Annotated in this window: 110 protein-coding genes, 3 tRNA genes, 1 other RNA gene and 3 pseudogenes (1 of these 117 running past the window's edge); 71 read left to right on the top strand and 46 right to left on the bottom strand. The window is 31.0% G+C overall.

All coding sequences use genetic code 11. From position 1 onward, the window contains the following. The 4 genes in view from ELQ16_RS05045 to dcd are tightly spaced (at most 23 nt apart) and all read right to left on the bottom strand, a layout consistent with a single transcriptional unit that may run on beyond the window. A protein-coding gene (locus tag ELQ16_RS05045; RefSeq protein WP_166739654.1) for a DUF4910 domain-containing protein crosses the window boundary here: on the bottom strand, positions 1-1213 show its 5' portion. The gene continues 107 nt to the left of window position 1, outside the view; 1213 of the gene's 1320 nt are visible here — the first part of the coding sequence; it begins with the start codon at positions 1211-1213; its stop codon lies off the left edge, out of view. Further along, positions 1206-2336: a UDP-4-amino-4,6-dideoxy-N-acetyl-beta-L-altrosamine transaminase gene (pseC, locus tag ELQ16_RS05040; protein WP_134238479.1), complete on the bottom strand. Its 1131-nt coding sequence runs from the start codon at positions 2334-2336 to the stop codon at positions 1206-1208. Before pseC ends, ELQ16_RS05045 begins: the two co-directional genes overlap by 8 nt. Then, entirely contained in the window at positions 2337-3341 is a 1005-nt protein-coding gene (gene pseB / locus ELQ16_RS05035; RefSeq protein ID WP_134238478.1) for a UDP-N-acetylglucosamine 4,6-dehydratase (inverting), read from the bottom strand. 23 nt (positions 3342-3364) lie between these two features. Continuing rightward, a complete protein-coding gene (gene dcd, locus ELQ16_RS05030; protein WP_134238477.1) occupies positions 3365-3925 on the bottom strand; it encodes a dCTP deaminase in 561 nt (186 codons plus the stop codon). 144 nt (positions 3926-4069) lie between these two features. Between dcd and accB the strand changes: the two genes are divergently transcribed. Next, the gene (gene accB, locus ELQ16_RS05025; RefSeq protein ID WP_134238476.1) at positions 4070-4522 is read left to right on the top strand and encodes an acetyl-CoA carboxylase biotin carboxyl carrier protein; all 453 of its coding nucleotides are present in this window, start codon (positions 4070-4072) and stop codon (positions 4520-4522) included. A 1-nt stretch (position 4523) separates the two neighbouring features. Continuing rightward, positions 4524-5855: an acetyl-CoA carboxylase biotin carboxylase subunit gene (locus tag ELQ16_RS05020; protein ID WP_134238475.1), complete on the top strand. Its 1332-nt coding sequence runs from the start codon at positions 4524-4526 to the stop codon at positions 5853-5855. A 43-nt stretch (positions 5856-5898) separates the two neighbouring features. Here the strand turns inward: ELQ16_RS05020 and ELQ16_RS05015 are convergent, their stop codons facing one another. Beyond that, on the bottom strand, positions 5899-6720 hold the full coding sequence (locus ELQ16_RS05015) for a hypothetical protein (protein WP_134238474.1): 822 nt from the start codon (positions 6718-6720) through the stop codon (positions 5899-5901). Positions 6721-6784: 64 nt separating this feature from the next. On the opposite strand from ELQ16_RS05015, the gene gltX reads away from it, so the two are divergent. From gltX to ELQ16_RS04875, 29 genes and pseudogenes are all read left to right on the top strand, one after another. Beyond that, complete coding sequence (gene gltX / locus ELQ16_RS05010; protein ID WP_134238473.1) at positions 6785-8179, top strand: glutamate--tRNA ligase; 1395 nt, start codon at positions 6785-6787, stop codon at positions 8177-8179. Beyond that, positions 8176-9411 carry a malic enzyme-like NAD(P)-binding protein gene (locus ELQ16_RS05005; RefSeq protein WP_134238472.1) on the top strand — a complete coding sequence of 412 codons (1236 nt, stop codon included), beginning with the start codon at positions 8176-8178 and terminating at the stop codon, positions 9409-9411. The genes gltX and ELQ16_RS05005 overlap by 4 nt, the downstream gene beginning before the upstream one ends. Further along, positions 9408-10034 carry a uracil phosphoribosyltransferase gene (gene upp / locus ELQ16_RS05000; protein ID WP_134238471.1) on the top strand — a complete coding sequence of 209 codons (627 nt, stop codon included), beginning with the start codon at positions 9408-9410 and terminating at the stop codon, positions 10032-10034. The genes ELQ16_RS05005 and upp overlap by 4 nt, the downstream gene beginning before the upstream one ends. A 9-nt stretch (positions 10035-10043) precedes the next feature. Continuing rightward, positions 10044-10718 carry an MqnA/MqnD/SBP family protein gene (locus tag ELQ16_RS04995; RefSeq protein WP_134238470.1) on the top strand — a complete coding sequence of 225 codons (675 nt, stop codon included), beginning with the start codon at positions 10044-10046 and terminating at the stop codon, positions 10716-10718. A 452-nt stretch (positions 10719-11170) separates the two neighbouring features. Further along, positions 11171-12538, top strand: coding sequence for an NADP-specific glutamate dehydrogenase (gene gdhA / locus ELQ16_RS04990; protein ID WP_134238469.1), 1368 nt, complete (start codon positions 11171-11173; stop codon positions 12536-12538). A 118-nt stretch (positions 12539-12656) separates the two neighbouring features. Then, positions 12657-14033 carry a replicative DNA helicase gene (locus ELQ16_RS04985; RefSeq protein ID WP_134238468.1) on the top strand — a complete coding sequence of 459 codons (1377 nt, stop codon included), beginning with the start codon at positions 12657-12659 and terminating at the stop codon, positions 14031-14033. Positions 14034-14124: 91 nt separating this feature from the next. After that, positions 14125-15828 carry an acetolactate synthase large subunit gene (locus ELQ16_RS04980; RefSeq protein WP_134238467.1) on the top strand — a complete coding sequence of 568 codons (1704 nt, stop codon included), beginning with the start codon at positions 14125-14127 and terminating at the stop codon, positions 15826-15828. Beyond that, positions 15825-16289 (top strand): acetolactate synthase small subunit, encoded by a 465-nt coding sequence (ilvN, locus tag ELQ16_RS04975; protein WP_134238466.1) that lies wholly within the window; start codon positions 15825-15827, stop codon positions 16287-16289. Before ELQ16_RS04980 ends, ilvN begins: the two co-directional genes overlap by 4 nt. Continuing rightward, the gene (gene lpxD / locus ELQ16_RS04970; protein ID WP_134238465.1) at positions 16286-17245 is read left to right on the top strand and encodes a UDP-3-O-(3-hydroxymyristoyl)glucosamine N-acyltransferase; all 960 of its coding nucleotides are present in this window, start codon (positions 16286-16288) and stop codon (positions 17243-17245) included. The genes ilvN and lpxD overlap by 4 nt, the downstream gene beginning before the upstream one ends. 57 nt (positions 17246-17302) lie before the next feature. Continuing rightward, positions 17303-17941, top strand: a complete 639-nt coding sequence (gene mapA / locus ELQ16_RS04965) for an outer membrane lipoprotein MapA (protein ID WP_134238464.1) — start codon at positions 17303-17305, stop codon at positions 17939-17941. After that, the gene (locus ELQ16_RS04960) at positions 17938-18513 is read left to right on the top strand and encodes a ComF family protein (protein ID WP_134238463.1); all 576 of its coding nucleotides are present in this window, start codon (positions 17938-17940) and stop codon (positions 18511-18513) included. Before mapA ends, ELQ16_RS04960 begins: the two co-directional genes overlap by 4 nt. A gap of 42 nt (positions 18514-18555) precedes the next feature. Beyond that, positions 18556-21153, top strand: a complete 2598-nt coding sequence (gene gyrA, locus ELQ16_RS04955) for a DNA gyrase subunit A (protein WP_134238462.1) — start codon at positions 18556-18558, stop codon at positions 21151-21153. A gap of 62 nt (positions 21154-21215) precedes the next feature. Then, on the top strand, positions 21216-21728 hold the full coding sequence (gene flgP, locus ELQ16_RS04950; RefSeq protein ID WP_134238461.1) for a flagellar assembly lipoprotein FlgP: 513 nt from the start codon (positions 21216-21218) through the stop codon (positions 21726-21728). Next, positions 21704-22156: a hypothetical protein gene (locus ELQ16_RS04945; protein WP_134238460.1), complete on the top strand. Its 453-nt coding sequence runs from the start codon at positions 21704-21706 to the stop codon at positions 22154-22156. Before flgP ends, ELQ16_RS04945 begins: the two co-directional genes overlap by 25 nt. 92 nt (positions 22157-22248) lie before the next feature. Beyond that, on the top strand, positions 22249-23538 hold the full coding sequence (locus ELQ16_RS04940; protein ID WP_134238459.1) for a sigma-54 dependent transcriptional regulator: 1290 nt from the start codon (positions 22249-22251) through the stop codon (positions 23536-23538). A gap of 10 nt (positions 23539-23548) precedes the next feature. Continuing rightward, on the top strand, positions 23549-24565 hold the full coding sequence (locus tag ELQ16_RS04935; RefSeq protein ID WP_407919962.1) for an aspartate-semialdehyde dehydrogenase: 1017 nt from the start codon (positions 23549-23551) through the stop codon (positions 24563-24565). 10 nt (positions 24566-24575) lie between these two features. Further along, a complete protein-coding gene (locus ELQ16_RS04930; protein ID WP_134238457.1) occupies positions 24576-25082 on the top strand; it encodes a YqhA family protein in 507 nt (168 codons plus the stop codon). 9 nt (positions 25083-25091) lie between these two features. Further along, a complete protein-coding gene (gene hemE / locus ELQ16_RS04925; protein WP_134238456.1) occupies positions 25092-26114 on the top strand; it encodes a uroporphyrinogen decarboxylase in 1023 nt (340 codons plus the stop codon). Continuing rightward, complete coding sequence (locus tag ELQ16_RS04920; RefSeq protein WP_134238455.1) at positions 26111-27025, top strand: radical SAM protein; 915 nt, start codon at positions 26111-26113, stop codon at positions 27023-27025. The genes hemE and ELQ16_RS04920 overlap by 4 nt, the downstream gene beginning before the upstream one ends. Positions 27026-27091: 66 nt before the next feature. Continuing rightward, positions 27092-27166 (top strand) — tRNA-Asn (locus ELQ16_RS04915). A 53-nt stretch (positions 27167-27219) separates the two neighbouring features. Beyond that, a pseudogene (locus ELQ16_RS10530) lies at positions 27220-28069 on the top strand (hypothetical protein); the annotation flags it as partial. A gap of 98 nt (positions 28070-28167) precedes the next feature. Further along, on the top strand, positions 28168-28683 hold the full coding sequence (locus ELQ16_RS10525) for a hypothetical protein (RefSeq protein WP_166739660.1): 516 nt from the start codon (positions 28168-28170) through the stop codon (positions 28681-28683). 326 nt (positions 28684-29009) lie between these two features. After that, complete coding sequence (locus ELQ16_RS04905; protein ID WP_134238454.1) at positions 29010-29402, top strand: hypothetical protein; 393 nt, start codon at positions 29010-29012, stop codon at positions 29400-29402. Positions 29403-30122: 720 nt separating this feature from the next. After that, positions 30123-31013: a protein-methionine-sulfoxide reductase catalytic subunit MsrP gene (msrP, locus tag ELQ16_RS04900; RefSeq protein WP_134238453.1), complete on the top strand. Its 891-nt coding sequence runs from the start codon at positions 30123-30125 to the stop codon at positions 31011-31013. Next, on the top strand, positions 31013-31579 hold the full coding sequence (locus tag ELQ16_RS04895; protein WP_134238452.1) for a ferric reductase-like transmembrane domain-containing protein: 567 nt from the start codon (positions 31013-31015) through the stop codon (positions 31577-31579). Before msrP ends, ELQ16_RS04895 begins: the two co-directional genes overlap by 1 nt. A 257-nt stretch (positions 31580-31836) precedes the next feature. Then, on the top strand, positions 31837-33153 hold the full coding sequence (locus tag ELQ16_RS04890; protein ID WP_134238451.1) for a major outer membrane protein: 1317 nt from the start codon (positions 31837-31839) through the stop codon (positions 33151-33153). Between the two features lie 151 nt (positions 33154-33304). Next, positions 33305-33595 carry a hypothetical protein gene (locus ELQ16_RS04885; protein WP_134238450.1) on the top strand — a complete coding sequence of 97 codons (291 nt, stop codon included), beginning with the start codon at positions 33305-33307 and terminating at the stop codon, positions 33593-33595. Between the two features lie 105 nt (positions 33596-33700). Then, positions 33701-33985, top strand: coding sequence for a hypothetical protein (locus tag ELQ16_RS04880; protein ID WP_134238449.1), 285 nt, complete (start codon positions 33701-33703; stop codon positions 33983-33985). Then, the gene (locus ELQ16_RS04875) at positions 33975-34244 is read left to right on the top strand and encodes a type II toxin-antitoxin system YafQ family toxin (protein WP_134238448.1); all 270 of its coding nucleotides are present in this window, start codon (positions 33975-33977) and stop codon (positions 34242-34244) included. The genes ELQ16_RS04880 and ELQ16_RS04875 overlap by 11 nt, the downstream gene beginning before the upstream one ends. Before the next feature lie 174 nt (positions 34245-34418). Here the strand turns inward: ELQ16_RS04875 and nusA are convergent, their stop codons facing one another. Then, positions 34419-35510, bottom strand: coding sequence for a transcription termination factor NusA (gene nusA / locus ELQ16_RS04870; RefSeq protein ID WP_134238447.1), 1092 nt, complete (start codon positions 35508-35510; stop codon positions 34419-34421). 133 nt (positions 35511-35643) lie between these two features. On the opposite strand from nusA, the gene ELQ16_RS04865 reads away from it, so the two are divergent. The 6 genes from ELQ16_RS04865 to ELQ16_RS04840 are packed head-to-tail and all read left to right on the top strand — an operon-like array spanning position 35644 to position 39779. Next, a complete protein-coding gene (locus tag ELQ16_RS04865; RefSeq protein WP_134238446.1) occupies positions 35644-35886 on the top strand; it encodes an HP0268 family nuclease in 243 nt (80 codons plus the stop codon). After that, complete coding sequence (miaB, locus tag ELQ16_RS04860; RefSeq protein ID WP_134238445.1) at positions 35883-37181, top strand: tRNA (N6-isopentenyl adenosine(37)-C2)-methylthiotransferase MiaB; 1299 nt, start codon at positions 35883-35885, stop codon at positions 37179-37181. The genes ELQ16_RS04865 and miaB overlap by 4 nt, the downstream gene beginning before the upstream one ends. Next, a complete protein-coding gene (locus ELQ16_RS04855; protein WP_134238444.1) occupies positions 37165-37800 on the top strand; it encodes a lysophospholipid acyltransferase family protein in 636 nt (211 codons plus the stop codon). The genes miaB and ELQ16_RS04855 overlap by 17 nt, the downstream gene beginning before the upstream one ends. 2 nt (positions 37801-37802) lie before the next feature. After that, a complete protein-coding gene (locus ELQ16_RS04850) occupies positions 37803-38732 on the top strand; it encodes a hypothetical protein (protein ID WP_134238443.1) in 930 nt (309 codons plus the stop codon). Next, positions 38729-39265, top strand: a complete 537-nt coding sequence (locus ELQ16_RS04845; protein WP_134238442.1) for a hypothetical protein — start codon at positions 38729-38731, stop codon at positions 39263-39265. The genes ELQ16_RS04850 and ELQ16_RS04845 overlap by 4 nt, the downstream gene beginning before the upstream one ends. Continuing rightward, on the top strand, positions 39255-39779 hold the full coding sequence (locus tag ELQ16_RS04840; RefSeq protein WP_134238441.1) for a hypothetical protein: 525 nt from the start codon (positions 39255-39257) through the stop codon (positions 39777-39779). The genes ELQ16_RS04845 and ELQ16_RS04840 overlap by 11 nt, the downstream gene beginning before the upstream one ends. Here the strand turns inward: ELQ16_RS04840 and ELQ16_RS04835 are convergent, their stop codons facing one another. Next, a complete protein-coding gene (locus tag ELQ16_RS04835; RefSeq protein ID WP_134238440.1) occupies positions 39780-40682 on the bottom strand; it encodes a hypothetical protein in 903 nt (300 codons plus the stop codon). Between the two features lie 103 nt (positions 40683-40785). Between ELQ16_RS04835 and lgt the strand changes: the two genes are divergently transcribed. From lgt to ELQ16_RS04800, 7 genes are read left to right on the top strand one after another with little or no spacing between them, the layout of a single operon-like run. Beyond that, positions 40786-41610, top strand: coding sequence for a prolipoprotein diacylglyceryl transferase (gene lgt, locus ELQ16_RS04830; protein WP_134238543.1), 825 nt, complete (start codon positions 40786-40788; stop codon positions 41608-41610). 53 nt (positions 41611-41663) lie between these two features. Then, the gene (locus tag ELQ16_RS04825) at positions 41664-42452 is read left to right on the top strand and encodes a fumarate reductase cytochrome b subunit (protein WP_134238439.1); all 789 of its coding nucleotides are present in this window, start codon (positions 41664-41666) and stop codon (positions 42450-42452) included. After that, complete coding sequence (locus ELQ16_RS04820; protein ID WP_134238438.1) at positions 42433-44424, top strand: fumarate reductase flavoprotein subunit; 1992 nt, start codon at positions 42433-42435, stop codon at positions 44422-44424. The genes ELQ16_RS04825 and ELQ16_RS04820 overlap by 20 nt, the downstream gene beginning before the upstream one ends. After that, positions 44417-45142 (top strand): fumarate reductase iron-sulfur subunit, encoded by a 726-nt coding sequence (locus ELQ16_RS04815; protein ID WP_134238437.1) that lies wholly within the window; start codon positions 44417-44419, stop codon positions 45140-45142. Before ELQ16_RS04820 ends, ELQ16_RS04815 begins: the two co-directional genes overlap by 8 nt. Before the next feature lie 33 nt (positions 45143-45175). Next, positions 45176-47371 carry a dynamin family protein gene (locus ELQ16_RS04810; RefSeq protein WP_134238436.1) on the top strand — a complete coding sequence of 732 codons (2196 nt, stop codon included), beginning with the start codon at positions 45176-45178 and terminating at the stop codon, positions 47369-47371. Beyond that, complete coding sequence (locus tag ELQ16_RS04805; RefSeq protein ID WP_134238435.1) at positions 47361-49190, top strand: dynamin family protein; 1830 nt, start codon at positions 47361-47363, stop codon at positions 49188-49190. Before ELQ16_RS04810 ends, ELQ16_RS04805 begins: the two co-directional genes overlap by 11 nt. Continuing rightward, positions 49187-49861, top strand: a complete 675-nt coding sequence (locus tag ELQ16_RS04800) for a tetratricopeptide repeat protein (protein ID WP_243832588.1) — start codon at positions 49187-49189, stop codon at positions 49859-49861. Before ELQ16_RS04805 ends, ELQ16_RS04800 begins: the two co-directional genes overlap by 4 nt. Here ELQ16_RS04800 and ELQ16_RS04795 read toward each other — a convergent pair. Then, on the bottom strand, positions 49853-50896 hold the full coding sequence (locus tag ELQ16_RS04795) for an AI-2E family transporter (protein WP_134238434.1): 1044 nt from the start codon (positions 50894-50896) through the stop codon (positions 49853-49855). The two genes, ELQ16_RS04800 and ELQ16_RS04795, sit on opposite strands and share 9 nt — an antisense overlap. Positions 50897-50905: 9 nt before the next feature. Then, positions 50906-51916: a Holliday junction branch migration DNA helicase RuvB gene (gene ruvB / locus ELQ16_RS04790; RefSeq protein WP_134238433.1), complete on the bottom strand. Its 1011-nt coding sequence runs from the start codon at positions 51914-51916 to the stop codon at positions 50906-50908. 89 nt (positions 51917-52005) lie between these two features. On the opposite strand from ruvB, the gene ELQ16_RS04785 reads away from it, so the two are divergent. From ELQ16_RS04785 to ELQ16_RS04775, 3 genes are all read left to right on the top strand, one after another. Next, entirely contained in the window at positions 52006-52416 is a 411-nt protein-coding gene (locus ELQ16_RS04785) for a histidine phosphotransferase (protein WP_134238432.1), read from the top strand. Position 52417: 1 nt separating this feature from the next. Then, positions 52418-52775, top strand: a transfer-messenger RNA (tmRNA) gene (gene ssrA / locus ELQ16_RS04780). Between the two features lie 136 nt (positions 52776-52911). Then, positions 52912-53541: a hypothetical protein gene (locus ELQ16_RS04775; RefSeq protein WP_134238431.1), complete on the top strand. Its 630-nt coding sequence runs from the start codon at positions 52912-52914 to the stop codon at positions 53539-53541. Positions 53542-53582: 41 nt separating this feature from the next. Here ELQ16_RS04775 and ELQ16_RS04770 read toward each other — a convergent pair whose 3' ends face one another. The 5 genes from ELQ16_RS04770 to der are packed head-to-tail and all read right to left on the bottom strand — an operon-like array spanning position 53583 to position 60055. After that, entirely contained in the window at positions 53583-55979 is a 2397-nt protein-coding gene (locus ELQ16_RS04770) for a lipopolysaccharide assembly protein LapB (protein WP_134238430.1), read from the bottom strand. A gap of 9 nt (positions 55980-55988) precedes the next feature. Beyond that, positions 55989-57224, bottom strand: coding sequence for a serine--tRNA ligase (gene serS / locus ELQ16_RS04765; protein WP_134238429.1), 1236 nt, complete (start codon positions 57222-57224; stop codon positions 55989-55991). Positions 57225-57235: 11 nt separating this feature from the next. Next, complete coding sequence (trpS, locus tag ELQ16_RS04760; RefSeq protein ID WP_134238428.1) at positions 57236-58195, bottom strand: tryptophan--tRNA ligase; 960 nt, start codon at positions 58193-58195, stop codon at positions 57236-57238. Next, positions 58192-58686 (bottom strand): shikimate kinase, encoded by a 495-nt coding sequence (locus ELQ16_RS04755; protein WP_134238427.1) that lies wholly within the window; start codon positions 58684-58686, stop codon positions 58192-58194. Before ELQ16_RS04755 ends, trpS begins: the two co-directional genes overlap by 4 nt. Continuing rightward, positions 58676-60055: a ribosome biogenesis GTPase Der gene (gene der, locus ELQ16_RS04750; protein ID WP_134238426.1), complete on the bottom strand. Its 1380-nt coding sequence runs from the start codon at positions 60053-60055 to the stop codon at positions 58676-58678. The genes ELQ16_RS04755 and der overlap by 11 nt, the downstream gene beginning before the upstream one ends. Before the next feature lie 102 nt (positions 60056-60157). Here der and ELQ16_RS04745 point away from each other — a divergent pair, with 102 nt between their 5' ends. From ELQ16_RS04745 to pyrF, 5 genes and pseudogenes are all read left to right on the top strand, one after another. Continuing rightward, the gene (locus tag ELQ16_RS04745; protein ID WP_134238425.1) at positions 60158-61075 is read left to right on the top strand and encodes a DMT family transporter; all 918 of its coding nucleotides are present in this window, start codon (positions 60158-60160) and stop codon (positions 61073-61075) included. Then, positions 61072-61878: a 3-deoxy-8-phosphooctulonate synthase gene (gene kdsA, locus ELQ16_RS04740; protein ID WP_134238424.1), complete on the top strand. Its 807-nt coding sequence runs from the start codon at positions 61072-61074 to the stop codon at positions 61876-61878. The genes ELQ16_RS04745 and kdsA overlap by 4 nt, the downstream gene beginning before the upstream one ends. 12 nt (positions 61879-61890) lie before the next feature. After that, positions 61891-62355 (top strand): 6,7-dimethyl-8-ribityllumazine synthase, encoded by a 465-nt coding sequence (ribH, locus tag ELQ16_RS04735; RefSeq protein WP_134238423.1) that lies wholly within the window; start codon positions 61891-61893, stop codon positions 62353-62355. A gap of 8 nt (positions 62356-62363) precedes the next feature. After that, on the top strand, positions 62364-62762 hold the full coding sequence (gene nusB, locus ELQ16_RS04730; protein ID WP_134238422.1) for a transcription antitermination factor NusB: 399 nt from the start codon (positions 62364-62366) through the stop codon (positions 62760-62762). Beyond that, positions 62763-63440 (top strand): annotated as a pseudogene (gene pyrF, locus ELQ16_RS04725) (orotidine-5'-phosphate decarboxylase); the annotation flags it as partial. 328 nt (positions 63441-63768) lie between these two features. Here the strand turns inward: pyrF and ELQ16_RS04720 are convergent. The 3 genes from ELQ16_RS04720 to ELQ16_RS04710 all read right to left on the bottom strand — a co-directional run bounded on the left by ELQ16_RS04720 (position 63769) and on the right by ELQ16_RS04710 (position 64343). Then, entirely contained in the window at positions 63769-63999 is a 231-nt protein-coding gene (locus ELQ16_RS04720) for an Arm DNA-binding domain-containing protein (protein WP_134238420.1), read from the bottom strand. Between the two features lie 179 nt (positions 64000-64178). Next, positions 64179-64254 (bottom strand) — tRNA-Met (locus tag ELQ16_RS04715). A 14-nt stretch (positions 64255-64268) separates the two neighbouring features. Next, positions 64269-64343, bottom strand: a tRNA-Gln gene (locus tag ELQ16_RS04710). Between the two features lie 119 nt (positions 64344-64462). Between ELQ16_RS04710 and ELQ16_RS04705 the strand changes: the two genes are divergently transcribed. Then, positions 64463-65479, top strand: a complete 1017-nt coding sequence (locus ELQ16_RS04705) for a bifunctional 3,4-dihydroxy-2-butanone 4-phosphate synthase/GTP cyclohydrolase II (protein ID WP_134238419.1) — start codon at positions 64463-64465, stop codon at positions 65477-65479. On the opposite strand, the gene ELQ16_RS04700 is transcribed toward ELQ16_RS04705, so the two are convergent. From ELQ16_RS04700 to ELQ16_RS04660, 9 genes are read right to left on the bottom strand one after another with little or no spacing between them, the layout of a single operon-like run. After that, entirely contained in the window at positions 65460-66422 is a 963-nt protein-coding gene (locus tag ELQ16_RS04700) for an SAM-dependent methyltransferase (protein WP_134238418.1), read from the bottom strand. The genes ELQ16_RS04705 and ELQ16_RS04700 overlap by 20 nt on opposite strands. Next, the gene (locus tag ELQ16_RS04695) at positions 66422-67237 is read right to left on the bottom strand and encodes a M23 family metallopeptidase (RefSeq protein WP_134238417.1); all 816 of its coding nucleotides are present in this window, start codon (positions 67235-67237) and stop codon (positions 66422-66424) included. Before ELQ16_RS04695 ends, ELQ16_RS04700 begins: the two co-directional genes overlap by 1 nt. Then, complete coding sequence (gene glyS / locus ELQ16_RS04690; protein ID WP_134238416.1) at positions 67234-69234, bottom strand: glycine--tRNA ligase subunit beta; 2001 nt, start codon at positions 69232-69234, stop codon at positions 67234-67236. Before glyS ends, ELQ16_RS04695 begins: the two co-directional genes overlap by 4 nt. Before the next feature lie 57 nt (positions 69235-69291). After that, positions 69292-69912, bottom strand: coding sequence for an HAD family hydrolase (locus ELQ16_RS04685; protein WP_134238415.1), 621 nt, complete (start codon positions 69910-69912; stop codon positions 69292-69294). Further along, positions 69905-70243 (bottom strand): hypothetical protein, encoded by a 339-nt coding sequence (locus ELQ16_RS04680; protein ID WP_134238414.1) that lies wholly within the window; start codon positions 70241-70243, stop codon positions 69905-69907. Before ELQ16_RS04680 ends, ELQ16_RS04685 begins: the two co-directional genes overlap by 8 nt. Beyond that, on the bottom strand, positions 70230-71681 hold the full coding sequence (locus ELQ16_RS04675; protein ID WP_134238413.1) for a potassium/proton antiporter: 1452 nt from the start codon (positions 71679-71681) through the stop codon (positions 70230-70232). The genes ELQ16_RS04680 and ELQ16_RS04675 overlap by 14 nt, the downstream gene beginning before the upstream one ends. 8 nt (positions 71682-71689) lie before the next feature. Next, complete coding sequence (locus ELQ16_RS04670; RefSeq protein WP_134238412.1) at positions 71690-73312, bottom strand: cation:proton antiporter; 1623 nt, start codon at positions 73310-73312, stop codon at positions 71690-71692. A gap of 3 nt (positions 73313-73315) precedes the next feature. Then, positions 73316-73684: a heat shock protein transcriptional repressor HspR gene (locus ELQ16_RS04665; protein WP_134238411.1), complete on the bottom strand. Its 369-nt coding sequence runs from the start codon at positions 73682-73684 to the stop codon at positions 73316-73318. Positions 73685-73695: 11 nt separating this feature from the next. Further along, positions 73696-74592, bottom strand: a complete 897-nt coding sequence (locus ELQ16_RS04660; protein WP_134238410.1) for a DnaJ C-terminal domain-containing protein — start codon at positions 74590-74592, stop codon at positions 73696-73698. 185 nt (positions 74593-74777) lie between these two features. Between ELQ16_RS04660 and ELQ16_RS04655 the strand changes: the two genes are divergently transcribed. From ELQ16_RS04655 to ELQ16_RS04645, 3 genes are read left to right on the top strand one after another with little or no spacing between them, the layout of a single operon-like run. Next, positions 74778-76196 (top strand): DegQ family serine endoprotease, encoded by a 1419-nt coding sequence (locus ELQ16_RS04655; RefSeq protein ID WP_134238409.1) that lies wholly within the window; start codon positions 74778-74780, stop codon positions 76194-76196. 10 nt (positions 76197-76206) lie between these two features. After that, on the top strand, positions 76207-76881 hold the full coding sequence (locus tag ELQ16_RS04650) for a response regulator transcription factor (RefSeq protein WP_134238408.1): 675 nt from the start codon (positions 76207-76209) through the stop codon (positions 76879-76881). Next, positions 76878-78122 (top strand): ArsS family sensor histidine kinase, encoded by a 1245-nt coding sequence (locus tag ELQ16_RS04645; protein ID WP_134238407.1) that lies wholly within the window; start codon positions 76878-76880, stop codon positions 78120-78122. Before ELQ16_RS04650 ends, ELQ16_RS04645 begins: the two co-directional genes overlap by 4 nt. A 13-nt stretch (positions 78123-78135) precedes the next feature. On the opposite strand, the gene ELQ16_RS04640 is transcribed toward ELQ16_RS04645, so the two are convergent. The 10 genes and pseudogenes from ELQ16_RS04640 to ELQ16_RS04595 all read right to left on the bottom strand — a co-directional run bounded on the left by ELQ16_RS04640 (position 78136) and on the right by ELQ16_RS04595 (position 86082). Further along, a complete protein-coding gene (locus tag ELQ16_RS04640) occupies positions 78136-78570 on the bottom strand; it encodes a hypothetical protein (RefSeq protein WP_134238406.1) in 435 nt (144 codons plus the stop codon). Between the two features lie 9 nt (positions 78571-78579). Next, on the bottom strand, positions 78580-78897 hold the full coding sequence (locus ELQ16_RS04635) for a rhodanese-like domain-containing protein (protein WP_134238405.1): 318 nt from the start codon (positions 78895-78897) through the stop codon (positions 78580-78582). Beyond that, positions 78894-80723 carry a molecular chaperone HtpG gene (htpG, locus tag ELQ16_RS04630; protein WP_134238404.1) on the bottom strand — a complete coding sequence of 610 codons (1830 nt, stop codon included), beginning with the start codon at positions 80721-80723 and terminating at the stop codon, positions 78894-78896. The genes ELQ16_RS04635 and htpG overlap by 4 nt, the downstream gene beginning before the upstream one ends. Positions 80724-80951: 228 nt before the next feature. Beyond that, on the bottom strand, positions 80952-81320 hold the full coding sequence (gene crcB / locus ELQ16_RS04625; RefSeq protein WP_134238403.1) for a fluoride efflux transporter CrcB: 369 nt from the start codon (positions 81318-81320) through the stop codon (positions 80952-80954). Further along, a complete protein-coding gene (locus ELQ16_RS04620) occupies positions 81314-82009 on the bottom strand; it encodes a lysophospholipid acyltransferase family protein (protein ID WP_134238402.1) in 696 nt (231 codons plus the stop codon). Before ELQ16_RS04620 ends, crcB begins: the two co-directional genes overlap by 7 nt. Then, a complete protein-coding gene (locus ELQ16_RS04615; protein ID WP_134238401.1) occupies positions 81987-83165 on the bottom strand; it encodes an SH3 domain-containing protein in 1179 nt (392 codons plus the stop codon). The genes ELQ16_RS04620 and ELQ16_RS04615 overlap by 23 nt, the downstream gene beginning before the upstream one ends. After that, positions 83137-83809, bottom strand: a pseudogene (gene purQ, locus ELQ16_RS04610) (phosphoribosylformylglycinamidine synthase subunit PurQ). Before purQ ends, ELQ16_RS04615 begins: the two are co-directional and overlap by 29 nt. After that, the gene (purS, locus tag ELQ16_RS04605) at positions 83806-84042 is read right to left on the bottom strand and encodes a phosphoribosylformylglycinamidine synthase subunit PurS (protein ID WP_134238399.1); all 237 of its coding nucleotides are present in this window, start codon (positions 84040-84042) and stop codon (positions 83806-83808) included. Before purS ends, purQ begins: the two are co-directional and overlap by 4 nt. Positions 84043-84052: 10 nt before the next feature. Continuing rightward, entirely contained in the window at positions 84053-84763 is a 711-nt protein-coding gene (purC, locus tag ELQ16_RS04600; protein ID WP_134238398.1) for a phosphoribosylaminoimidazolesuccinocarboxamide synthase, read from the bottom strand. A gap of 14 nt (positions 84764-84777) precedes the next feature. After that, a complete protein-coding gene (locus ELQ16_RS04595; protein WP_134238397.1) occupies positions 84778-86082 on the bottom strand; it encodes a S41 family peptidase in 1305 nt (434 codons plus the stop codon). Between the two features lie 230 nt (positions 86083-86312). Here ELQ16_RS04595 and ELQ16_RS04590 point away from each other — a divergent pair, with 230 nt between their 5' ends. The 4 genes from ELQ16_RS04590 to ELQ16_RS04575 all read left to right on the top strand — a co-directional run bounded on the left by ELQ16_RS04590 (position 86313) and on the right by ELQ16_RS04575 (position 91700). Next, a complete protein-coding gene (locus ELQ16_RS04590; protein ID WP_134238396.1) occupies positions 86313-86615 on the top strand; it encodes a metal-sensing transcriptional repressor in 303 nt (100 codons plus the stop codon). An 82-nt stretch (positions 86616-86697) separates the two neighbouring features. Next, positions 86698-89271, top strand: a complete 2574-nt coding sequence (locus ELQ16_RS04585) for an ATP-dependent Clp protease ATP-binding subunit (RefSeq protein ID WP_134238395.1) — start codon at positions 86698-86700, stop codon at positions 89269-89271. Between the two features lie 150 nt (positions 89272-89421). Then, positions 89422-90690, top strand: coding sequence for an MFS transporter (locus tag ELQ16_RS04580; RefSeq protein ID WP_134238394.1), 1269 nt, complete (start codon positions 89422-89424; stop codon positions 90688-90690). Beyond that, positions 90690-91700 carry a sugar phosphate isomerase/epimerase gene (locus ELQ16_RS04575; RefSeq protein WP_134238393.1) on the top strand — a complete coding sequence of 337 codons (1011 nt, stop codon included), beginning with the start codon at positions 90690-90692 and terminating at the stop codon, positions 91698-91700. Before ELQ16_RS04580 ends, ELQ16_RS04575 begins: the two co-directional genes overlap by 1 nt. 22 nt (positions 91701-91722) lie before the next feature. On the opposite strand, the gene ELQ16_RS04570 is transcribed toward ELQ16_RS04575, so the two are convergent. The 3 genes from ELQ16_RS04570 to alaS are packed head-to-tail and all read right to left on the bottom strand — an operon-like array spanning position 91723 to position 96737. Next, a complete protein-coding gene (locus tag ELQ16_RS04570; protein ID WP_134238541.1) occupies positions 91723-93654 on the bottom strand; it encodes a penicillin-binding protein 1A in 1932 nt (643 codons plus the stop codon). Beyond that, positions 93654-94205, bottom strand: a complete 552-nt coding sequence (gene maf / locus ELQ16_RS04565; RefSeq protein WP_134238392.1) for a septum formation inhibitor Maf — start codon at positions 94203-94205, stop codon at positions 93654-93656. The genes ELQ16_RS04570 and maf overlap by 1 nt, the downstream gene beginning before the upstream one ends. Before the next feature lie 3 nt (positions 94206-94208). Then, complete coding sequence (gene alaS, locus ELQ16_RS04560; protein ID WP_134238391.1) at positions 94209-96737, bottom strand: alanine--tRNA ligase; 2529 nt, start codon at positions 96735-96737, stop codon at positions 94209-94211. 127 nt (positions 96738-96864) lie between these two features. Between alaS and ELQ16_RS04555 the strand changes: the two genes are divergently transcribed. From ELQ16_RS04555 to ELQ16_RS04500, 11 genes are all read left to right on the top strand, one after another. Continuing rightward, a complete protein-coding gene (locus tag ELQ16_RS04555) occupies positions 96865-97944 on the top strand; it encodes a DegT/DnrJ/EryC1/StrS aminotransferase family protein (RefSeq protein ID WP_134238390.1) in 1080 nt (359 codons plus the stop codon). Next, positions 97944-98798, top strand: coding sequence for a Gfo/Idh/MocA family protein (locus ELQ16_RS04550; protein ID WP_134238540.1), 855 nt, complete (start codon positions 97944-97946; stop codon positions 98796-98798). Before ELQ16_RS04555 ends, ELQ16_RS04550 begins: the two co-directional genes overlap by 1 nt. A 94-nt stretch (positions 98799-98892) precedes the next feature. Continuing rightward, positions 98893-99156 carry a hypothetical protein gene (locus ELQ16_RS04545; protein WP_134238389.1) on the top strand — a complete coding sequence of 88 codons (264 nt, stop codon included), beginning with the start codon at positions 98893-98895 and terminating at the stop codon, positions 99154-99156. A gap of 374 nt (positions 99157-99530) precedes the next feature. Next, on the top strand, positions 99531-100256 hold the full coding sequence (locus tag ELQ16_RS04535) for a hypothetical protein (protein ID WP_134238388.1): 726 nt from the start codon (positions 99531-99533) through the stop codon (positions 100254-100256). A 64-nt stretch (positions 100257-100320) separates the two neighbouring features. Beyond that, positions 100321-101229, top strand: a complete 909-nt coding sequence (gene hemH / locus ELQ16_RS04530; RefSeq protein WP_134238387.1) for a ferrochelatase — start codon at positions 100321-100323, stop codon at positions 101227-101229. 11 nt (positions 101230-101240) lie between these two features. Continuing rightward, positions 101241-101660: a DUF805 domain-containing protein gene (locus ELQ16_RS04525; RefSeq protein WP_134238386.1), complete on the top strand. Its 420-nt coding sequence runs from the start codon at positions 101241-101243 to the stop codon at positions 101658-101660. 61 nt (positions 101661-101721) lie between these two features. Continuing rightward, positions 101722-103461 carry a WG repeat-containing protein gene (locus tag ELQ16_RS04520; RefSeq protein ID WP_134238385.1) on the top strand — a complete coding sequence of 580 codons (1740 nt, stop codon included), beginning with the start codon at positions 101722-101724 and terminating at the stop codon, positions 103459-103461. Then, a complete protein-coding gene (locus ELQ16_RS04515) occupies positions 103413-104333 on the top strand; it encodes a WG repeat-containing protein (RefSeq protein WP_134238384.1) in 921 nt (306 codons plus the stop codon). Before ELQ16_RS04520 ends, ELQ16_RS04515 begins: the two co-directional genes overlap by 49 nt. Positions 104334-104346: 13 nt before the next feature. After that, positions 104347-106170, top strand: a complete 1824-nt coding sequence (locus ELQ16_RS04510; RefSeq protein WP_134238383.1) for a WG repeat-containing protein — start codon at positions 104347-104349, stop codon at positions 106168-106170. 596 nt (positions 106171-106766) lie between these two features. Beyond that, a complete protein-coding gene (locus ELQ16_RS04505) occupies positions 106767-107396 on the top strand; it encodes a S24 family peptidase (protein ID WP_134238382.1) in 630 nt (209 codons plus the stop codon). Between the two features lie 58 nt (positions 107397-107454). Next, on the top strand, positions 107455-107742 hold the full coding sequence (locus tag ELQ16_RS04500) for a hypothetical protein (RefSeq protein ID WP_134238381.1): 288 nt from the start codon (positions 107455-107457) through the stop codon (positions 107740-107742). A gap of 29 nt (positions 107743-107771) precedes the next feature. Here ELQ16_RS04500 and ELQ16_RS04495 read toward each other — a convergent pair whose 3' ends face one another. The 7 genes from ELQ16_RS04495 to ELQ16_RS09975 all read right to left on the bottom strand — a co-directional run. Further along, complete coding sequence (locus tag ELQ16_RS04495; protein ID WP_134238380.1) at positions 107772-108587, bottom strand: DNA adenine methylase; 816 nt, start codon at positions 108585-108587, stop codon at positions 107772-107774. Between the two features lie 105 nt (positions 108588-108692). Continuing rightward, positions 108693-109181, bottom strand: coding sequence for a phage virion morphogenesis protein (locus ELQ16_RS04490; protein WP_134238379.1), 489 nt, complete (start codon positions 109179-109181; stop codon positions 108693-108695). 4 nt (positions 109182-109185) lie between these two features. Continuing rightward, entirely contained in the window at positions 109186-111432 is a 2247-nt protein-coding gene (locus tag ELQ16_RS04485; protein ID WP_134238378.1) for a phage tail tape measure protein, read from the bottom strand. A 473-nt stretch (positions 111433-111905) separates the two neighbouring features. Further along, positions 111906-112145, bottom strand: a complete 240-nt coding sequence (locus ELQ16_RS04475) for a phage tail assembly protein (RefSeq protein ID WP_134238376.1) — start codon at positions 112143-112145, stop codon at positions 111906-111908. 166 nt (positions 112146-112311) lie between these two features. Continuing rightward, positions 112312-112821, bottom strand: coding sequence for a phage major tail tube protein (locus ELQ16_RS04470; protein ID WP_134238375.1), 510 nt, complete (start codon positions 112819-112821; stop codon positions 112312-112314). Between the two features lie 23 nt (positions 112822-112844). Further along, positions 112845-114038, bottom strand: coding sequence for a phage tail sheath family protein (locus tag ELQ16_RS04465; RefSeq protein WP_134238374.1), 1194 nt, complete (start codon positions 114036-114038; stop codon positions 112845-112847). A 30-nt stretch (positions 114039-114068) separates the two neighbouring features. Next, positions 114069-115343 (bottom strand): hypothetical protein (locus ELQ16_RS09975; RefSeq protein ID WP_166739652.1); only part of this gene is annotated, 1275 nt, incomplete at its 5' end.

Below are 115343 nucleotides of genomic sequence, written 5' to 3'. Positions count from 1 at the left end.
TGCCATCACAATAGGCTAAAAAATCAACACTAATAGGCTTTTGTTTTACTCCATTGTTGAGAGTGTGATAAAGCCCTCTTTTACCAAGATTGGGTTCGCAAAATGTTGTACTTTGATAGATGTCATTAATTTCTAAATTTAAAACGATTTCCTGTATAGCTTGAAGTCCACCCATTAAGCCTTTTTTGGAAATAAAATTTAAATCATCTTCTGAAGTATGGTATTGTTTATACTCTCCATATTTAGTGCGACATACTCCTGCTATGTTAAGATTTACAAGCGGAGAGTTGTATTGTCTCTCATCGCTCCCACGATTTAAAAAGCTAAATTCTTTAAAATTCTCTTTATTTTTAAGTGTGTGTAAAGCAACTTTATCACTTAGTGAATTTTCTTTTGGGGTATGTATAAGCGAGTAAGCATTATCATCGCCCATACAAGAAAGCACAAAGCCTGCTTTTGTATGATTTTTTAAATGGCTTAAATTTTGATGTATATAGGCTATGCTTCCTATGGTTTCAGGCACGATTACAAAGCGATAATTGTATTTTCTATTCTTTAAACTCATCAGCCATTTAGCTAAAAATATCGCTACCACAGGACCGCTTACTTCATTATTTGCCATGGAAGGATGACAAAGATAGGTTGAGATTAAAATTTCATCTTTTTTATTTTGTGTGCTTGGAATGACAAAATCAGCATAGTTTAAAACACCTTCTTTATTGTGTTTTGCATCAATGAAAACCTTATAAATTCCATCCTTTAGCCTTTTTCTTTCATTATGTGTGATACAAAAACCCCAATGCCTTTTATAATAGCTTGTCACATAAGGAATGGCATTTGGAAGTTCTTCTATGGAATATAGATGATCTTGTAATTCTTCTAAGCTTACTTCTTTATCTACTGCTTCGCTGTAATTTAAAATGTGCAAATTATGCTTTTTAAAATCACAAATTTTTTCTCCACTAGGAGTTATAATAAAAGCATTATTAATGTGCCATTCAGGTGGAATTACCCAATCAAAAACTTTTGTTCCGCTTTTTACAGAATGAAATTTGAGTATACCCCCCCCCAGAGTTTTATTTAAAATTTGTAAACTATCTCTAAATCCTTGCCCTGTGATGCTTCTAGGAATAGGAAAAAGTTCTTTGGCGAGTTCATACATAGCTTTGCCAGTTTGATTAAATTCTTTGCTTCTAAAATCTAGCTTATCCACAATAGTCCTTTTTAACTTTTTCAAGTGTGCTAAATAAAGTATCTCTTACAAATTTTGCATCTTTTAAGCTCATTTCTTGATGAGCTGGAATGCTAAGTTCTGCTTTATAAAAATTATCCGCATTGTCTAGTTTCATTTCGCCTAAGAGTTTTTTATAAAAACTAAATTCATAAGTAGGCTTATAATGCACTTGCACGCCGATTCCAGCTTTAAGTAAATTTTCAAAAATTTCTTCTTTTTGACAATAAAATTCAGGAAAAAGTAAAATAGGATACAAATGCCTTGAGCTTTTTTTATAATCTTTGATTTTTATGGTTGAAAAATAAGGATTTTTTTCAAATTCTTTATCATAAAATTTAGCTATTTCTTCTCTTTTTTCTAAATTTAAATCAAGTTTTTTAAGCTGATTGATTCCTAAAGCACAAGCGACATCGCTTAAGCGATAATTGTAACCAAGCTCGACCATATCGCTATCCCAAAGTCTTTTTTTAACTATGCCATGGCTTCTTAAAAGTTTTATTTTATCTATTAATTCTCTATCATTGCTAAGAACTGCACCGCCTTCAAAAGTGGTAATTGGTTTAACAGGATGAAAAGAAAAGATATTTAAATCAGCCATTGCGCCTACTTTTTTGCCTTTATATTCTGCTCCTAAAGCATGGCTTGCATCATCAATTAAAGGGATTTTATATATCTTAGCCAAAGTTAAAATTTCATCCATTTCAACGCTATTACCACCAAAATCAACCGCAGTGATGGCTCCTATGTTGGAACTATCCTTTGCAAGTCTAGCTTCAAGCTTTTTTTCATCGATATTGCCATCACTTTTTATATCTATAAATTCCACCTTTGCACCTGCCATTAAAGCTGCATTTGCAGTGGCTGCAAAGGTAAGTGGGGTAGTTAGAACGATTTTTTCTTTTACATTTAAAGCCGTATAAGCAAGATGAAGTGCTGAAGTGGCTGAATTTAATACACAAGCATATTTTACGCCTACATAATCACAAAGTGCATTTTCAAATTCTTCTATTTTTGCTCCACCGGTTAAAATTTCATCTTTTAAAGCATTTATTACTGCTTCTATGTCACTTTGATCGATATTTTGATGAGAATAAGTTAGCATTTAAAAACCTTCGGTATGATTAATAATATTTAAAAGTTCAGCTTCGCTTGCCCATTGTGGGTTGTTGTCTGAACTGTAAGAAAAACCATCTTTTACTTTTGTACCTTTTTCGCCTAAAGCATTAATGCTAAAATCATTATCTTTATCAACAAGCTTAATGCTAGGACTAATGGCATAATAATTTTTAAATTCATAAGTTAAATGACTATCATCACTTGAAATCATAATCTCATGAAGTTTTTCTCCTGCTCTTATGCCTATGATTTTATGATCTAAATTTGGTGCCATTGCCTTAGCTAAATCTGTGATTTTCATTGATGGAATTTTTGGGATAAAAATTTCTCCACCATGCATTCTTTCAAAATTGCTAAGCACAAATTTAACTCCATCTTCAAGGCTGATCCAAAAACGAGTCATTCTTGTATCAGTGATTGGCAATTCTTTTGCACCCTCGCTAATAAGCTTTTTAAAAAATGGTACAACAGATCCTCTTGAACCCACCACATTTCCGTATCTTGTAACGCTAAATCTAGTATGATTTTTACCAGCTATATTATTTGCTGCAACAAAAAGTTTATCACTTGCAAGTTTGGTTGCACCATATAAATTTACGGGGTTGCAAGCTTTATCAGTGCTTAAGGCTATGCATTTTTTAACTTTATTTTCAAAACAAGCATCGATAACGTTTTGAGCGCCATTAATATTGGTTTTTATGCACTCCATAGGGTTGTATTCTGCGATTGGTACATGTTTCATAGCAGCTGCATGGATAACAAAATCTACATCACGCATAGCAGTGCTTAGGCGCTCTTTATCTCTTACATCGCCTATAAAATAACGCATACAAGAAGCATTGAAAATACCTGCCATTTCAAATTGTTTTTGTTCATCACGTGAATAGATAATGATTTTATTTGGCTTATAATTTTCTAATAAAATTTTGGTATAAGTTTTTCCAAAAGAGCCTGTTCCACCGGTGATTAAGATATTTTTATTATTAAACATTTTAGATCCTTTTTTGTGAATGATTATTTTAGTATTCTAGGTAAGGTTATGCCTGTTTGTGCTTGGTATTTACCTTTTTTATCTGCATAGGTTACATCGCATTTTTCATCGCCTTGTAAAAATAAGACTTGTGCAATTCCTTCATTAGCATAAATTTTTGCAGGCAAAGGAGTGGTATTTGAAATTTCGATAGTAATATGTCCTTCAAAACCTGGTTCAAAAGGAGTTACATTGACTATAATCCCACATCTTGCATAGGTGCTTTTTCCAAGACAGATTGCTAAAACATCTTCAGGCATTTTAAAATATTCTATTGTCCTAGCAAGTGCAAAAGAATTTGCAGGGACTATACACACATCACCCACAAAATCCACTACATTTTCTTCCACGAAATTTTTTGGATCCACTACGGTGGAATTTACATTAGTAAAGATTTTAAACTCACGCCCTACGCGTATATCATAACCGTAACTTGAAAGACCATAGCTTACAACACCCTTTCCTATATTTGCTTCACAAAATGGCTCTATCATTTTATGTTCTAACGCCATTTTTCTTATCCAATTATCTGCTTTTAATCCCATAAATTCTTACCTTAAAATGATATAAATTTTTGACTATAACTTAAAATCTTTTGGATTTAATTTTAAAAAATTTGAGTTTTAAACTTAAATTATAACTTTTTTTATATAATAGCAACTTAAGTTTTTTAAATTTTAGGAGATTTTATGACTAGAGAAGAAATTAAAGAATTAGTACAATTATTTGCCGAGGCTAATATCAGTAAAATAAAAATTAAAGAACAAGATGGTTTTGAAATAGCTCTTGAAAGAGATATGTGTTGTGATGTCCCAGCGCCTGTTGCTTGTCCTCCTGCGCCACAACCAATTAATGTAAATGTGGTGAATGAGGCTCAACCTAGTTCTAATGCAAAATCCAATAAGCCTACTTTAAACAGTCCTATGGTTGGAACTTTCTATCAAGCGCCAAGTCCAGGTGCAGCACCTTTTGTAAAAGTTGGAAGTACTGTGAAAAAAGGTGATACGATAGCTATTATTGAAGCGATGAAAATTATGAATGAAATCGAAGCTGAATTTGATTGTAGGATAACAGAAGTTTTGGTTGCAGATGGACAGCCTGTAGAATTTAATACGGCTTTATTTGTAGTGGAGAAATTATAAAATGGAAATCAAAAGCGTTTTAATTGCAAATCGTGGTGAAATAGCACTTCGAGCTTTAAGAACGATTAAGGAAATGGGAAAGAAAGCAATTTGCGTATATTCTGAAGCGGATAAAGATGCTTTGTATTTAAAATATGCTGATGTAAGCATTTGCATAGGAAAAGCTAGAAGTTCTGAAAGTTATCTTAATATCCCAGCAATTATTTCTGCGGCTGAAATCAGCGAAGCAGATGCGATTTTTCCTGGTTATGGCTTTTTGAGTGAAAATCAAAATTTTGTTGAAATTTGTGCCAAGCATAATATTAAATTCATAGGTCCTTCTGTTGAGGCTATGGCTTTAATGAGTGATAAATCAAAAGCCAAGCAAGTGATGCAAAGAGCGGGTGTGCCTGTGATACCAGGAAGCGATGGAGCTTTATCGGGCGTAGAATCAGCAAAAAAATTGGCAAAAGAGATAGGTTATCCAGTAATCTTAAAAGCAGCTGCAGGTGGTGGCGGTCGCGGTATGCGCGTGGTTGAAAGCGAAAAAGATCTTGAAAAAGCATATTGGTCTGCTGAAAGTGAAGCAATGACGGCTTTTGGGGATGGGACTATGTATATGGAAAAATACATACAAAATCCACGTCATATTGAAGTACAAGTGATTGGCGATAGTTTTGGTAATGTGATTCACATAGGTGAGAGAGATTGTTCTATGCAAAGACGCCATCAAAAATTAATAGAAGAATCTCCAGCTATTTTGCTTGATGAAAAAACGCGTGCAAGACTTCATGAGACAGCCATTAAAGCGGCTAAAGCTATAGGTTATGAAGGAGCGGGAACTTTTGAATTTTTAGTGGATAAAAATTTAGACTTTTATTTTATAGAAATGAATACGCGTCTGCAAGTAGAGCATTGTGTAAGTGAAATGGTAAGTGGAATTGACATTATAGAATTAATGATAAAAGTGGCTGAAGGCGGTGCTTTACCTTCTCAAGAAGAGATTAAACTTAAAGGTCATTCTATAGAATGCAGAATTACAGCCGAAGATCCTAAGACTTTCTTGCCAAGTCCAGGTAAAATTGCAAAATATGTCCCACCAGCAGGACGCAATGTGAGAATGGAAAGTCATTGTTATCAAGATTATAGCGTTCCACCTTATTATGATTCTATGATAGGAAAGCTTGTAGTTTGGGCACCTGATCGCAATAAGGCCATTGCAAAAATGAAAGTAGCTTTAGATGAACTGATTGTGAGTGGGATTAAAACGACTAAAGATTTTCATCTTGCTATGATGGAAAATCCTGATTTTATTAATAATAATTACGATACAAATTATCTTAGCAGACATTGATTTTACCTTTTGGTAAAATCAAAATTATTTTAAAAACTTTAAATTAACGCAAATATTCTATTTTAGCTTTAGCGTGTAATTTATCAAAAAAATCTTGTATAAAGGCTTGCTTTTGTTGCGCTACATAAGCATTGGTCACTTCATTTTTAATAAGCTCAAATTCTATAGCTTGTGGGTTATTTTTTGTTTTGATATAATACATTTCATAGCCATTTGGGGAATTTAAAACTGTTGAATAATTATTGTTATTAACTCTTGAAAGCAAAGCTAGGAGTCTTGGATCTGCATTTTTTGTGTTTAAAAGAGCGTTTTCTTCTCTAATATTTGGGTGCTTTAAGCGACTTATACGGAGTTGTTCTAAAAGTTTAGGATCATTGCTTTTATAAATTTTCACTTCTAATTCAGAATATAAAGTAAAATCTTGCAAATGTGAGTTGTAGTAGTTTTTTAAACCTTCGGTGCTAAGATCTAATTTTGCTCCTGCAGCAATGCCTTCATAAAGTCTTTTTTTCTCCAAATCTTTTTTTAATTCATTTTTAAATTCGTCAAAACTTTTGTTTTTAGATTTTAAAGAAAGCTTAAGAGTATCTAAATCAATGCGATTCATTTGAAGAATTTTTTCTATTTCTTTATTAAGTTCAAATTCATTTACAAAAATTCCAAATTTTTTAATTTGTGCTCTTTCAAGCCTATCATTGATCAATATACCTTTAGCTTGATCTTTGTTAATATTTAAATCTTTCATTGTTTTTTCAATGTCATGTAGTGTAATAGCTTCATTTTCAACTACTATCGCAACTGCATTGATTACTTCTGCACTTGCAATGCTTGCAAAAAATGCAAAACTTAGTAAAATTTTTTTCATTTTATACCTTTATTTAAGTGTAAATATCGCATTATATCAATTAAATTTTAAGAAAAGGCAAAAAATGATACAAAATTTAACAACGCGTTTTGCTCCAAGCCCTACAGGATATTTACACATAGGGGGTTTAAGGACGGCTTTATATAATTATTTATACGCGAGAAAAAATAATGGCAAATTTTTGCTTCGTATCGAAGATACAGATTTAAAAAGAAATTCAAAAGAAGCTACAGAGGCTATTATAGAAGCATTTAAATGGTGTGGTTTAGATTACGATGATGAAGTGACTTATCAATCTGAGCGCTTTGATATTTATAAAAAATACATTCAAAAACTTTTAGATGAAGGCAAGGCTTATTATTGTTATATGAGTAAAGAAGAGCTAGATATTCTTCGCGCCAAACAAGAAGCAGTAAAAGAACGCCCAAGATATGATGGTAGATATAGGGATTTTAAAGGCACGCCACCAGAAGGTATAGAACCTGTGGTGCGTATTAAAGCACCACAAAGTGGAGAGATTTCTTTTATTGATGGAGTAAAAGGTGAGGTAAAATTTAATGCACAAGATATTTTAGATGATTTTATTATTGCAAGAAGTGATGGTACACCAATTTATAATTTAACCGTTGTGATTGATGATGCTCTAATGGGTGTTAGTGATGTGATTAGAGGTGATGACCATCTTTCAAATACACCTAAGCAAATTGTGCTTTATGAGGCACTTGGTTTTAAAATTCCTAAATTTTATCATGTGGCTATGATACATGGCGAAGATGGCAAAAAACTTTCAAAACGCCATGGGGCAACCGATGTAATGGAATATAAAGCTATGGGTATATTACCTCAAGCTTTGCTTAATTTTTTAGTGCGTTTGGGCTGGAGTCATGGTGATGAAGAGGTTTTTTCCTTAGAAGATCTTAAAAAACTTTTTGATCCAAACCATATCAATAAAAGTGCTTCTTGTTATAATTTTAAAAAACTTGAATGGCTTAACGCTCATTATATTAAAACCTTACCTTTTGAAGAGCTTAATAGGCAATTAAAAGATTTAGGTTTTGATTTGAGTGCTTATAAAAAAGCGGGATTTTTGTTGGATTTGTTAAGAGAGCGTGCAAAAACTTTACTCGAAATCATTAACGGAGCTAAAAGTATTGTTGAAGCACCGCAAAGTTATGATGAGAAAGCCATTGAAAAATTCGTCAATGATAATAATCTTTCCTTACTTGAAAAATACGCTAGCGAGCTAAATAGTCAAGTAATTGCAAAAGATTTTGAAGACTTTACTAATGAATTTTTGCAAAAAAATGAAGCAAAATTAAAAGACTTGGCTCAACCTATACGCATTGCCTTAACAGGAAGTGCGGTAAGTCCTAGTATTTTTGAAGTACTTGAATTTTTAGGGGTTGATGAGTGCAAGAAAAGAATAGAAAATTTTTTAAAATTTAAAGGAAAAATATGAATTTAAAAGAAGAAGCTTTAAAGTATCATTTGGGTGGTAAAGTGGATATAATTTCATCAAAACCTATGAATACCGCTCGCGATTTATCGTTAGCTTACAGTCCAGGGGTAGCAGAACCTTGCATAGAGATAGCAAAAGATAACGAACTTGCTTATACTTATACAAATAAAGCGAATTTGGTAGCTATTGTAAGTGATGGATCGGCAGTTTTGGGACTTGGAAATATAGGAGCACAAGCTGCTAAGCCTGTTATGGAAGGTAAGGCTTGTTTGTTTAAAAAATTTGCAAATGTAAATGCTTATGATTTAGAAATTGATGTGCATAGTGTGGAAGAAATTGTTACTTTTTGTAAAGCTGTGGCACCAACTTTTGGTGGCATAAATTTAGAAGATATTTCAGCACCAAAATGTTTTGAGATAGAAGCTGCTTTGCAAGATTTAGGAATTCCTGTAATGCATGATGACCAGCACGGGACTGCTATTATTTCAACTGCAGGACTTATGAATGCTATGGAGATAAGTGGTAAAAAATTTGAAGATATTAAAGTAGTGGTAAGCGGAGCAGGGGCTGCAGGGATTGCAAGTGCTAGAATGTATAGAAACTTAGGTGTTAAAAATATCATTTTAGTGGATAGCAAAGGTGTAGTAAATAAGCAAAGGATAGATTTAAACAAATATAAACTTGAATTTGTGAGCGATACTAAGGCTTGCACTTTAAAAGAGGCTATGAGGGATGCGGATGTGTTTTTAGGACTTAGTGCGCCAAAAATTTTAGATGATGAGATGATTTTATCTATGGCAAAAGATCCTGTGATTTTTGCTTTGGCAAATCCGGTTCCTGAAGTAATGCCTGAAGATGTGGCAAGGCTTAGAAATGATGCTATTGTAGGAACTGGAAGAAGTGATTATCCTAATCAAATTAATAATGTTTTAGGCTTTCCTTTTATTTTTAGAGGGGCTTTAGATGTTAAAGCTACAAAAATCACCGAAAATATGAAAGTAGCAGCTGCTAAGGCTTTGGCTGATTTGGCGAAACTTCCTGTAAGCGATGAGGTTAAAAAAGCTTATGGTGTTAAGGATTTGAGTTTTGGTAGGGACTATGTGATACCAAAACCTTTTGATGAAAGGGTAAAATCTGTGGTAAGTACTGCGGTGGCTAAAGCAGCCATAGAAGATGGAGTGGCTTTGCTTAAAGATTTTGATGAGAAAGCCTATTTTGAAAGTTTAAAATGAAAAACATCTATTGTATTAGCCATCCTTTAATTGAACATAAGCTTGGAATTTTGCGCGATAAGTATACTAAACCCTTTCATTTTAGAATGCTTATTGATGAAATTTCGGCTTTTTTGCTTTTTGAAGCAACTAAAGATTTAAATTTAAAGGAAGTGCAAATTCAAACTCCTATTTCTAATGCTAGGGTAAAAAAGCTTGATGAAAAAATTATGATTTGTCCTATTTTAAGGGCAGCTTTAGGAATGCTTGAAAGTGTTTTTAAGCTTATTCCTGATGCAAGTGTAGGGTTTTTAGGTTTTACTAGAAATGAAGAAAGCTTAAAAGCTGATTTTTACTTTCAAAAACTTCCTAAAGATGCCACTAAAAGATTGGCTATTGTAATTGATCCTATGTTTGCAACAGGGGGAACAGCCATAGATGCTTGTAATTTTTTAAAGTCTCAAGGGATAAAAAAGATTAAATTTATTTCTATACTTGCAACTCCACAAGGGCTTGAAAATTTCATAAAAATTCATAAAGATGTAGAAGTTTATATAGCTTCAATTGATGAAAGCTTGAATGAAAAAGGTTATATAGTGCCAGGACTTGGAGATGCAGGAGATAGGGTTTTTAATACCTTATAGGTGAATGATATGATTTTTGGAAAAATTGACTATATTAATCTTTTGCCTTTGCATGTTTATCTTAAAAAATATCCTTTGCCAAATGGTCTTAAAGCTACGATGGAATATAAAAAAGGCGTTCCAAGTAAATTAAATAAAGAGCTTTTTTACAGAAGAATTGATGCGGCTATTATTTCGAGTATAGAAAGTAGTAGAAAAAAATACAAAAATTTAAATATTGGAATTTGTGCAAATAAAAGAGTCTTAAGTGTTTTGGTGGAAAAAAATTCACAAAAAGCCAAAGATCCAAGTTCGGCTACTTCAAATGCTTTGGCTAGAGTTTTAAGACAAGATAATAATAAAGTTATTATTGGAGATAAGGCTTTAAAGCTTTATTTACAAGATAGAGATGCCTATGTTGATTTGTGTGCTTTATGGTATGAAAAAACGCATTTGCCTTTTGTTTTTGCAAGATTTTCTTGTATTGCAAAAAAAACATTTTATACAAAGCTTTTAACAAATTTCTCATATAAAAAAATCAAAATTCCTCATTATATCTTAGAAAAATACGCAAAAACAAGAGATATAAGCGTTAAAGATATAAGATATTATTTAGATGAAGTGATTTATTATCAAATTCAAACCAAAGAAAAAATGGCCCTAAAGCGTTTCATAAAAGCAGTGAAATTTGATACTAAAATTTAAATATCGCACTTGATAAATGTTATATTTTGATAAATTTGCTCGCATTAAATATATTAATTAATTCTTAAATTATCAGTTATTATCAGATAAATAGTGTATTTTGTTATAATTTTTGCTAATTTTTTAATTTAAAGTTTTAAATATATATTGTGAAAATTTTTAAAAATATAATCAATTTAAATTATACTAAAATTAAATTTTTATATTTAATCTTTTACTTTTAAATTCCTACTAAAAATGTATTGTTGAAATTATAAAAATTGATAATGTGTAGAATTTATGCGTATCGGTTTTCTTTTAAGAACTCTATTTTTTGGTATTTTAAAATAAATGGCAAAAATTTTTATATTTGCTTATAAAAATAAATTTAAAAATATTTAAATTTATTTATTATAATAACCAAATCTGAAAAATGTAAAAAATTTTCAGAAATTCAAAATTAAGGATGAAAAATGGCTAATGCAAAAGCTTATATTAATTCGATCTTAGAAGATATTCAACAAAGATCAGCACATCAGCCCGTGTTTCTTCAAGCAGCAACTGAAGTTTTGAAGTCTTTAGAACCGATTTTAGCAGCGAATTCAACTTATGAAGAGCATGCAATTTTAGAAAGACTCATCATGCCTGAAAAGACAACTATTTTTAGAGTGGTGTATTGTGGAGATGATGGTAGGGCAAGAACACATTTTGGATATCGTGTGCAGTTTAATTCAGCGATCGGACCTTATAAGGGTGGGCTTAGATTTCATCCAACGGTAAATTTGGATGTTTTGAAATTTTTGGGATTTGAACAAATTTTTAAGAATTCTTTAACAGGACTGATGATCGGCGGAGCTAAAGGTGGAGCGAATTTTGATCCAAAAGGCAAAAGCGAAGCTGAAATTATGAGATTTTGCCAAGCTTTTATAGCTGAACTTAGTAAAATCATTGGTGCAAATACAGATGTGCCTGCTGGAGATATCGGGGTAGGCGGTAGAGAGATTGGCTATATGTTTGGTGCGTATAAAAAAATTAGCGGTTTGTTTGATGGAACTTTAACTGGTAAAAGCACTCTTTGGGGCGGAAGTTTAGCAAGAACTGAAGCCACTGGTTATGGCTGTGTATATTTTGCAAAAGAAATGTTAGAGCATGCAGGACTTTCTTTGGAAGGAAAATCTTGTGCGGTTTCAGGAAGTGGAAATGTGGCAATTTATACCATAGAAAAATTAAAACAATTTGGTGCAAAAGCTGTTACAATAAGTGATAGCAACGGTTTTGTTTATGATAAAGATGGTATTGATTTAATGCTTTTAAAACAAATTAAAGAAGTTCAAAGAGGTAGAGTTGAAGATTATGCTAAGGCAAAAGCAGGTGCAATTTATACTCCAAAAAGTGCATATAAAGAAGGAACAAATGGTGTTTGGTCTGTGCCTTGCGATGGAGCATTTCCAAGTGCTACTCAAAATGAGTTGAATTTAGAAGATATCAAAACGCTTTATAATAATGGTTGTCGTTTTGTAGCTGAGGGTGCAAATATGCCAAGTACTTTAGATGCAATTGATTTTATGTTAGAGAAAAAAGATTTTTATTTTGCTCCTGCAAAAGCAGCTAATGCAGGTGGTGTGGCAACTTCGCAGCTTGAAATGCAACAAAACGCTAGTATGACAAATTGGACTTTTGATGAAGTGGATCAAAAATTACATAAAATCATGAGCAATATTTTCCATAACGCCTATCAAACTTCAAAAGAATATGGTCATGAAGGAAATCTTGTGATAGGAGCTAATATTGCAGGATTTAAAAAAGTTGCTGATGCAATGATAGATCAAGGCTATATTTAATTTATACTCATAAAAGAGTCACTGACACTCTTTTATGATGCAATGATTTTTATTCTTTATTCTTAAGTCTTTCTTTGTTAAAATTGCTACTTTGAATAACCAACGAGAGTTTTGATTAATGCAAGAAAATTTTGATTTAGATTTAGAAAGAGCAATTTTAAGCTCGTGTATTTTTAATGAAGATGCTTATGCAAGCATTTGTGGTGATATTGAACCTGATGATTTCACTCTTAAAGCACATCAGGATATTTTTTATGCTATTGTTTCTTGTGCTAATGCGGGAGAACCCATAGCTCTTAGTTTTTTAAAAAAATATAAAAAAGTTGATGAAAATGTTTTAAATGAAGTTATTGCTACGAGTTCTATTATTGATTTGGGAAAATATGTTAGCGAATTAAGGGAGAAATCCATCAAAAGAAAATTGTTAAATTTCGCACATACCATTCCTTCGCGTATTAATGAAAATAAACCTGTATCGCAAATTTCGGATGAAATAAATAAAGAAATTTTTAATCTCACTAATCGTATTAATAGCGCAGATATTAAGAATATAGAAATTATTTTATCCGAATTAATTGATGAATTTGAAAAGCAAAAAATAGCTATTAATAAAGATATTTTAGGGCTTGATACAGGTTTTAGCGATTTAAATAAAATGATAAAGGGTTTTAAGCCAGGTGATTTGGTGATTGTGGCCGCAAGACCAGGTATGGGAAAAACTACGATATGCTTAAATTTTATAGAAAAGGTTTTAAGGCAAGACAAGGGTGTAGTATTTTTTTCACTTGAAATGCCTGCAACTCAAATTATGCAAAGACTTTTGGCTGCCAAAACTTCCATTGCTTTGCAAAAACTTTTAATTGCAGATTTAAATGATGAAGAATGGGGCAGAGTGAGTGATGCTTGTAATGAATATTCTAAAAAGAATTTATATATCTATGATAGTGGATATGCGAGCATTACGGATATTCGTGCGATTTTAAGAAGAGTAAAATCTCAAGATGAAAGTGTATCGCTTTGTGTGGTTGATTATATAGGTTTAATGATGAGTAATTCTAATTTTAGCGATAGACACTTGCAAGTCAGTGAAATTTCAAGAGGCTTGAAGCTTTTGGCAAGAGAACTTAATATGCCTATTATCGCACTTTCTCAGCTTAATCGCTCTTTAGAAAGCAGGGCAAATAAAAGACCAATGCTAAGTGATTTGCGTGAAAGTGGCGCTATAGAGCAAGATGCAGATACTATTTTATTTGTGTATCGTGATGAAGTTTATAGGGAGCAAGAAGAAAAAGAAAGGGAAAATAAAGCCAAATCTGAAGGCAAAAACTATCAAAGGATTTTTATCCCAAATCCTATACAAGAAAAAGCAGAGCTTATTGTGGGTAAAAACAGAAATGGTCCTACAGGCACGGTAGATCTTTTATTTTTAAAAGAAAGATCGAGTTTTGTTGAACCTATAAAAGAAGAATTTAGTGCAACGAGTTTTGAAGAGTAACATAATATTTTTTTAAGATATAAATAATTTATTTTTAATTTTAAAACTCAAGCAAATTTTGTATAATAAATGATTTAAAAAAGGCTAAATGATGAAAGAAATATCCGGTTCTACAATGGTATGCGAAGCCTTAAGGGCTGAAAAAGTAAAAGTTGTTTTTGGCTATCCTGGAGGAGCAGCTTTGAATATCTATGATGAAATTTATACTCAAACTTATTTTAAACACATTCTTGTGCGTCATGAGCAAGCTGCTTTGCATGCAGCAGATGCTTATGCAAGAATGAGTGGTGAAGTGGGTGTGGCTATAGTTACAAGCGGACCTGGTTTTACTAACACCATAACAGGACTTGCTACGGCTTATAGTGATTCTATACCTTTGGTTTTGATTTCTGCACAAGTTGCAAATTCTTTAATAGGCACTGATGCCTTTCAAGAAATTGATGCAGTGGGTATTTCTCGCCCTTGCGTGAAACATAATTATTTAGTAAAAAATATTCAAGAATTGCCTAGAATTTTAAAAGAAGCTTTTTATATTGCAACAAGTGGTCGAAAAGGGCCTGTTCATATTGATATCCCAAAAGATGTAACTGCAGCTTTGGGAATTTGGGATTATCCTCAAGAAATTACTATGAAGACTTATAAGCCAAACTATAAAGGCAATGCAAAGCAGATTAAAAAATTTGTTGAGCTTTTAAAAGAAGCTAAAAGACCTTTATTTTATCTGGGTGGAGGTTGCGTTGCATCTAATGCTAGTGAAGAATTAAGAGAGCTTGTTAAAATCACTCAAATTCCCGCCGTTGAAACCTTAATGGCTTTAGGAACTTTAAGAAGCGATGATGCTTTAAATCTTAAAATGGCAGGTATGCATGGAAGCTATGCTGCCAATATGGCTTTGAGTGAGTGTGATTTGCTAATCAGTGTTGGAGCGCGTTTTGATGATAGGATTACGGGAAAAACAAGCGAATTTGCCAAGCGAGCTAAAATTGTGCATATTGATATTGACCCAAGTTCGATTTCTAAAATTATCAACGCTCATTTTCCAATAGTTGGAGATATTAAAAGTGTAATTTCTCAAACTTTAGATGAGCTAAAACGCGATCAATTTGAAATTCAAACTCAAGAATGGCTTGAAACCTTAAAGCGTTATCAAAATTTATATCCTTTAAGCTATGAAGATAGTGATGAAGTTTTAAAACCTCAATGGGTAATACAAGAATGCGCCAAGCTTGCTCCTGATGCAAGGATAATTACTGATGTGGGACAGCATCAAATGTGGGTAGCACAATTTTATCCTTTTAATTTTCCAAGACAGCTTGCTACAAGTGGTGGACAAGGAGCGATGGGATACTCTTTACCTGCGGCTTTGGGTGCAAAACTTGCAGTTGGCGAAAAAGAAGTTGTGGTGAATTTTGTTGGCGATGGATCAGTTTTGATGAATATCCAAGAGTTAATGACGGCTTATGAGTATGGTATTGTTGTGATTAATATTATTTTAAACAATGCCTTTTTAGGTATGGTGCGTCAATGGCAAAGTATGTTTTATGATGAGCATTTTTCACAAACAGATTTAAGCGTGCAAGCTGATTTTGTGAAGATTGCTGAAGGTTTTGGATGTGAGGGATATGATATAAAAACAAAAGATGAATTTCGTAGTGCTTTTAAAAGAGCTTTAAATTCGCAAAAAACCACTCTTTTAAATGTAGCCATTGATCGTTTTGAAGATGTTTTACCTATGGTGCCAGCAGGCGGTGCTATTTATAATATGATTTTGCCAAAATTGAAGGATAAAAAATGAGAAGAGTTTTATCGGTAATTGTTTTAAATGAACATGGAGTTTTATCGCGTATCGTAGGGCTTTTTTCAGGTAGAGGATATAATATTGATAGCTTGACAGTTGCACCTTTAGCGGGAGGGGAATTTTCGCGCATTAATATAGTCACTTCAGGTGATGAACGCGTTTTTGAGCAAATTGTTAAGCAGCTTCATAAACTTATTCCTACTTATAAGGTTATAGAAAGTGAGGAATTTATTGAAAAAGAAATGGCTCTTGTAAAAATTCCTTTAAATGAGAATTTGGGTGGATTGGATGCAGTTTTGAAAGCTTATAATGGAGTCATTGCAAATAGTAATGAAAATTTTTTATTTTTGATGGTTGCTGATGATGCAACTAGAATTGATAATTTTTTAAAAACAATTAAAAAATATAATCCTAGTGATATAGTTCGCAGTGGATCAGTTTTGATGGAGATTAAATGAAATTAAGCGAAATAGCAGATTTTTTAGGTTTAGAATATAATGGAGAAGATATCGAAATAACGGCTTTAAATTCTTTATTAAGAGCAAATTTTACTGAGCTTACATATTGTGATGGCGAAAAAAATGCTAAAGATATACCTAATACCGGCGCAGCAGCGATTTTAGTCGCAAAAGAATATGAAAATTTAGTGCCAAAGGATACTAAGGCTTTAATCACTCAAAATCCGCACTTAAGTTTTGCTTTTTTAAGTAAGCTTTTTGCTAAACCTTTATTTGATAATGCAAAAGAAAAAATTCAAAATATAGCAAAAAGTGCAAAAATTATGCCAAATGTTTATATAGGAAATAATGTTTGCATAGGTGAAAATGTTGTGATTATGGCAGGTGCTTATATAGGCGATAATGTAAGCATTGGCGATGAAAGCATTATCCATCCTAATGTGGTCATTTATAATGATAGTAAAATAGGGAAAAAATGTCATTTGCTTGCAAATTGCGTTATAGGAAGTGATGGTTTTGGCTATGCACATAATAAAAACGGCGAGCATTATAAAATTTATCATAATGGGAATGTGATTTTAGAAGACTTTGTTGAGATTGGAGCTTGTACAACTATAGATAGAGCGGTATTTGATAGCACTATCATTAAAGCAGGCACAAAGGTGGATAATCTCGTGCAAATAGGACATAATTGCGACATAGGGCAAAATTGTATTATTGTAGCACAAACTGGAATTTCAGGATCAAGCGAACTTGGACGCAATGTAGTTATGGGCGGACAAAGTGCAACAAGTGGGCATTTAAAAATAGGAGATTTTAGTACCATAGCTGCAAGAGGTGGAGTGAGTAAAAATCTTGAAGGTGGTAGGGTTTATGGCGGTTTTCCTATAATGCTTCAAAAGGATTGGTTAAAACTTCAGGCAAAAATTGCTATGAATTTTAGGGAAAGAGAGTGATGATGGCTTGAAATTTGCTTTATAAATTCAAGCGAATTTTTTAAGTAAGGAGAAAAAATGTTAAAGCAAATAAGTATTTTTATAGTGATGTTATTTGTTTTTAGTGCTTGTGCAACCAATTCTGGCACTATAGCGCAAGTAGAGCAAATTTCAAATAGTACGCAATGTCAGCCTTGTGAAAGCAATAAGGCTTTTGAGGCAAAAATCAAAGGTTTAATTTATTTGAGTGATGTGGGATTAAAATGTTGCGCCAATAAAAGAACTTTAGATACTTCTGTGGCTTTAAAAAAGGTTTATTTGCACCGTATTTATGATTTGGAAGAAGAAAAAAAGATTTTTAAAAATAAAAATGCAAGCTATTATCTTGATGAGCACTTTAATGTGATTCTTTATTCTATGCTAAAAACAGAACTTAAGAATCGTGGTATTATTGTATTGGAAAAAAGCGATTCTCCTTATGATTTAAAATTAGATCTTGCTTTTACTGACTTTAATTCTAAGGTCGATAATAATGGACTTCATTCACGCGTAAAGGCAAATTTAAAACTTCGCAATATCAATACACAAAAAACTTTAGCAGTTAACACAAGACAAGATGTTGTCGGCTTTAAAGATGAAAAAGAAATGTCTTTTTATACTCATTTGCTTTTAAAACAAATGGCAAATAAAATCGCAAGTATTATAAGCTCACTTTGAGGTGTTATAACTGTCACTGCTTTACTCTGCTTGATTTTTGTCCTAGTTGCTTAGAGGAATTAGCAGAGTTAAGTTTTAATCATAGAATTCTTGATAATAGCTTCAAGGTTTATTCTTTTTATAAATACAGCGAGATCAAGCATCTTTTATATTCAAAACATAAATTTTATGGATATTTTGTTTTGAATGCTTTGGCGAAATTAAGTTTTGCGCGTTTTGATGAATTTTTTAGTCCTCAAGTCATGATTAATGCTGTGCCTCTAGATGATAGAGTCGAAAATGGGCTTTATTCTCATTCGGCTTTATTGGCTCGACATTTGAAAAGTCCTTTTATTAAGCCTTTATATAGAACTTTATATGCTAAATCTCATTTGAAATATTCTGGGAAAAGTATGAATTTCCGCTTGAAAAACAAAAGAAACTATGAGCTTTTAAAAATTCCAAAATACCCTGTTATTTTAGTGGATGATATTATTACAAGTGGTTCTAGTTTAATGCAAGCTAAACAAATTTTGGAAAAAAATCAAATTTCTGTGCTTTTTGCTTTAGTTTTAGCTGATGCAAAAGATTAATTTGTTAAAATATAAAATTGCTTCATACATTTAAGGATTTTTATGGAAAATATTTTTATAAAAGATTCAGATATTGAGTTGATTGATATTGAGAATTCTATCAAATCAAGCTATTTAGATTATTCTATGAGTGTTATTATAGGTCGTGCGTTACCTGATGCAAGAGATGGACTTAAGCCTGTTCATAGGAGAATTTTATATGCTATGGATGATTTGGGTGTTAGAAGTCGTAGTGCTTATAAAAAATCTGCTCGTATAGTGGGGGATGTGATTGGTAAGTATCATCCACACGGAGATACTGCGGTTTATGATGCTTTGGTAAGAATGGCTCAAGATTTTTCTATGCGTTATCCAAGCGTTGATGGGCAAGGAAACTTTGGCTCTATTGATGGTGATGGTGCAGCTGCGATGCGTTATACCGAAGCTAGAATGACAATTTTAGCAGAAGAACTTTTGCAAGATATTGATAAAGATACAGTTGATTTTGTCCCAAATTATGATGATTCTTTAAAAGAGCCTGATGTTTTGCCTGCTAGAGTACCAAATTTATTGCTTAATGGATCGAGCGGTATTGCCGTAGGTATGGCGACAAATATCCCTCCGCATAGTTTAAATGAGCTTGTAGATGGACTTTTGTATTTACTTGATAATAAAGATGCTAGTTTAGAAGAGATAATGCAATTTATCAAAGGCCCTGATTTTCCAACTGCGGGGATAATTTATGGTAAAAAAGGCATTATAGAAGCATATCGCACGGGACGAGGTAGGGTAAAAATAAGAGCAAAAACTCATATAGAAAAAAAGTCTAATAAAGATATTATTGTTATTGATGAGCTTCCTTATCAAACCAATAAAGCAAGACTTATAGAACAAATTGCAGAGCTTGTAAAAGAAAAGCAGATTGAGGGAATTTCAGAAGTTAGAGATGAGAGTGATAGAGAAGGAATTCGTGTCGTAATAGAGCTTAAACGCGAAGCAATGAGTGAAATAGTGCTAAATAATCTTTTTAAATCCACCACGATGGAAAGCACTTTTGGTGTGATTATGCTTGCTATTCATAACAAAGAGCCAAAAATCTTTTCTTTGATTGAGCTTTTAAATGTTTTCTTGAATCATAGAAAAACGGTGATTATTAGAAGAACGATTTTTGAACTTCAAAAAGCAAGAGCAAGAGCACATATATTGGAAGGTCTTAAAATTGCACTTGATAATATCGATGAAGTTATAGCGCTAATTAAAAATAGCCCAGATAATGCAACAGCCAGAGATTCTTTAGTAGCTAAATTTGGGCTTAGTGAGCTTCAAGCTAATGCGATTTTAGATATGAAACTTGGTCGTTTAACTGGACTTGAAAGAGAAAAGATAGAAAATGAACTTGCTAAGCTTATGGAAGAAATTATAAGACTTGAAGAGATTTTAAAAAGTGAAACTTTGCTAGAAAATCTTATCCGTAATGAATTAAAAGAGATAAAAAATAAATTTAATGTGCCACGCATTACTCAAATTGAAGATGATTATGATGATATAGACATTGAAGATTTAATTCCTAATGAAAATATGGTTGTAACCATTACTCATCGTGGCTATATCAAAAGAGTGCCAAGTAAGCAATACGAAAAACAAAAACGCGGCGGCAAAGGAAAAGTTGCGGTAACAACTTATGATGATGATTTTATCGAAAGTTTCTTTACTGCAAATACGCATGATACTTTGATGTTTGTAACCGATCGCGGTCAACTTTATTGGCTAAAAGTTTATAAAATCCCTGAGGGTTCAAGGACAGCCAAAGGAAAAGCTGTGGTGAATTTAATCAATTTGCAAGCTGATGAAAAAATTATGGCTATCATTCCTACAACCGATTTTGATGAAAATAAATCTTTATGCTTCTTTACTAAAAATGGTATAGTTAAACGCACTAATTTAAGCGAATATCAAAATATTAGAAGCGTGGGTGTTAAGGCTATTAATTTGGATGAAAATGATGGATTGGTAACCGCTATCATCGTTCAAAGAGATGAAGATGAAATTTTTGTGAAAAATTCGGATGAAAATGTGCAAGATGAAGTAGGGGATGTTGAAATTTTAGACGATGAAAACTCAGAAAATGAAGAAATTGCAAATGAAAATATAAAAGGCAAAATGCTTTTTGCGGTTACTAAAAAAGGAATGTGTATCAAATTCCCACTTGCAAAGGTGCGTGAGATTGGCCGTGTAAGCCGTGGTGTAACTGCGATTAAATTTAAAGAAAAAAATGATGAGGTGGTGGGTGCAGTTGTTATAGAAAATGATGAACAAGAAATTCTAAGTATAAGTGCCAAAGGTATAGGAAAGCGCACCAATGCGGGAGAATATAGACTTCAAAGTAGGGGTGGCAAAGGCGTTATTTGTATGAAACTTACTCCAAAAACAAAAGATTTAATTAGCATAGTTATAGTAGATGAAAGTATGGATTTAATGGCGCTTACAAGTAGCGGAAAAATGATCCGTGTGGATATGCAAAGCATTAGAAAAGCAGGACGTAATACAAGCGGCGTGATTGTAGTTAATGTAGAAAATGATGAGGTGGTAAGCATTGCCAAGTGTCCTAAAGAAGAAAGTGACGATGAAGAAGAGCTTGGCGCTGAGCTAAATTTAGAATAATGTAAATTTGGAACAGAAATTGCTGGTTTAATTTAATTTTACAATATATTGAAGGTTGAAATATGAAAAAATTAGTTTTAGCACTTGTTGCGGTTTTAGGTTTTAGTGGTTGTGTTGCTGCAAATGCAAATAAAACAAATGCAAATGCCAATCAAGCTACCCCAAGCAATGATGTGGTAGTGCAAAAAGTAGATAAAGATGATATTCGTGATATTATCCAGCAAGAAAAGATGTTGAGCTTGGATAATTCTGAAAACGAAATAGTTTTTGGCGCCACAGGTGAGGGCATTGCCCCTATGAATACTGTTTCTTCAGCTCAAGCTCTTGCATTAGCCAAAAGAGCGGCGATTGCGGATGCTTATAGACAGCTTGCAAGTAAGTTATATGGTGTGAAAGTAAATGGTAAGGATACTGTTAAAGATGCTATGCTTAAAAGTTCTACTGTTACAGCACAAGTAAATGGTTTAATCAAAAATGCAAATATTGTTGATGAAAGTTTTAATCAAGGACTTTATCGTGTTAATTTAGAACTTAAAATAGATGCAGACAAGTGGAAAGAATTATTTGCTTATTAATATTCTTTTTTTTTAGATTATTTGCCCAAGATGAGTTTATATTTTGGGCAGAATTTTCCAATAAAAATCTTATCTTATTTCATCAAAATCAAAATATATCCCTCGCAATGACGCGAAGTGCAAATGTAAAGAGCGAATTAGCTTGTGAAATTGCCTATAATGATAATGATTTAAAAATTCTTCCCAAAACAGAACTCGGCTTAATAGATGACGATATGAGTAAAACAATAAAGCTTGATTTTTTAAATTCTCACAAAGATGAGTTATTAAATTGCTTCATAGGAGCTAAAATAAAGATTAATGATTATATTCAAAGTGAAAATGCTTTAGCAAATCACGAAACTTATATTAAAATTTTACCTTTGCGTTTTATGGTTGAATTTGGAAATCATTTTGCATTGATTTATTATCTACATAAAGAAAAATAATAAATTTCTTCATAATTTTAAAACATTCTTTAAAATTTTTAGCTGATTTTTGCTATTATTTTAACTTTAAACAAAGTCATAAAGGTATATTTGTGAATTTAGTAATAGTTGAAGATGATATTAATATGAGAAAATCACTTGAAATTGCTTTGAGTGAATATGAAGAATTTAGTATAAAATCTTATAAGTCTGCTACAGAGGCCTTAAAAAAACTAGATGATGAAGTGGATTTGATTATTACTGATATTAATATGCCTGGTATTGATGGTATTGAATTTGTCAAATCATGTGAAAATAAATATGATTTTATTATCATCACAGGCAATGCTACTTTAAATAGAGCTATTGAAGCCGTTAGGCTTGGAGTGAAGGATTTTTTGGTAAAACCTTTTGATATTAATACCTTGGTGACTGCTATAAAAAGAGCTAAGATTATCCAAGAAAAAACTTCTAAAAAAAATTCTAAAAAAGTGCAAAAAAAAGAAGAAAGCAAGGACTTTTATGGTAGTTCCAAAGCTTTAGAAGATTGTTTAAATTTGGCAAAAAGAGCTGCAAAAACAGATGCAAGTGTTGTGTTGTTTGGCGAAAGTGGTGTAGGTAAAGAAGTGTTTGCAAATTTTATCCATAAAAATTCAAAAAGATCCTCTAAGCCTTTTGTAGCTATCAATATGGCAGCTATTCCATCAAATTTAATAGAAAGTGAGCTTTTTGGTTTTGAAAAAGGAGCATTTACAGATGCAAATGCTACAAAAATAGGGCTTTTTGAACTTGCAAATGAAGGGACGCTTTTTTTAGATGAAATTGGTGAAATGCCTTATGAAATTCAAGCAAAGCTTTTAAGAGCCTTGCAAGAAAAAGAGATTACTAGACTTGGAAGCACTAAAAGTATAAAAATAGATGTGCGTATAGTGAGTGCTACAAATGCAAATATTGAAGATAAAATTTCCAAAAATGAATTTAGAGAAGATTTGTATTATAGATTAAATACTATTCCTATAAATATTCCTCCTTTAAGAGCTAGAAAAGATGAGATTTTAGAAATTGCACAAAAAGTCTTATTGGATACTTGCAAGGAGTATGAGTTAGAAAATAAAGAATTAAATGAAGAAGCTAAGGCTGCGCTTTTAGATTACGATTTTCCAGGTAATATCAGAGAGCTTATATCAATCATACAAAGAGCTTGTATTTTAAGTGAAGCAAATGAAATAAATGCTAAAGATTTATTTTTAGAAAGTAGAAAAAGTAAAGAAGTTAAAAATTTAGAAAAGGAACTTATTTTAGAGAGTTTAAAGGAGGCAAAAGATGTAAAATCTGCCGCTGAGCTTATTGGAATGAGTGAAAAAGTCTTTTGCGAAAAAATGAAAAAATACAATATTACTTAAAGGAGAAATGATGAAAAAGATAGCTATAGTCGGCGCAACTGGCGCTGTGGGCGAAGAAATTTTAAATGTTTTAAATGAGCTTGATTTTCCAGTAGAAAGCATTTTACCACTTGCTAGTGCGAAAAGTGCAGGTTTGGATGTAGAATTTAGAGGAAAAACTTATAAAGTAAAAGAACTTACAGAAAATGTTTTCAAAGAAAATCCTGTTGATATTGCGTTTTTTAGTGCTGGTGGAAGCATTAGTGAAAAATACGCTAAATTTGCAGTGGAAGCAGGAGCGGTAGTGATTGATAATACCAGTCATTTTAGAATGGATAGCAATGTACCTTTAGTTGTGCCTGAGTGTAATCCTGAGGATATTAAAGAGTGGAAAAAAACAGGAATCATTGCCAATCCAAACTGCTCTACTATACAAATGGTACAAGTATTAAAACCTTTAGATGATGAATTTGGTTTAAAAAGAGTAGATGTTAGCACTTATCAAGCAGCTAGCGGTGCAGGTAAAGAAGGCATGGAAGAATTAGTTGCTGCAATGCAGAGTTTTTTTGCATTTAAACTTGATGAGTTTAAGCCCCAAACTTTTCCTTATACCTTGGCTTTAAATTTAATCCCACAAATTGATGTTTTTACAGAGAATGGTTATACAAAAGAAGAGCTTAAGATGGTTAATGAAACTCAAAAAATTTTACATAAAAAACTAGAAGTTTCAGCAACTTGTGTGAGAGTTCCGGTTTTAAGAAGTCATAGCGAGGCCATTACTATGCATTTTGAAAAAGATGTCGATGTAAAAAAAGCAAGAGAGATTTTAAGTAAAGCACCAAGTGTAAAAGTTATTGATGATCCGCAAAATAAACAATACCCAATGCCGCTTTTTACAAGTGATACCAATGAAACTTATGTGGGTAGAATTAGAAGCGATATTAATCATAAAAATATCTTACATTTATGGTGTGTTGCTGATCAAATTCGTGTAGGAGCTGCTACAAATGCAGTAAGAATTGCACAAAAATGGCTAGAATTAAATTAGAAAGGAAAAAATGCTAGAAAAATTTTTTGAAAATTTATTGGTTAAAAGTCGTATAGTAACTATTTTACCGGTGATTTTTGGACTTATTGGGGCTTTTGTTTTATTTTTTATAGCAAGTTATGATGTAGTAAAAGTATTATTATATGTTTTTGATTATTTCTTTTTGCCTAATTCTACTATTGATTTGCATGAAGATGTGGTAGGACTTATCATAGGTGCTGTTGATTTGTATCTTATGGCTTTGGTTTTATTTATTTTTTCTTTTGGAATTTATGAATTATTTATTAGTGAAATAGAAGAATTTAAACAAACAAAACAATCAAAAGTTTTAGAGGTGCATAGCTTAGATCAACTAAAAGATAAATTAGCAAAAGTTATCATCATGGTTTTAGTGGTGAATTTTTTTCAAAGAGTTTTGCAAATGCAATTTAACGGCATTTTGGATATGACTTATTTGGCACTTTCTATTTTAGCACTTTGTATAGGACTTTATTTTTTACATAAAGGCGGTCATTAAGGATGAAAAATGATTTTTATTGATGCTTGTTTGAAGAAAAAAACTCCATATACTCCAGTTTGGATGATGAGGCAGGCGGGTAGATATTTGAGCGAATATATGCAAGTAAGAGCTAGTGCGGGTGATTTTTTATCCCTTTGTAGAGACTATAAAAAAGCCAGCGAGGTAAGCTTGCAACCTGTGGATATATTGGGCGTTGATGCGGCTATTATTTTTTCAGATATTTTAGTCGTGCCTTTAGAAATGGGATTGGAGCTTAAATTTGAAAAAGGCGAAGGGCCGATTTTTCCAAAGCCTATCCAAACAGAAGAGGATTTAGAGAATTTAGATATACAAAAGGGCGTTAGAAATCTTTCTTATGTATATGATGCTTTAAAATTAACAAGAGAAAAATTAGATCCTAGTAAGGCTTTGATAGGATTTTGTGGTAGTCCTTGGACTATAGCTACTTATATGATTGAAGGTGGTGGAAGCAAGAATTATGCCAAGTGTAAAAAAATCCTTTATCAAAATCCTGAATTTTTGCACAAGATTTTAACTAAACTTACTCTTGCTTTAAAATTATATGTAGAAGAGCAAATCAAAGCAGGAGCTAATGCTATACAAATTTTTGATAGCTGGGCAAGTGCTTTAGAAAAAGAAGCTTTTTTTGAATTTTCGTTTAATTATATGCTTGAAATTTCAAATTATATTAAAGAAAAATATCCGCACATTCCTGTGATTTTATTTCCTAAAGGCATTAGTGGATTTTTAGATGGGATTAATGGAAATTTTGATGTTTTTGGCGTGGATTGGAGCACTCCTTTAAATTTAGTCAAAGAAAAATTAGCTTCAAAATACACACTGCAAGGGAATATGGAGCCTTGTAGATTGTATGATAAAAATTCTATTAAAGAAGGTGTTGAAAAAATTTTAGATATCATGAAGGATACTTCGCATATTTTTAATCTAGGTCATGGAATTTTGCCTGATATTCCTGTGGGAAATGTAAAATATTTTATAAAACTTGTTCAAGAAAAATCTTCAAAATGAAAAAAATCGTTTTTGGCCCCATTAGTTCAAGAAGATTTGGGCTATCTTTGGGGCTTGATTTAAGTCCTGATAAAAAACAATGCAATTTTGACTGCGTGTATTGTGAATTAAATGCTGCAAAGCCTCAAGAAAAATCATTAATATATCCAAGTGTTGATGAGATTATAGTAGAACTTTTACAAAGCATTCAAAGTGGAGTTGAGTTTGATTTTATTACGCTAACCGCAAATGGAGAGCCTAGTTTATATCCGTTTTTAGATGAGCTGATTTGGCGTTTAAACAAACTCAAACAAGATAAAAGACTTTTAATTTTAAGCAATGGTAGTGCGGTTTTAAATTCTAAAAGTTTTAATGCACTATTGAAGCTTGATGTTGTTAAATTTAGTCTAGATAGTGCTATTGAAAAGACATTTTATAGAATTGATAGAGCATTAAGGACAATTAAAGTAGATGAATTAATAAAAAAATTTATTGAATTTAAAACACAATTTAGCGGTGATTTAATTATGGAAGTTTTGGTGGTTAAAGATTTAAATGATACCCCTGAAGAAATGCTTGCATTAAATGAAGCATTTGCAAATATAAAGCCTTTAAGGGTTGATTTTAGCACTATAGATAGACCGCCTGCATATCCTGTTAAACCTGTTAGCTTAGAAGATCTTGTAAAGTTAAGTGAATATATTACTAGCGTTCCTGTTGTGATTGCTAAGCATTTTTATAGTGGCTCTAAAATCAATTTTAGCGAAGAAGAAATTTTAAAAATGCTAAAGCTTAGATCTCAAAGTGAGTTTGATGTGGAGGCAAAATTTACACAAGTTTCGAAACGAAATTTACAAAAATTATTGCAAGAATCTAAAGTAACAATGATTGATCTGGCTGGGGTTAAATTTTATAAAGTGAAAAATTTTTAATTTTTTTCAAAAAATCCTTGACAAAGTTTATAAAATTAAATATAATCTCATTTTGTTTTTCACTATTCCGGATTAGCTCAGCGGTAGAGTAGTCGGCTGTTAACCGATTGGTCGTAGGTTCGAATCCTACATCCGGAGCCATTCTTCAATTTATTATTCACACAAAATTTTAAGTCAATTAAATAAGATTTTATTTTTTCAAATTTCACGCCTTAATCCCTGTGGTAAAAAGCGCAAAAGAACAAGCTTTGAGAAATCAAATTTTAGATGCTGTAAGGGTAGCTAAAACACATAAAGAAGTAGTTAAAAATCTTAAAAATATAAAAATAAGCGATAAAGGGCAAAGTAAGATTTTCAAAAATGCCCTAAATGAATATATCAAAGTAAATAACGAACAAAATTCTAAATTAAAAAATGCTTTGATAAAAGAAGGAGTAATCAAAGGTAATGGCTTTTTTATGGATAAGCCAGATCCGAGTAAAGCAAAGAGTGATTTAAATGTTAAGATGAAATTAGAGCCAAATGTAAGAGATTTATCAAAACTTAGCAATGATGAGATTGTGGCTGATTTAGAATACTTAGCCAATAAACATAAAGAAATGTTTAATAAGCCTAGTGATGTTTTTAAGCTCATAAGAGAAATTAAAAATAACCCTACATTCTTTTATAAGAATAATCAATTAGATATCGCATTAATCGGCAAAAGACTAAATGATAATAAATTGGGAAAACTTGGCATAAATAGAAATAATAATGAAATAAGACATATTACAAAATCAAGAAATGCTGATAAAGAAAATGAAAGAATTTTAAAAAGAGATGGTAAAGACCCTTTGGTAGAGTCGCCATACTCTACACAGCTCGTATTGTATAAAAACGCAGAGCCAACGGCGAATGGTGCTGATGCACTTTCAAAGGGCAATAATTCTAATTCTACCCAAGAAAAGCCTAAAAAAAACTTAATCCAAAGACTAGATGATGATATCAAAGCTAAAGAAGAAGCTAAGAAAAATAAAAAAAGCGTAAAAGAAAGATTAGACAAAGACATTAAGGCTAGAGAAAAAGAAAGTGATGAATTTTTTAAAAGATTTGATGAGTTTTTGGGTAAAAATAAGAATTATAAGCTTGATTATTTAGATGATATGGAACTAGACTCACTTGTATACAATATAAATAGAAAATTTATCATTGATGCTAAAGAAAGCATAGATAAAGGTATTAAAAAAGATATACCTAGTCCAATGAGAGATATGATAGAACAAAAATTAAATATCAAAGCTTTAAAGGAATTTGGGACAAATTATGCTGAATACTACCACGATGGAACAAGGGCTATAAAAAAACTTATGTTAGAAAAACAAGGACAAGTCGCAGGGGCTTTTCATAGAAAAGATTTAGGCGATATTGATTTGGTTTGGGGAGATGGAAACTTTGGATTAAGTCATATTATTAATAAAAGAAGCAAACAATGGAATAATGAAAAAGCTATTAAATTTATTTCGCACCTTGATGAGAATATCAACAACGGCAAACTTGTAGAAGTTGAAAAAGGTAGAATGGCAATAAAAACTCAATTAACTACCATAATAATAGATAAGAAGGGAAATAATAAATTTGTAATAACTGCTTTTAGAGATAGAAATAATAAAGACTTATAAAGTTTAGCTGGGATAAGTCTTAAGTTGATTTAGTCTAAGGCTTTTATGAGGAAAGACAATAAAATTACGCTAGTTAATTCCTTTTCTTTTTCTCAACCCAGCTTTTGAAAAGATTTAAGAGAAAAAGCAAGAAGATAGCAACTCTCTTGCTTTTACAAAGGGCGAGTTTCTGCCCTTAAACTCTTGATGATTAGAGTGTATCAAAATTAATTTTTTTCAAAAAGAATTTAAGCAAGCAAAAGCTTAAATTCTTCCTTTAATTTTTCATCCATTGCGGATAGATAAATTATAACAAACAAAACTAAATTTAAAATAAAGGAGAAAAAATGAATTCGATGTTATTAAGTTCTGGGGGGGGGTATAGCATTGATACTGGAAATGGAATTAAGGAATTTAAGTATCAAAAAATCACAACACAGAGCTTAGGGTTTAACATCAATATAACAAATCTTGGAGTGCCGAAAAATAAAAAGATATTTTATATTATCAAAGCGACAGCAATTTATGATGGACGCAATGCTATAGTATTTTGTAAAGATATAACGAGTAATGATTTAATAGTAATGGATAAGAGTTGTAAGGCAAATGAAATAATAAAACTTAAGGGATATCATACAACAAATGGAGTTATAACTTATTTAGAAAGTATGTTAGCAAATAATATATCAACTCATAAAAAGTCTTTTAAAAATATTAAAGTGGAGTTTTATTGGGATTAAAGCTAAAGCATATTCTAGCCCCCTTTTTTCAAGGGGAAATCAAGTATTAATAACACTTGACTATAATTATACAAAGTAGTATAATTATGACTATAATTTGTTTTAGCAATATAATCACCTCCTTTTTGGACGTGATTAAATGCCAAAGGTAGCCACCTTTGGCACTCTACCCACTGAAATTATATCTAGCTTAATTTAAAATCCAATTTTTAAAATTACAGTCTATTAAATAGAGATTCTTCGCTTTGCTCAGAATGACGAGTAAGGCTCAACATGACAAATATTGTTATCCTAAACGAGTGAAGTAACCTTTATTATCTTAAGTAAAATGCTTTTTGTCATTCTGAATGAATGTGAAGGATTTCTATGTAAGGGAATTGCAGTCTTTTAATAGAGATTCTCCAAGTTGCACTCTCAGAACAACAAAACAAAGCGTCATGTTGAGCGTAGCGAAATATCGCTATTTTATAGAAGTTTTGCATAGATTCTTCGCTAATACTTAGAATGACAGGAGTAAGTTGCACAGTTAGCTTATTTATCAAAACATCCCTCCCCATCCCCAAAAAATTCTACAAATTTGATACCATCCCACTATTAAAATCCCACCAAAATCAGCCAAAAATTCACTTAAATTGGCATCTCAAATTCCAACTGATTTTTTTGTAAAATTATCAATGATTGTCTTTTTTTGGTTTTAATTCTAAAACAAAAGGAGAAATTATGTATACAACTGATGAAAAATTATATAAAAAAAGAAGAGAATTTTTAAAGCTCGGCACAGCAGTAATGCTAAGCCCAGCCCTAATCGCTACTAAACTCAATGCTCTAAATTTTATTCCAACAACTCAAACACAACATAAAATCACCGATGAAAAACTTGCAACAAGCTATGTCAATTTCTATGAATTTTCGACAAACAAAAAAGAAGCACTCAAATATGCCCAAAATTTCAGCACTCAAAACTGGAAGATAGAGTTAAGCGGAGAGCTTGAAAAGCCTTTAACCTTAAGCATGCAAGATATTTTAAAATTTCAGCTTGAAGAGAGAATTTATCGCTTCCGTTGCGTTGAAACTTGGTCTATGATTGTACCTTGGGTTGGCTTTGAATTGCGAAAACTCATTGAATTTGCAAAGCCTACAAATGAAGCAAAATTCGTGAAATTCACCACACTTTTAGACAAAAGTCAGTTTCCAGATCAAAACGCTTTATTTCCAACTCTTGATTATCCTTATATCGAAGCTTTAAGGCTTGATGAAGCTATGCATCCTTTAACACTCATTGCGCTTGGCATGTATAAAAAGCCTCTTAAGGCTCAAAACGGTGCCCCATTGCGTCTAGTTGTGCCATGGAAATACGGCTTTAAAAGCATTAAGTCCATCGTTAAGATTGAATTTACCAAGACTAGACCACAAACCACTTGGGAGCTTGCAAACCCAAGCGAATACGGATTTTACGCTAATGTCAATCCTACAGTCTCTCATCCTCGCTGGTCTCAAGCAAACGAAAGGGCACTAGGGGAGCTTTTTACTAAGCCCACTTTGATGTTTAACGGCTATGAAAAAGAAGTTGCATCTCTTTATGATGGCTTAGATTTAAGGGTAAATTTTTGATGAAAATTAAATTTTTTGATCTCCTAGCCTATTTAGCCTTTGTTTTAAGTGTGTTTTATAGTGCTTATTGCGTGGTGGATAATATCTTATTTGGCTTTGATCTCATTAAAGAATTGTATTTTTATACAGGGATTTTTGCTCTTATATTTTTACATTTAAGTGCATTTTTTTCACTTTTTAAACTTAAACCCACAAGATCTTACCCTAAAATTTTAGGGCTTTGTGGAGGGATATGGGTTTTTGTGCATTTTTTAGTTTATTTTGTTTTTTCTAAAAATTTAAATTTAACAAAATTATATGAAGATATCACTACAAGAGTTTTTGAGGCGAGCGGTTTTGTGGCTTTTATAATGATTTTTTTGATGTTTTTAAGTTCCTTTAAAGCTTTTAAGAAATTACAAAATATTAGAAAATTAGCTTTTATTTGTCTTTGTATAGCAAGTTTTCATTTCTTTTTATCAGCAAAAATTCCAGCACTTTGGGAGTATTTGGCTTTAATTTTAAGTTTTGTGTATTTGTCATTGCGTTATCAGAAGATATTTAAAAATAAATTTCAAGGTAGATAATGATAATAATGTTTTTCAAAATTATTACCTATCATTAACCTTTCAAATTTATAATTTCTACTTGAAAATATTTAATTATTTTATTCATAGAACGACTCCTTAAAGTATGGTTATCCTAGCTTTGCTAGGGAACCGCTTTTAAAATTCTTAAAAATTTTATCCCTTGAATTCATTATTTTAAGTTACATTTAAGCTTTAAATCTTTTTTTTATGTTATAATTTCACTCGTTAATTTTATTTTAGTAAGGAGAATTCTCATGAAATTAGTGAAACTAAGTTTAGTTGCAGCTCTTGCTGCGGGTGCTTTTTCAGCAGCTAACGCTGTTTCTTTAGAAGAAGCGATTAAAGATGTAGATCTTTCTGGGGTATTAAGATACAGATATGATACTGGTGCAGTTGATAAAACTGATACATATGGTTTTACAGATAACAGATCATCTATCAATAAAAAACAAGACCATAACTTCAGAGCTCAAGTAAATTTCAAAGCAAGCATTGCGGATAATTTCAAAGCTTTTGTTCAATTAGAATACAACAATACTGATGGTGGTTATACTCCAACTGCTAGCAATAACAACAATACAAGTAGCACTGAAGGAACTATTGCTGTAAGACAATTGTATTTAGAATACAACAATGCTGACTATGCTACAAGTATCATCGCAGGTAAGCAACAACTAAACACTATCTGGACTGATAATGATATTGATGGTTTAGTAGGAACTGGACTTAAAATCGTTAATAATAGCATCGATGGTTTAACTTTAGCTGCTTTTGTAGTAGATAGCTTTAATGCAGGTGCTGGAGAAAGTGATACTATTTTAAATTCTAAAGATGGTAATGGTAATCCAAATGCTTTTGGTTTTAACCCATATGAGCATAATCTTTATGGTGCTGCTTTAATTGGTTCTTATGAAGCACTTGGTGGAACTATCAATCCTCAATTATGGTTATCATACCTAAATAACTCTGCTTTCTTCTATGCTGTAGATGTAGCTTATAACACTACTATTTTTGGTGATGTAAATTGGGGCTTAGAAGCTGCTTATTTAGGAAACTCTGTTGATAATGAACTTCAAGATGAATTTATAGGTAAAGATGGTGTAGGTAATGGCAACTTCTTTGCTCTTAAAGGAACTTTAGCTGCTTATGGTTGGGATGGAAGCCTTGGTGGGGTTTACTATGGTGATAAAGATCAATTAACTTTCACAACTTTAGAAGATAATGGTAATATCGGACATCTTTTTGCAGGTCAAGAATTAAAATATACTGATGGTTCTCACTTAAGTGGCGATTTTGGTAGAAATATCTTTGGTTATGTAACTTTAGGTTATACTTTCAATGAAACTGTAAGACTTGGTGGAGACTTCGTATATGGTGGAACAAAAACAGGTTTCACAGAGATTGATAATGGTGGCGGAGATAAAATGGAATTGGTTGCAAGGGTAGATTATAAATACTCTCCAAAATTATCTTTCCAAGCTTGGTATTCTTATGTTGATGTAGATGGTAATAGTGATGCAACACAAGGACAAAAAGATACTGTAAGACTTCAAGCTCTTTACAAATTCTAAGAATTTAAACTCTTAGATATTTTTCAAGGCGTGTTTTTTAACACGCCTTTTTTTATTTCTGATTTTTAAATTTGCTTCTTATCTTTTAATTTTTGTTTTAAATTTATGGAATGATTTTTGCTTTTATTTTTTAACATCAAAAGGAGAACTTATGTTAGAGATTAGAAAATTAGATTCAAATTCAGTATTTTCAAATACCAAAATCAAAGAAAAAAACATTTCAAAAGATGAATTTCAAGCTTCTTTAAATGAAATCAAAAAAGAACAAGAAAAAGATAACAAATCATTTTTAACCAACGAAGACTTAGATCTTTCTAAAATAAAGTCCGATTTTAGTGCTTATGCTTTCCAAAAACTTCAAGCCGATCAGCAAAAAGAGAATGAAAAAACCATTATTGATAAGCTTTTTTCAATCATAGATAAAAACAATGGCATAAAATGATAAGTGCTGTAAATTTTTCATATCAAAATCAAACTAGAGAATGATTCCAACAAAAATTAAAATAATATTGGATATAATCATATTATTAAAAAATAAGGAGCAAATATGTTTGATTATGCAAAATATGAAAACGCAACGCAAAAAGAAATCATACACGCTTTAAATTTAACGCAAAGAAAATCAGAAAAATTAAATCAACAAATAAAAGAAAATAAGGAGATTTTTAAATTTTTACAAAAAAAGTTAAAAGAATCTTTTAGCACCAAAAAAACAAAAAAAGCAGAGCAAAGAAGACCTGAGCTTGATGAAGCGATTGAAGATTATAAAAATGGGAATGTGGAAACTTATGCTAATTTTGAAGAATATAAAAAGGCTATGAATGCCTTATAAAATTACATTGTCTAAAAAATACAAGCAAAAATACAAAAAAGCAAATGCAGATGATAGAATACTAATTGATGAAGTTGTTAAAAAATTATCTAATGATGAAACGCTAGAAACAAAATACAAAGACCACGCACTAAAAGGAAATTATATTGGTTTTAGAGAATGCCACATTAAGCCTGATTTGCTTTTAGTCTATCGCAAAAGAGATGATATTTTAGAATTATATTTGGCAAATTTAGGTAATCATAATAGTATTTTTTAGTCTTCATCAAAAAAAAGAACCAGCTTTGATATATCTTGTGTCTCTTCTTCAACTCTTTTTAATCGCTGAAATTTTTGAAATCTTTTGTATCTGTGATTAGTTGTATTACAAAATCGTTTTTATAAAAAAACTAATCATATAGATGAACTCATAAATATAGCTTGTCATATTTATTTAATTTTTAAACAAATCCTGTAAATTCTTAAAGACTTCATTTTGTGAGTTATCGCTGCTTTGAATTTTGTTTTCGTTTAATTCTATTTCATAGCCTGTAAGCATCGAAGCTAGGCGAATATTAATACCATTTTTGCCGATAGCTTTGCTTTTTTGTTCGCTGTTTAAGGTTGCAATGGCTTTTTTATCTTCAATTTGCACTGAGCTAATGATTGCAGGTGCTAGAGCTCTTGAAATAAGCAAAGCATCTTCGTTGCAGTACTCAATACAATCTATATTTTCCCCATGAAGCTCCCCACTTACGGCATTTATTCTCACCCCTTTAACACCAACTGTCGAACCTATGGCATCTATGTTGGGATTATTACTCATTAGGACGATTTTTGCTCTCTCTCCCGGAATTCTTGCACTAGCACAAATTTTGACAAAACCATCTTTAATTTCTGGGACTTCAGATTCAAGTAGGGCTTCTAAAAATTTTGGACTAGTCCTGCTTAATTCTATTTTTATACCCGAGTTTTTATCCCTATATACGCGTCTGATGACTGATTTTACTACATCTCCTACTTTGAATTTTTCACCTTTGATACGATTTTTTCTTGGTAAAAAGGCACGCAATTCATCGATTTCTATAAAGGTATTTTCTTCGCTATCCACGCGCACCACGCTTCCAAATACCATTTTTCCACACATTTTTTGATATTTTTCAAAAATTGTTTCTTCAAGTAATTTTTGAATGTTATATTCAAGTTCTTTATGTAAAGTATTTGCAGCAGTTCTGCCTAAATTTTCTAAAGAGCATTCATAGGTTAATTCATCACCGATTTCAACCTCGATTGCTTCTTGTTTTGCTTTGCTTAAAGAAATAAAACTTTCATTGTTTTCATTTTGCAATCTTTCATCATTGTCATCAATAACGGTAATTTTTTGATAAAGTTGTAAATTCTTAGGATCGACAAAAAAATCATAATTTTCTCCATATATTTTTTTTGCCGTATTTGTCAAAGCTTTGATAACCTTCTCTTTGACATTTTCTAAGGGTAAATTTTTTTCATTGGCAATAGATTCTATAATATCTGCAATTTTTTCCATAACATTAAAACCTTTTGTTTTTGGGATTTTCAAAGATTGAAGACTAAAATTATAATAAAATAAGCCTTTTAATAAGTTTAATTAAATGTAAAATTTGATAAAATTGCAGATTTTAATATATTAAGGAAAAATCATGGAGTTGAAATTAGCAAGAACTTTAGTAAATGAAAAGCCAAAAAGTATTGGTTTGGATAAAATTGAGGCAGCGGTGGAGCAAGAAGGACAAAAGTTTTTTTATTTTGACAAAGATAATTCGCATAAACAGTTAATTGCTTTAATAGAACATTTTGAAAAAAAAGGTTTGTGTGTTTATCATAGAACAATTAGATATGGACTTGATGATGGAGATTTTATGTATGAGGTGCATATTCTTTGAGCAAGAAACTTTTTATTCAAACTTTGGGTTGTGCGATGAATGTAAGGGATTCAGAGCACATGATTGCAGAGCTTACTCAAAAAGAAAATTACTCTTTAACGCAAGATATTAAAGATGCAGACTTGATTTTAATCAATACTTGTTCGGTGCGTGAAAAACCTGTTCATAAGCTTTTTTCTGAAGTGGGTGCTTTTGATAAGGTAAAAAAAGCAGGAGCAAAAATTGGAGTTTGCGGTTGTACGGCTTCGCATTTAGGTAAGGAAATTTTTAAGCGTGCACCAAGTGTGGATTTTGTTTTGGGTGCGCGTAATATTTCAAAAATAACAAAGGCCATTCATACTCCAAAATTCTTGGGTGTAGATATTGATTATGATGAAAGTGATTTTGCTTTTGCGGATTTTAGAAATAGTCTTTATAAAACTTATATTAATATTTCCATAGGTTGTGATAAGCACTGCACTTATTGTATAGTTCCGCACACTAGAGGTGATGAAATTTCTATACCTTTTAGTATTATTTTTAATGAGGCTAAAAAAGCCGTAGAAAAAGGTGCAAAGGAGATTTTTTTACTTGGGCAAAATGTAAATAATTATGGAAAAAGATTTTCAAATTCGCATGAAAAGATGGATTTTTCAGATTTATTGGAGCGTTTAAGTGAGATAGAAGGCTTAGAACGCATTCGTTTTACTAGTCCACATCCTTTGCATATGGATGATAAATTTTTAGATGTTTTTTCAAAAAATCCTAAAATTTGTAAATCAATGCATATGCCTTTACAAAGCGGATCAAGTGAAATTTTAAAGGCTATGAAAAGAGGCTATACGAAAGAATGGTATTTAGATCGTGCATTAAAACTTCGTTCTTTATGTCCTAAAGTAAGCATTTCTACGGATATCATTGTTGCTTTTCCGGGTGAAAATGAAAAAGATTTTGAAGATACAATGGATGTGATTGAGAAAGTGCATTTTGAGCAAATTTTTTCTTTTAAATACTCCAAACGCCCTTTAACAAAGGCTGCCACTATGCCAAATCAAATTCCTGATGATATTGCTTCCTTAAGACTAACATATTTGCAAGAAAGACACACGCAAATTTTAGATGAAATTATGCCAAAACAAGAAGGTAAAGAATTTGAAGTGTTGTTTGAAGAATTGCGTGCTGATGGGGCTGTGGCAGGTAGAACGGATAATAATTTTTTAGTGCAAGTTAAAGGCAGTGAGGAATTATTGGGTAAAATTTGCAAAGTAAAAATTGCAAATGCAAAGCGTATGGTGCTGTATGGGGAAATCATTTAAATATTCATTTTTAGCCTTTGGAATTTATATTTTACAATGGCTAATTTTTCTAACTTGCAAGAAAGAGTATTTGGGACAAAAACTCGATGATACCCCTTTTGTGATTTTATTTTGGCATGGTAGATTGGCTTTGATGCCTTTTGCATTTAGGTATTTTGAAAAAAAAGGTAAAAAAGCTTATGTGATGATTTCTCATCATAAAGATGGGGATTTGATTGCAAAAAATATAGAATTTTTTAAAATAAATACTATCAGAGGAAGCTCTTCAAAAGGAGCTATTTCAGCCTTAAGGGAGGCTTTTAAAGTTTTGGATAAAAAAGACGATGTAGTTATTACTCCCGATGGTCCTCGTGGGCCTTATCATGGTATTGCAGATGGTTGTATTGCTTTAGCGCAAAAATGTAAAGTGAAGATTTTATTGCTTAATTATGAAGCAAGTGCGTATTGGGAATTTAAAAGCTGGGATAGGATGATTTTGCCTAAGCCTTTTAGTAAGATTGTTTATAGAATTTCAGAGCCTATAGAAGTGGAAAATTTGGATATTGACGAGGCTAAAAAAAGAATTCAGATAAATTTTGATATGATGTATCAAATGGATGGTTTCAAAAATAAGGAATAAAAATGTTTTTTTCTCTAAGAAGATTTATGCACCAATTATTAATATGTGTTATTTTGGAAGAAAGAAATAACATTGTCCGCACCCATAGTGTCAAAAATGGTCAAATTATAGAAATGGATGAAAAAACTTTTGATTCTCAAGATAGATTAATAGCTTATATTCAAAGTCTTATAAAAAATACGCAGCTTTATTATATTTCTGTGTTTTTTTCAGATGTATCGCAAGGGATATTTTTGGAAAGCATTCATAATACAAATAAGCAAAATGAAATGAAAAATATTCAGTATTTAAATATAGAAAATATGCAAATTTACGCTTCTTTAAAAAGCATAGAACAGTATAAAAAAATATTTACTGGCGGAGGGGTGGATTTTATATTTTCACCTTTTGCTTTATTGCATTATTGTGTTAAAAAAGAAAAAATTTTAAATAAAGATTTGATAACTCTTTGTATTTATAAGCATAGTGATTGTATTGCTGTGGTTATTTTTAAAGCAAATAAAGTGGTATTTGGAAGTTTTTTTGAAACTCGTATGAAAGAATTTCCAGAAATTATTTCTGATGATAAAAATGAAGCCATAGAAGAAGGCTTAGAATTTAGTATTGATGAAGAGTATGATGTAAAAGAGCTCGATAGTATGCTTAAGGATAAGTTGGAGCATTTAGAGGAGCAACAACAAAACGAAAAGCTTGAAGATTTTGGAAATGATATGGTGGTTTGTCGTTATATTATTTCTAGCATAGAAGAATTTTATAATAATCCTAACTATAAGAGTAATTTTATTGATGAATTTGTGATTTTTGATAATGAAAATATTTCAAAAGCCACTTTAGAATATATAGAAAATGAAATTTTTCTCACTCCTCAGGTGATTAAAGTTGATACTTTAGAGTTGATGAATGAGCTTATGCGTAAGGAGCTTAAGATATGACTTATAGTTTTGTAAAACCGAAAATTAAACCAGTTTTTAGCTTATTTTTAAGAATTTGGATGGTATTTTTTTTCTTTGGAGCGGGATTTATTGTATTTATTTATTTATTTATTTATATTAAAACCAGTTTTATCTTATCACATATAGAGCAAAAAAAACAAGAATTAATCACCATACAAAATTCCATCGATGAGAATGAAAAATTATTTGTTTTATTGAGTGATCAAAAGGGTTTGGCATTAAGTATTAATGGTAAAGAAGGTGATAATGAAAAATTGCGTTATGATATTGCTAACCTTTTTGATTTGATTGTCAAAACTAACGGAATTAAACTTGATGAGCTTAATATCAATCGTCATTATTTAAGACTTAGTGGAATTACTCCCACTAAAGAAATGTTTTCTTTGTTGATAGAAACTCCATTAAAAAGTGTATTTGATGAGAGTAAAACAAGTTTTTATCGTTTGAAAAATGGTTGGTATAGATTTGTTAGCGTTAATGAAGAAACTATAAGGTTAGATAATGAAAGATAAGAGTTTAGAAGAATTAAATTTTGTTAAGCTTGTTGCTTATGTTTTGAGCTTTATAGCATTGTGTTCTTTACTGATTGTTTTGTTGTTGTTACCTGCATTAAAAGATTATAAAATGGCTAATTATAAGTTAAATAATCAGCAAAAATTGAATGATAATTTTTTGGCGAAATTGCAAGTGAGTAAACAAAGAGTGGAAATATTAAAAGAGGAGAACAATTTTACCTTAAATCAGTTTAATACAGCTTTTAATCAGCAAGATTTTATTGAATTTTTAAAGAATTATTTTCAAGATGTGCGTTTAAAAAAGGCACATGGAGTTGAAAGAGAGGCTTATTTGGTGGAAGAGCTTAATGTTAGTTCCACGATTGATAATCCTCAAATGCTTAATAAATTTTTTAAAGATTTAAATCAATACAAAAATGTTGCCAAAATCAGTTATCCTATAATTTTAAATGCTTCTGGAAATAAGATTGATGTGGAGTTTTTGGTAAAAATTTACTCCACACAAAAATAATTATTCAAAGATGAAAATATCGCTTGTATTTTTATCCATTTGTGGAATGGTGCTGTTGTTATTCTCTGGAATTTGTTTTTGTAAATCTAAAGGATTTTGCAAGGTTTTATCCTCTTGAATTTCGTTAAATTCCAAAGGTGTAAATTCATTAAATTCCAAATTTTTACTTGTGTTATTATCAAGCGTTTGTGTAGGTGTTGGCATTGAGGTGGCTTGAGGCATTTTATTATATAAGGTATCGAGTGTATTTTTGTAAAAGGTTAAAAAGGTTTTATCAATTTCAAAAGCAGGTTTTTCTAAGCCTCTATTTAGTTGTGTTGGAACGGTGCTAATGGTTGTTTTAAATATATTAACTCCCTCGCCACTTTTGATAGGATATACAAGATGTATGGAGGAATCCAAATTAGTATTAGAGCTAAATTCTGTGTAATTTTGTGCGTTAGTGTTATCGACAAAGTCTATTTTTGCCTTAAAACTAAGACTAAGTGTTGAATTTACAGATTCTCCATTGAGCCAGGTGCTTGATTTTTCGATATTATCTTCTTGTATAAAAACGATAATTTTACCTTTTAGAGAATAGGGTGCATTTGAAGTGTTGTCTATTTTATAACCTTTAAGTGCTAATATAGTTTTAATTTGTTCTTCTGTATTTTGTTTTAGAAGCTCAATTTCTTTGTCTAATCTGATTTTTAATATAGAATTTTGGAAATAATCTGAATAATTATTATTTTGCTCTATTTCTATTGTGCTAAAATTAATAGCGATATTGCTTTGCGGTGTTGTTATTTGCGTTGGTGCTAAGGGTTTGAAATTAGGCAAAGAAACATTAATAAATTGTGAACTTGTATTGCTACAAGATATAAGTAAAAATGCAGCAGCGCTTGAAAGTAAAATTTTTTTCATCATTGACCTTTTATACTGAAAATTAAAATTTTAATTATAGCAAGATTAAAGTTTTTTTTGATATATTTTTACTCTTTATACCCAAAATTAGGACTTTTTTATGATACAAAATTGGCAAAATATTTATTCTGAATTTAATGTAGTGGCTTTTACTTTGTTTGATTTTAAGGTCTATTGGTATGGAATTATGTATGTATTGGCCTTACTTGTAGCTTTATTTATAGCAAAATATTTTGTAAAAAAAGATCAATTTGATATTTCAAATACAATGTTGGATAATTACTTTATTTGGGTTGAAATAGGTGTTATTTTAGGAGCAAGACTTGGTTATATTCTAATTTATGATGCAAATACTTTATGGTATTTAACTCATCCTTGGCAAATTTTTAATCCTTATATTAACGGAGAATTTGTTGGAATTCGTGGAATGAGTTATCATGGAGCCATTGTGGGTTTTTTAGTGGCAACTCTTTTGTTTTGCAAAAAATATAAACAAAATGTATGGAAATATCTTGATTTGGTAGCTTTAAGTGTTCCTATTGGTTATATTTTTGGAAGAATTGGAAATTTTTTAAATCAAGAACTTTTTGGACGCGTAACTGATGTGCCTTGGGGAATTTATGTAGATGGAATTTTAAGACACCCTTCGCAACTTTACGAGGCATTTTTAGAGGGTTTTGTGGTATTTTTGATAGTATATTTTTTCAGAAAAATACAAAAAAGACAAGGAGAATTGATCGCGGTTTATGCTATGGCTTATTCTTTAGCACGCTTTTTATGTGAATTTTATCGTGAGCCTGATTTTGGTATAGGATTTGTTGTTTTGGGTTTGAGTATGGGACAGATTTTGAGTTTGCTAATGTTTGTAGCAAGTTTGTTGTTGTTTGTAAGCCTAAAAAGGACAAATAATGTTTTTAAAAAAAAATAAAGACTTTCATATTATAATGCTATATCGAAATTTTTAATTTAAAAGGAGAGGTAATGAGTGAGCTTATCGAAGGTTATCTAGGTAAGAGCATTGAAGGCAAAAAAAGCAAGATGCCTGCGAAACTGGATTTTATCCAGAGTGCTTCTGGTCTTTTTTTAGGGCTTTTTATGTGGGTGCATATGATATTTGTATCTACGATTTTGGTGAGTGAAGAGTTTTTTAATTCTGTGGTGCATTTTTTGGAATTAAAATTTGTTTATGATAATCCAGTGATGAGCTATATCACCTCATTTTTGGCCGCCTGTGTTTTGATTATTTTTATTGTTCATGCAGGGCTTGCGATGAGAAAATTTCCTATTAATTTTCGTCAATTTCAACTTTTAAGAACTCATAGTAAAACTATGAAACATGGCGATACTTCACTTTGGTGGGTTCAAGCTTTTACAGGTTTTGTTATGTTTTTCTTGGGATCTGCACACTTGATTTTTATCATCACAAATGCAGATAAAATCAGTGGTGATATGTCAGGCGAGAGAGTGGTAAGCCATTTTATGTGGTTGTTTTATGTGGTTTTATTGATTTGTGTTGAATTACATGGAAGTATTGGGCTTTATAGACTTTGTGTAAAATGGGGCTGGTTTGAGGGTAAAAATGCCAAAGAAAGTCGTAAAAAACTTAAAACTGCTAAATGGGTTATCAGTGTATTTTTCTTAGTGCTAGGTGTATTAAGTCTTGCGGCTTTTGCAAAAATTGGTTATGAAAATTATCAAAATCAGCAAAATCAAACAACTGCAATGATAAAAAACTACAATGGAGCAAGTTATGAATATACAATACAGTGATGCTTTAGTAATAGGTGGCGGTTTAGCAGGTCTTAGAGCTGCTATTGAGGTTGCAAAAAGCGGTCAAAGTGTAACGCTTTTAAGTATTTGTCCGGTAAAAAGATCTCACTCAGCTGCGGTGCAAGGTGGTATGCAAGCAAGTTTGGGAAATGGTGCTAAAGGAGAAGGTGATAATGAAGATCTCCACTTCGCAGATACAGTTAAAGGAAGTGACTGGGGCTGTGATCAAGAAGTAGCAAGGATGTTTGCACAAACCGCTCCTAAAGCTGTGCGTGAGCTTGCGGCTTGGGGTGTGCCTTGGACTAGGGTAAAAAAAGGTGAAAGAACGGTTGTAATCAATGCGCAAAAAACAACCATTAAAGAAAGAGATGAGGCACACGGACTTATTAACGCTCGTGATTTTGGCGGAACAAAAAAATGGAGAACTTGTTTTATAGCTGATGCAACAGGACACTGTATGCTTTATGGCGTGGCAAATGAAGCAATTAAACACCAAGTAAAAATCATCGATAGAATGGAAGCAGTAAGAATCATTCATGATGGTAAAAAATGTTTAGGTGTTATTGCAAGGGATTTAACTAACGGACAATTAATTGCTTATGTGGCAAGGGGAACTATGATAGCGACAGGTGGCTATGGTAGAATTTATAAACAAACCACTAATGCGGTTATTTGTGAGGGAACAGGTGCGGCCATTGCTCTTGAGACAGGACTTTGCAGACTTTCAAATATGGAAGCAGTGCAGTTTCATCCAACTCCTATTGTGCCAAGTGGAATTTTACTTACTGAAGGTTGTCGTGGTGATGGTGGTATTTTGCGTGATGTGGATGGATATCGTTTTATGCCAGATTATGAACCAGAGAAAAAAGAACTTGCAAGCCGTGATGTCGTAAGTCGTAGAATGATGGAGCATATTCGCAAAGGTAAAGGTGTAAAAAGTCCTTATGGAGATCACTTATGGCTTGATATTTCAATTCTTGGTCGTGCGCATGTAGAAAAAAATCTTCGTGATGTTCAAGATATTTGTAAAACTTTTAATGGTATCGATCCAGCTGATGAAGGTCCAAAAGGTTGGGCACCGGTTTTACCTATGCAGCATTATTCTATGGGTGGAATCAGAACAAAACCAACGGGCGAAAGTCAATGGCTAGATGGTCTTTTTGCTTGTGGTGAAGCAGCTTGCTGGGATATGCACGGCTTTAATCGTTTGGGCGGAAATTCATGTGCTGAAACTGTTGTTGCAGGTATGATAGTGGGAGATTATTTTGCAGATTATTGTAAAAATAATGGCGAAATCATTGATACTAATATCGTAAAAGACTTTTTGTCAAAAGAATACCAATATTTAAAATCATTAACCGACAAAGAAGGCAAACATAATGTTTTTGAAATCAAAAACAGAATGAAAGAAATCATGTGGGATAAAGTGGCTATCTTTAGAACAGGCGAAGGCTTAAAAGAAGCTGTAGATGAGCTTGAAAAACTTTATAAAGATGCACAAGATGTAAAAGTACACTGCAAAGAACTTGACTGCGCTAATCCAGAATTGGAAGAAGCTTATAGAGTTCCAAGAATGCTTAAAATAGCTCTTTGTGTGGCTTATGGAGCACTACTTAGAACTGAAAGCCGTGGGGCACATTATAGAGAAGATTATCCAAAAAGAGATGATTTAAATTGGATGAAAAGAACGCTTACTTATTGGGTTGAAGGTGAAACTTTACCAAGAGTTGAGTATGCGGATTTAGATATTATGAAAATGGAAATGCCGCCAGCATTCCGCGGATACGGTGCCAAAGGAAATATCATAGAAAATCCTTTAAGTGAAAAGCGCCAAGCAGAAGTGGATGCGATTCGTGAAAAAATGGAGGCAGAAGGCAAGAGTCGTCATGAAATTCAACACGCTTTAATGCCTTATGAGTTGCAACCAAAATACAAAGCATTAAACCAAAGAATAGGAGTTGATTATGAGTAGAAAATTAACGATAAAGGCTTTTAAATATAATCCTTTAAGTAAAATTTCAAAACCACACTTTGTGACTTATGAGCTTGAAGAAACTCCTTTTATGACTATTTTTGTGTGTTTAACACAAATTAGAGAAAAAATGGATGCCGATCTTAGTTTTGACTTTGTGTGCCGTGCAGGGATTTGTGGATCGTGTGCTATGATGATTAATGGTGTGCCAAAACTGGCTTGTAAAACTTTGACTAAAGATTATCCTGATGGTGTGATTGAGCTTATGCCTATGCCAGCATTTAGACACATTAAAGATTTAAGCGTAAATACAGGTGAATGGTTTGAAGATATGTGTAAGCGCGTAGAAAGCTGGGTGCATAATGAAAAAGAAACTGATATTTCAAAAATCGAAGAACGCATCGAACCAGAAGTTGCCGATGAGACTTTTGAGCTTGATCGTTGTATAGAATGTGGAATTTGCGTTGCATCTTGTGCGACAAAACTTATGCGTCCAAATTTCATCGCAGCAACAGGACTTTTAAGAACAGCTAGATATTTGCAAGATCCACACGATCATAGAAGTGTTGAAGATTTTTATGAATTAGTGGGTGATGATGATGGTGTGTTTGGATGTATGTCTTTGCTTGCTTGTGAAGATAATTGTCCTAAAAATCTACCTTTACAAAGCAAAATTGCTTATATGAGAAGACAACTTGTCGCTCAAAAAAATAAATAAAAAAAGCCCTTTTTGGGCTTTTTGGATCTTCATATGTTAAAACTTCTACAAGAATTATGGCAAGAGAATCTGGTTTTTTTAGATTTAAGTGCTGAGTTTGATGATAAAAATACTTTAGATTTGGCTGAAATTGCTATCATTTTAACTGTGAATTCTGAAAATTATGAAAAATATATAGCCTTAAAAGAATTTCAAAATATATTTAAAAAAATTCATTTAAGAGTAGATATTTATGGTATAGAATTAGCCCAAGTGTGTTCTTTAAATTTGTTAATGAAATCTTATATTTCAAAATCTGATTTAATAAAAGCTTTAAGTATTTTAAACGCTATTAATGATAATTCCATTTTATTGACTTTTTTGGAGAATTTAGAGCTTGGGCAAATTGATAGAAAAGAACAAGTTTTAAATAGTTTTAGCGGTTTAAATCATATTAATGCAGAGCTTTGCGCTTTGTGCGATGATGAAGGCACTCAAGATAAATTGCGTTTAATGGCAGATAAATTTTCTAAGCTTGATTTTATTATCGCAGTAACTGGAGTGATGAATTCGGGAAAATCTAGTATGCTAAATGCTTTGCTTAAAAAAGATTTTTTGGGTGTTTCAAATATCCCAGAAACTGCAAATTTAACCCTATTAAAATATGGGGAGAATAATAAGGCGAAAATTTATTTTTGGAGCATTAAAGAGTGGGAAAATATTTTAGCGAGTTCTAAATTTAGCGCTGAAATGAAGCAGTTTGTAACTGAGCTTTCTTCTAAGCTTGATATTCAAAGTTATATCAAGGAGGATTCTTTAAGTGAGGAAATTGATCTTTTAGAGCTTAAAAATTTTACTAGTGCGAAAAATCAAATTTCAGCTTTAATTAAAAAAATAGAAATCAACGCATCTTTGGAATTTTTAAAAAATAATATTTGCATTGTTGATACTCCAGGTCTTGATGATGTGATGGTGCAACGAGAGATAGTGACTAATGAGTATATTAAAGAGAGTGATTTTTTGATCCACTTAATGAATGTATCTCAAAGTTTAACGCAAAAGGATACTGAGTTTTTGCTTGATTGTTTGCTAAATTCAAGAGTTTCTAAACTTTTAGTGGTTTTAACAAAGGCCGATTTGCTTAATTCTAAGGATTTAGATGAGGTTATAGACTACACTAAACAAACTTTAAAATCAAGACTTAAAGCTTTGGAATTTGATGAGAATTTTATCCAAAAAATAGATTTTTTAAGCATTAGTGCAAAAAAAGCAAGTGATTTTTACCAAGGCGTGGCAGATGAAAGCTCTTTAAAAGAGAGTGGTGTTTTAGAGCTTGAAAATTATCTTTTTAATGAGTTGTATTCAGGCGCCAAGGTTGCTTTAGCTTTAGAAGCTTATAAAAAAGAACTGAATTTAGAAATCACTCATTTAATCACCAAATATCACTTGCAAAACCAAGCATTTAATACCTTAAAGCACCAGTTAAATGCCCAAAATCAAGAATTATTTTTAAATTATGAAAAAGAAAAGAAAAATTTAGAAGAAGCAAAAAAAGATACCGCGCAACTTGTTGCTAAATTAAGCACAAATGGCGCAAATGATGTAAAAGTACTTATGATTTTACTAGCAAAAAAACTTAAAGAAAGATTGATCGATGAGTTAAAATATACAAATTCTAAAAAGCAAAAAATGAATCTTTCAAGACTTATGAGTATCGTTGATATTACAGTTAAAGATGGGATTAATGATGTATTAAGAGAGATAAAATTTGAGAATTTTAAAAATATCGAAAGCACAAAAGAAGCTTTGAGCGCAAAATATGCTTTTTTAAAAGATGATTTTGATAATGGTTTTGAAGAGTTTAAAACTAAGCTTTCTAAGAGCATTGAAAATATTTTTGCAGATGATAAATACGCCTTATTTAAGTTAGAAATTCAAAAAATTCTAGAAGATGATAAAGATATTTTCACTCTTGAGCCAAAACTTGAAAAATTTATCAATCTTTCTTTTGAAAATTTTAAAATTGATGAGATTTTAAAAGAGTTAAATATCAACTCACAGTTTTTGGAATTTTTAAATTCAAAAATGTCTTTCTATGAGCAAGAGCAAGAGCAAAAAATGGCTTATTTTAATGAGCTTTTAAACAATACGCAAGCAAAAGATGCAAATGCCTTTGAAAAATATGAAAAAAATTTAGAAAAGATTAAGTGTTTAGAAGCTTTAAGAATGGATTTGATTAATGCAAATTAGTATTTTACAAGATTTTATTAAAAGTTATAAAGAAGCGTATTGCAAAGAATATGATGACAGTTTTAAAGGGCAAATTCAAAAAATCATTTCACAGTTAAACGATCCTAGTATGCATCCTAGCTCTTATTTTATAAAAGAATCGCAAAATATCATTTCTAGTCTTGATAGAGCTGTTAATATAGGAATTGTTGGGCAGTTTTCAAGTGGAAAATCTAGTCTTTTAAATCTTATTTTGCAAAAAGATTGTTTGCCAACAGGTGTTGTCCCTGTAACTTTTAAACCCACCTTTTTGCGTTATGCTAAAGAGTATTGTTTGAGGGTTGAATTTGAAGATGGCAGCGATGTGATTGCAGATATAGAAGAACTTGCAAAATACACCGATCAAAGGCAAGATATCAAACAAACCAAAAGCTTGCATATCTTTGCTCCTATTGAGCTTTTAAAGGATATAACTTTAATCGACACTCCAGGTCTTAATGCCAATGAAATGGATAGCAATACAACGCTTAGCGAGCTTTATAATACTCATTCTTTGATTTGGCTTAGCTTGATTGATAATGCAGGTAAAAAAAGCGAAGAAGATGCGATTAAGGCGCATTTGCCTATTTTAAAGCATCATTCAATTTGCGTGTTAAATCAAAAAGATAAACTCACTCAAGACGAGCTTGATAATGTTTTAAATTATGTAAATTCTGTGTTTGGAAAGTATTTTGAAAAAATCATTGCCATTTCTTGCAAACAAGCTAAGGAAAAAGAAACTTACGAGCTTTCAAATTTTACACTTTTATTAGAATATTTAGAAAAAATGGATAAAAAAATTCTAAAGCAAGAATTTGCAAAAAGAAAACTTTTAGAGCTTTGTGAAATTTTAAGGGTTCAGTATGAATTGTTTGGAAAAATTTTTGAAAAACTTGAATTTTGTTTTTCGCGGTTTAAGAATTTGCTTGAAGAAAATAACGAAAATTTAGTGCAAAAAATCAATATTTTAAATCATCAAATTTTAGAGAATTTAAAATCTTTAAGCAACAGAATTTCAAAAGAAATTTTATCTTCTGTGAAAGAAAAAAAGGCGCATTATTATAAAGAATCACAAAAAATATTTTCTAAAAATTTATATGTAAAATACGACTATCAAACCCCGTTTATAGCAAGCGATGATGCTTTTTTGGCTATGTTTTACAATTCAGATTCTATGAGTAAAGAAATTAAAAAAATGAAAAATGAAATTTCTAAAAATTTTGAGATTTTAAAGCAGGATTTAAATCTTGCTTATGAAAAAATTCAAAAAGATATTATGCTTTTTAGATCTGAATTTGCCAATATTCAAAAAGATAATGACTTGCAAAGCGATATAGAATTTTCAGAGCTTAGAACCTTTTGTAATGCAAGCGATGAGTTGTTTTTGAAAGATTTTAAAGAGTGTTTGTTTAAGAAATGTTTGGAGCTTGATTTGTTTTTTGAAAAATTAAATTTGAAAGCTTTGGCAAATTATGAAAATGCCACTAAAATTAGTTTAAGTTTTTTCAGCCGCAAAATCAATGAAAGTAAGGAGTTATATGAGCTTGATAGTTCTGAATTTTCTCTTTTTTATCCTAAGATGAGTGAAATTTATGAAAGAGTTTTAACCGAGCTTAATGTCCATGAGTTTGAAGTTTTACTCATCAATAAACCTATAATGTTGAAAATTTATAAACAAATGTTTGAAGAATTTCAAGAAATTATCTCTAAAAAATATGAGTTAATAAAAACACGCAAAAATGCTTTTGAAAAGCATTTAAATTTAGTTTCGAAATTAGAAGAGGAAATTAAAAATTTATGATAAAGAAGATATTGTTATTTTGCTGCGTAGGTGTTTTTGGTTTAGCTAATGATTTTTCCACTGCTTTTAAAAAATACGAAGAAAAAAACTATCAAGAAGCCTTTGAAATTTTTTCTGCTTTATGTGAAAAAAATAATGCAAAAGCCTGTTTTTCTTTAGCTTTGATGTATGAAAATGCTTATGGGGTTAAACAAGATATGCAAAAGGCAAAGGCGCACTATAATTTTGCTTGCAATAAAGGAATTTCAAGTGCTTGTTTTAATTTGGCACTTTTGCAAGATGAGAAACGAGAAATTAAACTTTTTCATAAAAAAGCCTGTGATTTAGCTCATACACAAGCTTGCAATGCTTTAGCCTCTTTATATGAAGAGGAAAAAGATGGAGAAATGGCTTTGTATTTTTATGAAAAGTCATGCAAATTGAAAGATTCTTTTGCTTGTTACAAACTTGCAAATTTAAATGAGCAAGGTTTGATTGTAAGACAAAATTTAAAATTGGCTTTAAGTTATTATAAAAAATCTTGCCAATTTGATTTTTTGGAATCTTGTTACATTTTAGGGTGTTATTATCAAATCAAAGAAAAAGATGATAAACTAGCCAAGAGATATTTAGGAAAAGCTTGTGATGGCTCACATACACAAGCTTGTGCGGCGTATAGGTTGCTAAATTAAATTTTTTTGTTTGAGTATTACATAAAGACGGATTGTAGAAATAAAAAAAGTTAAAATTGCAGGACCTAAAATGATTCCCCAAAATCCAAAGCTTGAAATACCTGCTATCATTGATAGAAAGATTAAAAGTTCATTGATATTTGTTGGAGTTTTGACAAGTTTTTCGTTGATCCATTTGATAATTAATGGTTTGACTAAGGTATCTGCAATAAATGAAATGACAATGATGGAGTAAATTAAAATTACTAAGGCAGAATTTAGACCATTTGAGGCAAATTCGTAAATACTCACAGGTATATAAACCAAACCTCCTCCAACAGCCGGTATAAGCGAACTTACCGCAAATATAACGCCCATAAGTAGGGCATCATAGCCATAAAATGCTGCGATAATGCTAAAAAGTGCACCTTGTAAGATGGCTACGATTACCATAGAATAAAGCACTACAGCCATTACATTGCCCACTTCGCTTAAAACTTCATCAAGTTCTTGTTTTTCTATAGGTATGATACTTTTTAGATAGATGATAAGTTCGGTTCCGTAAAGATTTGCAAAGAAATAGAAAATACAAATTAATGCCATATCTACTAAAAATTTTGCACTTGATTTTGTAAAAGTTGAAACATAAGTTAAGGCTTGTTTGGAGAGTTGATTTAAATCAATATTGGCTAAAAATTCTTTAATTTTTGGTTCTAAGAAATTTAAAGACTCTGGTAGGGTAAATTGATAATTTTTTATATAATCAAGCGTTGAGGTAACGATATTGATATCAAAATTTTTTAAAGCCCTAACCACTTCTATCATAGCATAAACAAAAGGGGCAAAGAAAAGCAAAACCATACAAGCTGTCGTAAGTCCTGCAGCTAAAAATTTCCGTCCTTTAACAAGGCTTAAAAATTTAGCATTAATGTTTGCAGTAGCCACAGCCATTAAGCTCGCAATGGCAATAACCATCAAAAAGCTTTTAAACAAATACAGCAATAAACAAAGCACGATTAAAACAAAAACAATAAAAAATATTTTTCCATTTTTCAAAATTTTCTCCTAGTCGTCATTAAATAAAGTTTTTTCATAATTGAGTTTAAGTACATTGTAACTTTTATTACTCGCAATGCGTCCTTTAGCAGTGCGTTCTATGTAGCCATTAGCAAGCAGGTAAGGTTCTATTACATCTTCGATAGTATTTTCATCTTCACTTAGCGCTGCTGCTATGCTTGAAAGTCCTATTGGTCTTCTTTTTGCATCCGTTAAAAGCTCTAAATATCTTAAGTCCATCGCATCAAAACCAAGCTCATTTACTCCTAATGAATCTAATGCTTCTTTGGCTCTTTTCTCACTAATTATATCTTCATCATTAACATCGGCAAAATCTCTAACTCTTTTTAAAAGTCTAAGGGCGATTCTAGGTGTAGAGCGACTCCTTTTAGCGATTTCTAAAGAAGCCTTTTTGTCACAAGTTTTACCTAGTTTTATCGCGGCTTTTTCTAAGATGATGGCCAATTCTTCATTTTTATAAAATTCAAGTCTAAATTGCATACCAAAGCGATCGCGTAAAGGGTTGCTAAGCATTCCAGCACGAGTTGTAGCGCCTATGAGTGTGAATTTTGGTAAATCAATTTTTATTGTTTGTGCTGCAGGACCGCTACCAATGATAATATCAAGGCGAAAATCTTCCATAGCAGGATAAAGCACTTCTTCGATTGCGGGAGAAAGTCTATGAATTTCATCAATAAATAAAATATCTCCTTCTTGTAAATTGGTTAAAATTGCAGCTAAATCTCCACTTTTTTCTATCATGGGTGCGGCTGTTGTTTTGATGTTTGAATTCATTTCGTAAGAAATGATATTTGCTAGAGTTGTCTTTCCAAGTCCTGCAGGACCGCTAAATAATATATGATCTAAGCATTCATTTCTTTTTTTTGCGGCTTTTATGAAAATATTTAGATTTTTTTTGATATTTTCTTGACCTATATAACCATCAAAACTAGATGGTCTTAGACTTGTTTCATAAGTTTCATCAAAAGAATATTTTTCAATTTCTACAATTCTATCCATTTTTTTCCATCAATTTTTGTTTTAAAAAATTTTAATTTTATCCAAAATTTGCTAGAATTTGCATTAAACTTTAACAACATGGTTTAAAAATGGGAATTTTAACAAAACTAGAATTAGACTATGAGATTGATGATATAGAAAAATTTTTGCAATTTTTTAGGACGATGTGCGATAGATTTGAACCTTTAATCATCAAGCTTGGAAGTGATAGTGTGCGTTATAAAGAGGCCATAAAAGAGCTTGAAACTTTAGCACATAATACTGCTTGGGCTGCAAGAAGGCTTAATCTTGAAGAAGTGACTGATTTTTGTGTATTTTGTGAAGAAATGATGGCGCAAGCAAATCGTTTTGAAGGTCCTGCGAGCGATGAATTTACAGATTGGATGCTTTTGATGAGCGATCAGTTTGAAAAGTATTGCCAATCTTACGAAAATGATGACTCTGTTTTAGCTGTTTTTAATCCTTTAATTGTTAATGTTCCAAGTATTATTTCCAAATAATGGGAGCGACTTGGCTTCGACAGGAGTAAGTCTGCTTAGATGGCATGTCGCTTTGGGCAAAGCGTAAAAAGCCCACATAAAATTAAACGCAAACAACGTTAAATTCGCTCCTGCTTACGCTAAAGCTGCGTAAGTTCAGTTGAGCCCGAAATTTAAGTGATACTATCTAGCTTAATTTTTGGTCATTTTTGATAGTGTAGATTAAAAATTGACAACTTTTAGTTGAAATTAAAGTCTTAGTCTAGCTTAAAATTTTGGAAGGTGAGTTTGGCTAGATGAAATTTTCACCTTTGCTAAGCATGTAGAAGTCTTTGTGGGGTTATTTTTGGACAGGGGTTCAATTCCCCTCGCTTCCACCATATTTTTTAAAATACAATTTAGAAATCTTCAATTCTTGTTACTTTTAGAAAATAACACTTTTTAAAGAAAAAACTTATATCAAAAAAATAATCAAATAACCGATATGAATTTTACCTCACAATAAAAGGAGTAGCGATGCAAATAAATACTTATGCAAATAGTGCAACGCAGACACAGGTTAGCAATAAAGATCTAAATTCCAAAAAGGAGAGTACAAGTAGTATTAATACTCAAAGTGCAAAATATAGCTCTAATATTGATAAAAAGACTTTAGAAGAGTTAAATTCTTTAGGCGGTAAGGGTATTAGTACGCTTTATTTGATGGAATTTAATCAACAAGTGCTTAATGCAAGTTTTGGTAATTTAAAAGCGCAGAGCGGAAGTTCTGGAATTTTTGATGCAAACTTAATGCAAAAAGCAAGTACGATATTGCAAGGAATTGATTTTTCATCTATTGGCTATAACGGCAAGGATATACTCACTATGAATCCTGATGAATTAAACGCTTTAGTAAGCGAAGAGGGGTTTTTTGGAGTTGAAAACACTGCAAATAGGATAGCTGATTTTGTTATTCAAGGTGCAGGAGATAATCTTGAAAAATTACAAAAAGGTTTTGAAGGTATGAAAATGGGGTTTGAGCAAGCCGAAAAATTGTGGGGTGGCGAGCTTCCAAAAATCAGCCAAGATACCATCACTAAAGCTATAGAAAAAGTTAGTGCTAGAATCGATGAGCTTGGTGGAAAAACTCTTGATGTAAAAGTTTGATCCTTGTAATGCTTTTCAAACCTAGTTTTCTAGGTTTGAATTTATTTGATATCGAAGGTAAAAAATTTACTTTTGAAATTATTTTCTATACGCTCGTATTGGTATAAAGCGGGTTCGTAATTTTCAAGTTGATGATACAATAAGCCTAGTGCTACTCTTGCTTCTTGATTTTGATTATTTTGTAATTTTGCTAGTTCTAAAAGTGCTACCGCTGAATTTGGATTATTGGCTCCTATTGCGGCTACGGCAGCTAAAAATAAGGTGTTGGAATCTTTAATTTGGTATTCATCTATAAGTATATTATAAAGTGCGTAAGATTCTTGAAATTGTCTTGCAAAAATATCCATATAGGCTAAAGCTAAAGTAATACCTTGTGAATTTTCTTTACTGATACTTAATTGATGTTTGAGTTTTTCTCTTTCTTGATTTAAAAGTCCGGTAATTTGCATGAGTGTGACATAGTTTTCCAAAACCACACTAGCACCACCAAATAAAGCATTATAATCAAGCGAACTATTCTGGAAATAAAGCTGAGCATTTTTGGCATATTCTTTAATATTTAAATTTGAATTTTGGGAGTTAAAGAATAAAATATTTGCTATGATGTCTTTTGGTAAGGCTTTTTTTAAATTAGCAATTTCAAGGTCTGATCGATTGTGTAAGTTATTATTTTTAGCAATAATAGCTCTAAAAATAAAATTTAATGGATTTTTGCTTTGATTTTCTTCATCTAAATAAGGTAGTGTTGCTGCATAGTCGTTATTTGCGAGTAAAATAATATTTCTTGATATTTGAGAATTAAAATTTGAATCAGCATTGATATTTTCTAAAATTTCATTATTCAATTTTGTGAAGTCTTGTTTTATCATTTTTGCACTCAGTATTGCAAATGCACCAGCGGTATAATTTGTGGGATCTAAATGATAGCTTGTGGTAAAGTATTTATACGCTTGGTCATAATTTTTTAATTGTGCATAGGATAAGGCAAGATTATAATTTAAAACACTGTGCTCTTTGTGATTTTGAAGTAAATTTTTAAAAGCTTCGTTAGCGTCTCTGAGTTTATAATTAAAGGCTTGCATAATGATTTTAGCAAGTTTTGCATTTATTGAAGATAGGGCATTGCCTTTATTTAAATATGAGTTATTACTTTGCTCATCTTCTAAAAAAGCTGTGGCATTAGCTTTGTTGATATAGTCAAAAGCTTGAGAAGAATCAAAAACTTGATAAGGAGCAAAATAAAATAAAAGATCGGCTTGGTTGTGAAAATCACTTAAGAAGTCTTTTGTAAATTTACTTTGTGCAATGCTTATATTAAAAAGTTCTTTTTTAAGTTCAGTTTTGATTTTGTAAATGCCTAAAATTTGTGCTTGTTCTGCTTTATTTTTATTACTTATTTTTGTAATAAGATTTTGATACATTCCGGTTTTTAATTCTACTAAAGAAAGTGCACTTAGGGCTTGATTGCTTAATGCGTCGATTTTTGTAGCACGATCAAGAGCTGGTTTTGCTTTATCCCATTCACCCATTCTTGCATATAAAAGTCCTAAAGGCAAACTTGCTTCGTAACTTTCTTGTTCTTGTAAATTTGCAATAGCTTGTTTATCTAAATTTATTTGTGCATAAATTTTTGCACCCAAATATTTAGCATTATCTGTGTAAGGTTCAACTTGTGTTTTTTGAAGCATTTGTAGAGACTCTAGATAATAACCCTTGTAATAATTAATTAAACTTAAATAATAATTAAAAAGCTTAGAATCTCCCTCATTGGATAAATACACATAAGCTAAATCAATATAATATTGAAAGAGTTTCTCATTACCTAAATGCAAAGCACAAACAGCTGCATTGATGGCTGCCACAGTTTGATTTTCTTTACTCGCAATGGCTTTTTTAAAGCTTTCAAGTGCTAGTGCGTAATTAGCTTGTTTCATTTGAGAAACACCTAAATTGTAGTTTGAAATGGCTTCACTATAAACTGCAATTTGTTCATATACTTTTAAAGCTTGTTCGATTTCTCCTTTAAGGTAAAGGGCGTTTGCTTTTTGCACCATATCTTCGATTTTTTGCATTTCAAATTTGGCAGAAAAATTATCTTTCGGAATTTGGGCTTGTGGGGTCGTTAAGACAATTTTAGAACTTTCTTCTTTGTTTCCAAAAAAGAGATAGAAAACAAAAATAAGTAATGCTATTAACACTACACATAAAATGCTTAATAAAACAATAAATTTTTTCCCTTTAAGCCACGAATTATTGGTTTTTTGCTCCTCAAAAGTAGCTTGATGAGTTTCGTTGTTGTTTTGAGCACCTTCTTCGTTTTTTCCAAGTTCAAACATTTCTTCTTGTTCATCAAGATTTGAATTTTCAACGGTTTGATTGAGGTTTTCTTGTTCGTTTTGTTTGCTATCATCTTCTTTGAGAATAATTTCTTCTGCCATGGTTTTTACCTATAGATATTTTTTAAGTACATCGGGGATAGTGATTTTACCTTCTTTGTCTTGATAATTTTCCATAATTGCTACTAAAGTTCTACCAACTGCTAAAGAAGAGCCGTTTAGAGTATGCACGAGTTCATTTTTACCTTTTTCGTTTTTATAGCGAATTTTTGCACGCCTTGCTTGAAAATCACGACAATTTGAAACAGAACTAATCTCGCGGTATTTATTCTGCGATGGTATCCATACTTCAAGGTCTATTGTTTTTGCTGCACTAAAGCCTAAATCACCAGTGCAAAGCATCAAATGTCTGTGTGCTAAACCTAATGAGCTTAGCAAATCACTCGCGCATTCTACCATCTCATTAAAAACGCTATCACTTTGTTCGGGTTTTGTAATGCTTACAAGCTCAACTTTTTCAAATTGGTGTTGGCGGATAATGCCCCTTGTATCGCGTCCCGCGCTTCCTGCTTCTTTTCTAAAACAAGCACTATAACAAGTCATTTTTATAGGCAAACTTTCGCTTGTTAAGATTTCACTACTATAAAGATTTGTCACAGGAATTTCAGAAGTGGAGATAAGATATAGATCTTCATCTTCGACCTTATACATATCATCTTTAAATTTAGGAAGTTGTCCAGTGCCAAACATTGTTTCGCTATTTACTAAAAAAGGTACATTGACAAATTCAAAACCACGACTTCTATTAAAATCAATCATATAATTTACCAAAGCGCGACTAAGCAAAGCACCTTCATTTTTAAGTACGCAAAAACGACTTTGTGAAATTTTAACCCCACGCACAAAATCAAGCCAATTTAAACTTTCACCCAAATCATGATGCTCTTTTGGGGTAAAATCAAATTGAGGAGGCGTTAAAACCTTTTTGATTTCAACATTTTCATTTTCATCTTCGCCCACAGGAACACACTCATCAGGGATATTTGGAACGGCACTTGCAATTTTTTCTAGTTTATTTTCTAAATCACTCACTATTTTGTTTTGCTCATTGATTTTAATCTTATTTTCGCTTAATTTTGCTTTTAAGCTTTCTTTGTCATCTGTACTAGCAAGCTCTTTGCTAAATTTATTTTGAAAGGCTTGAAATTCTTCTAATATAGCTCTTTCTTTTTTTAAAAGAATAAAAATATCATTCAATTCTTTTAATAATTTTTCATCCACTTTTTTTGTTTTTAATTTTTTTGCAATTTCTTCAAAATTGTTTTGTAAATTTTTTAAATCCAACATCAATTCTCCTTTTATAATCCTATTTTATCATAAATTTTTTGCATAGTTTTTTGTGCTTGTTCTTTTGCTTTTTTTGTGCCCATTTGCAAAACATCATCGATTTCATGAGGATTTGATAGTAATCTTTCGTATTCTTTTTTAGCATCATTAAAATAGGTACTGATTAATTCATTTAAATACATTTTAAAATGCCCATAGCCTTCGCCACCCTTTTCATAACGATCTTGCAAAGCTTTTTGCTCGCTTTCATTTAAGAATAATTTTGCGATTTTAAATACATTGCAATTTTGCCAGTCTTTTGGCTCTTCTAAAGCAGTACTATTGGTTACTATGGATGAAATTTGTTTTTTTAAAATTTTTTCTGTGGCAAAAATATCAATGGTATTTTGATAAGATTTACTCATTTTAGCCCCGTCAGTTCCTACTACAACAGCTACTTCTTCATTTACCTTAGCTTGAGGTAGGGTAAAAATTTCACCCCATTCATTATTGACTTTTAAAGCTATATCGCGTGCGATTTCAACATGCTGAATTTGATCTTTTCCAACCGGAACAATTTGCGTATTAAAAAGTAAAATATCAGCCGCCATCAAAACAGGATAAGAAAAAAGTCCATGAGAAGCATTTAAGCCTTTGGCTATTTTATCTTTATAACTATGTGCGCGTTCTAATAAACCCATAGGTGTAAATTGTGACAAGATCCAGTAAAGCTCCACTATCTCCTTAACATCGCTTTGAAGCCAAAATACACTTTTATTAGGATCTATACCAAGACTTAAAAAAGCTGCTGCGGCTTTTAGTGAATTTTGTTTTAATTTCTCGCCATCTTGACTTGAAGTCATAGCATGATAATTTGCAATAAACATAAACATTTCATTTTCATTTTGTGCTTCAATCATTTGCTTTATAGCACCAAAATAATTGCCTATATGTAAATCCCCACTAGGCTGAAGTCCTGTTAATACTCTCATGATATTACCTTTTTTATTTCTTTTATAAGTTCATCAATACTTTTATTTTCTACATTTAGCACTAAATTTGCTTTACTTTCGTAAATTTTTAATCTTTCATTATATAATTTTTTTGCTTTATTTTCATCTTTAAACAAAGGTCTTTTAGCAAGTTCATCTTTGCTTAAGCGTTTTTGTAAATATAAAAAAGAAGCCTTTAAATACACACAAAAGCCTATTTTTTCAAAATCTAAAACATTTACAAATCCTCCGCCGCTTGCTATGGAAGCACCTTTGCAAGAACAAAAAAAATCTGCCATTTTTTGCTCTTCTTTTCTAAAAAATTCCTCACCTTTTTCTTTAAAAATTTCTACAATTTTTTGATTAAATTTAGCTTCAATTAAATCATCGCTATCTAAAAAAACAAGATCATTTTCTCTAGCAAAAGCCTTTGCAATAGTGCTCTTACCGCTACCCATAAAGCCTGTAAAAATGATATTTTTATTCATCATTATCTTTGTTGCCTTTTTTGCGTGAAGCAATGATTAAAGGAACACCTTCAAAATTAAATTTCTTTCTGATTTGGTTTTGTAAATATCTTTTATAGCTAAAATGCAAAGCCTTGGGGCGATTCATAATAAGAGCAATTTTTGGTGGCGCTAAGTCATATTGTACTGCATAATAAATTTTTACTAATTTTCCATAATCATGTGGTAAAGGATGTGCTTTTGTAGCTTGGGCTATCAAATCATTAAGTTTTGAAGTTGGGATTTTTTGCGTGAAATTTTCAAAAACTTCTAAAATTTTATCAAGCAATACATGTACTCTTTTTCCGCTTAAAGCTGAAACGCTAATAATAGGTGCATAAGCTAGGAATTTAAAACGATCCAGTTTTAATTCTTTTACTACTTTGTCAAATTCAAACTCGGTTTTATCCCATTTATTAAGCACAATAATAACGCCTAAATAATGCTTTGCCACAAGTCCGGCTATTCTTTCGTCTAATTCATTAAAACCTTCATTAGCATCTAAAACTAAAAGTGCGATTTGGGATTTTTCTAAAATTTTTTCTGTTCTATTGAGTGCAAAGCGTTCAAGTCCTTGAATTTTACCGCGTTTTCTAATGCCTGCGGTATCTACAAATTCTATCATTTTATCTTTATGGATAATGCTTTCATTTACAGGATCAATAGTTGTGCCAGCAATGCTACTTACTACACTTCTTTCCTCTTTTACTAAAGCATTTAAAAGGCTCGATTTTCCTACATTTACACGCCCTACAATACCTACTCTTATGTGATTTTGATTGACTTCTTTAAAATTAAATTCTTTTCCTTCTTCATAATGCTCTAAAAAATCTTCTAAATTCTCTTCTTCATCAGCGATTAAAAACTGCTCATCTAAAAATTTTTCAAGCCAAATATAAAGTTCATCAAGTCCGACATTATGCGTAACAGAAAGATTAAAAATCTCTTTTACTCCAAAATTTGCAAATTCCCACGCTCTTTCTTCATCTTTTTTGTTGTCTACTTTATTAATCACTAAGGCAATAGGCTTTCCTAATTTTTTTAAAGAATAAAAAAAATGTCTATCTTCATCATCGGGAGCTAATTTTCCATCGACTAAATAAAGGATAATATCGCTTTCTTTGGCGACTTTTAAAGTATTTTTTTTAACATTTTTAAAAAGCTCATCACTTTCATCAAGTCCGCCACTATCTATAAGCAAGGCTTTTTTGTCATTAATTTGCACTTCTGTTTTATTTGTATCTCTTGTGGTGCCTGAAATTTCACTTGTAATGGCTATTCTTTGTTTTGCTATTCTATTAAAAAGGCTTGATTTTCCCACATTTGGTTTGCCTATAAGTATAATGCTTTGCATTTTTATCCTAAATTATATTTTTAAAGAAAAATTATATAAAATTTGCCTTAAAATTAAGCAAAAAAAGACTAGAATTAGCCAGAATTTAATCAAGGAAAAAAGATGCTTAGAGTGATTAAGCATAATTTGGGAATTTATTTTATGATTTTAGCTTGTCTTGATTTTGCACTAATGGGTGCTTGTGCTAAAATTTTAAGCAAAGAAATGAGTTCAATTGAAATTATGTTTTTTAGAAATATTATTGGGGTAATGGTTTTGCTTTTTATGATGAGAAAAAGCAAAGTTCATAAGGAAGGCAAACATCTATGGCTTTTGATTTTTAGGGGAGTTGCTGGGACTTTGTCGCTTTATTTATTTTTTTATAATATTTCCCATATTTCTTTAGGCGGGGCATTTGCTTTTCAAAAAACTGCACCTATTTTTATTACTCTTATTGCATTTGTGATTTTTAAAGAAAATATAGGATTTAAAGGCTGGGTGGGAATATTAATTGCATTTAGCGGAGTGCTTTTAATCGCTCAACCTTGGGCAGATACTTCTACGCATTCGGGCTTTGATTTAAAAAACTCTTCACTAGGAATTTTGAGTGGATTTTTTGCTGCTTTAGCACTTACTAGTGTTAGAGAGTTAAGAAAATATTATCCTACAGAACTCATTGCTTTTTCTTTTATATTTATTGGGACTTTAATGCCTTTATTTTCGATGATTATCGGAAGTTTTTATGAAATAAAAGAATTGGATTTTTTAATAGCACCTTTTGTAATGCCTTCTTTGAAAGCTAGTTTACTTTTGCTTTTTGTGGGCGCACTTGGAACTCTTTATCAAATTCATATCACAAAGTCTTATGGTATAGCCAAGCAAGCAGGAGTTGTAGCGGGCGTGAGTTATCTTGATGTGGTTTTTAGCTTGGTGGTGGGTATAATTTTGGGAGATAATTTACCAAGTGCTATGGTTTTTTTAGGTATAATAGGCATCGTTTTTGGCGGATTAATTTTAGTAAGAAATAAAGGAAATAAATGAAAAAAATGATATTAATCGCCGGTCCTTGCGTGATAGAAAATAAGGATTTGGTTTTTAAGGTAGCAAAAGAATTGCAAGAATTTAATGAAAATGAAAATATAGAATTTTATTTTAAATCAAGTTTTGATAAGGCAAATCGCACGAGCATTGATTCTTTTCGTGGGCCTGGGCTTGAAGAAGGACTTAAAATTCTACAAAGCGTAAAAGATGAATTTGGTATGAAAATCTTAACTGATATCCATGAAAGCACTCAAGCAGCTCCTGCAAGTGAAGCGGCTGATGTCTTGCAAATTCCTGCTTTTTTATGTCGCCAAACAGACCTTTTAGTCGCAGCGGCCAAAACAAAAGCAAAGGTTAATATCAAAAAAGGTCAATTTTTAAATCCAAGCGATATTAAATATAGCGTTAAAAAAATACTTCAAACGCGTGGCGTAGAAGAAGAGGGTTATGAAGTAGCAGATAAAAATGGGGTTTTTGTGGCTGAAAGAGGGGCTAGTTTTGGCTATGGAAATTTAGTTGTAGATATGCGTTCGTTGGTGATAATGCGTGAATTTGCACCTGTGATTTTTGATGCGACGCATAGCGTGCAAATGCCTGGGGCTGCAGGTGGAAGTAGTGGCGGAAAAAGTGAATTTGTAGAGCCTTTGGCAAGAGCCGCAGCCGCAGTAGGCGTAGATGGCTTTTTCTTTGAAACACATATTAATCCTTGCAAGGCTTTATGTGATGGACCTAATATGCTTGATCTTACACGCCTTAAAAATTGCGTAAAAACACTTTTAGAAATTCAAAATATCATAAAATAAAAAGGAAAAATAATGACTATAATTGAAGGAAAATTACAACTAAAGGGTGATGAGAAAATCGCTATTATCAATGCAAGATTTAATCACTTGATTACAGATAGATTAGTAGAAGGCGCAAAAGATGCTTTTTTAAGACATGGTGGAAAAGAAGAAAATCTAAGCCTTATTTTAGTTCCAGGTGCTTTTGAACTTCCATATGCTTTAAAAAAAGCAATTGAAAGTAAAAAATTTGATGCGATTTGTTGCGTGGGTGCAGTGATTCGCGGATCAACTCCGCATTTTGATTATGTTTCGGCAGAAACAACTAAAGGCATTGCCAATGTAAGTTTAAATCATAACACTCCTGTAAGTTTTGGTGTTTTGACAACCGATACTATAGAACAAGCCATAGAAAGAGCAGGGACTAAAGTAGGAAATAAAGGCTTTGAAGCGATGACTACTATCATAGAAATGCTTGATTTAACTAAGAAATTTTAAGGAATAAAATGGCAACAAGACATCAGGTAAGACAGAGTGTAATTTCTCTGCTTTATGCAAAAGAGTTAAATCATTCTGCTCGTGAAGATTTCGTAGAAGAGTTTCTAGATGAAAAAAAAATTCGTAACGAGCAAAAGCATTTTACTTTAAGTCTTTATCAAGGAGTTTTCGAAAATTTGGAAACTATTGATAAAAAGTTAAGTATGTATTTAAATGAAAAAGAGCTTCAAAGACTTGGCATTATAGAAAGATCTATTCTAAGACTCGGAGCTTATGAGCTTTTGTTTAGCCAGACAGATAAGGCTATTGTAATCAATGAAGCCATTGAGCTTGCTAAAGAATTGGGTAGTGATAATGCACCTAAGTTTATTAATGGCGTTTTAGATGCCTTAAAGAAAGATTTATAAATGAAGCTTTGTGTGGCACTTGATCTTGCAAGTTCTAGGGAATGTTTAGACCTTGTAAAGCATTTAAAAGGCTTAGATTTATGGCTAAAAGTGGGATTGAGAACTTATTTAAGGGATGGATTTAAAATCATAGAGGAGTTAAAAAAAATCGATGATTTTAAAATTTTTCTCGATCTTAAAATTTATGACATTCCAAATACTATGGCTGATGCTTGTGAGGAAATTTCAAAATTGGGTGTTGATATGATTAATATCCATGCAAGTGCTGGGAAAGTTGCTATGCAAGAAGTGATGAATAGGTTAAATAAACTTTCCAAGCGACCTTTGGTTTTGGCGGTTTCAGCTTTAACAAGTTTTGATGAAGAAAATTTCTATAGTATTTATAAACAAAATATTGATGAAGCGGTGATACATTTTTCTAAAATGAGTTATGAAAATGGACTTGATGGTATGGTTTGCTCTGTTTTTGAAAGTAAAAAAATTAAAGAAAATACCAATTCAAATTTCCTTACTCTAACACCAGGCATTCGTCCTTTTGGCGAAGAAAGCAATGACCAAAAACGCGTAGCTGATTTAGCAACAGCTAGAAAAAATTTAAGTGATTTTATAGTAGTTGGAAGACCTATTTATAGAGCACAAAATCCTAAAGAGCTTTGTCAAAAAATCCTTACTTTGATTTAGTTTCTCTTTAAAATTTTGGTTTGAAATCGCTTGAAATTTATTAAATTTAAGTAGCAATTTTATTTATTTGTTTTGATGTAATTATATTTTATATGCGATATGATTTTTTATATGCTTGCCTCAAGTGTATTTTTAGCATTGCCATTAAAGACAAAAACTCTTATTGGTATTTTTACTAGTAGTTAAAATTGGAAATATGATTGTTGTGTTTGTTTTTTATTTCTATTTTGATATTGTTTGTTGCAGAGCTGATACCAAGACCGAAAAATATCTAAGTGCTCTATTTCTTTCATTAAATGATTCTATTTTACATAGAATTTTTAAGTCATCTCTGAATTTTTAAATTATCTTTTTGCTTTCTAGCGTTGGTAAGACTTAGAATTGGGTATTCTCCTAGAGTTAGTCTTTTGTATTTTAAAGTTTTAGGGCATTTATAATTAAACATAAAAGTTTTTTTACCACTTGGATAAACACAAAGAAGTAAATTATCAAAATCAGCAATATGATATTTATTCTCTTTGGCTTTCAAAGCCTTTATTTTGGTATCGTTTAGCACTTTTATTCCTTTAGATCAATAGTAAATTTTATCAAGAACAATAATAAAGTCAATAAAAAATATTTCTAAGTATAGTAAATTTAAAATAAATTAAAAATAATCTAGTATCTAACAAAGCCTTATTTTATAGGTAAATAAAAAGAGTTAGAATAAATTGAAATTAATCAAAATAAGTCCATTGGTTGCGAAGGGGAGATTTGAACTCCCGACCTTCGGGTTATGAGCCCGACGAGCTAACCACTGCTCTACTTCGCGATAATAAGATAATGTGGATGGGGTAAAGGGATTCGAACCCCTGAATGACAGGACCAAAACCTGTTGCCTTACCGCTTGGCGATACCCCAATAATTTTGTGTTAATCGCATTATAAGTAATTTAGAAATGTGATTATAGTGCAAATTAATTTTTTTGTCAAGAATAATTGATTATAATTTGGTAAAAATTACAAATTTAAGGATAAAAAATGGCTTTTATAAGCGTAGATGAAGCAATAGAGGATTTAAAAGCAGGAAAAATGTTAATAATGGTTGATGCTGAAGATAGAGAAAATGAAGGAGATTTGATTTTTGCTACACAATTTAGTACTCAAGAAAAGGTAAATTTTGCTATTAGTGAGGCTAGGGGGGTTGTGTGTGTGGCTTTAGATGAAGCTTTAGCTAAACATTTTGAATTGCCTCTTATGGTGCAAAAAAATACTTCAAATCACGAAACAGCTTTTACTATTACAGTTGATGCAAAAGATGCTGCAACAGGTGTTAGCGCGTATGAAAGAAATATGACAATAAAGATTTTTGCTGATGATAAGGCTAATGCGAATGATTTTGTAAGGCCTGGACATATTAATCCTTTGATAGCAAAAAAAGGTGGCGTTTTAGAAAGAACGGGTCATACTGAAGGAACTGTGGATTTGTGCCGTTTGGCTGGACTTAAACCCGCTTGTGTGATTTGTGAAGTGGTGAAAGAAAATGGAGATATGGCACGCAGAGCAGATTTAGAGCTTTTTTGTCAAAAGCACAATCTTAATATGATTGCCGTATCTGATATTATAGAATATCGTTTAAAACATGAGAGTTTGATTACTTTGCTTGAGTGCTCAGATGCAAGAATTGCAAATTTTGATGCTAAAAAATACATTTTTGAGGACCATAATCAAGTCAAACATATTGCTTTTTGTTTTGGAAATTTAAGAAGGAGTGAAAATGTGAAATTTCATATTAGTGGGAGTGATTTTGAGCTTTTAACTTCGCAAAAATTTAGTGAACTTTTAGAGCATATTGAATTTTTACACAAAAATGGTGGAATAATTATTTTTATGCAAGGTGAAAAAACAAGTTCTATCCAGTTTAAAAATTATGGTATTGGTGCACAAATTTTAAGGTATTTTAATATAGAAGAAATTAAGCTTTTATCTAAAAGTTGCGATAAAGAATTTGTTGGACTAAAGGGATTTGGGTTGAATATTAATAGTTACAATGTTTAAATTCAATAAAATGAAATTTATCATTAAAACCAAACATTAAATGTTTGCTTTGTTGTAAAAAATAAGTATAATTTTGTGGATTTTCTTTTTGAATTTGGTTTAATAGCTCTTCTAAGCCAAATTCAATAAAAGCTAAATTTTGTTTTTTAAACTCTAAAAGTTCCATATTTAACTCTTTTAAAATATAAAATAAATGCGAAAAATTTACATCATAAGTCATATCGCTTTTTCCAAAAAAGTTTTTCAAATTTTCTTCAAAAGGGCTGTAAATTTGATGGTTTTGATAAATTCTTAAGCTAAAAGAATTAGCAGCTTTAACTCCATAATCAAAAGTACAAAAAATAAATTTTTTCGCACTTTGCTTAATGGCATTTAAAAAATCTTCCAAAAAAGGTGAAAATTCTCCTTTTGCAAGTCCTATTTTTTCGCATTTTTCTATTAATTTTTTATCCGCATTGGCAAAATGTAAATGAAAATTTTCATTTACAAAAGCCATTTTGTTGCCATCAATTAATTCGCAAGTAAAGCTGTCAAAAAGTTCATTGCAGAAGAAAAAAGCGTTGTTGAATTGGTTTTTTTGAAGTGTTTTTATATGTTTAAATTCTATATCTTTTAAAGTATTTTTTTGTAATATTTGCAATTTTTCATGAGGTTCTAGGATAAAAAGTTCAATGTGTTTAAAAATACAAGGTCTTAAAATAAGTAAAGCACTGATAAAGTCTTTCATAAGTAAACCTTCGTTTGCACCTATTTCTATAATGCTAATAGGCAAATGAATGGAATTTTTATCTATTAAATTTAGAAAATGTTTAGCAAGCAAAGCACCAAATAAAGATCCAACGCTAACAGTTGTGTAAAAATCCCCTTTTTTACCTACCAAAACCGCATTTTTATAATAGTTTTGATGAAGCCATTGATTAAAAAATTCACTAAATTTTAACATTATTGATAAAGTGTGTTAAATTTTTGAATAAAATCTAAAGGATCTACTTGGGTATTGTTGACTAAAATTCCAAAATGTAAATGAGGTCCAGTCACTCTTCCACTAGAGCCACTAAGCCCTATAAGTTCGCCTTTTTTAACTCTTTGACCAACTTTGACTTTGATTTCTTCAAGATGATAATATTGCGAAAAAATTCCTTGTCCGTGATCTATGACAACAGATTTTCCAGCATAATAGCGATCTTTTGCAATTTTGACTATGCCTGAATTTGTAGCATAAATTGGAGTTCCTGCCGCAGCTTTAAAATCAGTCCCGCTATGATAACTCGAAAGTGTATTATTAAAAATTCTAGCCTTGCCAAAATCGCTTGTAATGGTGCTATTTAAAGGCATGATAAAATCCGCATTAAATAAAGCTTTTGAGGTATAGCTTTGATAAATTTTATTTGCTTCCTGAAATTCTTTTTTTATTCTTGCTTGAACGGATTTTGGCGGAGCGACCTTGCTTTTAGCAACTTGCAATCTTTCTTTTTGATAATTGCCTTCTTGGTACAAAATCTTATATTCTATGGTTTTATTGTTTTTATACCTTGCTTGTATGATTTTATTTTCAGGCCTTTTATAAGGTATGGCGATGATGGTTGTAACCGTATTTTGATCTTTAGGATGATTAAAATAATTAATTTTTTTACCATTGCTTTGAATGCTTAAAAGATCTTGTTTTTCGAAATTTAAAAAAAGTGCTTGCCCTTTAGTTAAATTAATATCTTGTGCAAAAATTAAAGTGCAAGCAAAAAGTAAAAGAAAAATTCTCATAAGCTAAGCTCTTTAATATCAGCAATTTTTAAAAATTCTTTATAGATGCAATAGATTAAAGCTTGACGATTTGTTTTTAATTTTTCATCTTCAACATTAATCATAACTTCATCAAAAAATGCATCAATTTGAGGTTTTAAAGCAAATAGTGACTCTAAAATTTCTTTTGTTCTATTATGTGTTAAACAAGTTTTAAATTTTTCATAAAGATCGCTTTCGGCTTTATGGGTAAATAAGCTTTCATTGATTTTGGCTTCATTTGGTGTTGCAATATTGGCTAGGCGCTTAAAGGTGCTAAAATTTTCTCCAAAATCATCCTTTTTACTTATTTCTATAAGTGCCTTAATGCAACTATCAATATAAACCAAGTCACTATTTTTAGAGCTTAAAACTGCTTTAACGAAAGAAGCATTAATATCATAAAATGTATATAATCTTTCTAAGATGAAATCTTTTAGTGCGTTGATATCAAAGCGCGGATAGTTTTTTGCTAAATGATTTAAAAGAAAATCAAGTTCAAAGGCTTTGTTTATTTTTAAAGCGATTTTGATAATTCCATTTGCTGCACGACGCAAAGCGTAAGGATCTTTTGTTCCACTTGGAATCTTTCCTATAGCAAAAAGACCCATGAGAGTGTCGATTTTATTAGCTAAAGCTACAATGCTTGAAAATTCAGTACTTGGAAGTTCTGATTTGTCTGAATTTGGAAGATATTGTTCGCGAAGTGCCAAACAAAGCTCATAACTTAAGCCCATAGTCTTGGCATAATAAGAGCCCATAATGCCTTGAAGTTCTGTAAATTCATAAACCATTTGAGTGTCTAAGTCCGCTTTTGCGTATTCTATTGCTTTTAGAATTTCTTCTTTTTTGTCGTTGCGATACATTTCACATAAAATTTTAGCAACTTCTTTTTCGCGTTCACTTTTATCTTGCATACTTCCTAAGCCTTCAAAATAAGTCATTTTAGAAAGTTTGCTTGGTTCTAGCCCGTGTTTTAAATCATTTTGCCAAAAAAACATAGCATCGCTTAATCTTGCACGCAAGACTCTTTCATTGCCATGTATGACTTTTGAGTAATCCTCGCACACTGCGTTACTAACAACAATGAAATGATTGCTTAAATTATTGTTGTTAAAAACCGCAAAATAGCGTTGATTATCTCTCATTGAAGTGATGATAACTTCGCTTGGAATTTCTAAAAATTCTTTTTCGAAATTGCCTAAAAGTGCTTTAGGATATTCAGTAATTGCCACAACTTCTGCGAGCAATTCATCATCTTGAGCGATGGTAATTTTTTGTGTTTCTTCGATGAATTTAAAATCTTTTAAAATTTTTTCTTCTCTTTTTTTTGGATCTAATAAAACATAATTTTTTTCTAAAAGCACAAAATAATCTTGAGTGTTTTTAAATTCCATTAAATCATAACTCACGCTTCTATGCACAAAAGTCTTTTTGGCGCTTTTAACCCCAAAAATTTCAAATTCCACTAATTGATCGCTAAAAATACAAGCTAAAGATCTTATGGCTCTGATAAATTCAAAGTCTTTATCACCCCAACGCATACTTTTGCCAAAATGAAGGCTTTTGATGAATTTTTCTATCATTTCGCCCAAAATTTGAGTGCTTGCAAGTCCGATGATTTCTTTTTGATGATATAAAACTTCTTTACCTTTAATTTCTTTAAAATCAAGCTCATTTTCGCTAATACCAGCCTTTTCTAAAAAGCTAAGTCCAGCATTGGTAAGTTTTCCATCTTTATAAGCTATGGCTTTTGGTGCTCCGATGATTTCAATAAAGTTATTATCTTGTTTTTCTTTAAAATCAGAATGAAAAAGCACCAAGCGTCTTGGAGTATAAAAAAATTCAAATTCGCTTTCTAAATGATATTGTTTTAAGAGTTCTTGCCATTTGTTTTTGATATTTGGAAGTTCTTTGAGTAAAGGGATAGCAGGAAGTTCTTCAACGCCAATTTCTATGAGTAAAGTTTTATTATCCATAATTTTCTCTTTATATGTGGAATTAAACGCATTATTCTATACTAGTTTTTTTTAAGCCTACATTAAATTTTTGATAAGCTCAATTAACTCTTTAGCGTTGCTAAATTCATTTTCTTTGCTTTTTTCTTCATACCATTTTGCTTGCAAATAAGGCATTTTGGCATTAAGAGCGCATTCTTCATCTTTTTTGCTATCTCCAATGAAAATACTTTTTTCATACCAAGCTTGTTCTTTTATGAGATTTGCCATCATGGGACTTGGTTTTGGCTCTATGTCAAAATTTACTCCAAGAATTTTGTGAAAATAAGGCATGATTTCGTGCTTTTCTAAGATAGGGTTTAAGGAACTTTGTGGAGCATTAGTGGCTATAGCAAGATAACAGTTTTTATTTTTACAAAATTCAAGCACATCTTTAACGCCTTCAAAAAGCACAACACTTTGCTTGTAGTGTTTTAAAAAATATTTTTCATAGCCTTCTTTAAAACTTTGATGATTAAATTCATTAAAACCATACAATATTTTTGCCCAATCTAAATTAGGAGTATTAACTATATTCATAATATAAGATCTTTCTAAAGCCTCCAAACCCAACTCATTGCGAATTTCATTCACTGCTTGTGTGATAGCATTAGCACTATCAATTAGCGTTCCATCCATATCAAAAATAATATTAATCATAATTTTCTTCCTTAAATTTGTTTTTGTGTTTATCTTTTTTATAGCTTTGTTGTTTTTTGAGTTTATCAAGATTATTAGCTTTTGTCAAAAGTTCATTTTTGCTGAATTTAAAGTCTAAGCAAGCATTAACAAAATTTTCAAGTTCTTTTGTATAGCTTGAATTTAAAACTACAGCAGGGGTTTTGTTGAAATTTTGTGCGTTTTTTAGCATTCTTTCTTGAAAAAGTTTTTCATCATAATCTTCTCTTTTTAACGCAGAGCTTGCAGAATTAGCAAATTTTTCTAAATTTCTTACATAGCGTACACGATCAAATTTTTCATTTTTTTTCATGGGCATTAAAACTTTCTAGGGTGTTTTTGTAAAGATTTAAATCATCACAAAGTACGAGCAATAAATCTTTATCTTCAAAAATCAAAGAACCACTCGCTTTGATATATTCTCCATTTCTTTTTACAAGTAAGATTATGAAATTTTCATCTAAGGCAAGTTCAGCTATGTTTTTACCAATAATTGGCGAATTTTCTTTTAGGGTGTATTGTTTTAAAATGTTATATGAAATAGGTATATTGCTAGCTTGCATTATCTCTTCTTCTTCTATGATTTTAAGTAATTTTGCAAGTGGATTAAGAGTAATTCCTTGAATTAAAATGGAAGTTAAAACGATGAAAAAAACTATATTGAAAATAAAATGAGAGTCTGCTATACCTGCAGCCAAAGGGTAGGTGGCAAGTATGATAGGCACAGTCCCTCTTAAGCCTACCCATGAGATGAAAATTTTTTCATTGAAGTTAAATTTTTTAAAAAATACAAGACATAAAAATACCGCTATAGGTCTTGCAAAAAACATGATAAAAAAAGCAATGATGCAGCCTAATAAAGCAACATTTGGCAACTCAGAAGGAAAAACCAAAAGTCCTAAGGTTAAAAAGACTACAACTTGAGCAATCCAAGCTGTACCTTCAAAAAATCCAATAAGTCCTTTTTTATACACAAATTCTTTGCTATTTGCAAAAATTCCTAGCAAATAAACACTTAAGTATCCATTAGCACCTATTTTCTCACTTAAAACAAAGGTAAGGTAAATCCAAGCTAGGGTAAAAACAGGATATAAGCCCCAGTAGTTAAATTTCAGCTTATTAATAATAAAAGGCATGCTAATGCCAAAAATATAACCACATACCAAAGCCAAGCCAAATTGTTTTAAAAAGACAAATAAAAATGTTCCTATGCTAGGTAAAGTGCCCAAAGTAATGATTTCAATAATAGTAATGGTAAGAAAAATCGCCATAGGGTCATTACTTCCGCTTTCTAGCTCGAGCAGGGGTGTGATATTGTTTTTAAGTTTCAAACCTTTAGAACGCATGATAGCAAAAACTGCTGCCGCATCAGTTGAGCTGATAATCGCACCCAATAATAAGGCATCATAAAATTTAAAATCTAAAGCATAATAGCACAATAAACTGATGATAAAAGCTGTTAATACAACACCTAAAGTGGCTAAGATTATACCTTCTTTTAAGATGGGCTTGATGAATTTAAAAGTCGTGTCAAATCCTCCAGAAAAAAGTATAAGGATTAGACAAAGCATGCTGATATCTTGAGCGATTTTTCCATTATCAAAATAAATTCCACCTATGCCATCACTCCCTGCAAACATACCTACAAAAATAAAAATAAGCAAGGCAGGGATGCCATATTTATCGCCAAATTTACTAAAAGCGACGCAAAAAAGAAATAAAACAGATAAAATCAAAACATAATCTTGCAAAAATTCTCCTAATTACTTTTTTGAATTCTGCACTCTAAGGCTTCTTGGACTAGCGTTCTAGCCAAAGCTTGTTCGGCTTTTATGATATGAGTGAAATTATTGGCATTGGAAAAAAGTATTTTTTCTAAATTTCCACTGGTTAAAACTATGGTTTGTATAGGTTTTGGATAATTTGCAATGCTTTGATAAAGCATATCAAGTTTTGCTTCATTTCCAACAGTTATCACTACAACTGAGCATTGCTCGATATTTGCAATTTTAAGCGTTTCTTCTTGAGCTGCGTTGGCAAAGCAGATATTTTCTCCACGACTGATTCCTAATTCAACCAAATTTAAATCACTTTCCAAAACCAAATAAGGCACACCTGTATTTTTGATCCTTTGTACTACTTCTTGTCCCAAACGACCATATCCAAAAATTACAATATGATCTTTAATGGTGGGTTTTGAAAAAGATAAAGGGTTTAGTTCTGTATTGGACTTATCCTCTACAACATTAGCGATTTTTTTAATATTGTTGAGGATAAAGGGCGTTAGAATCATAGTGATAATCGAAACCACAATGAGAATTTGGGCTGTTTCTAAATTTATGAGTTCCCTTCCTTGTAAAAGTGAAAAAATTGCTAATGCAAATTCGCCAATTTGCGAAATAGCAAATGCGGTTTTAAATGCTATTCTTTTTTTTGTATATAAAATTAATAAGCCATAAACAACACCAAATTTAATAAAAGAAATCAGTATAACTAAAATGCCAATTAAAAACCAGTTTTGAAATACAACTTCAAAATTAATCTGCATTCCAACAGTAATAAAAAATAAACCTAAGAGCAAGTCTCTAAAAGGCACCAAATCTGCTTCTATTTTGTGCTTATACCGTGTTTCTGCTATCAAAGCGCCCGCAATAAATGCCCCTAAAGAATATGAAAAGCCAAAATAGTGTGCTAAAAAACTCGCACCAATTACAATAAATAAAATGGTTGCAATAAAAATTTCTTGCGATGATGCTTTAATAACAAAGCGAAAAACCCTGTCGATTAGATATTTTCCGATTAAATAAAGCAGTAATAATAGTAATAAAACACTGATGAAGGTTGTAAGTAAGAGTTGTGAAATGTCGCTATTTTCAGTTGAAAAAATATCTACAAGCAATAATAATGGAATTACAGCTATATCTTGAAAAAGTAAAATTCCTAAGGCTTTTCTGCCATATTGCTCGTTAATATCGCCATTGTCATTTAGAATTTTTAAAACTACTGCTGTTGAAGAAAGAGCCAAGCTTAGTCCTATGATAATGGATATTTTTTCATTTAAACCTAAAATTCCTAAAGCTACAAAAGAACAGACTAATCCACAAATAAGAACTTGTAAACTTCCATTTAAAAATACCTCTTGTTTCATAGCAAGTAAATGTTTAAAAGAAAATTCAAGCCCTATGGTAAACATTAAAAAAACTATACCAAATTCAGCAATATGTGAAAGTTCTGTGCTATTTTGAAAATTATACAAAGAAGAAATCACGACTCCGGTTACTATATAACCAATAATAGTAGGAATTTCAAATTTTTTAAAAATAACATTTAAAACAATAGCACAAGATGTAGCAACTAAAAAAACTTGTAAAAAATTTTCCATACTTTACTTTTTTTCTTCATAAAAAATTAAATCAAAGCTATTTTTATGCTTAACAACAGATCTTGTTTTGCCATCTCTTTTATCAAGCTCTAGGCGTAATTCATCAATCAAAAGTTCAAATTCATTGATTTGATTTTTAAGTTTTAAAATAACATCAACGCCGGCTAAATTAATCCCCATATCTCTAGTAAGACGCAAAATGAGTTTGATTTTATCAATATCTCTTTGAGAATAAAGTCTTATTTTCCCGTCAGTTCTACTTGGTTCGATTAAACCTTCTCTTTCGTATTGTCTAAGAGTTTGAGGATGGATGTTTAAAACCTTAGAAACTATACTGATTAAATACACAGGTTCATCATAATTGTGTTCCATATTTTACTCCTTTAAGGTAGTTTACTTTCTAGCATTCTAATAAGCTCAGGATCGAGTTTTGTTATATCAGGCAAAATAATATTTAAAATCAAATACATATCCCCGTAAATATCGTTTTTTCTATTTTGCACCCCATAGCCTTTAAGGCGAATTTTTTGTCCATTTCTAGAATTTGGAGCTACAGTTATGGTGGCTTCTTTTTTATTTTCTTTAAGGGTATTTATTGTGATTTTTCCACCAAAAAGTGCGGTTTTTAAAGAAATGTCTATTTTTTGATATAAATCATCATCTTCTCGTTTGTAAATTTCACTTTCTTCAATCTCTACTTGGATAATTAAATCTCCACTTTGTCCATAAGATTTTTTGCCTTTGCCGCGTGCTCTTAATTTTTCTCCGTTTTTGATGCCATGTGGGATTCTTATTTTAATATTTTCCCCTTGATAAGAAAAACTGTATTCTCCACCTAAAACAGCGGTATTGAAAGGAATTTTGATTTTTGTATTTAAGTTTAAATCTTGTTCAAAATCACTTTCGAAACCCGAATTTGAAAAATCCCCAAAGCCAGATTTAAAGCCGCCACCAAAACCTCTTGAATTAAAACCCCCAAAGCCTCCCCCAAAAAGATTTTTTAAAATATCATTAATATCCGCTCCTCCTGCACTTCTTGAAAAATCATGAAAACTTTGTCCTCCAAACATAGAGTCGCCATATTGATCATATTGGGCTTTTTTTTGCGGATCGCTTAAAATTTCATAAGCGGCATTTATCTCTTTAAATTTTTCTTCTGCACCTTTTTCTTTATTAATATCTGGATGATATTTGCGTGCCAATCTTCTATAGGCTTTTTTTATTTCATCAGCACTAGCATTTTTTGAAACTCCTAGGGTTTCATATAAACTACTACTCATATTTTTTTACCTTTTTTAGTTAAATTATCGTTTTTTGATCGAAGTATTATACTAAAAACTTTAGTCTTAGTCAATCAAGTTTTATAAATTTTTATCACTCAAGTTTTTATCTAATTCATTTACAATTTGGTAAATTACAAATTTTATACTTTTAATTCAAAAACTATTTTGAAAAGGGATGAATTATGTTAAAAAAAATAATTTTATCAACCACGATAGCAAGTTGTCTTTTTGCGGCAAATATTGCTTTTAATGAAGCAGATTCTAAAGTGGAACGCATTGATGCAAATGGACAAAATTCTGGTATTTTATCTTATCATAATGCTATTAAAGATGTTAAAAAATCGGTTGTGAATATTTCTACTTCAAGAACGGTTACTAGATCAAATCAGCTAGGTATTGAAGATTTTTTTAATGATCCATATTTTAAACAATTTTTCGGTTTTAATTTTCCGCAACCTCAAAACAAACCCAATAAAGAAGTTGTGAATTCTTTAGGCTCTGGTGTGGTTATTTCTGATAATGGTTATATTATTACCAATAATCATGTGGTTGAAAATGCTGATGTGATTAATGTAAGCTTGCCTGATAGCGATATAGAGTATAAAGCAAAATTAATAGGAACAGATCCAAAGACAGATTTGGCGGTGATTAAAATTGAAGCCAATAATCTTTCAGCGGTTACTTTTGCTGATTCTGATGAGTTGATGGAAGGAGATGTAGTATTTGCTTTGGGAAATCCTTTTGGTGTCGGTAGTAGCGTTACAAGCGGGATTATTTCAGCGCTTAATAAAAATAATATTGGTTTGAACCAATATGAAAATTTTATCCAAACTGATGCTTCTATTAATCCTGGGAATTCAGGCGGTGCTTTAGTGGATAGTAGGGGATATTTAGTGGGGATTAATTCTGCTATTCTTTCTCGCGGGGGAGGAAATAACGGCATAGGCTTTGCTATCCCTTCTAATATGGCAAAAGATATAGCGAAAAAACTTATAGAAAAGGGTAAAGTAGAAAGAGGAATTTTAGGTGTTACTATTGCTGCTTTATCTAAAGATTCTAAAAAAGTATATAAAAATCAAGAAGGTGCGTTAATTACTAGCGTAGAAAAAGGATCTTCTGCGGATATAGGTGGCTTAAAAAGAGGAGACTTGGTGCTTAAAGTGAATGAAAAAACCATTAAAAATCCTACAGATTTAAAAAATTATATTGGCACTTTAGAACCAAATAAAAAACTTACTGTAAGCTATGAAAGAGATGGAAATATCAATACGACAAGTTTTGTTCTTAAAGGCGATAAAGATAGTTCAGGTATTGTAAAAGATGTGATACAAGGCTTGAAACTTCACGAACTTGATGCGAATTTAAGATCGAGACTAAAAATTCCAACTAATATTAATGGGGTTGTAGTGGTTGAGGTTGCGCAAAAATCTAAAGCCTTTGAGCTTGGTTTTAAAGCGGGAGATCTTATCATTGCTGTTGAACAAACTGAAATTAAAAATTTAAAAGAATTAGAGCAAGCTTTGAATAAACTTGCTAAAAATACTCCGGCTAAAATTTGGATTTATAGAGATGGCTATGCTCAATTGCTTATTTTAAAATAAAAGGAAAATTATGGTTAATATTTTAATGATAGAAGATGATTTAGAATTAGCAGAAATCATTAGTGAATATCTTGAACAATTTGATATGAAAGTTGATATTGCTCATGAGCCTTATATAGGGCTTTCAAAGCTTGCTTTAAAGGAGTATCAACTCATTATCTTAGATCTTTCTTTGCCCGGACTTGATGGGCTTGAAGTGTGTGAGGAAATTAGAAAAAAATACGATACACCTATTATAATTTCTAGTGCTAGGCATGATATTACAGATAAGGTAAATGCTTTGGATCTGGGTGCTGATGATTATCTTCCTAAGCCTTATAATCCAAAAGAACTTCAAGCACGTATTAAGAGTCATTTAAGACGCATTTCAAATACCAAATCAACAGTAGCAAAAGCAACAAAAGACTTGGTTTATGATCAGTTTAAACATGTTATTACTATGAAGGGACAAGAGATCAATCTTACTAATGCTGAATTTGATATTTTGAGTTATTTGATTAAAAAAGAAGGTGGGGTTGTAAGTCGCGAGGAACTTGTGTATAATTGTTCATCTATTAGTGAAGATTCAAGCAATAAAAGCATTGATGTGATTATTAGCCGTATTAGACAAAAAATGGGCGACGATCCTAAAACTCCAAAGTATATACATTCGATTCGTGGTATAGGTTATAAACTTGTTCAATGAATAAATCTTCTATTTTTTATCTCATTACTTTTATTTTTATTTTTGCTAGTGTCAGTGTGATACTAGCATTTTTATGGCTTATAGAGTATGATCAACAAAATTACACCAAAGAGCTAAATACTAAATATTCTTTGATTGCTAATACTAGATTATTACAGTTTAATGGGGTAATTAGCGAAAGTGAATTTCAAGAACAAACCAAAAATTATAAAATGGTTTTAATCGAAGATCCTAAGGAGATTAGATATGTGATTTTTCGCGGAGAGGTTTTAGATCAAGCACAAACTACTACAGGATTAATTAAAATCATTACTTTAGATAGGCAAATTTTTTTAAGTATCATTTATGAAGGCAAACTTTATCTTTACAAAGATAAAGATTATCAAGCGTATAGATATTTTATCATCAAAGCCATTGCGGTTGGGGTTATCTTGATGCTTATTGTACTGTATATTTTTATCATTCGTAAATTAAAACCTTTGAAAACTCTTAAAAAACAAATTGCAAAATTTGCTGAAAATAAATTAGATGAAATCAGTAATGTAAGTTCAGGAAATGATGAAATTTCACAGGTTGCAGATGCTTTTTATAAAGCAATTATGCAGATTAAGAAACTTAATCAGTCGAGGCAATTTTTCATTCGCAATATTATGCACGAGCTTAAAACCCCTATTACCAAAGGGCTTATTACGCTTGAAATGCTTGAAGATAATAAATACAAAGAAAGATTAACTAATATCTTTAACCGACTTGAAATTTTAATCAATGAATTTGCTGCTATTGAGCAAATCACATCAGGCGCCGCTTTTATTAATCGTAAAAAATATAATATCCTTGATATTATTGATGAAGCTAAGGAAATTGCCATGAGTGATGATAGAAATGTGCAAATTTCGGTACAAGAAAGTTTTTATATCAATGTGGATTTTAAACTTTTTACTACAGCAGTAAAAAATATGATTGATAATGGAATTAAATATTCTGATAATAGAATGATGCAAATTTATATCACAAAAGAGCATTTGTGTTTTAAAAATAAAGGAAATGAGCTTGGCAATAGTTTAGAGCATTACACTCAAGCTTTTACTCAAGGTATGAAACAAAAAGATAGTTTTGGTTTGGGGCTTTATATTGTAAATACTATTTTGGAATCTCATAATTTAAAATTTGATTATGAATATAGAGATGGATATAATTTTTTCTATTTTAAAAATTTACAAAATATTATTTTGAAAGACTAGAAACTGAAATTAATTATAGGTTTTTAAGTTTTTCAAATTCATTCATTAAAGTTGTTCTTAAATTTTCGCTTAATTCTTCGGAATTTTCTAGGTATTCAATGATAAGATTTTCAAATTCTTTTAAAAAGCCAAACAGCTCTTCTTGCCATATAGCGTCGCTTTTATTGCTTAAATTCATAGTTTGAATGAAAGTAAGCTCTCTGCTTAGATCGCTTAATTTTTCAAGGAATTCATCTTTTTTTTCTGTATCCTTTAATGCGAAAATTCCATTTTGTATATTATCTTTAAATTTTTTAATATTTTCATCAATAATATCGCAAAATTTAGGGTAAATATCTGCTTTTATAGGTTCTAATAAAGCTTTTTCGTCTATATTGATCGTTAATTTTTTAAGGGCAAAATAAAGTAACAAAAAAGCCAAAGCCGCAATTAGTAAATAAATACCCATTCTAAATCCTTAATTTAAAGCTTGCATTCCACCATCTAAATTTACACTAGCAATGCCTAATTCTTGCAAAAGCAATTCGCACGCAAATCTACTTCTGTGTCCGCTGTGACAAATAAAAGCGATTTTTTTATCATCTTTTGGAAGTAGGGGTTTTAAATCTTTTATAAAATCAGTATTTAAAATTCCGCGATTATCATGCATTGCCACGCAAATAGCTCCATCTAATATCCCATCTTCTTCCCATTCAGCTGGAGTGCGAACATCAAAAATTTGATATTCGCTTAAATCTTGCTTAGTCCAAATGCTCGCAGGGATATTTTCTATCATGAAAAAGCCTTAGTGATAATTTTTGTAAGACTTGCGTTAAACTCAGCTGGATTATCCACACCCATACCTTCGCTAAGTTTAGCCATGTTTAAAACCAAAGTCGCTATATCTGCACTAAAAGTTTCATTATTTTTAAGACCTGTAAAAATCGCATGTTTTGGATTGATCTCCAAAATAGGCTTAAAAGTTTGCTCTTGTCCCATTTGTTTTAAAAGCTGCTGCATAGCAAAATCAGGTTTATTTTTATCATAAACTATACAACTTGGACTATCTTTTAAACGGCTTGTAAGACGGACATCTTCAACTTGATCTTTTAAAAGCTCTTTAAATTTGGCTACAAGTGGTGCAAATTCATTTTTTTCTTCATCGCTTAATTCATTTTTATCCTCAACTTGATTAATGGCTACAAATTTTAAGCCCTCGTATTCTCCAAGCATTGGGGTTACTAAAGAGTCAATCTCATCATCCATAAGCAATACTTCTATACCCTTTTGTTTATATTCCTCAAGTAAGGGCGAATTTCTAAGCAGACTTTCATTATTTCCCGTGATATAAAAAATTTCTTTTTGTTCATTTTGTAAGTCATTTTTATATTCTTCTAAAGAACGCAAATTTTCACCTTTAGTGCTTTTATAAAGCATAAGTTTTAGCAAGCTTTCTTTTTCTCCGCCGAAACCATAAAGTCCTTCTTTTAAAACTTTTCCAAAGTTTTTGAAGAAAGATAAATATTTTTCCTTATCTTTATTTTTAAGTTTTTCAAGTTCGCTAAGTATTTTTTTAACACTAGCCTCTTTGACACCTTTTAAAATTTGATTTTCTTGTAAAATTTCGCGACTCACATTAAGCGGCAAATCTTCCACATCGATAATTCCGCGCACAAAGCGCAAATAAGTTGGCAATAATTCTTTATCATCATCGCTAATAAATACGCGTTTTACATAAAGTTTTAATCCGCTTTGATAATCCACACGATAAAGATCAAAAGGTGCATTTTGTGGGATAAAAAATAAGGAATTGTATTCTAATTTTCCTTCGCTTTTAGTATGGAGATAAAGTAAAGGTTTGTTTGAATCGTGAAAATTTTGCTCGTAAAATCTTTCATAATCTTCAATTTTAAGGCTTGATTTTTGCATTCTCCATAAAGCATTTGCTTTATTAATTTGTGAAATTTTAAGCTCGGTTTTCCCTTCTTCTTCGCCTTCTTTTGCAGGGGTAAATTCTTCTTTTTCCATAAAAATTGGAAATTGTATATGATTGGAATATTTTTCTATAATGCTTTCAATTCTATAAGAATTTGCAAATTCGTCATCTTTTAAATGTAAAGTTATTGTCGTGCCTTGCTCTTCTTTTGTAGAATCTTCTATCTCATAGCCATTTGCATCAGAAGTCCATAAATACGCCTTTTCATCTAAGGCTTTTTTACTTAAAACTTCGATTTTTTCCGCTACCATAAAAGCAGAGTAAAAGCCAACACCAAACTGCCCAATTAGTTGAGAGTCTTTTTTGGCATCACCGCTTAAATTTTCTAAAAAGCTTTTTGTGCCACTTTTTGCAATAGTTCCAAGATGGTTGATAAGATCATCTTTGTTCATACCTATACCATTGTCACTAATAGTGAGAATTTTTTTATCTTTATCAACCTTGATTTCTATTTTTGGTTCAAATTTTAAGCTTTTGTATTTATCGTCACTGACGCTTAAAAAGTTAAGTTTATCTAAAGCATCGCTTGCATTTGAAACAAGTTCTCTTAGAAAAATTTCCTTGTTAGAATATAAAGAATGTATCATTAGTTGTAAAAGTTGATTGACTTCAGTTTGAAACTGCATATTTTCTCCTTATTTTAATTTTTAAAAGCGATATTTTAACAAAAAAATCAAAATTAAAGGTAATTTTTTAGGCTTAAAGTCTTAAAGCCTAAATGTTTTAATTTTCAAAAGTAGCTTTTTGGTTTTTTAAATCTTTCATATTCTCTAAAATTTCATTTTTCATACATCATCTGCCAAACTACAAATGAAAAAGCTTGAAGTAAAGTTAAAAATAAGCAAGAATACAAATCATTTAAAAATTAAAAAACCAAGCCAAACGGCAAGTAAGCAAAGTGTCACATTTGATAAAATATTTAAAGTAAAATTTAAATAATTTCCGCTTTGCAAAAATAATAAATTTTCATAGGAAAAAGTCGAGAAAGTTGTAAAGGCTCCTAAAATTCCTGTGCTAATAAAGCTTTTAAGAAGTGGAGATAAGCCTTTATTTTGCGCATAAGAAAATAAAAGTCCTATGATAAAAGAACCAAAAACATTAACAAAAAGAGTACCGAAGCTAATTGAATGAGGTAAGAATTTATTAACTAAATTAATAGCAAACATTCTTAAGATAGCACCCAAAAATCCACCAAAACCGACAACTAAAATAGTATTTAGCATAGTTTTGCCCTTTCTTTATCTAAAAGCTCTTGCATTTTTTTTCTTGTATTTTCAAGCCATTTTTCATCATTGGTATCTACTAAATTCATGCAGATAATTTTAAGCGTTCCGCTTTTTGCGCTGAAATTTTTTGTATCTAAAATTTTTGCAGAATCTACGATTAAAATAGGTTGGACTTTTAAATTCAGTTTTTCACTTAAAACTTTAGCACCGCTTTGAAATTTAAGCAGTTTTTGAGCTTTAGATCTTGTTCCCTCTGGAAAAATTGCCAATATTCTATTTTCCCCAAGTCTTTGTTTTGCTTCTTTTAAAATACGCACCAAATCACGAGGATTTTTTCTATCTATACAAAGAAGTTTGGGTTTTTTCATTGCGATTTTAAAGATAGGAATTTCACCTAATTCTTTTTTGGCAATCCAGCACAAATTTTTAGGATAAATATCTTCTAAGGCTATAATATCTAGCATACTTTGATGGTTAATGATTAGCATTTTTGCTTCTGGATTAAAATTTCCAACGAGTTTAATTCTATAATTAAGAAATTTTTTTTGTAATTTTGCCCATTTTTTTCTTATTTTCCATAAAAAAGATTGCGAATTAGAGAAACAAAATAAGATTAAAACCAAAATAACACTGAAAATAAATTCAAAGAGAAAGAAAAAATACTTAATCCTTGCGCAAATTTTCATTTTCTACCCATCCTATTTTTCCATTTGAAAAGATCACTTTTGTATAGTTATTATCTCTCGTATTTAAAATTTCCACTCGTTCTTCTTGCGTATTTGTATAAAAATATGTTGATTGGCTTGTAGGTAAAATTTTAGCTCTTGAATTGGCTTTTAATATTGCAGTTTGTGTGTTGGAATTGATTAAAAAACTCCAGATAAGAAAAATAATTCCTAGTCCTAAGATAATAAATTTTTTTTTAAATATAAAGATTGCAATACAAATAAAAGTTAAGATCCATAATGCAATTTGTTTGTAAAATACTAAACTATTACTTCTGGGATTTAAATCACTTTGAGTACTAATGCTTTCTTCACTGATTTCAACCTTTAAATTGATAGTTTCTAGCTTCATAGTTTGAGTGTTAAAATATGAAAATTCAAAATTGCTTTTTGAAGGGCTAAAAACCGCGAAATAAAAAGCACTTGACGCGTTATAATCGCCTTTGAAGTTTTCTATTCCTTGTTTTGTGATATTAGCAATATTAAAATTTTGTAAATTGGCATTTGTAGCATTTAATTCAACCATCATAATGACATTTTTATCATCAAAATAGCTTGTTTTAACTTTTCCTACATTTAAACTGTCGGCCACAATATGTGAGTAATTTTTGTCCGAATCAACTTTTTCGAATTTAATAGGATTAATTAATAAGCTAGCTTCTTGGAATACTTCTTTATTGCGACTTAAAAATACAGAAATTTTACTTAAGTTTGCATTGGATGTTTTAGCTTGAAACCAAAGGGTTGCTGTGTAGGTATTTCCATTTTTAATCCATTTTAGATCGGGGTTTAAAAAAATTAAATCATCTGTTTTTTCAAGTTCTACAAGAAAATCAAAATCCGTGTTTTCATTTGTTTGTGCATTTAGGACAATTGCAAATACTTCATCCACTAAAACAGATGTTTTGTAATCTTGCACATTAAGTGCTAAAACTCCAGATGGAATGAAGGGATCTTTGATGTTTTCTTCATAATTTCCTAATTCATCACTTGGTGAAATGTGTTTGTAAATTTCTTGAGGATTTATTGTTTTGGAATTTTGCTCAAATACGCTATTTTCTTGCATTTGAGCAAAAAGAATCGTGAAACTAAAAAATAAATAAAATAAAAATTTCAAGATATAAAACCTTTAAACATTTTAAGACCGATATCACTACCTAGGATATTTTCACAAAATCTCTCAGGATGTGGCATAAGTCCAAATATTTTTTTATTTTCATCACAAATCCCAGCTATATCATCAACTGAACCATTTGGATTTTCAATATATTTTAAAATAACCATATCTTTATCATAGAGTTCTTTTAAGCCATCATTGTCGATAAAATAATTCCCTTCTCCATGTGCTATAGGAAGTTCTATAATTTCATTAGATTTGAAGTTTTTTAAAAAAGTATTGTTGTTTGAAATAACTTTTAATTTTTGAATTTTGGATATGAAATTTAAAGAATTGTTATGTTTCATAGCGCCTTTTAAAAGCTTCATTTCTAAAAGCACTTGAAAACCGTTGCAAATTCCTAGAACATATCCGCCTTTTTGAATATGTTCTAATACGGTTTTCATTGCAGGTGCAAATTTGGCAATTGCAGCACATCTTAGATAGTCTCCATAGGCAAACCCACCAGGCAAGACGATCAAATCTGCACTAAAATCTGTTTCTTCGTGCCAAACGATTTGAGTTTTTGCGCCAATTTTTTCAAAAGCATAAGCTGTGTCTAATTCGCAATTTGTCCCAGGAAATTGAATGATCGCTACTTTCATAGTATAATCTCATAATCTTCTATAACACTATTGACCAAAAGCTCACTACACATAGCTTCAACTTGTTTTTTTGCTTTTTCTTTATCTTTTTCATCAAGTTCGATTTGAATTTGTTTGGCGATTTTTACTTCTTTTATGTTATTGAAATTAAGAGAATGCAAAGCTTTTTGAGTTGCTTTACCTTGAGGATCTAAAACACCATTTTTTAAAAAAACATTAATTGTAATTCTCATCCATTTAGCCTTAATTTAAAATTCTTCTTAAAACTTCTTCATAAGCCATTTTTACATTTCCTAAATCTTGTCTGAATCTATCTTTATCAAGCTTTTCGTTTGTAGCTTTATCCCAAAATCTACAGCTATCTGGACTGATTTCATCAGCAAGGACTATTTCACCTTCTTTTGTCCAGCCTAATTCGATTTTAAAATCAATAAGTCTTAAATTCTTTTCATCAAAGAATTTTACAAGAATAGAATTGATTTTTCTGGCAATATTTTTAATAACTTCAAGATCTTTTGCATCTTTAACTAAATTTAGTACAATACAATGCTCATCATTAATCATTGGATCGCCTAAAGCATCATCTTTTAAGCAGAATTCAACCAAAGCAAAAGGTAAAATCGTGCCTTCTTTGATACCAAATCTTTTTGTAAGTGAGCCAGTTGCAACATTACGTACGATGACTTCTATAGGAATGATTTGACATTTTTTAACGATTTGTTCATTATCGCTAATAGTTTCAACCAAATGCGTTTTAATACCTTCTTTTTCTAATAGGTGAAAAATTTCAGTGCTTATTTTACAATTTAGCGCACCTTTTCCTGCCTCATTTCCCTTTTTTTCTGCATTAAAAGCAGTAAGATCGTCTTTAAATTCAGTAATGAGCAAATCTTCATTTTCTGTTTTAAACATTTTTTTACCTTTGCCTTCGTAAAGCAATTCTTTTTTTGTCATTTTTAACTCCTTAATTATTTAATACTTAAAATTTTTACAGCATCAATAGCCGATTTTAATTGTGCATCTTGATTAATTTGTTTTTCGCTAATGATATCTTTGTTTTTTGAATTTTGTTTTTCATTGTCTTTTTTTGTGTTTTCGATTTTTTCTAATTCACCTTCAAGATGTTGTTTAAGATCGCTTTCTTTAACACTAAAGCCATCCTCTTGGGTATTTACTTTTCCTGGAAATACTTCAATATCAGGTTTAACTCCGACGGCTTGTATGGTGCGTCCACTTGGTAAATAGTATCTTGCAATGGTAAGTCTTAAAGCCTCAGTTTCGTTGATTGGCATGATGGATTGTACACTGCCTTTTCCAAAAGTATTTTCTCCTACAATAATAGCTCGTTTAAGATCTTGCAAAGCCCCACTTACAATTTCGCTTGCGCTCGCACTTCCACCATTAACTAAAACAACCAAAGGAAGATTTGTGATTTTTTTATTAGGATCAGCTTTATAATCAACATTTTCTTTCTCTATTTTACCTTTTTGAGATACGATAATACCTTGATCGACAAAGAGATTTGTAAGTCCTATAGCTTGATTTAAAAGTCCTCCAGGATTATTTCTAAGATCAAGTATAATGCCTTTAGCTTTTGGATATTTTTGGATATTCTTTTGTGATTCTGCAACTACATTCTTATCAAAATTAGTAATTCTTAGATATAAAATATTTTCACTTTCTATGAATCTTGAATATACACTTTCTACTTTGATAATTTCGCGTTTTAAAGCAACATCAAAAGGCTTGGCATTACCTTTGCGATAAATTGTGATACTAATATCGGTTTTTGGTTTGCCTCTCATTTGATCTACTGCTTCATTTAGACTCATTCCTAGAGTAGATTTAGCGTTAATTCTTAAAATCACATCGCCAGATTTTATACCTGCTTTATCAGCTGGAGTTCCTTCAATAGGAGAAATTACAGTTAATGCTCCATCTTTCATTCCTACTGTGATTCCAAGTCCGCCAAATTCTCCGCTAGTTTGAATTTTAACATCATTAAAGTCTTTTTCATTTAAGAAAGAAGAATGTGCATCAAGGTTGCTTAAAAGTCCCGATAAAGATTTGTCGACTAAATTGGTAATATTAACATCATCAACATAATATTGCTCAACAATAGCCAGTGTTTTGGTAAGTTTATCCAAAGCTTCAAGACGCTTTTGAATTTGTTCGTCGTTAGAGTTGTTTTCCGCATTTAAACTGGTGCTTAAAAATACACAAAGACTTAAAGTTCCTATAAAACCACAAATTTTAGAGAGTTTTCGTTTCATGATTTAAATTTACTCCATTATCGTTTTTGCTTTATTTTTGATAATTAAAAATAAAAGATTAATTTTAATAAAAATTGCTTAAAAATTTGTAAATGCTTATGCTGAAATTATAAAAAATTTAAGATTTTTATAAAATTTTTACAGTTCTAAAATTTTAAATAAAATAAAAATGATTAAAATGCGAAAATGTGTTAAAATGAATTTTATGGATTAAAAATAGGGAGAAAATTATGTCGGTTAAAAAATCAAGTTGTGAACATACTCATAAGCATTCCAAAAGTTATGAAAAAAACATTACTATTAGATTAAATAAAACTATAGGGCATATAGAATCTATTAAAAAAATGATTCTTAGCGGCAAGGATTGTAGCGAGGTTTTAATACAACTTGCTGCAATTAAAGGGGAAATCAATAGCACCGCTAAGGTGATTTTAAAAGAGCATTTAGATCATTGTATCATCCATGCTATCGAAGATAAGGATTTGAAAAGCGTTGAACATTTCAATAAAGCTATAGATATGTTTATAAAATAAATTAAAAAAATATACTAAATAAACTTGACATTAATTGACTAAAGTTATATAATATCACTCATATAAAATAAAAGGAGAAAAAATGGCAAATATACAAGAATTTTTAACCGATAATATGCTTTCAAATGTAGAAAGTGCTGCTTCTTTAGCAATACATTCTAAAAATAATGAAATTGTTCCATTGCACCTTTTTTGGGCCTTAGTTGTAGACAGTCAAAGTATTTTAAATCAAATTTTTAATAAATTAAATATTTCCAAAGAAGCTTTAGAATTAGAAGTTAAAAGCAAAATTTCAAATCTTGCTACAAGTTCTAATGTAAATCGTGAAACCGTGCGTTTTTCTAGCGACTTTATCAATTCCTTAGAAAGCGCAAAAGGTTTGATGAGTGCTAATGGTGATAATTATTTAAGCGTAGATACTTGGCTTATAAGCGAAAGTGAGAAAAATCCTATCAAAGAAATTTTAGCTAAATTTATAAATATTAAAGAATTTCAAAAAGAACTCGAAAGCTTAAGAGCAGGGCGTAAAATAGACAGCAAAACAAGTGATGAAATCTTAGATAGCTTAAATAAATTTGGTATAGATTTAACTGCAAAGGCAAGCGAAGGCAAGCTTGATCCTGTTATAGGTAGAGAAGAAGAGATTGAACGCGTGATGCAAATTCTTATACGCAAAACCAAAAATAATCCCATACTTTTAGGCGAACCAGGTGTGGGAAAAACAGCAATTGTAGAAGCTTTAGCACAAAGAATTGTTAAAAAAGATGTGCCAAAATCTTTGCAAAACAAAAAAGTTATAGCCCTTGATATGAGCGCATTAATCGCAGGAGCAAAATATCGTGGAGAATTTGAAGATAGATTAAAAGCGGTGGTTAATGAAGTCATAAAAAGTGAAAATATCATACTTTTCATTGATGAAATTCACACCATAGTAGGTGCGGGAGCTTCTGAAGGAAGTATGGATGCGGCAAATATCTTAAAACCAGCACTTGCAAGAGGAGAGCTTCACACTATAGGTGCGACAACTTTAAAAGAATACCGCAAATATTTTGAAAAAGACGCGGCCTTACAACGCCGTTTTCAACCTGTAAATGTAGGTGAACCTAGTGTAAATGAAGCTTTAGCAATGCTAAGAGGTATTAAAGAAAAGCTTGAAATTCATCATAATGTTACTATAAATGATAGTGCCTTAGTCGCTGCTGCTAAGCTTTCAAAACGTTATATCGCAGATCGTTTTTTACCTGATAAAGCAATTGATCTAATCGATGAGGCTGCGGCTGAACTTAAAATGCAGATTGAAAGCGAACCAAGTTCTTTAAGAAAAGTCCGTAAAGACATAGAAACTTTAGAGGTGGAAAATGAAGCTTTAAAAATGGAAAATGATGAAAAAAATCAAAAAAGACTTGATGAAATTTCTAAAGAATTGGCTAATTTAAAAGAAAAACAAAGTGCCTTAAATTCGCAATTTGAAAACGAAAAAGGCGTTTTTGATAGCATAAGTTTAAAGAAAAAAGAAATTGATAGCTTAAAAAACGAAGCTATTTTTGCAAAAAACAAAGGCGAATTTCAAAAAGCAGCAGAATTAGAATACGGCAAAATTCCAGAATGCGAAAAAGAAGTGGCAAATTTAGAGGATAAATGGAAAAAAATGAGTGAAAATGGAGTTTTGCTTAAAAATCAAGTCGATGAAGATTTAGTTGCAGGGATTTTAAGTAAATGGACGGGCATTAGCGTGCAAAAAATGCTAACTTCTGAAAAACAAAAATTCTTAGAAGTAGAAAAACATTTAAAAGAAAGTGTCATCGGACAAGACAAGGCTTTAGGTGCTTTAGCAAGAGCCATTAAACGCAATAAAGCAGGGCTTAATACAGATAACAAACCTATAGGAAGTTTTTTATTCTTAGGTCCAACAGGGGTAGGAAAAACACAATCAGCTAAGGCTTTAGCTAAGTTTTTATTTGATGATGAAAAAGCAATGATCCGCTTTGATATGAGTGAATTTATGGAAAAACATAGCGTTTCAAGGCTTTTAGGCGCACCTCCAGGATATATAGGACATGAAGAAGGTGGAGAACTTACCGAAGCAGTGCGTAGAAAGCCTTATAGCGTGCTTTTGTTTGATGAAGTTGAAAAAGCACATAAAGATGTGTTTAATGTGCTTTTAGGAATTTTAGATGATGGTAGGGCTACAGATAGCAAAGGCGTAACAGTGGATTTTAAAAATACCATTATTATTTTAACGTCAAATATCGCCTCAAGTGCTATTATGAATTTAAGTGGAAAAGAACAAGAAAATGCGGTAAAAAATGAGTTAAAAAATTTCTTTAAGCCTGAATTTTTAAATCGTTTAGATGATATTATTACCTTTAATCCACTGGGCAAAGATGAAGCTTATGAAATCGTTAAGCTTTTATTTAAAGACTTGCAGATTAGTTTGGAAAATAAAGGCATAAAAGCAAGTTTAAGTGAAAATGCTGCGCTTTTAATCGCCAAAGATGGCTTTGATCCTGATTTTGGCGCAAGACCTTTAAAAAGAGCAATTTATGATCTTGTAGAAGATAAGTTAAGCGATATGATACTAGCCGATGAATTAAGTGAAAATGATGAGATTATCATTGATACGCAAAATGATGAAATCATTATTAAAAAAGTTTAAAAATAATAACTTTATAGGATAAATCATACTTTTTTTATCTTATAAAGTTACCAAAAACTTACAAATTTAAAAAATATATACTTTTCTTTTGCACTTTCTTTACTCTTTTGCTATGCTATATAAATTCAACATTATTCTAAAGGAGGAAGAATGAGTGCAAAACCTATTCGTTGGTTTACTTTCATTGTTTTGGTTATAGGAGGAGGGACGGTTTTTAAGCTCTCTTCTTTAAAGGATGCTTTTTATGTGCCTATGCAAGAGTTTATGAATCTTAGCAATACGCAAATTGGACTCGCGCTTTCTGTATATGGTATCGTTCAAACGGTGGGAAATTTTGCTTCTATTTATATAGCTGATAGATTTTCTAAGAAAATTCTTATACCATTTTCTTTGATTTGTGTGGGTTTGGTTGGAATTTATATTTCTACTTTTCCATCATTTTATGGGGTTTTAATCGCTTGGGGTTTGCTTTCTTTGTTTGGAGAAGTTGTGTATTGGCCTGTGCTTTTAAAAGCTATTCGTTTGCTTGGAGATTCTACGCAACAAGGAAGACTTTTTGGGTTTTTAGAAGCAGGGCGTGGTGTTGTGGATACTATAGTTGCTTTTAGTGCTTTAGGAATTTTCTTGCTTTTGGGTTCTGGGGCAGGTGGTTTAAAAGCGGCTATACTTTTTTATAGTGCTTGTGTTATCATTGCAGGCGTCTTGGCATATTTCTTACTTGAAGATGATAAGATCAATACCAAAGATGAGCAAGGGCATGAGATTAGCAAAAACAAAGCTGCTTGGAATGGAGTTATAAAAGCTGTTAAAACTCCTGAAATTTGGGTTGTTTCTTTGACAATTTTTACTATTTATTCAGTGTATTGTGGACTTACTTATTTTATACCTTTTTTAAAAGATATTTACGGTATGCCTGTAGCTTTGGTGGGTGCTTATGGTATTATCAATCAATACACCTTAAAGCTAGTTGGCGGACCAATTGGTGGATATTTGGCAGATAAAACCTTTCATTCATCTACTAGATATTTGCGTTTTGCTTTGATTTTAGCAGCAATTTCAATTTTAATCTTCATTTTTATGCCTCATGAAAAGTTAAACATTTATTTTGGTATGAGTTTGACTTTGGGTTTTGCGGCTATTGTTTTTACTATGCGTGCGACATTTTTTGCTCCTGTGGATGAAATTGAAATGCCAAGAGAGATTAGTGGTGCTGCGATGAGTATAGCTTGTATATTTGGTTATTCGCCGCAACTTTTTTGTTTTGCTTTATATGGCTTTATTATCGATCAATTTAAAGGCTTATTGGGCTATCAAATTGTTTTTGCCTTAATGGGCTTTTTTGCAATTTGCGGTGTGATAGTCACAACCATCTTGCTTAAAATGATAGCTAAGAAAAAAGCATTAAAAGGGGCAGCGTAATGAAAATTGGCTTAGAAACAGAAAGTATGCACCTTTGGTTTCAAAATGGCAGAATGGATATATTTTCTTATATTGATTTTGCTAAGGAATTAGGGTGCAATGGAATAATTATAAATTTGATTAAAGATTTTGGATTGGACGAAGAATGGGGATGCTTAGGAAGCAACGAGCCTTCTCATTTGGCAAAGATAAGAGCTAAGCTTGATGAGTATGATATGTATTGCGAGCTTGATTCTAAGGGTTTTGAGAGAGTTAAATTTGAAAAAATTGCTAAAGTAGCACAGGTTCTAGGAGCAAAAATCATTCGCTCCTATGTACCCTTAACTGATAAAAGCAAGCAGGTTAAAAATGCTAGCGATGGGGCGTTTGATGATTCTAAAATCACGGCTAAATTTGATAAGAATGATTTTTTAAATTCAAGCGAGGAAATTAAGGTTTTGATACCTTTATTAGAGCAATACGATTTAAAACTTGCTATTGAAAATCATGAATATCAAACTTCTGATGATTTGCTAGAATTACTAAATTTAATCAATCATCCTAGAGTAGGGTTTTTGTATGATTTTGGAAATTCTATGATGGCTTATGAAGAGCCCATTAAGGCTTGCAAAGATATGGCAAAATATACTTTTAGCACTCATTGTAAAGATCATATTGTTTTTATTGAAGATGGGATTGAGTATGTTTGTGGTGTGCCTTTGGGTGAGGGTAATATCGATATAAAAGCTTGTGTTGAAATTTTAAAACAGGCGGGTTTAGAACGCATTAATATAGAGCAGTGTTATCCTTATTGCGCTACTTTTAAAAGAGAAAAAGGAGTAGGCGGAGTGAGTGAGCTTGGAAAGGGTACTTTTAAGATCGAAAAACCTTTATTTAAGGGTTTAAAGGCAATGCAGTATTACTATCCTCAAGAAGTTTCAAAAGAGCATTTAGAAAAGCTTTTAAAACTTCAAAAAGAAGGTTGCGAGAAAAGCGTGAAGCATTTAAAAGAAATTTTAAATGCTTTGTAAGGATATTAAATCAAGAATTGGATTAAAATATAATCTCGCTTTCGCTTTGATCGACGCTTTGTCTTGGAAAAGGAGATTTTGGAGTGTAATACTCTATCTCTCCTTTATATAGACTTTTTTTAATTTCCGCAGGTATCATAAATTTTCTCGTGCTTTCTGGAAATTTCTGGATATATTCTTCGATAAACATTTTAAACACAGGTGCTGCTGTTCTTGCCCCACCTTCTGTTTTTTTCATAGGTTTGTTATTGTCATTTCCATACCAAATGAGTGCTTCAATTTCAGGTGTTAAACCACAAAACCAAGCATCAACACTATTATTAGTCGTGCCAGTTTTTCCTGCTATTTCAATACCTTTAACTCTTGCGTTGCGTCCCGTGCCTTGTTCAACTGCATTTTTCATCATATCCAAAGTTAAGAATACTTGTTCGCTTTCGCTTACTTTTTGCTCTTGCGGAATAAATTCAAAAATAAGTTCATTGTTTTTATTTTTGACTTTTTTAATTAAAATAGGTTCTTTTATGGTACCATAATTTCCAAACATGGTATAAAATTTAGAGTATTCTAAAGGAGAAATCCCAAAACTGCCAAGCACTATAGAAAGATCAACGGGTATGTTTTTAAAACCAAATTCACTAAGTTTTTGATGGATAACATCAAGTCCCATAGCAAGTGCTAAGTTGATGGTCGCTAAGTTTCTTGAGCCTGTTAAAGCTTGTTTTAAGGTAATCATACCTTGAAAATTTCCACCATAGTTTTTGGGTTTCCAATCTTTCTCATCTTCTTCAGTACTTTCAAAAATTCTCGAAATATCAGCAATTTCACTCATTGGAGAATATCCAAGATTGATCGCAGCTTGATAAACAAAAGGCTTGAAAGAACTTCCAGGTTGCCTTGAGCTTTGAGTAGCACGGTTATAGTTGCTTTTTGTATAATCAACCCCGCCTACTAAAGCCAAAACATCTCCATTTTTGTGATTTACCACAACCATGGCACCATTTAATGTGCTTAAATTTGCATCTTTATCTCTTTTGACAATCTCATCATAACCAAATTTTAAAGCATTTTGAGCCATATTTTGCACATCAAGGTCTATGGCAAGTTCTATTTTATAGCCACCCGTTTTAAGATCTGTGATATTTCCTTCAAGTTGTTTTATGACTTCATCTACCACATAAGGAGCAGCGTTTTGAGTGAGGGTTTCATCATAAACTTGCGGAACTTCTGACATGGCTTGTGTGTATTCTTCTTGCGAGATCCAGCCAAGATTGTGCATTCTTTTAATGACATTATTAGCTCTTGAAATAGAAAGATCTAAGTGTTTGGTTGGATCATAAGTGCTTGGGGCTTTTGGCATACCCACAAGCATAGCAATTTCTTTAAGGCTTAATTCATTTAATTCTTTATGAAAATATCCTTGTGCTGCAGTTTTTACTCCATAATATCCATGTCCAAAAAAGATGTAGTTTAGGTATCTTTCAAGTATTTCTTCCTTGCTTAAAAAAGTTTCTATACTATAAGCAAGTATGGCCTCTTTGACTTTTCTTGTTAGAGTTCTTTCTGGAGTTAATTCTGTATTTTTGATGAGTTGCTGAGTAAGAGTTGAAGCGCCTTCCATGGTTTTGCCGCCACTTCTAATGATTTTTATTATTGCTCTAAATATTGCATCGATATTTACTCCATCATGCTCAAAAAAGCTAGTGTCTTCAATAGCAACAAGTGCTTCTATAAGGCGTGGCGGAAGTTCATCGTAGGTTGTATAAAATCTATGTTGTTCAAAAACATTAGCAATCAATTTGCCATTGCGATCATAAATTTGTGTTGTAAGAGCTGGACGGTATTCTTTAAAAGCATAATCATCCATATTTGCCCCGAAAAATAAATACAAAGCATAAGCAACAAAAATTAAAATAAAAAATAAAGCAAGAGCAATGCAAGTTTTTAAAATTTTCATCATAAATAAGCCTTTAGTGTTTTGGTATCAAGCCCCAAAGCGGTGCTTAAATTTCCTATTTGTTTATAAATATAGTCCTTATGAAAACCTTCACACATAATCGCCCCTGCCTTTCCTTTAAAAATCTCGCTTTCCACATATTTTTTTAAAGCATTTTCATCAAATTTTTTAAAATAAAGCGTAGTTTTTGAAAGAGAAAAAATACGTTTTTTAGGGTTACTTAGCAAAAAAGCACTTAAAATACTTGCCTTGTAATTATTTTGCAAACTAAGCATTTTATAAGCTTCTTCCTTATCTTTTGCCTTAGTTAAAATTTTATTATCCACGCAAACTATACTATCAGCAAAAAGCAACATTTCATTTTTAAATTCATCTTTAAAACTCTCTAAAAATTGCTTTTCTTTTTCCAAAACGATTTTTTGCACATAAACACTAGGGGATAAATTTTTATTCAAATTCTCATTATAATCAAAGCCAACTTGTTTAAAATCAATACCAGCATCTTTTAACAAATTCGCCCTAGAAATAGAATTTGAAGCAAGGATTATCATTGATTAAAGTCCTTTTTCTATTAAATTTAGAGCCACATTTAGTGCTTCATCAATCTTACTTATATCCTTACCACCAGCAGTAGCAAAATCATCTCTTCCGCCACCATTTCCACCTAAAATTTGTGCAATTTCTTTGACAATATTTCCTGCCTTTAAAGGAGCGTTTTTAACTCCTGCTGCAAGGGTAATTTTTTCATCTTTTGCTTGTAAAAGTAAAATCACAGCGGAATTAAATTTATTTTTAAAATCATCAATCATTGCTTTAATATCGCCATTATCCACGCGCTCTACGCAAACTTGTACCCCTTTTAGAGTTTGAGTTTTTAACTCGCTTTTGTTTGAGTTTTTAAGTTCATTTTTAAGATTTATGATTTCATTTTTAAGTTTTTTAATGCCTAAACTCAAATCATTGCTTTTAAGTTCTTCTTTAAGACTTAAATTTTCATTGATAAAGCTTTTTACATATTCTAATGCAGCCCTTGAAGCAACAGCTTCAATGCGTCTTACTCCAGCACTTACGCCACTTTCTTTTACTATATAAAAGCTTCCAATTTGTGCGGTATTTTTTACATGAGTTCCCCCACAAAGTTCTTTACTTGCTCCAAGTGTTAAAACACGCACATTTGAAGCGTATTTTTCGCTAAATAAAGCAATCGCACCGCTTTTTTTAGCCCTCTCTAAACTCATCATTTCTAGCACGGCTTCATCGGCATTTATAATCATTTCATTGACTCTTTTTTCTATCATTTCAAGCTCGCTTTTTTCTAAGGCTTTGTGATGAGTAAAATCAAATCTTAATTTGTTAAATTCCACTAAAGAGCCTGCTTGTGAAATATGGCTTCCTAAAATTTCTCTTAAAGCTTGATGTAAAAGATGAGTTGCAGAGTGATGTCTTGCGATTTGCTCCCTTTTATCTGTATCAATTTTTGCTTTTACAAGATCATTTACTTTTAATTCTTCATTTGCATTTACAAGACTTAAATTAAGGTTAAAGAATTTTTGTGTGTCTAAAACTTCACACTCATTTATATATCCAATATCTGCACTTTGTCCGCCACTTGTTGCGTAAAATGGAGTATTTTCCAGCATTACCCAACCTTTTCCTTTAAGACTTGAAACTTCTTTAAAGTTTTCATCTAAAAGGGCTAGAATTTTACTCTCACATTCTGTTTTTTCATAACCCACGAAGTTATTTTCTCCAAATTTTTCAAGCAAAGCTTTAAAATCCCCACTTGCTACCTTATCCCCACTTCCTTTCCAAGAAGCCTTTGCGCGATTTTTTTGCTCGTTCATTAGTTCATCAAATTTAGCTTCATCAACTTTTAAATTTTTCTCTCTTAACATATCTTGCGTTAAATCAAGCGGAAAACCATAAGTATCATAAAGTTTAAAAGCCACTTCCCCGCTAAAAATTTCTTTAGTATTTTTAAGCTCTTCATTAAAAATTTCAATTCCATTTTCAATTGTGCTTAAAAATCTCTCTTCTTCAAGGCGAATTTGTTCTTTAACAAAGTCTTTTTTCTCATTTAAATAAGTGTAGTGATTTCCCATTAAATCACAAACCACATCGACTAATTTATACATAAAAGCATTTTTAAATCCCAGTAAATATCCATGTCTTAAGGCACGACGCAAGATACGACGCAAAACATAACCTCTGCCTTCTTTATCAAAACTCGTTCCTTGTGCGAGTAAAAATACACTTGATCTTATATGATCAGCTATAACTCTAAAGCTCGCTCCACTTTCATAAACATAAGCTTTACCGCAAAGTTTTGAAATTTCATTAATAATTGGCATAAAAAGCGAACTATCAAAATTGCTAAATTTACCTTCTTTTATAGCTGTAACTCTTTCAAGTCCCATTCCTGTATCAATACTTGGTTTTGGCAATGGAGTAAGTGTGCCATCAGCACTTCTTTCATATTGCATAAAAACAAGATTCCAAATTTCTAAGAATCTATCTCCATCGCCACCCATATAATCTTCACTACTATTAAAATGCTCACTTCCTTGATCATAAAAAATTTCACTACAAGGACCACATGGACCTGTATCTCCCATTTGCCAGAAATTATCTTTATCGCCAAATTTATAAATTCTATCTTTTTCGATGTGTTTTTGCCACAACTCATAAGCTTCATCATCATTCTCATGCACGGTAACATAAAGTCTATCTTTAGGGAGTTTTAAAATTTCAGTCACAAATTCCCAAGCATAAGCAATAGCCTGCTCTTTAAAATAATCTCCAAAACTAAAATTCCCAAGCATTTCAAAAAAGGTATGATGACGGGCTGTGTAGCCTACATTATCTAAGTCATTATGCTTTCCCCCAGCTCTTATGCAAGTTTGACAACTTGTTTTGCGTGGTGGATTTGGGCGTGGCACCTCACCTGTAAATATACTTTTAAAAGGCACCATTCCGGCATTAGTAAAAAGCAAGCTTGCATCATCAGGCACTAAAGGGCTTGAAGGAGTGATTTCATGTCCTTTTGATTTAAAAAAATTTAAATATTCGCTTCTAATATCCATAATCTTTTGTCTTTCTTTAAATAAAATATAAAAAATTAAAAAAGATATAATACCAAAATTACTTTAAATTAAGTAAAACTAACATACAATAAGCCTTTTAAATTTTAATAATTCTTAAGGAAAATAAGTGAATTTCATCAATCTTGCCAAACAATACGAAACTTATAAACAAGAGATCGATAATGCAATTTCGGAAGTTTTAAGCAGCACTTCTTTTATAGGTGGTGCGAAATTAAATGAATTTGAAACAAATTTAGCTAAATATGTGGGCGTTAAGCATGCTATTGGTTGTTCTAGTGGTACAAGTGCTTTATATCTGGCTTTAAAGGTTTTAAATATCAAGGAAGGTGATGAAGTTATTGTGCCTAGTTTTACCTTTATAGCTACAGCTGAAATGGTGGCTTTAATTGGTGCTAAGCCTGTTTTTGTGGATATAAATTTGGATAATTTTAATATTAATTTTGAAGCTTTAAAAAATGCCATCACTCCTAAAACAAAGGCGGTCATTGTGGTAAGTATGTTTGGGCAAATGAGTGATTTAGAAGATTTAAATGCCATTTGTGAAAGCAAAAATATAAGCTTGATTGAAGATGGTGCGCAAAGTTTTGGAGCGAGTTTTAAGGGTAAAAAATCTTGTTCTATTGCTAAAATTTCTTGCACAAGCTTTTTTCCTTCTAAGCCTTTGGGAGCTTATGGCGATGGCGGGGCAATTTTTTGTAATGATGATGAAATAGCTAAGAATTTAAGAATTTTACTTAACCACGGACAAACACAGCGTTACAAACACGAATTTATAGGTATAAATGCAAGGCTTGATACTCTTCAAGCAGCTGTTTTAAATGTAAAATTAAAGTATTTAGATGAAGAGTTAAACAAAAGACAAAAGATAGCAAAAATTTATGATGAGAATTTAAAAAATTGTCAAATTCCAAAAATAAATGAATTTGCTATCAGTGCTTACGCGCAATATAGTGTTTTGGTAGAAGATAGAGCTAGGGTTTTAAATGCTTTAGAAAAAGCAAATATCCCTTATGCGATCCACTATCCAACGCCACTGCACAAACAACCTTGCTTTAATGAATTTTCACATTTAAAACTAGTAAATTCAGAATATGCAAGCGAACACATTTTATCCTTGCCATTTTCAGCATTTTTAAGCGAAGATGAGCAAGAGCAAATCATTGCGGTATTTAAGAATTTCAAATGATAAAAGTAGGTATTATTGGTCTTGGAAAAATGGGGCAAAACCATTTAAACGAACTTAGTAAAAATAGTCATTTTAAAGTTAGCACCTTGTTTGATGTGGTTAAAAATAAAGAATTTAACGCACCGTTTTTTACAAATTTAGATAAATTTTTAGATCAAAACAACGATATTATCATCATTGCAACGCCTACAAATTCACATCTAGAAATCGCTAAAAAGGTTTTTCGTAAATGCAAATGTGTATTGATCGAAAAGCCTTTGGCATTAAATTTAGATGAAATTGATGAAATTTCAAATTTAGCTAAAAATCACGGCGTAAAAGTGGGAGTAGGATTTTGTGAAAGATTTAATCCCGCGATTTTGACCTTAAAACAAGAACTTAAAAACGAAGAAATCATCAGTATAAATATACAAAGATTTTCTACTTATCCGCAAAGAATTAGCGATGTAGGAATTTTACAAGATTTAGCCGTGCATGATCTTGATTTACTTCATTTTTTAAGTGGCGAAAAAATCATAAGTGCAAATATTTTAAAAATCTTTAATAAAGATGAGTTAAGAGAAGATGAAAGCATTATAACTTGCAAATTTGAAAAAGTCATTGCTTGCATACATCAAAGCTGGAATAGCACACAAAGACTAAGAAAAATCACACTTGTAGGCAAAAACCATTTCTATGAAGCCAATTTGGCAGATTTTTCTTTACATAAAGACGGACAAAATTTAAAGCTTGAAACACAAACACCGCTTTTTGGTGAACATATGGCTTTATACGATTTATTTTTAGGTAAAGAAAATTATTTAGCAAATATTAAAAATGCCTATGAAGTGCAAGAGATTTTAGAAAAATTTTAACCTTGAATAAACTAAATATAAAAATTAAATTTCAAAGTAGTAAAAATACAGAAATAAGCTCTTAAAATTTTTAGAATAACCTAGGAAAACCTTAATGAAATTTAAAGTTTTAGAAACTATAAATGCAAAATTTTTCCCACAATGGGATGTTTTGCTTGATTTGCATATAAATTCATTTCTTGATATATTTTCCACACATAAACAAGTAAATAAAAATGATATAACAGAGATTATAGAGTATAGTTTTTTATGTGATTTCTTAGAATGTAGTGATTATGCAGAATTTTTTATGATTTTTAACCTTTATACAAGAGATTATCAAGATGAATTTATAAAAGTATTTGCAAAATATTTCTAAATGATTTAATTTATTTTTATATAAACGATGAAAAACAAAATACATTATCAGCTTATACTAAAGATAAAGATAAAAATTGGAAATATTTTTTAGATAATTATATCAATAAAGAGTGTTTTTATATAGATGATTTTTGTATTGCTTCTTGGGATATTCCAAGTAGTTGGAATAAATATAATATTAATGCAATTATTACCCCCCCCCGCCAAAGGCACAAAATACTTTAATGAAATCTTAGCTCCTAAATTTTATAACAAATACAAAGATTTAGAAGTAGAAATTGATAGTAAAGGCAATGTGCTTAGGTGGGTTGGGGAGATTAATAGATGAATTTTATAATTTCACTGTGTTAAAAAATTAAAAAAGGATTTTTAATGTTTGTTGCAATGCTTGTTTTTATAGTATGGGCTCTTTGTATTTTTTCACCTTTAATAATGCTTACAAATTGGAAGTATAAAAATTTACTCCTAATTTTATTTGTGTGCATTGTTGTGCATTTTTCTTTTATACCCTTTACGCTGTTTGCTATGATATTTATACATGATTTATCGTTTGAGTTTAGAACACCCTTAACGATGGTAATGATAAATGTGTTTGTGGGTGTATTTATTTTATCGGTATTAAGTATTTTTTTGAAAAAAGTTGAATTTTTCATAGCTATTTTTTGGGTTTTATGTGTGATGGCTTTGAGTTATTATGGAGAAATTTTTACAAAAATAGCTAATTTTATGGATAATACTTGGTATTTTTTGATTTTTTTATTTGCGTCTTTGGGTTGTGTGAGTGCGATTTTAAATTTCATTTTTAAAAATAAAAATATCCTAAGAAATTATTTTTGCTTAGTAGTTTTCTTTTGTGTTTTTGTTTTATTTATAAATATCTTATCACACATAGAAATTGCAAATTATAAACAATTTATTTTAGATTCTTTTAGTTGGTATTTTTTATTTTTATTTACTTTTGTTTTATTTGCAGTGTATGGAATTTACTCATTATTTAAAAAATATGATAAAAAAGTGCAAGTTTGCTTCATTATTTGTGTTTTTTGCTTTTTTCCTTATATTTTTCCATTATTACCTATGATGGCGATGATGGATTAGACAAAAAATTTATTGATTTTAAATTTATATTAAAGTAAAATAAAACTAAAAAAAGGTTTTTTTAATGAAATTGGTTTTATTTTTAAATATGGGTGGAGCTACGAATTTACAAGATTGTGAAACTTTTTTGAAAAATATGTTTAATGACCCTTATATTTTAGGTATTAAAAATAAATTTTTAAGAAAATTTGTGGCATTCATGATAACAAAATCTCGCGTAAAAGCCATGAGAGAAAATTATAAACAAATGGGTGGAAAATCTCCTCTAAATGAGCTTACGCAAAGTTTATGCCAAAAACTTGAAGCAAAAGCAAAGGACTTTAAATTTGATTTTGTCAATCTTTATGTACCACCCTTTGCCAATGAAGTTTTGCAAAAATATAACTTAAATGAAAACGATGAGATTATTCTTTTTCCACTTTATCCACATCACTCAAGCACTACGGTTACTTCATCACTTGAGGTTTTACAAAATGAAATATCAAAGCAAAATATTAAAGCAAAGGTGAAAATTGTAGATATTTTTTATAAAAATGAGCTTTATAATGAGATGATTGTTTCTCAAATACTAGCCAAAAAAAGCAAGTTTGATGCTAAAACTTTGATATTTTCTGCACATTCTTTGCCACAAAGTATTATCGATAAGGGCGATTTATATGAAAAACATATAAATCATCATGTAGAGCTTTTAAAAGAAAGATTAAAGGGTCATTTTGATAAGATTATTTTAGCTTATCAATCAAAACTAGGTCCGGTAAAATGGCTTGAGCCAAATACGAGCGATATTTTGGCAAATTTAAATGATAAGGCTTTGATTTATCCTATTTCTTTTTGCATTGATTGCTCTGAAACGATTTTTGAGCTAGGTATGGAGTATAAGCATTTAGCAAAATGTGATTATGATTTAATCGCTTGTCCTAATGATAGTGATGAATTTACTCAGTTTATTTCGAATTATTTATTAAATTTTTAAAGGAGATTATAATGTTTGAACTTTATTTAAGTTTTTGGAAGCAAGGTTTGGATTTTCAGACGCGAACGAATAGGGGTGATTATTGGGCTATTATGCTCATGCAAATCCTTGTTAGTTTTTGTGTGGATTTGTTGTTTTTTTGGTGGTTGCCTATTGTCGCTAATATTTTTTCGCTTGTAAGCTTGTTGCCTATGCTTGCTATAGGTGCAAGGAGATTGCATGATATAGGATTTAGTGGCTGGTGGCAGCTTTTGTATATTTTGATTTTGCCTGTATTTGTGTTTATAATTTTACATTGTTTAAAATCAAATGAATTTACTAACAAATACGGAGAACAAATACCAGAAACTAGAAATTTTATCCCATATCTTATCGCTAATATAATAATCATCGCAATTTTAAGCTTCCTTGTTAATTTTACTCAAATTTAAGACTTGTTTTACAAGTCTTAAATCTTTTGTATAGAATTTACTCAATAGTCAAAGGCGCTAAATGAAAAAATTTCAAATTTTAATTACGCTTTTTTTGGCATTGTTTTTGGCTGCGTGCGGGACGCATACTTTAAATTATAGCTCCAAAACTCCTATTTTTTACGAAGAAGATGGATGGAAAGTATTTTTTGATAATGATCGTTTTGGTTTTAAAGATCAAAATGGCTCGGTTGTAATTGGGCCACAATTTGATTTAGCCTTAGATTTTAAAAACGGCGTTGCAAGGGTTGTGCAAAATGAGAAATATGGACTTATTGATAAAAGTGGAAAATTTATTTTAAAACCACAATTTGATGATATAAGCTATTTTAGCGATAGTGTTTTTTTGGTTAAAAAAGATGAAAAATTCGGTTTGATTACTTTAGACGGAAAAACAATTTTAGAGCCTAAATTTATACTTCCTGATAAATGGCGTAATATAAAAGCACCTTATATAATTTTTATAAATAATGAAAAACTTACAAAGATTGTTATTGATGACAAAACCGGCTTTATTGATGAAAATGGCAAAATAGTGGTTGAGCCTAAATTTGACTTTGCGTCGCGTTTTTTTAATGGTCTTGCTGCGGTTAGACTAAAAGATAAATGGGGTTTTGTCGATGAAAAAGGTAAAATGGTTATAAAAGCTAAATATGATAGCGTATCTAGCTTTAAAGAAGGATTTGCTGCGGTTAAGCTTAATGAAAAATGGGGCTTTATCGATAAAAAAGGCAAAATGCTTATAGAGCCTAAATTTGATTTTGTATCCTGTTTTCTAGATGGATTTTCCGAGGTGAGGCTAAATGATAAATGGGGGCTTATCAATATAAAAAGAGAATTTGTTATAAAACCTGAATTTGATAAGATAGATCAAGTTGAAAATGCCATTCTTATTGAAAAAAATAGAAAATACGGCATTGCAAGTTTTGATGGCAAAATTTTAGAACCACAATTTGATTATATACAAAAAAGCTATAATCAAAAGATATTTTTAGTAGAAAAAGATTCAAAAATAGGTTTAGTTAGCAAAGAAGCACAAGTGCTTGTAGAGCCTAAATTTTATAAAGCTTCTTATCGACAAAATGATATTTGGCAAGTAGAAATTGATAAAAAACTGGGATTATTTGATATAAAAAACAAACAATTTATATTAGAACCTAAATTTGATGATATGTATAATTTTTATAATAAATTTATAGGAGTGTATTTTCAAGGTAAAGAAGGTTTATTTGATATAAACAATCGTCGTTTTGTCCTAGAGCCAAAATTTGAAATTAGCAGTTGTGGTGGTACTAGCAAAGTTGGTTTAAATGGAAAATATGGAATTATCAATGATAAAGCAGAATTTATCGTGCCCATAAAATATGATTATATATCGTCTTGTTTTTCAAATGATCTTAGTTTTGTCAGTATTAAAAATAAAATGGGTTATATCAATAAAAATGCGGAACTTGTTATCCCTGCTAAGTTTGAGACGGTTACTCCTTTTAAATATGGTTTTGCACAAGTTAAACTTGATAGAAATAAAAAATTCGGACTCATCAACACAAAGGGTGATTTAATCTTGCCTTTTGAATTTGATAGTATTTATTATATTGAACCGCTTGCAACTTCTGAGACAAAACTTGGAGAAATGAAAGAGACAAATGAAGATAAGTCCGTAAGCAAAGAGCAAATGTTTTTTATAGTAGAAAAAAAGGTAAATTTGGAGTTATGGATAATCATAGAAAATGGATTGTTAAGCCACAAAATTATTTTATAAAATATTTTGATAAAGATATGGGTTTTATCATTTCTGATGGTTTGCACTATGGTGTTATCAATATGCAAGGCAAAGTTATCATCAAACCACAGTATGAAGAAATTTATAAATTTTCTAATAGGCTTTATTGGGTTAAAAAAGAAGATGAAAATGATGATTATAAACTCAATACAAATGATAAAATAGGCATTATCAACGAAAAAGGTGAATTTGTTTTAGAACCAAAATTTGATTATATAAATACTGATAAATATCCTTTTAAATTCATTCAAGGTGCTAAATATGGTTTTTTGGATGAAAAAGCTAGAATCTTATTTGAAATCAATTTTGCTTATGAAGATGATTTTAATAATGATATTTTGACGCTAGCAAATAAATATTGGCTTGTTCAAAAAAAAGGCGAAAGTCAAATTTTTGATATGAAAAATAATCAAGCAGTTTTTGATATATTTTTTGACAATATTGCTAGATATGATAATTTTATCAGTGTTACTATTGCTAATAAAATTGGTGTAATGGATGAGAATTTAAATTGGCTGATTTTACCTAAATTTGATGAATTTAAAAGGTTTGGCAAAAATCATTATAAAATAGCACTTGATAACAAAATAGGACTTTTAGACAAGAATTTACACACTATTTTAGAGCCAAAATATGATTATATTGGTGAAAATTTTATCAATGGCTTTGTAAAAATTGGGCTTAATGATAAATACGGCTTTATTGGCGAAAATGGCAAAATCATTGAACCTCAATTTGATTATGTTTGGAGTTTTGAAGACAATTGGGATTTTAAAGATAATATGGTGGCTAAAGTTTTTACAGGTAAAGAAATAAAATTTATCAATACCAAAGGTGAATTTGTAGAATAATTAAAGGCAAAAAATGAAAAAAATTCAAATTTTAACTACGTTTTTTTTAGCATTGTTTTTTAGTGCTTGTTCTAAGATGAGTGAGATTGACAAGCTTAAGGAAACTTGTAATTTAGAAGAAGTACAAGCTTGTGAAAAACTGACACAAATTTATCAAAAAGATTGTGATAATAATAACTCGCAATCTTGCTTTGAGCTTGGAAAATTATACGAAAATCCCGCCATTAGAGATTTAAATAAAGCAAGAGCATATTTTGTCAAGGCTGATAGTCTAGGATTTGCAAAAGCAAAAACTTATATTTCATTTATAGATTATGGATTTGCACCTGCGACTTTTTTACATAAATTTGGTTATGAAACTCATAAAACTTTCAAAGGCGGTGGCTTTATCGATCATACGGGCAAATGGGCTATAGAGCCTCAATTTAGCGATATATATCCTTTTGAAAATGGTTTTGCAAGGGTTGTTGATCGAGATTATAATCTAGGTCTTATCAATCAAGAAGGAGAAGTAATCGTAAAGCCTAAATTTGATGGCATTGGTTCTTTTGTAGAAGGGCTTGCTTTGGTTATGAAGCTTAAAAACGACAAGGAAAAATATGGCTTTATAAATAAAAGCGGGAAAGTTGTTATTGATTTAGAATTTGATGATGCGTATAATTTTAGCGAAGGACTTGCAGTAGTTAGAAAAGACAGAAAATGGGGCTTTATCAATAAAAAAGGCAAATGGGTTATAGAAGCAAAATTTGATACTGTGTTTGGTTTTAGTGATAAAACTGCAGCGTTTAGACTTGGCGATAAATGGGGCATTATAGACAAACAAGGCAAAATCATCATCGAGCCACAACTTGAGTGGGAAGATGTCGCAAGTAAATTGATTTATAAATTTAAAGTAAATGATAAATTTGGCCTTATGGATGAAAATGGAAAAGTCATTGTAGAGCCTATAATGGATATTATAATCGTGAATGAATATAGCTATTGTGCGACATTTTGCTTAAAGGATAAATGTGGCTTTGTTAATACAAGTGATAATATTTTTATAGAACCAAAATTTGATGATTTATTTTTTTGGGACAACATTATAAGTTTTAGACTTGGCGATAAATGGGGACTTATGGATAAAAATGGAAATATCATAACTCAAGCAAAATTTGATCATTTGGATTCTTTTTCTGAAGGTTTAGCAGCTATTAGGATTGGTGATAAATGGGGATATGTAAACAAGAAAGGCGAAGTAATCAAAGCGCAATTTAACAAGGTGGAAGAATTTAAACAAGGACTTGCGGCAGTCAAAAAAGGAGAAAAATGGGGTTTTATCGACAAAAAAGGCAAATGGGTTATAAAACCGCAATTTTTCAAGCCAGAGCTCGGTTTTGGCCATGTGCGTTTTGTAAATGCTTTTGCAAGAGTGCGTTTAGACAAAAATAACTATTGGGAAAATACATGGATTAACAAAAAAGGCGAAGTGATTAAAGGTTATGAGCCCGTAGAAAGCGAATTTGGGTTAACAAAAGTTAAAATGCTCAATGGTTCGGGTTTTGGAGTTGTGGATACAAATGGAAATTTTGTTTTAAAGCCTACTCATGATGAAATTGCATTACACCCCAATGGTTTTATCAAAATGACAACTAAGAATGATACTTGTGGTTTGGTAAATACAAAAAGAAAGCTTTTTATAAAGCCTGTCTTTGATGATATTTCAGTAGATGATTTTTTAGATGATAAAAAATTAATCAGATTTATAGCAAATGGTTCTTATGGCTTTATGGATCAAAAAGGCAATATCATAATAAAAGGAAAATTTACTAAAGCAGGTTCATTTTCAAATTTTTAAAGCCAAATATTTTTTAAAGACAAAAAATGAAAAAATTTCAAATTTTAATTATTCTTTTTTTAGCATTGTTTTTTAGTGCTTTTTGTAAGGGGTATTTTAAAAAGAACATGTAACTATCCCTAAATAATTTTAGCAAAACTCCCAAATAATAGGCTTTTAAAGCATATAAAAACGACTTTTTATCTTTCCAAATTTAAAGCGTAAAATATCCCAAATATCCCAAAATGTCCGTTTTATCCCAAGAAAGTGATTAAATGCCGTTCAAAAGGCAGATAAAAGCGAAGCTTGGTTTTAAATTTTATATCCCAAAAGTGCTTTTTACTCTCTAGGATAGTTACATTTTTGCTTAAAGTATTCTTATGTTTTCTTAACCATGTAACTATCTCTATAAAACACTATATAACCATAGCTTAACTACTTTTTGTATAAAAATAGCATGTAACTATCTATGGCTTTAAGGTTTGGAAGATAGTTACATATAAAACTTAAACTTTTTTTAAAATAAACTTAAAAAATTAGCCTTTCAAATTAAAATCTTTTTCTTGCTTTTTGTAATTTTTTGTTAAATTCTTTGAAATTAAAATAAAGGATTTAATATGCAAATGCAAGAAGTGATTGAAAAGCTAAAGGATATTTTAGCCAGTGAAGGTAAGCGTGATTTAAAAACCAAAGATATAGCCAAAGAATTAGGCATCCATCCTGATACTTTTAATTCTATGAAGTTTAGAAACTCCATTCCCTATCCACAAATCTTAAACTTTTTAAATCAAAGAAACATAAGTATTAATTATTTCTTCTATGGAAACTCTCCTAAAGATCAATTAGAATGTGAAAACAAATATAAAATTTTAAAGCTTTATAAAACCAATGCAAGTTTAGGTGGAGGTGGAATAAATGATTTGATTGATAGCTCTGATTTAATCATCGATGAAAATATTTTAAACTTTTTTGGTAGTAAAGAATGCGAGTTTATTACCTGTTATGGCGAGAGTATGGAACCAGTAATAAAAGATGGTTCAATTTGTGTTATTGATAGAAATAAAACTTTTAAAAACAAAAGTATTTGTGTGATTAATACTAGAGATGGACTCTTTATAAAACAGGTTTTAAAGCAAGATGGTGGAGTGATTTTGCACTCTTTAAATCCTTCGTATAAAGATATCTTTTATAAAAATGGAGATTTTTTATTAATTGGCGTGGTAATTGGAGAACTTTCTTGCGTTTAACAGCACACAATAAGCTTTGTCAAGCTAATCTTGTCTTATCAAAACAAAAGGAGATAAGATGAGTAAAGTAATAGTAGATATCAAAAAAGGTTTTAGTAAAACTTTTATAAACGCAATTTGTAATCATAACAACGAACTTGTTTTAGAATATCTTAAAAATGGTATGAGTGCAACTAAAGAATGCATGGGCGAAGAGCCTATGTTTTATGCAATAACTCACAATAATTTTGGAGCGATTTTGCTTTTATTAAAATATGGAGCTATTTTAGATAAAGACTATCTAGAAGAATGCAATAAAGATTTTAGCAAAGAAGTTTTAGAATTTTTAGCCTCTTTGCTTAAATAAAAGAGAATATAAAAATATTCTCTTAGCTTTTAAAAATTCATAATCAAAAGCTCTTTGTTTTCTTTTCTTTTTAAAACATTGTTATTTAAAGAATATCTTACTTTTAACTCCTTAAAATTAAAATCTTTATAAAGCTCTCTTATTAACTTACAATCATTATAAGAAAGCATAAATTTACCCTTGATATTTTTTAGCAAATCACATAAAAGCTCATGTTCTTTTAGCCCAAAACTTGGCATATTTTTATAATAATTTTCCGTTCCTACATAAGGTGGATCTAAATAAAACAAAGCTTCTTTATAATCATATTCTTTTAAAATATATTCAAAGCTTTTGTTTTCAATACTGGCATTTCTAAGTCTTTTTGTATGCAAACTAAAATCCCTATAAAGCTTTTTAGGTGCTCTTTGCTTACTCATAGCAAATTGTCCCATGCTTGAACCAAAAGAAGTGTTGATAAGATAAAAATAAAAAGCTGCTCTTTCTATATCATTTCTTGGCTTAATTTCTTTGTTTTTAAGCATTAAAAAGATTTTTCTACTTGCCAGCATAGAATTAAGCACATTAGTTAGACTTTGTGGTTTATTTCTAATGCAAAGATGCAAATTAATAAGCTCGTTGTTAATGTCGTTAATGACTTCTATTTTTGAAGCACTTTTTTGATAAAAAACACTTAAAGCTCCTCCAAAAACTTCAATATAGCTTTTATGCTCAGGCATTAAGGCAATGATTTCTTTAGCCAAATAGCTTTTACCGCCTACCCAAGCAAACGGAGCCTTTAATTTAGTTTGCGTAGGTTTGATTAATGAGCTAGTTTTTAGAAATTTGTCTGTATTGATTTTCATACAAACTCCTTTCAAAATAAAATTTAAAAAGCTAGTCTTTAAAAATAAAGCTATAATGCTTTTGCTAGTTTTTAGAAAAGGAGAGTTTTAGGACTTTCCTTGCTTTTATTTCTTAGTAATCTTTGCAATAAAATCCTTAGTATCTTTATAAATCACACTTCTTATGCTTTGGTGTAAAACATTGTTATTATCTATGGGTAAAAAAGCTCTTGCAGGTATATTTTTCTTTTTACTACCATACTGATGCACAAGTCCATATTTAAAGCCATTTTTTGTCTGTATATTATTAAAGACTTCTACTCCGCTTTTAGTAGGTTCGCTTTGCCAATTTTTTGGTTCACTAAGATCTCCATCTCTTTTTAAAATTCCTTTATTCTTACCATCTTTGACTTTTTGTTTTATTGTAGCTGGTTTTAAGCTTTGCCATTTTCCATTAAAAATACTGCGTTCATTTGCAAAAGAATCTATAATGCTATTTCTTATACTCTCACCAGCACCCGCCATAATGCTTTTGCCGTGTTTATCCATATCCACTAATTTATCACAAGCCTTAAAAAAGCTTTCAAGCCCTTTAATCTCTATGTATTCACTCATATTTTTAACCATAAATTGTAGTATTGATTTTATTTTGCTCTTGCTTTCTTAGGGCATCAAATACACTTTTTTGTATAGCAGTGGCAAACTCACTCATATTAAAATTACCATCTTTAGTGGTTATATTAAAAGTGCCATTAACGCTTACATTGATATTACCATTATTAAAGCTTGGAGTAGAATTAATTGGCATTTGTTTAATGCTTTTTGTTTCTAAAATTTCATTACTTTGTGGTAATTCATCTGTATAAGCATTTGTGATAATAGTTTTTTCTTTGCTTTGTTGGCTTTGACTTACGCTAAGCTCATCATCCCCAAAACCTAAAGCCTTAAATGCTGTGCCTATAAAATCAGCAATAGAACTAATAAGTTTTCCTATCCAAGCAAATTTTTCTCCTAACCAATCAAAAACTCCGCCAAAAAGATTATATAAAAACTCACCAATAGGCACAAATACGGTTTTAAATATCCCCACAAAAGGAAAGATTATGCTTAAAATATTGTCTTTAAAATAGCTAAATACTCCGTTGCATTTATCAAATACAGTTTTAATGACATTATAAATAGGCTCCCAAACAGGTTTAAGCCATTCTATAAAAGACATAAACCAAGCCTTAACCTTATCCCAATTAGCAATGATGAGTCCAGCAACTATTGCAATGCCACCTAAAATAAAAGTAATGGGATTACTTATCATAGCCACACTTAACACTCTAACACCATTAGCTGCAACCTTAAAAACTTTACCAAGCCCGCCTAAAACAAAAGACAAAACTTTTATAGAAGCGGTATAAATATTAGTTGTGATGGTTTTTGCTTTTAGGATAATGTTGGCTAGGTTGCAAGATGAAGCGACAAGTTTAAAAGCAATTTGAGAATATAATAAAACATTTTGTAACAAACGCCAAGAATTTATAAGATAAAAAATTCCAAATCTTAATGTTAAAAATATAGGTTTTAATGTTAAAAATCCTATGCCTATGCCAATTATTGCGGTTGTAAGCTTTGGAGAGTTTATTGCAAAATCAGTTAATTTATTTATAAAGCCTTGAAGAACTAATACCGCATTACTAATTGGCTCTAAAAAGTTATTTCCTATTGCAATAGATAATTCTTTAAATGCAGATTTCATTAATGTAATAGAATTTTCAGTAGTAGCAGCCCTTGTATCAAATTCCCTTTGCAAAGAACCTTTTTTTGCTTCATCATTGGCATTTTTTAAGGCTTTTTTATAAGTTTCCATACCTTGAATTAGCGTAGCGATATCATCTGAAAATTCTTTACCGAAAATATCTACTAATACACCCATTTGATCTGCTTTATCTAAGCCTTTTAATCTTTCTAAAAAAGTCTCTAGTGCAAGCTGTGGATTTTCTAAAGTGCTAGCCTTTAAAAACTCTCCGCTCATTCCTATTTTTGCAAAAGCAGCTTGAGCCTTATTGCCCAAAGAGTCTGCAGTAACTAAGGTTGTATATAAACTATTAATTGCGGTTCCTGCGACCTCTGAAGGTTTACCTAAAGATATAAAAGTAGAACTTAAGGCTGCAATTTGTTCTTTGGTAAAGCCTACTTGTTTTCCAGCGGCTGCGGTTCGCTTCATTACATCGATAATCTCTCTAGCCTTTGATGCACTATTGTCTGATAAATGATTGATTGTATCGCCTAAATCTTCCATATCTTTTAAAGAAATGCCTAAAATATTTTTAATCTTAGCAACGCTATCTCCTACATCTTCAGCACTCATATCAAATGCCACTTTCATTTTAGTTACAAGATTTGTAAATTCTCTTACATCCTTTGAACCAAGTCCAATCTGTCCCCCAGCAGCAGCTATGGCTGCCAATTCTTCGGCTGTAGCAGGAAGCACTCTTGTCATTTTAAGGATATCATCACTCATTTTTTTAATATCATCGCCTTCATCAAAATTCACAACTTTTTTCACATCAGCCATGGCAGATTCAAAGTTAATAGATGATCCTATGGTTTGGCTTATAAGTCCACCAGTTACTAAAGTTTTTAAGCTTAAGATTTCATTTTTAATACTTTCTTTTTGAGCTTTGAGTTGTTCACTAATTTTTGAATTTAGTTTTAATTGATTAAGTTGCTTTTCAAATCCTTTAATGCCGATTTTAGTTTTACCAAGCACTTCTTCCAATGATTTAAAATCTTTGGTTACTTCTTTTACAATACCTGCATTTTTTAATACAAATCCTAAAGCGATACCAATTCCAATACTTCCTGCATTTTCCATGTTAAACCCTTTTTAAGCAATTGTATTTTAAAATCTTTGCCATGAATGAAAAAACACTTTTAACAAAAAGAGATTATCTCTACTCATATGGCTTTATGTTTTTTTGCTATATTGGCATTTTTTATATTGGTTATAATGATGAAATTTCTTTTTTCGCCAATATTTTTGTTACACTTTTTGTAACTTTTGTTATTATTTTTATCGGTTTTTTTCTTGGCTTATCGCAGCTTATTCATGCTTTATTTATGATAAGTTGCGAAATCTTATTTTTTATTTCAAAACTTATTTTTAAACTTTTTAAAAAATGCTTTAAAGCCAAAAACCAACCGCCTAAACAAATACCAAGTCCTAAAGAGTTTTAGCCTTTAAAATTTCTTTAGAAATTTTCAAAGCCTCTTCAAATTCATCCAAGCTTAAATCCAAAACCTCATTAAGTCTCCAATGTAAAGTATGACTTATCAGAGCCACAGCTTCTAAGCTGTAAGCCCTGCCTCTTCCAAAAAAGACTTTAAAGCCTTTTGAAGTTCATTAAAATCTTTAAGATTTAAATCTTCGATTTCACTCTCTTGTTTATTTGTGAGTGCGGCTATCATATAAATGGTTTGATCCATTTCTTTATCGCTTTTAGTCATAGCATTTTTTAAAACACGCACTATAGGTGCTGACATTTTTAATTCTTCACCATTTTCAAGTTTGATAATTTTTTCTTTCATTTTTCTTGTCTCCTTTTTTTGATTATGAAGGGCATTGCCCTTTCAAAACCCCTGAAGGCTCTGCGCCACTTCGTGGGGAACTTAGCCATTAATTTTGCTTAAGGGTTTTAATTCTTGACTTACCTAAAATTCCAGTCTTGTTAATTAAACACTGATTAATCAATGTTTAAAGGGTTAAATTGCTTCTTATTCCACTCATCAAATCCACTCCATTTATCATTAAAATGGTGTTTTTATGATCGTAGGTGATGATAGGAATGTTATTACGGCGTTGCATGTAAAAATGCACAGCCATTTTTACTTCAACTTCAATTTCGCTTCCACTTTCATGGTCACTTTCGCTAATGCTTATAAACTCTCCTAAAAACTCAGCACTGATGCCGTAGTTTTTTCCACCTTGATGTACGCTTTCTCTAAAAAGCAAAGGGGCTTTTATTTCACTGTAAGTCGTATGAAAATACGCAGCATAAAGCACTGGATCAGCTATAGCTAACTTAAAAGTAATTTCCAAAGGTTTCATTACTCCAGTGCTATAATTTGCCCCTAAAACTCCTTTAGTTTCAATCATTTCTTGTTCTATATCAGGCAGTTTCAAATTTCTAACCACTCCAAGATAGCCTTTGCCATCTATATAGATATTGCCTTCCTGTATAACTTCACCAATCATTCTTTTCATTTTTAATCTCCTTTTAAAATTTATTAACTATCTGCACTAATGCTCTTAATCAAATCAGCGCCCCATTCATCAGAGTAAATAAAATCAATTGTGATTTGTTTTACAATTGGATTATTCATCATTTTTACATTAAGATAAAATTTTCCAGCACTAATGTTTGCGTCTGTATTTCTTTCTTCATCCCAAGTAACTTCATAACCCACTAAAACCTTAGCGCCTTTTAAATCTCTTAAAAGCTCTTCCACGCTTATTTTTATGAAATAAAGCTCACTAGCTTTTTTATCAATAGCCTTAAAAGCCGCTTTTTGTGCCGCAAGTGCAATACGATCAAAGGTTCTTACTCTTGCTAAATCTTGCCAAATTGTATCTTCGTCGCTAGTTTCTCCACCCCAAGAGCGATAACCTTCGCCTAAAATGCAAGTTGAGACATGAGCGCTTCTTAATCTATCTGCATCACAATCTTCGCCGTTGATAAATTCTATAAAATGTTCCACTCCTGTTACCCCATTGATGGTTCGATTTGAATAAGAATCACTAAAACCATACTCACTCTCCCCATCTGTATAAGAAATCATTGCCGCAATGAGTGGGCTTTGTGGAACAAAAGCATATTGCCCTCTTGAATTAAGAATTTGCACATAAGGCCAGCAAGCAAGAAGCCTCTTGGAACTAAAAGCTTGCATAGCAGTCATTGCTTCTCCCACATTGCTTGCATAAAGATCTACAATAGCTGTGATTTTCATACCTGTTGCCACGCTTTCTAGCTTAGCCTTTACTCCCGCTTCATGAGAATAATAAGGAGCAATGATTAAATCAGGACTAAAGCCTGTGCGATGGTTTGCTTTTTTAAACATTTCTATTGCTTCTATAATGTTTGCCAAATTTTGCTCACTATCTTCGCCTTCTTCAAAAAAACTAATGATGATAACATTAGAAACATTTTGCAAATTGATGCATTCTAAAGTATCAAGCAAACGAAAATCTTGCAAATTATTTTCTTTGATTAAATCACTGACAAATTCTTTTGCTTTACTCACATTTGAAAACGCAAAAATTGGCATTTCATCTGTATCAGAATATCCTGCTTTTGTATAAAGCAAAGTTTTATTTGCACCTTTAATTGACCCAGCAATTCCAATAGGCGTGGTGCTTTGCACCTTAATAGGACTTGCAGCACCGTTTGTAATGGTGTAATTAACTCCAAAATTAGCAGCCATGTTTCACTCCTTTTTTATGATTTATTTTTTTCATTTTTTACTCCTTGTTTTTGATGTAGTTGTTGTTTTACTTAAATTGACTTGATAGCTTTGGGTATTTTGAAAGACTAAATCATTCAAAGTGGTGTTAAAGCTCATTTCTTTGTTTTCATTGAATTTTTTCACAATCATTTTTGTTACCAAGTAAGAATTTGGATAACTTGAACTTATACCATTTAAGAAAGTAAAATGGCTTATTTCATCAATTTTAATACCTTCTAAAGCCCTTATAGTAATAAGATCTGTATTATCATCTCTTTTGGCACAATAATAACTTCTGCCGTTTTGATAACCAAAATTTTGATAAATTAATTCTTGCACTCCATAACCAGCATCGTAAGCTTCTTTGGATTCTAAGCTTATACGACATTCATTTTCTAAAAGCTTATAATTGCTTGGAATGCTTGGTAAATAGTTTTTAGGATTTTCTAAACCTTCATCAGTGCTAAAAATAACTTCAACACAATTTTCATCATAAACGCTTGCAAATTTTGGTTTTAAAAGCGTATTATTTTTATAAAGACTCAAAGCGCTAAAACAGCAAGGCGGTTTAGTGCTTGAAATATCAAGACTGATGAAATTTTTATCCGAGTTTTCATCCAAAAAGCCTTTTTTATAAAGTGTTGTTTTAAAATCAGTCCAATCAAGCTTTTTAAAGACTTCATTGTCGTTTTCTTTGATTAAAAAATCAATCTTTGTGATATTAGCTCCATCAACACCAGTGTTTAAATGAGTGATATTTTTAATGTCTTTTAATTCAAGCCCAAAAAGTTTAATCTTAAAATTTGCTCCTATTTCATCGCATTTTAAAAAATTTCCACCTTTATAAGCGTTTAAAACATTACTCTCTTGTGTGCTACTTTTATCGCAACTTAACTCAGCCCTTAATTCGCTCATATCGCTTGGACTTTTAAAGCTTCCTTCGCTTGGCAGTTTAAAATCTTTTGTATTAGAATAAGTAAAAAGCACATTTGAAACCGTATTGCTATCTTTGGCTAAGATATCCACTCCAATAGGCATTAAAAAGCCTTTGTTAGTCTCAATAAGTAAATCTTTAAAAAGTGAAGCATTAGAACTTGTTTCTTTTGAAGTTAAGATAAGTTCTAAAATTTTACTCTCATCAGGTTTTGGAAAATTATCATTATAAATAATTTTCATAGGATCTTGATTGATAGGATTAAATTCTTTGCTCGTGCTGATTTCTTTAATTTCTGCGTTAATATCTGAAGTGAAATAACTTAGCGTGAGTTTTGAAGTGATTCTACC

Source organism: Campylobacter sp. US33a (genome assembly GCF_004378855.1).
In the GTDB taxonomy this organism is placed as follows: Bacteria; Campylobacterota; Campylobacteria; order Campylobacterales; family Campylobacteraceae; genus Campylobacter_D.
This window is presented reverse-complemented; position numbering and strand designations above follow the sequence as displayed.

Coding starts and splice junctions, on each gene's coding strand:
- pseC (WP_134238479.1), bottom strand. CDS start 2,336: ATGCTAACTTATTCTCATCAAAATATCGATCAAAGTGACATAGAAGCA.
- pseB (WP_134238478.1), bottom strand. CDS start 3,341: ATGTTTAATAATAAAAATATCTTAATCACCGGTGGAACAGGCTCTTTT.
- dcd (WP_134238477.1), bottom strand. CDS start 3,925: ATGGGATTAAAAGCAGATAATTGGATAAGAAAAATGGCGTTAGAACAT.
- accB (WP_134238476.1), top strand. CDS start 4,070: ATGACTAGAGAAGAAATTAAAGAATTAGTACAATTATTTGCCGAGGCT.
- ELQ16_RS05020 (WP_134238475.1), top strand. CDS start 4,524: ATGGAAATCAAAAGCGTTTTAATTGCAAATCGTGGTGAAATAGCACTT.
- ELQ16_RS05015 (WP_134238474.1), bottom strand. CDS start 6,720: ATGAAAAAAATTTTACTAAGTTTTGCATTTTTTGCAAGCATTGCAAGT.
- gltX (WP_134238473.1), top strand. CDS start 6,785: ATGATACAAAATTTAACAACGCGTTTTGCTCCAAGCCCTACAGGATAT.
- ELQ16_RS05005 (WP_134238472.1), top strand. CDS start 8,176: ATGAATTTAAAAGAAGAAGCTTTAAAGTATCATTTGGGTGGTAAAGTG.
- upp (WP_134238471.1), top strand. CDS start 9,408: ATGAAAAACATCTATTGTATTAGCCATCCTTTAATTGAACATAAGCTT.
- ELQ16_RS04995 (WP_134238470.1), top strand. CDS start 10,044: ATGATTTTTGGAAAAATTGACTATATTAATCTTTTGCCTTTGCATGTT.
- gdhA (WP_134238469.1), top strand. CDS start 11,171: ATGGCTAATGCAAAAGCTTATATTAATTCGATCTTAGAAGATATTCAA.
- ELQ16_RS04985 (WP_134238468.1), top strand. CDS start 12,657: ATGCAAGAAAATTTTGATTTAGATTTAGAAAGAGCAATTTTAAGCTCG.
- ELQ16_RS04980 (WP_134238467.1), top strand. CDS start 14,125: ATGAAAGAAATATCCGGTTCTACAATGGTATGCGAAGCCTTAAGGGCT.
- ilvN (WP_134238466.1), top strand. CDS start 15,825: ATGAGAAGAGTTTTATCGGTAATTGTTTTAAATGAACATGGAGTTTTA.
- lpxD (WP_134238465.1), top strand. CDS start 16,286: ATGAAATTAAGCGAAATAGCAGATTTTTTAGGTTTAGAATATAATGGA.
- mapA (WP_134238464.1), top strand. CDS start 17,303: ATGTTAAAGCAAATAAGTATTTTTATAGTGATGTTATTTGTTTTTAGT.
- gyrA (WP_134238462.1), top strand. CDS start 18,556: ATGGAAAATATTTTTATAAAAGATTCAGATATTGAGTTGATTGATATT.
- flgP (WP_134238461.1), top strand. CDS start 21,216: ATGAAAAAATTAGTTTTAGCACTTGTTGCGGTTTTAGGTTTTAGTGGT.
- ELQ16_RS04935 (WP_407919962.1), top strand. CDS start 23,549: ATGAAAAAGATAGCTATAGTCGGCGCAACTGGCGCTGTGGGCGAAGAA.
- ELQ16_RS04930 (WP_134238457.1), top strand. CDS start 24,576: ATGCTAGAAAAATTTTTTGAAAATTTATTGGTTAAAAGTCGTATAGTA.
- hemE (WP_134238456.1), top strand. CDS start 25,092: ATGATTTTTATTGATGCTTGTTTGAAGAAAAAAACTCCATATACTCCA.
- ELQ16_RS04920 (WP_134238455.1), top strand. CDS start 26,111: ATGAAAAAAATCGTTTTTGGCCCCATTAGTTCAAGAAGATTTGGGCTA.
- ELQ16_RS10525 (WP_166739660.1), top strand. CDS start 28,168: ATGGAACTAGACTCACTTGTATACAATATAAATAGAAAATTTATCATT.
- ELQ16_RS04905 (WP_134238454.1), top strand. CDS start 29,010: ATGAATTCGATGTTATTAAGTTCTGGGGGGGGGTATAGCATTGATACT.
- msrP (WP_134238453.1), top strand. CDS start 30,123: ATGTATACAACTGATGAAAAATTATATAAAAAAAGAAGAGAATTTTTA.
- ELQ16_RS04895 (WP_134238452.1), top strand. CDS start 31,013: ATGAAAATTAAATTTTTTGATCTCCTAGCCTATTTAGCCTTTGTTTTA.
- ELQ16_RS04890 (WP_134238451.1), top strand. CDS start 31,837: ATGAAATTAGTGAAACTAAGTTTAGTTGCAGCTCTTGCTGCGGGTGCT.
- ELQ16_RS04885 (WP_134238450.1), top strand. CDS start 33,305: ATGTTAGAGATTAGAAAATTAGATTCAAATTCAGTATTTTCAAATACC.
- ELQ16_RS04880 (WP_134238449.1), top strand. CDS start 33,701: ATGTTTGATTATGCAAAATATGAAAACGCAACGCAAAAAGAAATCATA.
- ELQ16_RS04875 (WP_134238448.1), top strand. CDS start 33,975: ATGCCTTATAAAATTACATTGTCTAAAAAATACAAGCAAAAATACAAA.
- nusA (WP_134238447.1), bottom strand. CDS start 35,510: ATGGAAAAAATTGCAGATATTATAGAATCTATTGCCAATGAAAAAAAT.
- ELQ16_RS04865 (WP_134238446.1), top strand. CDS start 35,644: ATGGAGTTGAAATTAGCAAGAACTTTAGTAAATGAAAAGCCAAAAAGT.
- ELQ16_RS04855 (WP_134238444.1), top strand. CDS start 37,165: ATGGGGAAATCATTTAAATATTCATTTTTAGCCTTTGGAATTTATATT.
- ELQ16_RS04850 (WP_134238443.1), top strand. CDS start 37,803: ATGTTTTTTTCTCTAAGAAGATTTATGCACCAATTATTAATATGTGTT.
- ELQ16_RS04845 (WP_134238442.1), top strand. CDS start 38,729: ATGACTTATAGTTTTGTAAAACCGAAAATTAAACCAGTTTTTAGCTTA.
- ELQ16_RS04840 (WP_134238441.1), top strand. CDS start 39,255: ATGAAAGATAAGAGTTTAGAAGAATTAAATTTTGTTAAGCTTGTTGCT.
- ELQ16_RS04835 (WP_134238440.1), bottom strand. CDS start 40,682: ATGAAAAAAATTTTACTTTCAAGCGCTGCTGCATTTTTACTTATATCT.
- ELQ16_RS04825 (WP_134238439.1), top strand. CDS start 41,664: ATGAGTGAGCTTATCGAAGGTTATCTAGGTAAGAGCATTGAAGGCAAA.
- ELQ16_RS04820 (WP_134238438.1), top strand. CDS start 42,433: ATGAATATACAATACAGTGATGCTTTAGTAATAGGTGGCGGTTTAGCA.
- ELQ16_RS04815 (WP_134238437.1), top strand. CDS start 44,417: ATGAGTAGAAAATTAACGATAAAGGCTTTTAAATATAATCCTTTAAGT.
- ELQ16_RS04810 (WP_134238436.1), top strand. CDS start 45,176: ATGTTAAAACTTCTACAAGAATTATGGCAAGAGAATCTGGTTTTTTTA.
- ELQ16_RS04805 (WP_134238435.1), top strand. CDS start 47,361: ATGCAAATTAGTATTTTACAAGATTTTATTAAAAGTTATAAAGAAGCG.
- ELQ16_RS04800 (WP_243832588.1), top strand. CDS start 49,187: ATGATAAAGAAGATATTGTTATTTTGCTGCGTAGGTGTTTTTGGTTTA.
- ruvB (WP_134238433.1), bottom strand. CDS start 51,916: ATGGATAGAATTGTAGAAATTGAAAAATATTCTTTTGATGAAACTTAT.
- ELQ16_RS04785 (WP_134238432.1), top strand. CDS start 52,006: ATGGGAATTTTAACAAAACTAGAATTAGACTATGAGATTGATGATATA.
- ELQ16_RS04775 (WP_134238431.1), top strand. CDS start 52,912: ATGCAAATAAATACTTATGCAAATAGTGCAACGCAGACACAGGTTAGC.
- ELQ16_RS04770 (WP_134238430.1), bottom strand. CDS start 55,979: ATGGCAGAAGAAATTATTCTCAAAGAAGATGATAGCAAACAAAACGAA.
- serS (WP_134238429.1), bottom strand. CDS start 57,224: ATGTTGGATTTAAAAAATTTACAAAACAATTTTGAAGAAATTGCAAAA.
- trpS (WP_134238428.1), bottom strand. CDS start 58,195: ATGAGAGTATTAACAGGACTTCAGCCTAGTGGGGATTTACATATAGGC.
- ELQ16_RS04755 (WP_134238427.1), bottom strand. CDS start 58,686: ATGATGAATAAAAATATCATTTTTACAGGCTTTATGGGTAGCGGTAAG.
- der (WP_134238426.1), bottom strand. CDS start 60,055: ATGCAAAGCATTATACTTATAGGCAAACCAAATGTGGGAAAATCAAGC.
- ELQ16_RS04745 (WP_134238425.1), top strand. CDS start 60,158: ATGCTTAGAGTGATTAAGCATAATTTGGGAATTTATTTTATGATTTTA.
- kdsA (WP_134238424.1), top strand. CDS start 61,072: ATGAAAAAAATGATATTAATCGCCGGTCCTTGCGTGATAGAAAATAAG.
- ribH (WP_134238423.1), top strand. CDS start 61,891: ATGACTATAATTGAAGGAAAATTACAACTAAAGGGTGATGAGAAAATC.
- nusB (WP_134238422.1), top strand. CDS start 62,364: ATGGCAACAAGACATCAGGTAAGACAGAGTGTAATTTCTCTGCTTTAT.
- ELQ16_RS04705 (WP_134238419.1), top strand. CDS start 64,463: ATGGCTTTTATAAGCGTAGATGAAGCAATAGAGGATTTAAAAGCAGGA.
- ELQ16_RS04700 (WP_134238418.1), bottom strand. CDS start 66,422: ATGTTAAAATTTAGTGAATTTTTTAATCAATGGCTTCATCAAAACTAT.
- ELQ16_RS04695 (WP_134238417.1), bottom strand. CDS start 67,237: ATGAGAATTTTTCTTTTACTTTTTGCTTGCACTTTAATTTTTGCACAA.
- glyS (WP_134238416.1), bottom strand. CDS start 69,234: ATGGATAATAAAACTTTACTCATAGAAATTGGCGTTGAAGAACTTCCT.
- ELQ16_RS04685 (WP_134238415.1), bottom strand. CDS start 69,912: ATGATTAATATTATTTTTGATATGGATGGAACGCTAATTGATAGTGCT.
- ELQ16_RS04680 (WP_134238414.1), bottom strand. CDS start 70,243: ATGAAAAAAAATGAAAAATTTGATCGTGTACGCTATGTAAGAAATTTA.
- ELQ16_RS04670 (WP_134238412.1), bottom strand. CDS start 73,312: ATGGAAAATTTTTTACAAGTTTTTTTAGTTGCTACATCTTGTGCTATT.
- ELQ16_RS04665 (WP_134238411.1), bottom strand. CDS start 73,684: ATGGAACACAATTATGATGAACCTGTGTATTTAATCAGTATAGTTTCT.
- ELQ16_RS04660 (WP_134238410.1), bottom strand. CDS start 74,592: ATGAGTAGTAGTTTATATGAAACCCTAGGAGTTTCAAAAAATGCTAGT.
- ELQ16_RS04655 (WP_134238409.1), top strand. CDS start 74,778: ATGTTAAAAAAAATAATTTTATCAACCACGATAGCAAGTTGTCTTTTT.
- ELQ16_RS04650 (WP_134238408.1), top strand. CDS start 76,207: ATGGTTAATATTTTAATGATAGAAGATGATTTAGAATTAGCAGAAATC.
- ELQ16_RS04645 (WP_134238407.1), top strand. CDS start 76,878: ATGAATAAATCTTCTATTTTTTATCTCATTACTTTTATTTTTATTTTT.
- ELQ16_RS04640 (WP_134238406.1), bottom strand. CDS start 78,570: ATGGGTATTTATTTACTAATTGCGGCTTTGGCTTTTTTGTTACTTTAT.
- ELQ16_RS04635 (WP_134238405.1), bottom strand. CDS start 78,897: ATGATAGAAAATATCCCTGCGAGCATTTGGACTAAGCAAGATTTAAGC.
- htpG (WP_134238404.1), bottom strand. CDS start 80,723: ATGCAGTTTCAAACTGAAGTCAATCAACTTTTACAACTAATGATACAT.
- crcB (WP_134238403.1), bottom strand. CDS start 81,320: ATGCTAAATACTATTTTAGTTGTCGGTTTTGGTGGATTTTTGGGTGCT.
- ELQ16_RS04620 (WP_134238402.1), bottom strand. CDS start 82,009: ATGAAAATTTGCGCAAGGATTAAGTATTTTTTCTTTCTCTTTGAATTT.
- purS (WP_134238399.1), bottom strand. CDS start 84,042: ATGAGAATTACAATTAATGTTTTTTTAAAAAATGGTGTTTTAGATCCT.
- purC (WP_134238398.1), bottom strand. CDS start 84,763: ATGACAAAAAAAGAATTGCTTTACGAAGGCAAAGGTAAAAAAATGTTT.
- ELQ16_RS04595 (WP_134238397.1), bottom strand. CDS start 86,082: ATGAAACGAAAACTCTCTAAAATTTGTGGTTTTATAGGAACTTTAAGT.
- ELQ16_RS04590 (WP_134238396.1), top strand. CDS start 86,313: ATGTCGGTTAAAAAATCAAGTTGTGAACATACTCATAAGCATTCCAAA.
- ELQ16_RS04585 (WP_134238395.1), top strand. CDS start 86,698: ATGGCAAATATACAAGAATTTTTAACCGATAATATGCTTTCAAATGTA.
- ELQ16_RS04580 (WP_134238394.1), top strand. CDS start 89,422: ATGAGTGCAAAACCTATTCGTTGGTTTACTTTCATTGTTTTGGTTATA.
- ELQ16_RS04575 (WP_134238393.1), top strand. CDS start 90,690: ATGAAAATTGGCTTAGAAACAGAAAGTATGCACCTTTGGTTTCAAAAT.
- ELQ16_RS04570 (WP_134238541.1), bottom strand. CDS start 93,654: ATGAAAATTTTAAAAACTTGCATTGCTCTTGCTTTATTTTTTATTTTA.
- maf (WP_134238392.1), bottom strand. CDS start 94,205: ATGATAATCCTTGCTTCAAATTCTATTTCTAGGGCGAATTTGTTAAAA.
- alaS (WP_134238391.1), bottom strand. CDS start 96,737: ATGGATATTAGAAGCGAATATTTAAATTTTTTTAAATCAAAAGGACAT.
- ELQ16_RS04545 (WP_134238389.1), top strand. CDS start 98,893: ATGAAATTTAAAGTTTTAGAAACTATAAATGCAAAATTTTTCCCACAA.
- ELQ16_RS04535 (WP_134238388.1), top strand. CDS start 99,531: ATGTTTGTTGCAATGCTTGTTTTTATAGTATGGGCTCTTTGTATTTTT.
- hemH (WP_134238387.1), top strand. CDS start 100,321: ATGAAATTGGTTTTATTTTTAAATATGGGTGGAGCTACGAATTTACAA.
- ELQ16_RS04525 (WP_134238386.1), top strand. CDS start 101,241: ATGTTTGAACTTTATTTAAGTTTTTGGAAGCAAGGTTTGGATTTTCAG.
- ELQ16_RS04520 (WP_134238385.1), top strand. CDS start 101,722: ATGAAAAAATTTCAAATTTTAATTACGCTTTTTTTGGCATTGTTTTTG.
- ELQ16_RS04515 (WP_134238384.1), top strand. CDS start 103,413: ATGGATAATCATAGAAAATGGATTGTTAAGCCACAAAATTATTTTATA.
- ELQ16_RS04510 (WP_134238383.1), top strand. CDS start 104,347: ATGAAAAAAATTCAAATTTTAACTACGTTTTTTTTAGCATTGTTTTTT.
- ELQ16_RS04505 (WP_134238382.1), top strand. CDS start 106,767: ATGCAAATGCAAGAAGTGATTGAAAAGCTAAAGGATATTTTAGCCAGT.
- ELQ16_RS04500 (WP_134238381.1), top strand. CDS start 107,455: ATGAGTAAAGTAATAGTAGATATCAAAAAAGGTTTTAGTAAAACTTTT.
- ELQ16_RS04495 (WP_134238380.1), bottom strand. CDS start 108,587: ATGAAAATCAATACAGACAAATTTCTAAAAACTAGCTCATTAATCAAA.
- ELQ16_RS04490 (WP_134238379.1), bottom strand. CDS start 109,181: ATGAGTGAATACATAGAGATTAAAGGGCTTGAAAGCTTTTTTAAGGCT.
- ELQ16_RS04485 (WP_134238378.1), bottom strand. CDS start 111,432: ATGGAAAATGCAGGAAGTATTGGAATTGGTATCGCTTTAGGATTTGTA.
- ELQ16_RS04475 (WP_134238376.1), bottom strand. CDS start 112,145: ATGAAAGAAAAAATTATCAAACTTGAAAATGGTGAAGAATTAAAAATG.
- ELQ16_RS04470 (WP_134238375.1), bottom strand. CDS start 112,821: ATGAAAAGAATGATTGGTGAAGTTATACAGGAAGGCAATATCTATATA.
- ELQ16_RS04465 (WP_134238374.1), bottom strand. CDS start 114,038: ATGGCTGCTAATTTTGGAGTTAATTACACCATTACAAACGGTGCTGCA.